Origin of the sequence: Mariprofundus sp. KV, assembly GCF_013387475.1 — a bacterium.
Lineage (GTDB): Bacteria > Pseudomonadota > Zetaproteobacteria > Mariprofundales > Mariprofundaceae > Mariprofundus.
In genome coordinates, this window is record NZ_VWNB01000004.1 from 56,560 (window position 1) to 170,397 (window position 113,838).

Annotated in this window: 116 protein-coding genes and 1 tRNA gene (2 of these 117 cut by a window edge); 63 read left to right on the forward strand and 54 right to left on the reverse strand. The window is 52.2% G+C overall.

Annotated features, from left to right (window positions below; all coding sequences use genetic code 11):
* Positions 1-154 carry the start of a pseudouridine synthase gene (locus tag F3F93_RS04185; RefSeq protein WP_176957921.1) on the reverse strand. The gene continues 749 nt to the left of window position 1, outside the view, so the window shows 154 of its 903 coding nt (coding positions 1-154); the start codon lies at positions 152-154; its stop codon lies off the left edge, out of view.
* 131 nt (positions 155-285) lie between these two features.
* On the opposite strand from F3F93_RS04185, the gene F3F93_RS04190 reads away from it, so the two are divergent.
* The 9 genes from F3F93_RS04190 (at position 286) to rho (ending at position 10,828) form a co-directional block, all read left to right on the forward strand.
* Positions 286-1,152 (forward strand): shikimate dehydrogenase, encoded by an 867-nt coding sequence (locus F3F93_RS04190; protein ID WP_176957922.1) that lies wholly within the window; start codon positions 286-288, stop codon positions 1,150-1,152.
* A complete protein-coding gene (gene pilB, locus F3F93_RS04195; protein WP_176957923.1) occupies positions 1,152-2,849 on the forward strand; it encodes a type IV-A pilus assembly ATPase PilB in 1,698 nt (565 codons plus the stop codon). The genes F3F93_RS04190 and pilB overlap by 1 nt, the downstream gene beginning before the upstream one ends.
* Complete coding sequence (locus F3F93_RS04200; RefSeq protein ID WP_176957924.1) at positions 2,849-4,042, forward strand: type II secretion system F family protein; 1,194 nt, start codon at positions 2,849-2,851, stop codon at positions 4,040-4,042. Before pilB ends, F3F93_RS04200 begins: the two co-directional genes overlap by 1 nt.
* Before the next feature lie 75 nt (positions 4,043-4,117).
* Positions 4,118-5,680 (forward strand): ATP-binding protein, encoded by a 1,563-nt coding sequence (locus F3F93_RS04205; protein ID WP_176957925.1) that lies wholly within the window; start codon positions 4,118-4,120, stop codon positions 5,678-5,680.
* A complete protein-coding gene (locus F3F93_RS04210; protein WP_176957926.1) occupies positions 5,673-7,037 on the forward strand; it encodes a sigma-54 dependent transcriptional regulator in 1,365 nt (454 codons plus the stop codon). The genes F3F93_RS04205 and F3F93_RS04210 overlap by 8 nt, the downstream gene beginning before the upstream one ends.
* On the forward strand, positions 7,034-7,804 hold the full coding sequence (locus tag F3F93_RS04215) for a prepilin peptidase (RefSeq protein WP_176957927.1): 771 nt from the start codon (positions 7,034-7,036) through the stop codon (positions 7,802-7,804). The genes F3F93_RS04210 and F3F93_RS04215 overlap by 4 nt, the downstream gene beginning before the upstream one ends.
* A complete protein-coding gene (gene coaE / locus F3F93_RS04220; RefSeq protein ID WP_176957928.1) occupies positions 7,801-8,400 on the forward strand; it encodes a dephospho-CoA kinase in 600 nt (199 codons plus the stop codon). Before F3F93_RS04215 ends, coaE begins: the two co-directional genes overlap by 4 nt.
* 23 nt (positions 8,401-8,423) lie before the next feature.
* Complete coding sequence (locus F3F93_RS04225; RefSeq protein ID WP_176957929.1) at positions 8,424-8,789, forward strand: thermonuclease family protein; 366 nt, start codon at positions 8,424-8,426, stop codon at positions 8,787-8,789.
* A 767-nt stretch (positions 8,790-9,556) separates the two neighbouring features.
* On the forward strand, positions 9,557-10,828 hold the full coding sequence (rho, locus tag F3F93_RS04230) for a transcription termination factor Rho (RefSeq protein ID WP_241696984.1): 1,272 nt from the start codon (positions 9,557-9,559) through the stop codon (positions 10,826-10,828).
* Positions 10,829-10,892: 64 nt separating this feature from the next.
* Here rho and F3F93_RS04235 read toward each other — a convergent pair whose 3' ends face one another.
* The 6 genes from F3F93_RS04235 to F3F93_RS04260 all read right to left on the reverse strand — a co-directional run bounded on the left by F3F93_RS04235 (position 10,893) and on the right by F3F93_RS04260 (position 14,573).
* Positions 10,893-11,519, reverse strand: coding sequence for a pyrimidine 5'-nucleotidase (locus tag F3F93_RS04235; RefSeq protein ID WP_176957931.1), 627 nt, complete (start codon positions 11,517-11,519; stop codon positions 10,893-10,895).
* A gap of 5 nt (positions 11,520-11,524) precedes the next feature.
* Positions 11,525-11,833 (reverse strand): DUF6172 family protein, encoded by a 309-nt coding sequence (locus F3F93_RS04240; protein WP_176957932.1) that lies wholly within the window; start codon positions 11,831-11,833, stop codon positions 11,525-11,527.
* Between the two features lie 199 nt (positions 11,834-12,032).
* A complete protein-coding gene (locus F3F93_RS04245) occupies positions 12,033-12,920 on the reverse strand; it encodes a hypothetical protein (protein ID WP_176957933.1) in 888 nt (295 codons plus the stop codon).
* A gap of 34 nt (positions 12,921-12,954) precedes the next feature.
* Positions 12,955-13,122, reverse strand: coding sequence for a YqaE/Pmp3 family membrane protein (locus F3F93_RS04250; protein ID WP_176957934.1), 168 nt, complete (start codon positions 13,120-13,122; stop codon positions 12,955-12,957).
* A 22-nt stretch (positions 13,123-13,144) separates the two neighbouring features.
* On the reverse strand, positions 13,145-14,200 hold the full coding sequence (locus F3F93_RS04255) for a PA2778 family cysteine peptidase (RefSeq protein WP_241696962.1): 1,056 nt from the start codon (positions 14,198-14,200) through the stop codon (positions 13,145-13,147).
* Positions 14,166-14,573, reverse strand: coding sequence for a PA2779 family protein (locus F3F93_RS04260; protein ID WP_176957935.1), 408 nt, complete (start codon positions 14,571-14,573; stop codon positions 14,166-14,168). The genes F3F93_RS04255 and F3F93_RS04260 overlap by 35 nt, the downstream gene beginning before the upstream one ends.
* Before the next feature lie 80 nt (positions 14,574-14,653).
* Here F3F93_RS04260 and F3F93_RS04265 point away from each other — a divergent pair, with 80 nt between their 5' ends.
* Together F3F93_RS04265 and F3F93_RS04270 are read left to right on the forward strand one after the other, a co-directional pair.
* On the forward strand, positions 14,654-15,607 hold the full coding sequence (locus F3F93_RS04265) for an SDR family oxidoreductase (protein ID WP_347239194.1): 954 nt from the start codon (positions 14,654-14,656) through the stop codon (positions 15,605-15,607).
* 54 nt (positions 15,608-15,661) lie between these two features.
* The gene (locus F3F93_RS04270) at positions 15,662-16,051 is read left to right on the forward strand and encodes a rhodanese-like domain-containing protein (protein ID WP_176957936.1); all 390 of its coding nucleotides are present in this window, start codon (positions 15,662-15,664) and stop codon (positions 16,049-16,051) included.
* Positions 16,052-16,129: 78 nt separating this feature from the next.
* Here the strand turns inward: F3F93_RS04270 and F3F93_RS12595 are convergent, their stop codons facing one another.
* The gene (locus tag F3F93_RS12595; RefSeq protein ID WP_277816505.1) at positions 16,130-16,258 is read right to left on the reverse strand and encodes a hypothetical protein; all 129 of its coding nucleotides are present in this window, start codon (positions 16,256-16,258) and stop codon (positions 16,130-16,132) included.
* Positions 16,259-16,402: 144 nt separating this feature from the next.
* Between F3F93_RS12595 and F3F93_RS04275 the strand changes: the two genes are divergently transcribed.
* From F3F93_RS04275 to aroC, 6 genes are read left to right on the forward strand one after another with little or no spacing between them, the layout of a single operon-like run.
* Positions 16,403-16,795, forward strand: a complete 393-nt coding sequence (locus F3F93_RS04275; RefSeq protein WP_176957937.1) for a metallopeptidase family protein — start codon at positions 16,403-16,405, stop codon at positions 16,793-16,795.
* Positions 16,792-17,706: an AAA family ATPase gene (locus tag F3F93_RS12720; protein WP_176957938.1), complete on the forward strand. Its 915-nt coding sequence runs from the start codon at positions 16,792-16,794 to the stop codon at positions 17,704-17,706. The genes F3F93_RS04275 and F3F93_RS12720 overlap by 4 nt, the downstream gene beginning before the upstream one ends.
* Before the next feature lie 21 nt (positions 17,707-17,727).
* The gene (locus F3F93_RS12725) at positions 17,728-18,744 is read left to right on the forward strand and encodes a DUF58 domain-containing protein (protein WP_176957939.1); all 1,017 of its coding nucleotides are present in this window, start codon (positions 17,728-17,730) and stop codon (positions 18,742-18,744) included.
* Positions 18,734-20,656, forward strand: coding sequence for a DUF3488 and transglutaminase-like domain-containing protein (locus F3F93_RS04290; RefSeq protein ID WP_176957940.1), 1,923 nt, complete (start codon positions 18,734-18,736; stop codon positions 20,654-20,656). The genes F3F93_RS12725 and F3F93_RS04290 overlap by 11 nt, the downstream gene beginning before the upstream one ends.
* Positions 20,657-20,694: 38 nt before the next feature.
* Complete coding sequence (locus F3F93_RS04295; RefSeq protein WP_176957941.1) at positions 20,695-21,477, forward strand: SDR family oxidoreductase; 783 nt, start codon at positions 20,695-20,697, stop codon at positions 21,475-21,477.
* A gap of 3 nt (positions 21,478-21,480) precedes the next feature.
* Entirely contained in the window at positions 21,481-22,542 is a 1,062-nt protein-coding gene (aroC, locus tag F3F93_RS04300) for a chorismate synthase (RefSeq protein ID WP_176957942.1), read from the forward strand.
* Between the two features lie 89 nt (positions 22,543-22,631).
* Here the strand turns inward: aroC and F3F93_RS04305 are convergent, their stop codons facing one another.
* The 7 genes from F3F93_RS04305 to F3F93_RS04335 all read right to left on the reverse strand — a co-directional run bounded on the left by F3F93_RS04305 (position 22,632) and on the right by F3F93_RS04335 (position 30,580).
* Complete coding sequence (locus tag F3F93_RS04305; protein WP_176957943.1) at positions 22,632-23,828, reverse strand: VacJ family lipoprotein; 1,197 nt, start codon at positions 23,826-23,828, stop codon at positions 22,632-22,634.
* A 73-nt stretch (positions 23,829-23,901) separates the two neighbouring features.
* Entirely contained in the window at positions 23,902-24,939 is a 1,038-nt protein-coding gene (locus F3F93_RS04310; RefSeq protein ID WP_176957944.1) for an NADP(H)-dependent aldo-keto reductase, read from the reverse strand.
* A gap of 1 nt (position 24,940) precedes the next feature.
* Complete coding sequence (locus F3F93_RS04315) at positions 24,941-28,411, reverse strand: ABC transporter substrate-binding protein (protein ID WP_176957945.1); 3,471 nt, start codon at positions 28,409-28,411, stop codon at positions 24,941-24,943.
* Positions 28,412-28,416: 5 nt separating this feature from the next.
* A complete protein-coding gene (locus F3F93_RS04320; RefSeq protein WP_176957946.1) occupies positions 28,417-29,178 on the reverse strand; it encodes an outer membrane protein OmpK in 762 nt (253 codons plus the stop codon).
* Complete coding sequence (locus tag F3F93_RS04325) at positions 29,162-29,737, reverse strand: nucleoside deaminase (RefSeq protein ID WP_241696963.1); 576 nt, start codon at positions 29,735-29,737, stop codon at positions 29,162-29,164. Before F3F93_RS04325 ends, F3F93_RS04320 begins: the two co-directional genes overlap by 17 nt.
* 103 nt (positions 29,738-29,840) lie before the next feature.
* Entirely contained in the window at positions 29,841-30,317 is a 477-nt protein-coding gene (locus tag F3F93_RS04330) for an FKBP-type peptidyl-prolyl cis-trans isomerase (RefSeq protein WP_176957948.1), read from the reverse strand.
* Positions 30,318-30,352: 35 nt separating this feature from the next.
* Positions 30,353-30,580, reverse strand: coding sequence for a zinc ribbon domain-containing protein (locus F3F93_RS04335; RefSeq protein WP_176957949.1), 228 nt, complete (start codon positions 30,578-30,580; stop codon positions 30,353-30,355).
* 118 nt (positions 30,581-30,698) lie between these two features.
* Here F3F93_RS04335 and F3F93_RS04340 point away from each other — a divergent pair, with 118 nt between their 5' ends.
* Positions 30,699-32,804 (forward strand): PAS domain-containing sensor histidine kinase, encoded by a 2,106-nt coding sequence (locus F3F93_RS04340; RefSeq protein ID WP_241696964.1) that lies wholly within the window; start codon positions 30,699-30,701, stop codon positions 32,802-32,804.
* 13 nt (positions 32,805-32,817) lie between these two features.
* On the opposite strand, the gene F3F93_RS04345 is transcribed toward F3F93_RS04340, so the two are convergent.
* The 7 genes from F3F93_RS04345 to F3F93_RS04375 form a co-directional block, all read right to left on the reverse strand.
* A complete protein-coding gene (locus tag F3F93_RS04345; protein WP_176957950.1) occupies positions 32,818-33,453 on the reverse strand; it encodes a CDGSH iron-sulfur domain-containing protein in 636 nt (211 codons plus the stop codon).
* 9 nt (positions 33,454-33,462) lie between these two features.
* Positions 33,463-34,182 (reverse strand): pirin family protein, encoded by a 720-nt coding sequence (locus tag F3F93_RS04350; protein ID WP_176957951.1) that lies wholly within the window; start codon positions 34,180-34,182, stop codon positions 33,463-33,465.
* Positions 34,179-35,135, reverse strand: a complete 957-nt coding sequence (locus F3F93_RS04355) for a glutathione S-transferase family protein (protein WP_176957952.1) — start codon at positions 35,133-35,135, stop codon at positions 34,179-34,181. The genes F3F93_RS04350 and F3F93_RS04355 overlap by 4 nt, the downstream gene beginning before the upstream one ends.
* Entirely contained in the window at positions 35,135-36,208 is a 1,074-nt protein-coding gene (locus F3F93_RS04360; protein WP_176957953.1) for an alkene reductase, read from the reverse strand. Before F3F93_RS04360 ends, F3F93_RS04355 begins: the two co-directional genes overlap by 1 nt.
* Complete coding sequence (locus F3F93_RS04365) at positions 36,205-36,819, reverse strand: nitroreductase family protein (RefSeq protein WP_176957954.1); 615 nt, start codon at positions 36,817-36,819, stop codon at positions 36,205-36,207. The genes F3F93_RS04360 and F3F93_RS04365 overlap by 4 nt, the downstream gene beginning before the upstream one ends.
* Positions 36,820-36,894: 75 nt before the next feature.
* Entirely contained in the window at positions 36,895-37,479 is a 585-nt protein-coding gene (locus tag F3F93_RS04370; RefSeq protein WP_176957955.1) for a YceI family protein, read from the reverse strand.
* Positions 37,480-37,494: 15 nt separating this feature from the next.
* Positions 37,495-38,043, reverse strand: coding sequence for a cytochrome b/b6 domain-containing protein (locus F3F93_RS04375; protein WP_176957956.1), 549 nt, complete (start codon positions 38,041-38,043; stop codon positions 37,495-37,497).
* A 124-nt stretch (positions 38,044-38,167) separates the two neighbouring features.
* On the opposite strand from F3F93_RS04375, the gene F3F93_RS04380 reads away from it, so the two are divergent.
* Complete coding sequence (locus F3F93_RS04380) at positions 38,168-39,046, forward strand: LysR family transcriptional regulator (RefSeq protein ID WP_176957957.1); 879 nt, start codon at positions 38,168-38,170, stop codon at positions 39,044-39,046.
* A gap of 19 nt (positions 39,047-39,065) precedes the next feature.
* Here F3F93_RS04380 and msrA read toward each other — a convergent pair whose 3' ends face one another.
* A complete protein-coding gene (msrA, locus tag F3F93_RS04385) occupies positions 39,066-39,578 on the reverse strand; it encodes a peptide-methionine (S)-S-oxide reductase MsrA (RefSeq protein ID WP_176957958.1) in 513 nt (170 codons plus the stop codon).
* Positions 39,579-39,822: 244 nt separating this feature from the next.
* On the opposite strand from msrA, the gene F3F93_RS04390 reads away from it, so the two are divergent.
* The 4 genes from F3F93_RS04390 (at position 39,823) to F3F93_RS04405 (ending at position 41,675) form a co-directional block, all read left to right on the forward strand.
* Positions 39,823-40,065: an AtpZ/AtpI family protein gene (locus tag F3F93_RS04390; protein ID WP_176957959.1), complete on the forward strand. Its 243-nt coding sequence runs from the start codon at positions 39,823-39,825 to the stop codon at positions 40,063-40,065.
* A 7-nt stretch (positions 40,066-40,072) separates the two neighbouring features.
* Positions 40,073-40,798, forward strand: coding sequence for a F0F1 ATP synthase subunit A (locus tag F3F93_RS04395; RefSeq protein ID WP_206675370.1), 726 nt, complete (start codon positions 40,073-40,075; stop codon positions 40,796-40,798).
* A 53-nt stretch (positions 40,799-40,851) separates the two neighbouring features.
* Positions 40,852-41,079, forward strand: a complete 228-nt coding sequence (gene atpE, locus F3F93_RS04400) for an ATP synthase F0 subunit C (protein WP_176957961.1) — start codon at positions 40,852-40,854, stop codon at positions 41,077-41,079.
* An 83-nt stretch (positions 41,080-41,162) separates the two neighbouring features.
* Entirely contained in the window at positions 41,163-41,675 is a 513-nt protein-coding gene (locus tag F3F93_RS04405) for an ATP synthase F0 subunit B (protein WP_176957962.1), read from the forward strand.
* On the opposite strand, the gene F3F93_RS04410 is transcribed toward F3F93_RS04405, so the two are convergent.
* A complete protein-coding gene (locus F3F93_RS04410; protein WP_176957963.1) occupies positions 41,672-42,031 on the reverse strand; it encodes a hypothetical protein in 360 nt (119 codons plus the stop codon). The two genes, F3F93_RS04405 and F3F93_RS04410, sit on opposite strands and share 4 nt — an antisense overlap.
* Positions 42,024-43,043: a zinc-dependent alcohol dehydrogenase family protein gene (locus F3F93_RS04415; protein ID WP_176957964.1), complete on the reverse strand. Its 1,020-nt coding sequence runs from the start codon at positions 43,041-43,043 to the stop codon at positions 42,024-42,026. Before F3F93_RS04415 ends, F3F93_RS04410 begins: the two co-directional genes overlap by 8 nt.
* Positions 43,044-43,178: 135 nt before the next feature.
* Here F3F93_RS04415 and cimA point away from each other — a divergent pair, with 135 nt between their 5' ends.
* Positions 43,179-44,792 carry a citramalate synthase gene (cimA, locus tag F3F93_RS04420; RefSeq protein ID WP_176957965.1) on the forward strand — a complete coding sequence of 538 codons (1,614 nt, stop codon included), beginning with the start codon at positions 43,179-43,181 and terminating at the stop codon, positions 44,790-44,792.
* Between the two features lie 50 nt (positions 44,793-44,842).
* Complete coding sequence (locus F3F93_RS04425) at positions 44,843-45,115, forward strand: 4a-hydroxytetrahydrobiopterin dehydratase (RefSeq protein WP_176958057.1); 273 nt, start codon at positions 44,843-44,845, stop codon at positions 45,113-45,115.
* A gap of 209 nt (positions 45,116-45,324) precedes the next feature.
* Here the strand turns inward: F3F93_RS04425 and F3F93_RS04430 are convergent, their stop codons facing one another.
* Positions 45,325-47,757 (reverse strand): PBP1A family penicillin-binding protein, encoded by a 2,433-nt coding sequence (locus F3F93_RS04430; protein ID WP_241696966.1) that lies wholly within the window; start codon positions 47,755-47,757, stop codon positions 45,325-45,327.
* Between the two features lie 40 nt (positions 47,758-47,797).
* Here F3F93_RS04430 and F3F93_RS04435 point away from each other — a divergent pair, with 40 nt between their 5' ends.
* The 12 genes from F3F93_RS04435 (at position 47,798) to pilQ (ending at position 58,174) form a co-directional block, all read left to right on the forward strand.
* The gene (locus F3F93_RS04435; RefSeq protein ID WP_241696967.1) at positions 47,798-48,223 is read left to right on the forward strand and encodes a GspH/FimT family pseudopilin; all 426 of its coding nucleotides are present in this window, start codon (positions 47,798-47,800) and stop codon (positions 48,221-48,223) included.
* A gap of 2 nt (positions 48,224-48,225) precedes the next feature.
* Entirely contained in the window at positions 48,226-48,744 is a 519-nt protein-coding gene (locus F3F93_RS04440) for a prepilin-type N-terminal cleavage/methylation domain-containing protein (RefSeq protein WP_241696968.1), read from the forward strand.
* A complete protein-coding gene (locus tag F3F93_RS04445; protein WP_176957968.1) occupies positions 48,744-49,298 on the forward strand; it encodes a prepilin-type N-terminal cleavage/methylation domain-containing protein in 555 nt (184 codons plus the stop codon). Before F3F93_RS04440 ends, F3F93_RS04445 begins: the two co-directional genes overlap by 1 nt.
* A gap of 13 nt (positions 49,299-49,311) precedes the next feature.
* On the forward strand, positions 49,312-50,283 hold the full coding sequence (locus F3F93_RS04450) for a hypothetical protein (RefSeq protein ID WP_206675371.1): 972 nt from the start codon (positions 49,312-49,314) through the stop codon (positions 50,281-50,283).
* A 112-nt stretch (positions 50,284-50,395) separates the two neighbouring features.
* Entirely contained in the window at positions 50,396-50,986 is a 591-nt protein-coding gene (locus F3F93_RS04455) for a hypothetical protein (RefSeq protein WP_176957970.1), read from the forward strand.
* Positions 50,987-51,217: 231 nt separating this feature from the next.
* Positions 51,218-51,889 carry a hypothetical protein gene (locus F3F93_RS04460; protein WP_176957971.1) on the forward strand — a complete coding sequence of 224 codons (672 nt, stop codon included), beginning with the start codon at positions 51,218-51,220 and terminating at the stop codon, positions 51,887-51,889.
* 76 nt (positions 51,890-51,965) lie between these two features.
* Positions 51,966-52,301 carry a hypothetical protein gene (locus tag F3F93_RS04465; protein ID WP_176957972.1) on the forward strand — a complete coding sequence of 112 codons (336 nt, stop codon included), beginning with the start codon at positions 51,966-51,968 and terminating at the stop codon, positions 52,299-52,301.
* A 100-nt stretch (positions 52,302-52,401) separates the two neighbouring features.
* The gene (locus F3F93_RS04470) at positions 52,402-53,232 is read left to right on the forward strand and encodes a hypothetical protein (RefSeq protein ID WP_176957973.1); all 831 of its coding nucleotides are present in this window, start codon (positions 52,402-52,404) and stop codon (positions 53,230-53,232) included.
* Positions 53,233-53,410: 178 nt separating this feature from the next.
* Entirely contained in the window at positions 53,411-54,493 is a 1,083-nt protein-coding gene (gene pilM, locus F3F93_RS04475) for a type IV pilus assembly protein PilM (protein ID WP_176957974.1), read from the forward strand.
* Positions 54,490-55,080 (forward strand): PilN domain-containing protein, encoded by a 591-nt coding sequence (locus tag F3F93_RS04480; protein WP_176957975.1) that lies wholly within the window; start codon positions 54,490-54,492, stop codon positions 55,078-55,080. The genes pilM and F3F93_RS04480 overlap by 4 nt, the downstream gene beginning before the upstream one ends.
* Entirely contained in the window at positions 55,080-55,694 is a 615-nt protein-coding gene (gene pilO, locus F3F93_RS04485) for a type 4a pilus biogenesis protein PilO (RefSeq protein WP_176957976.1), read from the forward strand. Before F3F93_RS04480 ends, pilO begins: the two co-directional genes overlap by 1 nt.
* Before the next feature lie 38 nt (positions 55,695-55,732).
* Positions 55,733-58,174, forward strand: a complete 2,442-nt coding sequence (pilQ, locus tag F3F93_RS04490; RefSeq protein ID WP_176957977.1) for a type IV pilus secretin family protein — start codon at positions 55,733-55,735, stop codon at positions 58,172-58,174.
* 56 nt (positions 58,175-58,230) lie between these two features.
* Here pilQ and hemW read toward each other — a convergent pair whose 3' ends face one another.
* Genes hemW through F3F93_RS04505 form a run of 3 tightly spaced genes read right to left on the reverse strand, consistent with a single transcriptional unit; the run spans position 58,231 to position 61,512 of the window.
* The gene (gene hemW, locus F3F93_RS04495) at positions 58,231-59,412 is read right to left on the reverse strand and encodes a radical SAM family heme chaperone HemW (protein WP_176957978.1); all 1,182 of its coding nucleotides are present in this window, start codon (positions 59,410-59,412) and stop codon (positions 58,231-58,233) included.
* Positions 59,413-59,428: 16 nt separating this feature from the next.
* Positions 59,429-60,955 carry a ribonuclease G gene (gene rng, locus F3F93_RS04500; protein ID WP_176957979.1) on the reverse strand — a complete coding sequence of 509 codons (1,527 nt, stop codon included), beginning with the start codon at positions 60,953-60,955 and terminating at the stop codon, positions 59,429-59,431.
* Entirely contained in the window at positions 60,952-61,512 is a 561-nt protein-coding gene (locus F3F93_RS04505) for a Maf family protein (RefSeq protein ID WP_176957980.1), read from the reverse strand. Before F3F93_RS04505 ends, rng begins: the two co-directional genes overlap by 4 nt.
* Before the next feature lie 62 nt (positions 61,513-61,574).
* Here F3F93_RS04505 and F3F93_RS04510 point away from each other — a divergent pair, with 62 nt between their 5' ends.
* From F3F93_RS04510 to F3F93_RS04520, 3 genes are all read left to right on the forward strand, one after another.
* Positions 61,575-62,564, forward strand: coding sequence for a polyprenyl synthetase family protein (locus F3F93_RS04510; protein WP_347239196.1), 990 nt, complete (start codon positions 61,575-61,577; stop codon positions 62,562-62,564).
* A 147-nt stretch (positions 62,565-62,711) separates the two neighbouring features.
* The gene (locus F3F93_RS04515) at positions 62,712-63,575 is read left to right on the forward strand and encodes an adenylate/guanylate cyclase domain-containing protein (protein ID WP_176957981.1); all 864 of its coding nucleotides are present in this window, start codon (positions 62,712-62,714) and stop codon (positions 63,573-63,575) included.
* 172 nt (positions 63,576-63,747) lie between these two features.
* Positions 63,748-63,996, forward strand: a complete 249-nt coding sequence (locus F3F93_RS04520) for a hypothetical protein (RefSeq protein ID WP_176957982.1) — start codon at positions 63,748-63,750, stop codon at positions 63,994-63,996.
* On the opposite strand, the gene F3F93_RS04525 is transcribed toward F3F93_RS04520, so the two are convergent.
* Together F3F93_RS04525 and F3F93_RS04530 are read right to left on the reverse strand one after the other, a co-directional pair.
* A complete protein-coding gene (locus F3F93_RS04525) occupies positions 63,997-64,728 on the reverse strand; it encodes a pseudouridine synthase (RefSeq protein ID WP_176957983.1) in 732 nt (243 codons plus the stop codon).
* Positions 64,725-65,729, reverse strand: coding sequence for a methyltransferase (locus tag F3F93_RS04530; RefSeq protein ID WP_176957984.1), 1,005 nt, complete (start codon positions 65,727-65,729; stop codon positions 64,725-64,727). The genes F3F93_RS04525 and F3F93_RS04530 overlap by 4 nt, the downstream gene beginning before the upstream one ends.
* 205 nt (positions 65,730-65,934) lie before the next feature.
* Between F3F93_RS04530 and F3F93_RS04535 the strand changes: the two genes are divergently transcribed.
* Together F3F93_RS04535 and F3F93_RS04540 are read left to right on the forward strand one after the other, a co-directional pair.
* Positions 65,935-66,531 carry an outer membrane beta-barrel protein gene (locus F3F93_RS04535; RefSeq protein ID WP_176957985.1) on the forward strand — a complete coding sequence of 199 codons (597 nt, stop codon included), beginning with the start codon at positions 65,935-65,937 and terminating at the stop codon, positions 66,529-66,531.
* Between the two features lie 367 nt (positions 66,532-66,898).
* Positions 66,899-69,430 (forward strand): CHASE domain-containing protein, encoded by a 2,532-nt coding sequence (locus tag F3F93_RS04540; protein ID WP_176957986.1) that lies wholly within the window; start codon positions 66,899-66,901, stop codon positions 69,428-69,430.
* Positions 69,431-69,585: 155 nt separating this feature from the next.
* Here the strand turns inward: F3F93_RS04540 and F3F93_RS04545 are convergent, their stop codons facing one another.
* The 7 genes from F3F93_RS04545 to F3F93_RS04575 form a co-directional block, all read right to left on the reverse strand.
* Complete coding sequence (locus F3F93_RS04545; RefSeq protein ID WP_176957987.1) at positions 69,586-71,013, reverse strand: Fic family protein; 1,428 nt, start codon at positions 71,011-71,013, stop codon at positions 69,586-69,588.
* A gap of 174 nt (positions 71,014-71,187) precedes the next feature.
* A tRNA-Phe gene (locus F3F93_RS04550) sits at positions 71,188-71,263 on the reverse strand.
* Positions 71,264-71,334: 71 nt separating this feature from the next.
* The gene (locus F3F93_RS04555) at positions 71,335-72,048 is read right to left on the reverse strand and encodes a diaminopimelate epimerase (protein ID WP_176957988.1); all 714 of its coding nucleotides are present in this window, start codon (positions 72,046-72,048) and stop codon (positions 71,335-71,337) included.
* 96 nt (positions 72,049-72,144) lie between these two features.
* Positions 72,145-72,522, reverse strand: coding sequence for a preQ(1) synthase (gene queF / locus F3F93_RS04560; RefSeq protein ID WP_176957989.1), 378 nt, complete (start codon positions 72,520-72,522; stop codon positions 72,145-72,147).
* A 3-nt stretch (positions 72,523-72,525) separates the two neighbouring features.
* Positions 72,526-73,650, reverse strand: a complete 1,125-nt coding sequence (gene dapE, locus F3F93_RS04565; RefSeq protein ID WP_176957990.1) for a succinyl-diaminopimelate desuccinylase — start codon at positions 73,648-73,650, stop codon at positions 72,526-72,528.
* 268 nt (positions 73,651-73,918) lie between these two features.
* The gene (locus tag F3F93_RS04570; RefSeq protein WP_176957991.1) at positions 73,919-74,191 is read right to left on the reverse strand and encodes a hypothetical protein; all 273 of its coding nucleotides are present in this window, start codon (positions 74,189-74,191) and stop codon (positions 73,919-73,921) included.
* Complete coding sequence (locus tag F3F93_RS04575) at positions 74,184-75,140, reverse strand: folate-binding protein YgfZ (protein ID WP_176957992.1); 957 nt, start codon at positions 75,138-75,140, stop codon at positions 74,184-74,186. Before F3F93_RS04575 ends, F3F93_RS04570 begins: the two co-directional genes overlap by 8 nt.
* A gap of 136 nt (positions 75,141-75,276) precedes the next feature.
* On the opposite strand from F3F93_RS04575, the gene thiC reads away from it, so the two are divergent.
* The 6 genes from thiC (at position 75,277) to F3F93_RS04605 (ending at position 83,611) form a co-directional block, all read left to right on the forward strand.
* The gene (gene thiC / locus F3F93_RS04580) at positions 75,277-77,142 is read left to right on the forward strand and encodes a phosphomethylpyrimidine synthase ThiC (RefSeq protein WP_176957993.1); all 1,866 of its coding nucleotides are present in this window, start codon (positions 75,277-75,279) and stop codon (positions 77,140-77,142) included.
* A 372-nt stretch (positions 77,143-77,514) separates the two neighbouring features.
* Complete coding sequence (locus F3F93_RS04585; protein ID WP_176957994.1) at positions 77,515-77,988, forward strand: CBS domain-containing protein; 474 nt, start codon at positions 77,515-77,517, stop codon at positions 77,986-77,988.
* Positions 77,945-78,433, forward strand: a complete 489-nt coding sequence (tsaE, locus tag F3F93_RS04590) for a tRNA (adenosine(37)-N6)-threonylcarbamoyltransferase complex ATPase subunit type 1 TsaE (RefSeq protein WP_241696969.1) — start codon at positions 77,945-77,947, stop codon at positions 78,431-78,433. The genes F3F93_RS04585 and tsaE overlap by 44 nt, the downstream gene beginning before the upstream one ends.
* A 20-nt stretch (positions 78,434-78,453) precedes the next feature.
* Positions 78,454-81,021 carry a DUF748 domain-containing protein gene (locus F3F93_RS04595; protein WP_176957995.1) on the forward strand — a complete coding sequence of 856 codons (2,568 nt, stop codon included), beginning with the start codon at positions 78,454-78,456 and terminating at the stop codon, positions 81,019-81,021.
* A gap of 60 nt (positions 81,022-81,081) precedes the next feature.
* Positions 81,082-81,624, forward strand: coding sequence for a GTP-binding protein (locus F3F93_RS04600; RefSeq protein WP_176957996.1), 543 nt, complete (start codon positions 81,082-81,084; stop codon positions 81,622-81,624).
* A gap of 133 nt (positions 81,625-81,757) precedes the next feature.
* Positions 81,758-83,611, forward strand: a complete 1,854-nt coding sequence (locus F3F93_RS04605; protein WP_176957997.1) for a sensor domain-containing diguanylate cyclase — start codon at positions 81,758-81,760, stop codon at positions 83,609-83,611.
* 166 nt (positions 83,612-83,777) lie between these two features.
* Here F3F93_RS04605 and F3F93_RS04610 read toward each other — a convergent pair whose 3' ends face one another.
* Positions 83,778-84,941 (reverse strand): PilT/PilU family type 4a pilus ATPase, encoded by a 1,164-nt coding sequence (locus F3F93_RS04610; protein ID WP_194334972.1) that lies wholly within the window; start codon positions 84,939-84,941, stop codon positions 83,778-83,780.
* A 165-nt stretch (positions 84,942-85,106) separates the two neighbouring features.
* Here F3F93_RS04610 and F3F93_RS04615 point away from each other — a divergent pair, with 165 nt between their 5' ends.
* Positions 85,107-85,679 carry a shikimate kinase gene (locus F3F93_RS04615; protein ID WP_176957998.1) on the forward strand — a complete coding sequence of 191 codons (573 nt, stop codon included), beginning with the start codon at positions 85,107-85,109 and terminating at the stop codon, positions 85,677-85,679.
* Between the two features lie 25 nt (positions 85,680-85,704).
* On the opposite strand, the gene F3F93_RS04620 is transcribed toward F3F93_RS04615, so the two are convergent.
* The 3 genes from F3F93_RS04620 to F3F93_RS04630 all read right to left on the reverse strand — a co-directional run bounded on the left by F3F93_RS04620 (position 85,705) and on the right by F3F93_RS04630 (position 87,575).
* Positions 85,705-85,968, reverse strand: coding sequence for a DUF493 domain-containing protein (locus tag F3F93_RS04620; protein WP_176957999.1), 264 nt, complete (start codon positions 85,966-85,968; stop codon positions 85,705-85,707).
* 14 nt (positions 85,969-85,982) lie between these two features.
* Positions 85,983-86,996: a DUF3616 domain-containing protein gene (locus F3F93_RS04625; protein ID WP_176958000.1), complete on the reverse strand. Its 1,014-nt coding sequence runs from the start codon at positions 86,994-86,996 to the stop codon at positions 85,983-85,985.
* An 87-nt stretch (positions 86,997-87,083) separates the two neighbouring features.
* Positions 87,084-87,575, reverse strand: a complete 492-nt coding sequence (locus F3F93_RS04630; RefSeq protein WP_176958001.1) for an EF-hand domain-containing protein — start codon at positions 87,573-87,575, stop codon at positions 87,084-87,086.
* 218 nt (positions 87,576-87,793) lie between these two features.
* Between F3F93_RS04630 and rsxA the strand changes: the two genes are divergently transcribed.
* The 10 genes from rsxA (at position 87,794) to fmt (ending at position 94,982) form a co-directional block, all read left to right on the forward strand.
* Complete coding sequence (gene rsxA / locus F3F93_RS04635; RefSeq protein WP_176958002.1) at positions 87,794-88,375, forward strand: electron transport complex subunit RsxA; 582 nt, start codon at positions 87,794-87,796, stop codon at positions 88,373-88,375.
* Positions 88,376-88,386: 11 nt separating this feature from the next.
* Positions 88,387-88,971 carry an electron transport complex subunit RsxB gene (rsxB, locus tag F3F93_RS04640; RefSeq protein WP_176958003.1) on the forward strand — a complete coding sequence of 195 codons (585 nt, stop codon included), beginning with the start codon at positions 88,387-88,389 and terminating at the stop codon, positions 88,969-88,971.
* Entirely contained in the window at positions 88,964-90,502 is a 1,539-nt protein-coding gene (gene rsxC, locus F3F93_RS04645; RefSeq protein ID WP_241696971.1) for an electron transport complex subunit RsxC, read from the forward strand. The genes rsxB and rsxC overlap by 8 nt, the downstream gene beginning before the upstream one ends.
* Positions 90,502-91,569: an RnfABCDGE type electron transport complex subunit D gene (locus F3F93_RS04650; RefSeq protein WP_176958005.1), complete on the forward strand. Its 1,068-nt coding sequence runs from the start codon at positions 90,502-90,504 to the stop codon at positions 91,567-91,569. Before rsxC ends, F3F93_RS04650 begins: the two co-directional genes overlap by 1 nt.
* A complete protein-coding gene (locus tag F3F93_RS04655) occupies positions 91,566-92,207 on the forward strand; it encodes an RnfABCDGE type electron transport complex subunit G (protein WP_176958006.1) in 642 nt (213 codons plus the stop codon). Before F3F93_RS04650 ends, F3F93_RS04655 begins: the two co-directional genes overlap by 4 nt.
* Entirely contained in the window at positions 92,200-92,844 is a 645-nt protein-coding gene (locus F3F93_RS04660; protein ID WP_176958007.1) for an electron transport complex subunit E, read from the forward strand. The genes F3F93_RS04655 and F3F93_RS04660 overlap by 8 nt, the downstream gene beginning before the upstream one ends.
* Positions 92,841-93,026 carry a hypothetical protein gene (locus F3F93_RS04665; protein WP_176958008.1) on the forward strand — a complete coding sequence of 62 codons (186 nt, stop codon included), beginning with the start codon at positions 92,841-92,843 and terminating at the stop codon, positions 93,024-93,026. The genes F3F93_RS04660 and F3F93_RS04665 overlap by 4 nt, the downstream gene beginning before the upstream one ends.
* The gene (locus tag F3F93_RS04670; RefSeq protein ID WP_176958009.1) at positions 93,026-93,364 is read left to right on the forward strand and encodes a phenylpyruvate tautomerase MIF-related protein; all 339 of its coding nucleotides are present in this window, start codon (positions 93,026-93,028) and stop codon (positions 93,362-93,364) included. The genes F3F93_RS04665 and F3F93_RS04670 overlap by 1 nt, the downstream gene beginning before the upstream one ends.
* Entirely contained in the window at positions 93,361-93,903 is a 543-nt protein-coding gene (gene def, locus F3F93_RS04675) for a peptide deformylase (protein WP_176958010.1), read from the forward strand. The genes F3F93_RS04670 and def overlap by 4 nt, the downstream gene beginning before the upstream one ends.
* 146 nt (positions 93,904-94,049) lie before the next feature.
* Positions 94,050-94,982, forward strand: a complete 933-nt coding sequence (gene fmt, locus F3F93_RS04680; protein ID WP_176958011.1) for a methionyl-tRNA formyltransferase — start codon at positions 94,050-94,052, stop codon at positions 94,980-94,982.
* Between the two features lie 30 nt (positions 94,983-95,012).
* Here the strand turns inward: fmt and F3F93_RS04685 are convergent, their stop codons facing one another.
* The 4 genes from F3F93_RS04685 to F3F93_RS04700 form a co-directional block, all read right to left on the reverse strand.
* The gene (locus F3F93_RS04685; protein ID WP_176958012.1) at positions 95,013-97,724 is read right to left on the reverse strand and encodes a cation-transporting P-type ATPase; all 2,712 of its coding nucleotides are present in this window, start codon (positions 97,722-97,724) and stop codon (positions 95,013-95,015) included.
* Between the two features lie 153 nt (positions 97,725-97,877).
* A complete protein-coding gene (locus F3F93_RS04690; RefSeq protein WP_206675372.1) occupies positions 97,878-99,167 on the reverse strand; it encodes a citrate synthase in 1,290 nt (429 codons plus the stop codon).
* A gap of 110 nt (positions 99,168-99,277) precedes the next feature.
* Complete coding sequence (locus F3F93_RS04695) at positions 99,278-99,496, reverse strand: hypothetical protein (protein WP_176958014.1); 219 nt, start codon at positions 99,494-99,496, stop codon at positions 99,278-99,280.
* A gap of 39 nt (positions 99,497-99,535) precedes the next feature.
* Positions 99,536-99,709, reverse strand: coding sequence for a hypothetical protein (locus F3F93_RS04700; RefSeq protein WP_176958015.1), 174 nt, complete (start codon positions 99,707-99,709; stop codon positions 99,536-99,538).
* Between the two features lie 42 nt (positions 99,710-99,751).
* Here F3F93_RS04700 and F3F93_RS04705 point away from each other — a divergent pair, with 42 nt between their 5' ends.
* Positions 99,752-100,699, forward strand: coding sequence for a LysR family transcriptional regulator (locus tag F3F93_RS04705; protein ID WP_176958016.1), 948 nt, complete (start codon positions 99,752-99,754; stop codon positions 100,697-100,699).
* A 54-nt stretch (positions 100,700-100,753) separates the two neighbouring features.
* Here F3F93_RS04705 and F3F93_RS04710 read toward each other — a convergent pair whose 3' ends face one another.
* Positions 100,754-101,116, reverse strand: coding sequence for a cytochrome C (locus F3F93_RS04710; protein ID WP_176958017.1), 363 nt, complete (start codon positions 101,114-101,116; stop codon positions 100,754-100,756).
* A 194-nt stretch (positions 101,117-101,310) separates the two neighbouring features.
* Positions 101,311-102,033, reverse strand: coding sequence for a YebC/PmpR family DNA-binding transcriptional regulator (locus F3F93_RS04715; RefSeq protein WP_176958018.1), 723 nt, complete (start codon positions 102,031-102,033; stop codon positions 101,311-101,313).
* A gap of 244 nt (positions 102,034-102,277) precedes the next feature.
* Here F3F93_RS04715 and F3F93_RS04720 point away from each other — a divergent pair, with 244 nt between their 5' ends.
* The 3 genes from F3F93_RS04720 (at position 102,278) to F3F93_RS12460 (ending at position 105,313) form a co-directional block, all read left to right on the forward strand.
* A complete protein-coding gene (locus tag F3F93_RS04720; protein ID WP_176958019.1) occupies positions 102,278-103,126 on the forward strand; it encodes an ion transporter in 849 nt (282 codons plus the stop codon).
* 109 nt (positions 103,127-103,235) lie between these two features.
* Positions 103,236-104,303 carry a cache domain-containing protein gene (locus F3F93_RS12455; RefSeq protein WP_347239197.1) on the forward strand — a complete coding sequence of 356 codons (1,068 nt, stop codon included), beginning with the start codon at positions 103,236-103,238 and terminating at the stop codon, positions 104,301-104,303.
* On the forward strand, positions 104,258-105,313 hold the full coding sequence (locus F3F93_RS12460) for a sensor domain-containing diguanylate cyclase (RefSeq protein WP_241696973.1): 1,056 nt from the start codon (positions 104,258-104,260) through the stop codon (positions 105,311-105,313). Before F3F93_RS12455 ends, F3F93_RS12460 begins: the two co-directional genes overlap by 46 nt.
* 18 nt (positions 105,314-105,331) lie before the next feature.
* Here F3F93_RS12460 and F3F93_RS04730 read toward each other — a convergent pair whose 3' ends face one another.
* The 6 genes from F3F93_RS04730 to hrpA all read right to left on the reverse strand — a co-directional run.
* The gene (locus tag F3F93_RS04730; RefSeq protein ID WP_176958020.1) at positions 105,332-105,829 is read right to left on the reverse strand and encodes a hydrogenase maturation protease; all 498 of its coding nucleotides are present in this window, start codon (positions 105,827-105,829) and stop codon (positions 105,332-105,334) included.
* Complete coding sequence (locus tag F3F93_RS04735) at positions 105,826-107,292, reverse strand: Ni/Fe hydrogenase subunit alpha (protein WP_176958021.1); 1,467 nt, start codon at positions 107,290-107,292, stop codon at positions 105,826-105,828. The genes F3F93_RS04730 and F3F93_RS04735 overlap by 4 nt, the downstream gene beginning before the upstream one ends.
* 147 nt (positions 107,293-107,439) lie before the next feature.
* Positions 107,440-108,021 (reverse strand): NADP oxidoreductase, encoded by a 582-nt coding sequence (locus F3F93_RS04740; protein ID WP_241696974.1) that lies wholly within the window; start codon positions 108,019-108,021, stop codon positions 107,440-107,442.
* Complete coding sequence (locus tag F3F93_RS04745; protein ID WP_176958022.1) at positions 107,981-108,754, reverse strand: 2Fe-2S iron-sulfur cluster-binding protein; 774 nt, start codon at positions 108,752-108,754, stop codon at positions 107,981-107,983. The genes F3F93_RS04740 and F3F93_RS04745 overlap by 41 nt, the downstream gene beginning before the upstream one ends.
* 8 nt (positions 108,755-108,762) lie before the next feature.
* Positions 108,763-110,502 carry an NADH-ubiquinone oxidoreductase-F iron-sulfur binding region domain-containing protein gene (locus F3F93_RS04750; protein ID WP_176958023.1) on the reverse strand — a complete coding sequence of 580 codons (1,740 nt, stop codon included), beginning with the start codon at positions 110,500-110,502 and terminating at the stop codon, positions 108,763-108,765.
* Between the two features lie 128 nt (positions 110,503-110,630).
* On the reverse strand, positions 110,631-113,838 hold the 3' portion of the coding sequence (hrpA, locus tag F3F93_RS04755) for an ATP-dependent RNA helicase HrpA (protein ID WP_206675374.1). The gene runs 680 nt beyond the window's last position; 3,208 of the gene's 3,888 nt are visible here — the last part of the coding sequence; its start codon lies off the right edge, out of view — the gene reads right to left on this strand; it ends in the stop codon at positions 110,631-110,633.

Below are 113,838 nucleotides of genomic sequence, written 5' to 3' on the forward strand. Positions count from 1 at the left end.
TTCCGCTCTGCAAGCGATGCAGCCAGACATCCCGGCCGACACGCGGGAAACGGTGATCAAAAAAATCGAGCAGGCTGGGATAGGGGAGAGGCACATTCGGCAGTGTGACGAATGATGGTGTGGGTGAAGTGCTTTGCTGATTATTGTCGGGCATAAGTGCTTAATAGTGCAAAAGCAGGAACAAAAGCGCCAGAAGTTAGCCGTTGCAGATCAGCGCAGAGAGCAGGTTCCCTTTGACACACTCGATTACAATTCCTAAGCTGACGATGCATGAAAACTGACGCAATGACAAAGATTTATGGCATCATCGGCTGGCCAGTGAAACATTCGCTTTCACCGGTTTTTCAGTCCACTTTCCTTGAGCAGCAGCAGATCAATGCGGCTTACCTCCCTTTTGCAGTGGCACCTGAATTGCTCGAGCAGGCGATGCAGGGCATGCTGGCTCTGGGTATTGAGGGGTTTAATGTGACTGTTCCGCATAAAGAGTCGGTGTTTCAGATGGTCTCTGCTGATGAGGATGCCAGGCTGATTGGTGCGGTGAACAGCGTGCGCCGTGGCTCTGCTGGCTGGGAGGCGACCAATACCGATTGGCGTGGCTTTAAAGCGGTGGTTGAAGGACTTGCGATTCCTGTGGCCGGAAAAAAGGCGCTGCTGTTTGGTGCCGGTGGTACCGCTCGTGCTGTTCTGCATGCTCTGGCTACTCTTGAACTTGAAACCGTCTATATCTGCAATCGAAATCCTGAGCGGCTGGCCAATTTTGTTGCCTTTGCCCGCTCCAGCTATCCGTCGCTGAATTGTGAGCCTGTGAGATGGCAGCAGGATGCGGTTGCAGATGCCTGTGCAGAGGCGGCTCTGCTGGTGAATACCACGACGGTCGGTCTGGCATCAGATCAACAATTTCCATTTGCGCTTTGCGGGGCTGGGGCAGCTATCGATGCTGTTTACAAACCTGACGGTGACACAGCCTTCTGCAAGGCTGCTGCAGTCAGTCGGAGTGCAGTGGATGGCCTGCCGATGCTGATTGCTCAGGGTGCGGAATCCTTTGCCTGGTGGCACGACTGTGCACGTCCCGATTGCAGCAGTGCACTGAGAAATATCGAGCAGCAGCTTGGCCGAACTGCGGTGCAGCTGCCCGGCTGGCAGGGCTGCTGATGAGCCGCTCAAGACTGGGTGATATTCTGCTGCGTCAGCAGCGCATCACGCGTGATCAACTTGATCAGGTGCAACGTGAGGCCAAACTCAATGGTGATACACTTACCCTGCAGCTGGTGAAGCAGGGTATCTTTACAGAAGAGCAGCTGGTCGCTTTTGTGGCCCGTTCATTTGGTTGTCCGATTGTTGATCTGAGCAAGGTTGAGGTTAATGCGGAAACTTCCAAAGTGCCGTTTGATATCCTGCGAAAAAACATGGCGCTGCCGCTTAAGCATGAAGGCAATATGCTCAGGCTGGCTGTGGCGGACCCCTACGATATCAATGCCCTGGATGAGATCGCGTTTGTTAGCGGTAAACAGGTTGATGTTGTCATTGCCGCCGAGAGTGAACTGATCAAGAAGCTGGATGAACTGGGTGATTCTGACTCCCATCTTCAGGATGTTATGGCTGATCTGGGTGCGATGGACGTCGAGGTTGTCGAAGCTATCGATGAGGATGTCGATACCTTGAGCCTCTCCGCCAAGACTGAGGCTGCACCCGTTGTGCGACTGATTAATCTGGTACTGCTTGACGCGATTAAACGTGGCGCATCGGATATTCATCTTGAGCCTTATGAGAAGGTGCTGCGGGTGCGTTATCGCATTGATGGCGTACTGCATGAGATTATGCGCCCACGCATGAATATGCGCGATGCGATGATTTCACGGCTGAAAATTCTTGCCCGACTTGATATCTCCGAACGGCGTCTGCCGCAGGACGGGCGCATTAAATTAAGACTATCACGTGCTAAAACGGTCGATTTCCGTGTCTCTGTTCTGCCCACCCTGTTTGGTGAGAAGGTGGTGCTGCGTCTGCTCGACCCCTCCAGTCTGCAGCTGGATATGACCAAACTGGGTTATGGGCCACAGGCACTGGGCTGGCTGAAAGAGACTATCAGCCGTCCCTACGGCATGGTGCTGGTGACCGGGCCAACCGGATCGGGTAAAACCGTGAGTCTCTATTCGGCGGTTGCCGAATTGAATCAGCCGGGTGTCAATATCTCCACCGCTGAGGATCCGGTGGAGTTCAACTTCATGGGTATCAATCAGGTAAATGTGAATGCCGATATCGGTCTCGACTTTCCGGCGGCCCTGCGCTCGTTTCTGCGTCAGGATCCCGATATTATTCTCATTGGTGAGATTCGTGATTACGAGACCGCCGCCATTGGCATCAAAGCAGCGCTGACCGGCCATCTGGTACTGGCCACGTTGCATACCAATGATGCCCCCTCTACCATGACACGACTGGTGAATATGGGGGTGGAGTCATTTCTGGTCGGTTCTGCTGTGAATCTGGTCTCTGCGCAACGACTTGCCCGCCGTATCTGTCCCGATTGTAAAACCGAAGAGGTTATTCCGGCATCAGCCTTGCTGGAGGCGGGGGTGAGTGAGGCCGATGTACCCTCATTCAGGCCGATGCATGGTGCCGGTTGTCCGACCTGTAGCGGTACAGGTTACAAAGGGCGAACGGGTATCTATCAGGTGATGCCGATTTTTGATGAAATTCGCGAGGCGGTGTATGCTGGTCAGAATTCGAACCAGATTAATGAGATTGCAGTGGCCAAAGGCGTGAAAACGTTGCGTATGGAGGCTCTGGAAAAAGTGAAGGCCGGAGAGATCTCCCTTGAGGAGTGTCTCAGGGTGACGGTGGCAGATTGATGGCTGTATTTGTTTGGCAGGGAAAAAACAGACAGGGCGTTCCACAGAGTGGTGAGATGGAGGCCAATAACCGTGAAATCGTTTCAGCTACGCTACGACGGCAGGGGCTGGCCGGCATCAAGGTTAAGAAAAAACCGATTGAGATTAACCTGTTTCCCGAGAAGGTGGATGAGAAGGATATCTCTATCTTCTTTCGCCAGCTCTCCACGATGATTAATGCTGGTCTGCCGCTGGTGCAGTGCTTCGAGATGGCCGAGAAGGGCTCTGAAAAAAAAGCGCTGAACAAGCTGCTTAGGGATGTGCGCCAGAACCTTGAGGGCGGTAACCCTCTGGGCGAAACGATGCGTAAATTTCCCAAAGAGTTTGATCGCCTGACCTGTGCTCTGATTGAGGCGGGTGAGCAGGGCGGTATTCTTGACTCGATTCTGCTCAGGCTCTGCACCTATAAAGAGAAGGCGCTCAGTCTGAAACGAAAAATCAAGTCGGCGATGGTATACCCTGTCGCCATTCTGGTGGTTTCGTTTATTGTAACCTCAATTTTGATGATCTTTGTGATCCCTATTTTTAGTGAGATGTTTGCCGACTTTGGTGCGGAGTTGCCTGCCCCGACCCAGATTGCCATGGCGATATCAGATATCTTTGTCGAGTTCTGGTATGTGATTCTGTTTGCACCGATTTTACTGGTGTTTGCCATTAAAGCGATCTACAAAACCCCTGCCGGACACTATCAGATGGATAAACTTCTGCTCTCACTGCCTGTTCTGGGTGACGTGCTGCGCAAGGCTTCTGTAGCCCGATTCTGCCGCACATTCTCGACACTGGCGGCTGCCGGTGTACCGATTCTCGATGCTCTGGATACGGTGGCCGAAACCTCCGGTAATGTGGTGATCGAAGAGGTGATCCTCGCCTCCAAAGAGTCGATCTCCCAAGGTCAGACGTTAACCGCACCACTGGAGGCCAGTGGCGTATTTCCTGTCATGGTGACCCAGATGATCTCAATCGGTGAGCAGACCGGTAGCCTTGAAGAGATGCTGGGCAAGATTGCTGATTTCTACGAGGAGGAGGTGGATACTGCCGTGGAGAATATGCAGCAGTTGATGGAGCCCATGATTATGGCATTTCTCGGCGTGGTGATTGGCGGGCTGGTGATTGCGATGTATCTGCCCATCTTCCAGATGGCCTCCATCGTTTAACCTGAAAAGGCCATGCGCTGGCATCATTCAACTCACAGTAATCTGGCAGCATGAGAAAAGGCTGCTGATCTACCCATGTCACTGATCTATTTCAGAGTGTTGGCCGGAGCCATCATCTCTCTGATTATTGCTACCTGGTTTTATGATGATGCCGGAGCCCTTCACAAGCAGATGCTGCTCTTTTGTGGTGTGCTGTTTCTTGTTCTGCTGGTTGTTCAGGCTGTTCTGACCTATAGCCATGTGGCTCTGCGCAACCAGTATCTGATCGGTTATGGCTCAGATGCCCTGCTTGCAGGGGGGCTGATCTTTGTCACCGGTGGTGTGGCCAGTCCATTCGCGTTCCTTTCTGGTCTTATCATTATCGCCTCCGGCCTGCACGCCATGCGCCTGCTGCCGCAACTGGTTGCTGTGATTGCCTGTATCAGCTATCTGGCTGCAGTCAATGGTGATGCCTGGCTGGCTGATCAGCATTTGCTCGACTTTCAACAGTCACTCAAAACACTGCTACAGGTCTCCGCACTGCTGCTGGTTGGTGGTGTCATGGCCTACATATCCAGACGCCATGCTGCGCTTAGTGCCACCAGCGATCATGCGGTGCGCCGCCATCGCCAGCTAAAGGATCTCTATGATCGGGTAATGCAGTCGATGCATGAGGGGATGGTGGTGCTTGATGAGGGGCTGCAGCTCTCCGATATGAACGGGGCTGCTGAACGGTTACTCGGCTCTCTGAAATTGGAGGCCCTGTTAGCTGCCTCTGAACTTAAAAGCTATTTTGAGCAGCCAAATCACAGTTCATATCAGTGTGACTATGTCTTTGATGATAAGGTGCTATTGGTGCGGGTCACCCGCCTAGAGGCGGGAGCGGATGCGACCTGGCTGTTGACGCTGGTTGATATCAGTGAGGTTCGCAAACTGGAGGGGGAGCTCATGCAGCAGGAGAAGATGGCCGCTCTGGGGCAGATGGCGGCCATGCTGGCACATGAGATACGAAATCCGATTCAGACGATGGCACAGGGGCTGGAGTTTATCGGTATGGATGCAGAGAGGGATATCAATATCAAACATATCATGCATGATGAGATGCTGCGCCTGAACAGGCTGGTCTCGACGATGCTTGAGTACTCCAAACCGCTGCGTCCTGTACCGGTTTCGGTTGCAGTTGCCGAGCTTATAGAAGCAGCTGTAAAGCAGGTTGAGATGGGTGGTGCTGAACATGTGCACTGGCAGTGTGATGCCGGTCGTCTGCAGCTGGATCCTGACCATTTTAGATTGCTTCTGGACAATCTGCTCTCCAACGCACTGGCCAACAGGGATGAGCATGGTGAGGTTCGTATAGAGATGCATGCCAGCGGCATGCGATGGAACCTTAAGGTCTGCAATCCCGGCATGGTTGCAGATGAGGTGAAAAGCAGATTGTTCGAACCGTTTGTCAGTGGCCGCTCCCGTGGCGTTGGTCTGGGGCTGGCGACGGTTCAGCAGGTGTGCCGGGCCAATAGCTGGTTGATTGATGTAATGAGCAGCGACGGGATGACCTGTTTTAACGTCACCTGTTTAAGCAGTGATTTTATTGTGCCAGAGCGTGACTCCGGAGATGGTGAAGGTCAGAAACAGATAAGCGTGGAGGAAACTGATGGCTGATATTTTGTTGGTTGAAGATGAAGCCAACGCCAGGCAGATCCTTACGCTGGGGTTGAGCCTTCAGGGTCATCAGGTGAGCGGCTGTGGTTCTGTGGAAGAGGCGCAGAGGCTGATGCATAGTCAGGTGTTTGATGTGGTGTTGACTGACCTGCGCATGGATGGGCGTGATGCTGGCCTTGAGGTAATTCGTATGGGGCGAGAGCTGCAGCCGGATGCCCGTATACTGCTGCTTACCGCTTATGCCAGTGCCGATACAGCTGTAGCGGCTATGAAAGAGGGAGCCTTCGACTATCTGACCAAGCCGGTTTCGGCGGAGGAGCTGGCAGCGGCTGTAGAGAGGGCGCTGGCTGATAGTGCCGAAGCAGCGCCTGTTGAACAGAAGAGTGAGGTTGCCAACGGCAAACATGAGATGCTTATCGGGGTCTCTGAGGCGATGAAGCGGGTGCGCTCCAGACTTGGACGGGCGGCACTATCGGATTTTACAGTGTTGATCAGTGGTGAGTCGGGAACCGGCAAGGAGCTTGCCGCAAGGTATGTGCATGCTTCATCAACACGAGCCCATGAAGCGTTTGTTCCTGTGCATTGCGGAGCTATTCCTGACGGACTGTTTGAGTCGGAGCTGTTCGGCCACCGCAAAGGTGCATTTACCGGTGCCGATTATGATCGCAATGGACTTATTGAGGCGGCCAATGGTGGCACGCTCTTTCTCGATGAGGTGGGTGAGATGCCATTGGCAGTGCAGGTGAAGCTGCTGCGTGTGCTGCAGGAGCGTTCTGTGCGCCGCGTTGGTGATGATCATGAGCACGCCGTTGATCTGCGCATTATTGCGGCTACCAATCGCGATCTTGAGGCTGAGGTGCGCAAGGGTGATTTTAGAGAGGATCTCTTTTTCCGGCTCAATGTGGTGCCGGTGCATATGCCGCCGCTGCGTCAGCGCAGCGAGGATATTCCCGAACTTGCAAAAGCGATTGTCCGGCAGTGGAGCGGGGGGCGCTCCAGACTGAGTGAAAGCTGCCTGAGCCGACTCTGTGAGCTCCCCTTTATGGGCAATGTGCGCGAGCTGGAGAACCTGTTGCAGCGCATGCTCGCACTCTCTGAAAGTGGTGATCTGGATGCTGCCCTGCTTAATGAACTCTATGCCGTTAAACAGCTTGAAGCCGAGGTTTCACTGTCGCGCCTACAGGAGCAGAAGATCGATCTCGATAGCTGGCTGGAGACGATGGAGCGGCAGCTGATAGAAGAGGCTGTGAGCAAAACCGGCGGTAATATTACCCGCGCAGCAGAGGAGCTTGGTATCAGCTTCCGCTCGATGCGCTACCGATTGAAAAAACTTGGTCTATCCGGAGCCGAAGAGTGACGCTGTTTATTATCACTGCTTCTCTGTTAGGGCTGATCTTTGGCAGTTTTGCCAATGTCTGTGTGCACCGGATTCCGCGCCGCGAGTCGATTGCCTTTCCTGCCAGCCACTGCCCTGCCTGTGACCATCCGATAGCGCTAAGTGATAATGTGCCACTGCTCTCATGGCTGCTGCTTAAAGGTGCCTGCCGCCACTGCGCTTCACCGATCTCATGGCGCTACCCGCTGCTGGAGTTGCTGATGGGGGTAAGCTGGGGAGGGCTGGCATGGCTTTATGGCCCCATACCCATACTGCTGGTTGCCATTACGCTGTTTTTCCTGCTCTGGATTCTGACCCTGATTGATCTTGAGACAGGGCTATTGCCCAATGCACTCACCTTTCCCGGTATCGCACTGGGGCTTCTTTTTTCATGGTGGATCGGTGACTGGCAGGCGGCGCTGATCGGAGCTTTGGTCGGTTACTGGCTGTTCTGGCTGGTGGCTCGCCTGTTCCTGCTGATCACCGGACGCGAGGGAATGGGCTATGGCGATTTCAAGCTGTTGGCCATGCTAGGCGCTTTTATGGGCTGGCAGGCGCTGCCATTTATCATTCTCACATCATCCGTAACCGGGGTGGTGATCGGCTCGATCTTTCTACTGCTTTCCAGACGTGGCATGCGCGCAGAGATCCCTTTCGGCCCCTATCTGGCAGTGGCGGGCATGATCTGGTTTGTTGCCGGTGCTGACATTCTCAACTGGTATGCAGGCCTGATTGGTATGAAGCTGTGACAAGGCCGATCGCTATTGGTCTTACCGGCGGTATCGGCAGCGGCAAAAGCAGTGCTGCAACGGTGTTCGAATCGCTTGGCGTGCCGGTATTGGATCTGGATCGGGTAGGGCATGAACTGGTTGCTCCCGGTTCGGACGGGTTGCATCAACTCATCCAGGCTTTTGGCAAAAGCATGCTCAATCGCGATGGCTCTCTCAATCGCGCAGCCCTTGCCGCCCACTGTTTTGGCAGTGCTGAGGAGACAGCACGATTGAACGCCTTGATGCACCCGTTGATCTGGCAGGCGGAGGCGCTCTGGCTTGATCAGCAGCAGGCAGATTATGTGATTATCGAGGCTTCGGTGCTGCTTGAGTCCGGAGGGGCAGGGCGCATGCATGGTGTGATTGTTGTGCTTGCTGATGAGTCCCTGCGCCTGCAAAGGGTGCTGGCTCGGGGTGATCGTGATGAGAAGGCTTTTGTCACCATTGTGGCGCGCCAGTGCAGTGATGCGAGGCGCAGGGCAGAGGCGAACTGGCTGATTGAGAACAACGGCTCCCTTGCCGAGCTGCAGCAGCAGGTGGTCGCACTGCACCGGAAGATATCTGCTACACTGTAAACAAAACAGCGCTGGAGATTGCCATGTCACAGATCAGACCTACACCCTTTCACTACCATGCCAGAGTCACCTCTGTTTATGATGGTGATACCTGCACCGTCGATATTGATCTCGGGCTTGGGATCTGGAAACATGGGGAGAAGCTGCGCCTGCATCGTATCAATGCCCCGGAGCTGCGTGGTGATGAACGGGCTGAAGGTTTGATCGCCAGGGATCGTTTACGAGAACTGATCGACGGCAAAGTGATTCTGGTTGAGACCCTGAAGGATAAAAAAGGCAAATATGGCCGCTACCTGGCTGAAATCTGGCTTGCCACTGAAGATGGTGCGTGGAGAAACATCAATGATCAACTGGTGCTGGAGAGAGTGGCTGAGTACAAAGCCTACTAGTGCTGTCAACGACAGGGCTGATTTGGAGCAGTAGCATCAACGGCGAAATTTGTCTTTCAGGCATTGGCTTAAAGGGGCTGTTGCAGTTGCTTGCTATAGGGTAGGCTCTCAGGGTTGACACAGGAAGCATGCGCATTTAGCAATGCATCCGTTGCCGGCCTTCTCCGGCGTTCCGGTTATCTGAAACGATTTGTCACCAATCAGCAATTCAATGAAGACGTCTCAGCCCTGTGTTTGACCCGTCTCTTCATCTGGAGTAACTCATGTCTAATGAAATCGAAGCACCACAGGAAGTGGGAACTTCTGAGGTAAAATCCTCAGAGGAGAACCCTCGCCGTCGTGGCAGGCCACGCAAGGTTGCAGTTGAAGTGGTCGCTCCGGCCAATGCTCCTGAGCCTAAAGTGGCCAAGGCCAAATCAGCACCGTCTAAAGCGAAGACTGCAGCGGTAAAAGCTGAGGCCACACCTTCTGAATCTGCGCCTGTGAACGCTGAAACTACCAAGAGAGAGGCCGCACCTGCAAAGGCTGAGCCTGCAGCGGAAGTGAAATCCCAGCGACGTGGCAGACCACGTAAGGATGAGGCAAAACCTGCTGAGACTGAGTCCAGGGGTGAAGAGGCACCTGTTGGCAACAGAACGACTGAGTCCACCAGAGAAGAGCAGCATGAGCATGGCAAACGACCACGCTGGAAGAAGGGTGACCGCAATAACAATAACGGTAACAAACGCCCGCGTCGTGATGATGGTGAAGAGAAGATCTCCGATGAGATGGAAGGCGTTACAATTAACCTGAAAGAGATTTCAGCCAAAACACCTACCGAACTCCTCGAACTTGCCGATCAGTATGATATCGATAATGCCGCAGGTATGCGTAAGCAGGAGCAGGTCTCAGCCATTCTGCGTGCGCATGGCCTGCGTTCAGGCACCATCTACAGCGAGGGTGTGCTGGAGATTCTGCCCGATGGTTTCGGTTTCCTGCGCTCCCCTGATGCCAACTACCTCTCAGGTCCGGATGATGTCTATGTCTCCACGCATCAGATTCGTCGCTTCTTCCTGCGTAAGGGTGATACCGTTGCCGGTGAGATTCGTGCCCCGCGCCGTGGTGAGAAATATTTTGCACTGAAAACGGTTGATACCACCAACGGTCAGTCTCCTGAACAGGCCCGTACCAAGGTGCTGTTTGATAACCTGACACCGCTCTATCCGAATGAGCGTCTGCATATGGAGATTGAGGATCCGACCCGTAAAGATATTACCGGTCGTATTATCGATATCGTATCTCCTATCGGTAAAGGACAGCGCGCCCTGCTGGTAGCACCACCACGTACCGGTAAAACAGTGATGATGCAGTCGATTGCCCACTCTATCGCGGCCAACCATCCTGAAGTGGAGCTGATTGTTCTGCTGATTGATGAGCGTCCTGAAGAGGTGACCGATATGAAACGCTCGGTGAAGGGTGAGGTTGTCTCCTCCACCTTTGATGAGCCGGCACAGCGTCATGTTCAGGTCTCCGAGATGGTGATTGAGAAGGCCAAGCGACTGGTTGAGACAGGTAAGGATGTTGTGATCCTGCTCGATTCGATCACCCGTCTGGCACGCGCCTATAACACGGTTGTACCATCCTCAGGCAAGATTCTTACCGGTGGTGTGGATGCCAATGCACTGCACAGGCCAAAACGTTTCTTCGGTGCTGCCCGAAATATCGAGGGTGGCGGCTCTCTGACCATTATTGCAACCGCACTGGTTGATACCGGCTCGAAGATGGATGAGGTGATCTTTGAGGAGTTCAAAGGCACCGGTAATATGGAGATCAAACTGGAGCGTAAGCTTACCGATAAGCGTGTGTTCCCATCGATTGATATCGCTCCATCCGGAACCCGTAAAGAGGAGCTGCTCACGCCGCGTGAAGATCTTCAGAAGGTATGGATTCTGCGCAAGATTCTCTCGCCAATGGGATCAATCGACGCGATGGAGTTCCTGCTCGATAAACTTGGCACGACTAAGAATAACGCTGAGTTCTTCGATCGCATGAATCAGTAGAATAGATTGGTTGAGAGACAACCTCTGTAATTAAAAAAGCCTCCGGTTCGCGCCGGGGGCTTTTTTATCTCTTAAGCGCTTCGGGAAGTTGATGGAAGTGGGGGATATGATAATCCCAGTGGCCATCGGGTTCGTGGGTGATCCATACGGTTTTGCAGCCCAGTTCACGGGCGACCTTGAGATTGTCCGCCATGTCATCGACCACTAACGTCCGATCAGGTGAAGCCCCTTCCGCTTTGATCAGCATCGCCAATGTCTCTTTGTTGGGTTTGGGTATGTAGTTGTTAAAACGGATGTCGTAGATCGCCGCAAAGTGATGGGCGATACCAAGCACATCAAGAATACGCTCGGCATGTTCAAGGATACCGTTGGTGTGGATCACCTTGCGTCCGGGCAGTCGTGCCAGTGCATCATCCAGCTCATAGTCAGCTTTAAGTATTTCATGGGCATCAATATCGTGCACATCGTGCAGAAAGGCCTCGGCCTCCATGCCGTGGTGCAGCATCATACCGCGCAGCGTGGTGCCGTACTCTTTCCAGTATTTCACCCGCAATCGATCCGCCTCTTGGGGATCAACCTCCAGCTCTTTGGCAACAAAGGCGGTCATGCGCTTGTCCATGCGTGCAAATACCCCGTTATCAGCGGCATAGAGTGTGTTGTCGAGATCAATAACTGCTAAATCAAATGGCATGGGTTTTAGTCGTCGGCAGCAGGTGAGTAGGGGGAGTCACTCCTGTGCGCAGGTTTGGCGAGGATTTCGATGTAGAGGGAGTCCAGCTGCCCGGCTTCGGCGGCATTGATCTGTTTGCCGATATCGGCCAGTTGAACGACCTCAGCCTCATCTGCTGTGGAGCCGAATTTGCAGTCGAAATCCCACTGATCATATCCCTCTGGCAGCTCTTTGAGGCGCTCACGTTTGATATATTTTTTGATGTCACAGCGGACAGCATCGATGAGTCTGGCATATTTGATTTTCGGATGGATTAATTTAAATACTTTTTTCATGGTTCCTCACGATGGCTGCAAAACTTTCAAGTCTGCAATCCTGACTGTTCATGGCAGTGACTGGGAAGTTAATTCTTTTGCGGTTGTGAACCTGTCGGTTGTCCTGCTTTCAACTGCCTGCGCTGGGTTTACACTCTTTCCGGCAGGTTGTGATAGCCGCTCATGACGATGATCTTAACCTTTGATTAGCTGGTGAGGTCTAGTTTAGTTCGGGCCTGAGCCTGTCGGTCAGGGATATTGTCATCTCATCCACTGTTCTGCTTTTGAACAGGGCCGTGAGTAACCAGAGCATAGCTAGCGGCAGCAGCAGAATCTGTACGATAAAGATAGTTAGATACGCGGTCATCAGATTAAGCAGGGAAGAGACAATATTTTCAGCATTCTCAACCATGTTTAAAAAAGCCTGCCGAGTTTTCTCTACTTTGTCTGTGGCACCGGCAGTCATTGAGGAGAGAAACCCCTGATTCTGTTCAGGCGCCATGCTGCTCATCTCATCATAGTTTTGAGAGACGATAGAGAGTTTCTGCATCGACTCATCCATGCCCTGCTGCAGCCAGTTGCTATATAGTGAATCACTGATCATCGCTGAAGCGGGCAGCATAAAACGCAGCAGTAGCAGGATCAGACTGAACTTTATCGCCAGCTGTAGAAGCGGCGTCACGGTTGCGCCACCCATCCAGAGCAGAGGGATAGCCAGCAGCAACAGGATGGCAATGGCTTTAAATGAGATGGCTTCACTGATCTCAAAGCCGAGCTTCTGGATGCCGAGTGAGGCGATGGCTGCAACCAGCACCGATGAGAGGCGCTCGGTCATATCATCAATCGGATCAAGAATCTGGCCGACAGCGATGGTGATGCCGACCCCGGCCGGAGCCAGTTCCAGATGTGACTCTTTGACCACAGAAACTACAGCATTCACACCGCGTGTGGTGGCATAAGCGATAGTGGCAGCTTTGATCGATTCGCTGAAGTAATCATCAGCAAGCCGGTCAACGCCGGGAAGTTTCACAAAGGATATGCCGTAGAACAGGGCGCTGGCCAGCAACAGCAACAGCGCGGTTCTCAGTTTAGGGCTGGAACCATTCATGGCATGAGCCCCGAAGGGCGGAGTAGAGGGATAATTATCCCTTCTGGTTGGTGGCAACCAGCCAGATAGCGTGGGCTACACCTGGCAGGAAGCCGAGCAGGGTCAGGATGATGTTAATGAAGAAATGTTTGGTTGCGCCAACCTGCAAAAACGCACCAACCGGTGGCAGGATAATTGAGAGGATGAGATTCAGGATGTTCATGTGCTACTCCGGTTATTCAGAATTATAGCAGCGCATTATCCTGATTCATCCGCTTATTGTCGACAGCGGCATTTGCAGAAGAGGGAAGTTTCCTTTTTAGCTCTGCTGCACGTATGCGAAGCACTTCTGATCGGGTCTGTTGGTAGAGTTGAGCGTCACCATCGAGTTGCACGGCCTGCTCAATGATTTGCATGGCCGCATCATACTGCCCCTGCTCAAGGCGCACCTGGGCAAGGTTATTCAGCTGTTCGGCAGCATTGGGGTGAATCTTTGCGGCGTGACTGAAAGCCGCCGCAGCCCCATCCAGATCCATCCTAGCATAACGCATATTACCCAGTCCCATCCATGCTGCCAGAGAGTCCGGCCAGCGTTTTGCTGCCGCTTCATAGGCTTTGAGCGCAGCATCAGCCTTGCCCTCCTGTTCAAGGTTTACGGCAGAGCGCAGATAGGATTGCTCCCGGGCACCGGCAGGTACACTTCCGGCTGCTGACACGACGATGGCCCATGAGCCACCTCTAACCCATGTGCGTTCAAAGGTGGAGAGTGGCATCCGGTAGTTCGGGGCATCACCTGAGTGCAGGGTGACCTGCTGCATATTAAGATCATAACCTGTTACCACAGCGTAGTGCCACTGCGGTGCTATCTTCAGACCAAGATTCTGCAGTACAATGACAGGATGACCGGCTTTGATCTCTTTGAAGATATCGACCAGCCGTGGCGCAAGAGGGTAGGCGAGAAGCCCGAAATGACGCGGCAGAGCCTGCATCTCAACCTGTAGCGAGCCCTGCTTGCCGGGAATGAAAAGCTGACGCCTCAGCGCATCAGGTGCGACCTCTACACCGGCGAAATTCATCGCCATAGCCAGCGATGCCGGACCACACTGATAATCAAGTTGCGGGAAAAACGGTACACCCTCCAGCTGGGAGGCGGCCGTGATTTCAGCCGGTTTTGCCTCTAACAGTGCTGCGCTCTGTTTTGCTGTGCAACCCGCAAGCAGAGTGATCAGGCAGACACCCGCCATCAGGCGGGTGAATGCTGCTCTGTTAATGGCCATGGCTGTGCACGAACGGATAGACATCTGTAAATCCAAGAATATCGGTGATCAGTAGTACCACAAAGATAAACAGGGCTGCACCGATGAGTGTGCCGACAATGCCTCCGGCAGGCAGCTGATCAATCTTTCCGGCCAGTAGCTCCACCTCCTGATCACTCAGGTGAGCCACACGGTTTACGGCATCATCAGCTGCAACGCCGTGAAGCTGTAGCTCCTGCTGCACCTCGGCACGATTGAGGAACGCAATTACCTTTTCACGCTGCTGACTGCTCTGCTGCTGCGCGATGATCTGATCTGTACTAACCATGGCGGCATGAGCCAGAGGGATTTGCATATTTAGACTAATCATCACTACCACCATCAGTGAGGTCACGCCCTTTTGGATGAGTCTGTTCATGAGTCACTCCTTGTTGCCCTGATTCGCGATCTTCTGCGACAGGCAGAGGTGGATGCTGGGAGCTTTGTCTTCCTGTTTCTGTGATCTGGCAAACAGTTCTACGCCTGATTAAGTCGTGGCTGTGGCCTCTGGAAGTGGTGCGATGTAAGCTGGCTGCCATGATGAAACCGGTAAAAGAGCTGCTGATTCTGGGTTGCGGGTATGTGGGTGAGCGACTGGCTCAGCAGTGCCTGCAACAGGGTATCTCGGTAACCGCTACGACCCGTAATGCTGAGCGTGCCACCCAACTTACCAGCTCAGGCGTGAAGGCTGTAGTGGCCGGATGCCCGTCTGATCTCTCCGACAGTTTGTTGGCATCGGTCGATGCTATCGTCGACTCGATTCCGTTGACCCGCAGTGAGCAGGGCATGAGCGCATCCCAAGCTCGGTGGTTGCCGGTGATTGCCTTGAAGGCGGCTCGCCTGAAATGGGCGGGTTACCTCTCTACAACAGGCGTTTATGGCGATGCCAATGGCAACTGGGTGGATGAGGCTTATGCATGTCATCCGACCAGTACGCGGGGCAGCCAGCGTTTGGTTGCCGAGCAGTGCTGGCTAACCTCCGGTCTGCCTGCCGAAGTGTTCAGAATTGCCGGTATCTACGGGCCTGAGCGCAATATCTTCGCTCGCCTGCAGGCAGGCGATTACAAAGCTGTGGCGTGGCAGCCACCACACTACTCCAGCCGCATTCATGTTGATGATATTGTGGCAGCAGTGATGGCGGCAATGCAGAAACCAAGGGCCGGGCGTATTGTTAATCTGGCCGATGATGAGCCGCTGCCGCATGCTGATTATGTTACTGCGTTGGCTCAGCTGATCGGCGCACCAGCACCGCAGCTGTTAAGTGAAGATGAGGGAGAGGCGCAGCTCTCAGCGATGGCACTGGAGTTTTTCCGTGATAACAAGCGTGTATCCAACCAGCTGTTGCATGCTGAGCTGTTGCCGCAATTGAAGTATCCATCATTCAGGGATGCAGTAGCTGATCTGCTTTGCTAAGCTGCTCTAAATTTTATTAGGCCTGTTCACAGGCCCCAACTCAGGAGATGAATCATGGCCAAGGGATTAATGGATTTTGCCGCCGAAGCGAGGCTGACGGTTAAAGAGGTCAGTACGGCGGATACGCAGGACTCTATCGCTGCAGGCGGTGTGCTGCTGCTGGATGTGCGTGAACCGGGTGAAGTGCGTGAAGGACATCTGCCGGGAGCGATCAATGTGCCGCGTGGTCTGCTGGAGGCCAAAGCCGATTTGAACTTCCCGCATCGTGAAGCGCAGCTGCAGGATAGGGATCAGGCAGTGATCGTCTACTGCGCCAGTGGTGTGCGTAGTCTGCTGGCAGCAGCCACCATGCAGCAGATGGGGTTTAGTAATGTGCAGTCGATGAGCGGTGGTTTTGCCGCCTGGAAGGCTGAAGGCAGAGATATTGCCGGCGAATCGTGGTAAATCTGTAAGTTTTCCTGTCGAAAACAAAAAAAGAGGCTGGGTTTCCGGCCTCTTTTTTTATGGATGATGAACGGCGTGTTATTTCATGAAGATCAGGCCGATCAGCATCAGAAACAGTAGAATGCCAATGCCGGAGAGAAACCAGACCATAGCACCGGAGCGTGTTGCAAAGTGATCCTGTTTTTCAAAAAACGATGAATGTGACATATCTCCTCCTTACCAGCTTGAGATAGGGTATAATCTGACGAAGCGCGGATGTTGAAGATGTGATCAGGCACACGAACAGGGTGGGAGGCAGGCGCTCCCTTGCAAGTGGCTCCTGTACAGGGACTTTTCTGCTACAGTTCCTGCATGGATGAAGAGACATTTCGAGCCATCGCCGAGGATATATTCAACGCCCTGCCTGCAGGTTTTCTCAAACTGATGCAGAACGTGGTGGTTGTGATCGAGGATTTTGCACCTGAGCAGCAACTTGTCGCGATGGATATTCGCTCCCCGTACCATCTGCTTGGCCTTTATGAGGGGCGTCCGATCACCGAGCGTGAGGCGGTTGATTCAGGGACGTTGCCCGATTTTATTCATCTCTACCGCATCCCTATTCTGGCTATGCAGCAGAGGAGTGGTGAAACGATTGAGGCCTGCATAAGTGATGTGCTGATTCATGAGATTGGTCACTATTTTGGCTTCAGTGATGCGCAGATGGAAGCCATTGAAGCTGAGCAGTGTGGCGGGAGGAAGATGTGAAAACTGGAGATGAGAAGATTAGAGCCCTTCAGGATCAGCTGGCATCGGTACTGGCGGGTAAGGATGATGCCATCAGAGAGCTGTTGATCACGCTGCTGGCAGGTGGTCATCTGCTTATTGAAGATGTTCCCGGTGTGGGTAAAACAACGCTGGCGCATGCTCTGGCCAATAGTCTGCAGAGTGATTTCGGACGTATCCAGTTTACTGCCGATCTGCTGCCTGCAGATATTGTTGGTGTGGAGATTTTCGATCCGCTCAAGCAGCAGTTTGTCTTTCATCCGGGAGCGGTTTTCAATCATATCGTGCTGGCTGATGAGATAAATCGCGCTACACCCAAGGCACAATCGGCACTGCTTGAGGCAATGGCTGAAGGGCAGGTGACTATTGAGCGGCAGACCCGTCAGCTACCGCAACCCTTCTTTGTTATCGCTACTCAGAATCCCCGCGAGCATATGGGCACCTTTCCGCTGCCTGAGTCACAGCTTGATCGCTTTTTTATGCGTATCTCTATCGGTTATCCCGATCGTGAAGCAGAGCGCAAGGTGCTGTTGGATGAGGCGGGACAGGGGCGTCTGTCCGGACTTAGGGCGGTTGCCGACTGGGATGATATCATGGCTGCACGTCAGGCCATTGCCGAACTTCATGTCTCCGAGCTGCTACTCGATTATCTGTTGAAACTGCTGCAGGAGAGTCGCAACGGCGAATGGCTGAAGCAGGGGATCAGCCCCCGTGCAGGGCACGATCTGATCAATGCCGCACGTGTTCAGGCCTGGCTGGCTGGTCAGAGCTATGTCACTGCGGCAGATATCCAGCGTGTCTGGTTACCCTGCCTTGCGCATCGTGTTGTGGCTGTTGGTGATAGCCGCGAGGCCCTGATCGCGCTGTTGGAAAGTGTGGCTGTTCCGGCCTGAGCAATCTAAACAGGATATTCCGTGGCATACGATCCTGCTGATCTGAAACTTCCCGGCTGGCTCTTACGCGTTCTGGATCTGCTGATTGCCATCCGCATTCCGCTTGGCCGGGGCTGGAGGCTGGGGTTTACGCGACCGGGTTTTGTCTTTTTCTCTGCACTGGTTGGACTCTGGGCGGCGGCACTCTATTCCGGTAACAATCTGCTCTATCTCAGTGGTGCGATGATCACGGCGATAAGTGTGGCCGCTCTTTTGCAAACGCGACATATATTAAAATCTTTTCCCGATCCGGCGTCCATGCTGCCGCAGTTGCAGCAAGGTGATGTGACGATTGTGCGCAGAGAGGGAGAGCTTCTTTTTCCGGCTGCAGCAGTTGTCGCCATCCAGTGGTGCTATGATGACGGGGATTTTTCTCTGCTTGGCCGCTGTGAGGCCGGGCGGCTCTCTCTACAGGGGCGAATACAGGCGCAACGGCGGGGCCTCTACCGCTGCAATTCGCTTAGGCTGAGCAGTGCTGCACCGCTGGGGCTGTTTCTGCTTGAGTTACAGCGCGGTGATAGTGGAGAGATCGTGGTGATGCCTGAACCTGTCAGTTGGCAGGCTGAAGGCCTGAATGCCAGCGCCGCTTCAAATGAACTGCGTTTTGGTGGTGATGAGTGGCACGATCTGCGTCTCTATACGCCGGGTGATGCTTTGTCGCAGGTGCACTGGCGTAAGGCATCGGGAGAGCTCTCTGACTGGCGGGTGAAGCGTTTTGCTTTTGATGCTGCGCAGAGGCCAGAATCAGTATTGCGCGTTGATCTGCGTATGCCGGCTCATGCAGAGGCTGCAGCCTTTGAACGTCTGCTCGGGCGGGTCTGGTTCTGGGTGTTGGAGCAGCGTGGAGATAGCACTTTGTTTCTGGGGCAGGAGCAGTTTGCAGTGACAGCGTCGATGCAATCAGGCGCTCTGCAGCGGGCTATTGCCGCTGCTGTACCTGAAACATCTCCGGCAGCCGGTGATGGCGGATTGCTGCTGGCGGTCAGTGATGAGCGCTGATCTGCGCCACGATGCTGCGCTGCTGCGTGCCGAGCGACTGACGCTGGCTGTGCTGTTGTGTGGCGTTGCTGCCCTTGCACTCTCTGATTTCGTGTCCCCCTTCTACTGGCTGCTTTCTGCGGTGGCTGCAACCCTGCGCCTGTGGCGAGGGCCATCGCTGCATCTGAGCGAGATGCAGGCGAGTATCGTCGGCTGGTTGGGTTTCGGCTGGGTTATTCTTGAACTTGTTTTCGGTCGGGAGTTGATTGTCGCGTTTACCGACTTTCTGCTGATTCTCTCCTTTGCCATTGTTGTTGAAGCGGCCACGCCGCGTAATCATCTGCACCGCATGCTGGTGGGGCTGTTTCTGGTGCTGGCTGCGGCCGTACTGACCGACTCTGTTCTGTATGTGGTTCCGTTACTGTTGATGATGTGGTTCCTGTGGCGGGCAGCGGCCTGTCTCTACAGTATCAACTGGCCGGGAGGTGATCTGCCTGCAGTGCCGGTGCGCAAGGAGGGGGGATGGATGCTGCTGATGGTGGCAATCACAGCACTGCTGTTTGTAGCACTGCCGCGCTTTGAATTTCACTCGCTGCTCAAGGGTACCCAGCCGCGCCTGCAGACCAGTGGTTTCTCCGACCTGGTACAGCTGGGGGATTTTGCCCGCACACTCGATAGCAGGGTTGTCATGCGGGTGGAGCCGTTGGATGACTCAGCAGATGGCATCAAACAATTTCGCAGATGGGCGGTGGGTCGCTACTGGCGCGGTGCTGTGCTCTCCCGTTTTACCGGCCATGGCTGGCAGAAGGTCGCTGGTCGCCACCAGTTTCAAATTGCTGCAGGTAAAGATCTGGTGGTTGCGGATGGCAACAAGCTGTCACTGGCATTGTATCGCGAAGCCAGTGATCACGCCTATATCCAGCTGCCCGAAGGTTTGTTGCGGATAAAAGATATTCCCGAGGCGATTCACTTTGACGGGGCGGCAGCGGCTCAGTTTGCCCGTGCGCCATCCCGGCGACTGCGATTACTGATGGATGTGGCGATGGCTGCAGAGCTTAAGGGGACGGGGAGACCCCAGCACCGGGAGCGCGAGCGGGATAAAATCCCGGATGAGTTGCGTCGCTGGTTGCAGCCTTTTGTCGCCAGTGGGGAAGCCCCCGAGGTGCTGCTAGAGCGCATCGCCAGTGAGTTGCGAGGCTGGGAGTATGATCTCAATGCAGCCATCGATGCAGAGCGGCCTATAACCTCGTTTCTAAGGCTTAAGTCAGGACACTGTGAGCTCTATGCCACCACAATGGCACTGGCAGCACGGCAGCTCGGTTTTGCCTCTCGCGTGGTGAATGGATATCTGGGTGGCGACTGGAATGAGGTGGGGAACTTTTTACAGATCAGGGCATTGCATGCCCATAGCTGGAGTGAGGTGTGGTTGGCAGGTTCCTGGCAGCGGATTGATGCAACGCCATCACTGCGTGACGGTCTGCTGGATCTTCAGTTTCCAACCCTCGATCAGCTCTGGGAGTCAGCCAGGCTCGGCTGGTACCGTTATGTGCTTGAGTTTCAGAACTCCGATCGCTTAAATTTTCTTACATCGCTCTGGCAGAGTGTAAGGCTCTACAGCAACTGGCTGCTTGCAGCAGCACTGACCATCGGAGTGATGCTGTTATTGGGTCGCTCTGTAGCGCAGCTGCGCTTGCGACTGCGCAGGCCACAACGCGAACAGTTGTGCTCTGAGCTTGATCGCTGGTTGCGCCGCCGTGGCGTGGTCCGTCAGCCATATCAGCCTCTGCGACATGCTGATTTGCCCGAAGGTGTTGCCCCTGAGCAGTGGAACGGTTTTGTGCAGCAGTGGGAAACCGCCTGTTATGGCAGTGGACGGTTATGGAAAAAACATGATCTGCAACGCCATTTGCGTGCGCTTTTGAAAAGCTACTGATACTATTTCGGCCAAAGAACTGTGAGAGGTAGTTGTTCGTGGGAATTCTTGAAGGTAAAAAAGGTCTTATTCTTGGTGTGGCCAATAACAAATCCATCGCATGGGGGGTTGCGCAGGCAGCCAAGCGCGAAGGTGCGACATTGGGCTTTAACTATCTTGGTGAACAGATGGAGAAACGGGTTCGTCCACTGGCGGAGAGCCTTGGTGCTGAGATTATCGCGCCAATGAACGTTTCTGAGGAAGAGAGCATCGACGCCTTTTTTGCGCAGGTGAAAGAGCAGTGGGGTGAAATCGATTTCATTGTTCATTCAATTGCATACGCCAACAAAGACGCTCTGCAGAATCGTTTTTCAACCACAACACGTGAAGATTTTCAGCTGGCGCTTGATGTCTCAGCCTACTCCTTTATTGCCTGTGCCCAGCGTGCAGCACCTTTGATGAAAGAGGGTGGCAGCATGGTGACGATGAGCTACCTGGGCGCTGAACGTGCTGTGCCTGGATATGGAGTGATGGGTGTGGCCAAGGCTGCACTGGAGGCTTCAACACGTTATCTGGCTCAGGATCTCGGTGTTGATGGCATTCGTGTTAACGCTGTATCCGCAGGCCCTATCCGTACGCTGGCAGCATCAGCAGTTGGCGATTTCCGTAAACTGATGGAGAAGAGTGCGCGTGGTGCCATGCTCAAGCGTAATGTGACCCAGGATGAGGTGGGTAATACCACAGTCTACCTGCTCTCTGATCTGGCTTCCGGTGTCACCGGTGAGCTGCACTATGTTGACGCCGGTTTCCATATCGGCGCTGGTGATACGGGCGCGGAATAAGCGGTGTCAGGCTCTTCTACCGGTCAGATCTTCCGGGTTACCACTGCAGGCGAATCACACGGGGCGGCACTGGTTGCCATCGTTGAGGGGTGCCCTGCAGGCATCAAGCTTTCAGAGGCTGATATCCAGCCTGATCTTGATCGCCGTAAACCCGGCCAGTCCAAATATACCACCCAGCGCCGCGAGGCGGATGAGGTGGAGATTCTCTCCGGTGTTTTTGAAGGCATAACCACGGGTTGTCCGATCGGGCTGCTGATCCGTAATACCGATCAGCGCAGCAAGGATTACTCCGATATCATGGATAAGTTCCGTCCGGGCCATGCTGATTTCACCTACTTTGAGAAGTATGGTCGCCGTGACTATCGCGGCGGTGGTCGCTCATCTGCGCGTGAGACAGCTGTACGTGTGGCGGCAGGCGCGGTGGCCAAACAGCTCCTGAAACAGTCAGGGATTTCAGTGTTGGGCTGGGTTGATCAGATCGGCCCGGTGAGAGCCGATGCTGCCAATTTTGATGCTGAAGAGATCGGCAATAATCCATTCTTCTGTCCTGATGCCGTTGCGGCAGAGCAGATGGCCACATTTATGGACGCATTGCGCAAAACGGGCGACTCTATTGGCGCCGGTGTTAGCGTTGAAGCACGTGGCATGATTCCGGGGCTTGGTGAGCCTGTGTTTGACCGGCTCGACGCTGATATTGCCAAGGCGCTGATGAATATCCCGGCGGTGAAAGCGGTAGAGATTGGCGATGGTATGCGCTGTATTGAGGCCAGAGGTTCTGAGTTTGGTGATGCGATTCGTGCCAGCGGTTTCCAGAGTAATCATGCCGGTGGCATTCTCGGTGGCATCTCCAATGGAGATACGATCCGTGCCCGTATGGCACTGAAGCCGACCTCATCCATTCTCACATCCCGACCCACGATCGATATTCATGGCAATGAGACTGATATTGTTACCAAGGGTCGTCATGATCCATGCGTGGGCATTCGCGCCGTACCGATTGCCGAAGCGATGCTGGCACTGGTGCTGGCTGATCATCTGCTGCGCCATCGCGCCAGCAGGATATAAACGCAACCACTTTATTTAAGTTCACTGTAGATTAAAGGGAGCACGCTTTTTGACTGCCCCGCTGGCAGAGACTACTGCTGATTTCTTTTTTATTTAGAAGGGGCCGGTTCCAGCCAGGCACTTGCAAGGCCCGGATGCTGTTTGATCTCTTTAAGTTTTACTCTGGCATCATTGATGTTGAAATTCGCGCTGCTGACCAGCCGGAACCAGACTCTGCCATTGACATCCACACGGTTGATGCGGGACTCGATACCCTCTCGGGCCAGTCGTCCCTGCTCTGCTGCTGCTCCCACCTCAGACTCAAATGAGATGAGGTTAATCATAAACATCTGATCCGCTGTTGCTGTTGCCGCCACTTTTTCAGCCCGGGCTGCTGCTTCAACTTCCACAGCCATCAGATCAGAGGTCTCTGCTTTGGCGTGCATGGCAGATGCATCGGTAGAGGCACCCTGCATGCTGATGCGGGTTTTCGGTTCAGCAGCGACAGGGGCAGTGTCGAACTCATCCTCTTGCCAGTCGCCATCACCGCCTTTTTGATCATTGCTGCCCCACTCATCCTCTTCCCAGTGCTCATCATCGCTCTGCTGAGGCTTGGGTGGATTACCATCGTGGATGTTGTATTCACGATTCTGTCGCCACGCTTCACGTGTGAAGACATAGGGATCCAGCGCCAACTCATCGCGCATATCCGAGGCATCAAGCAGCTGTGCCCGTTTGTCCACATACTTAAGCACTGTCAATGGAATGGTCACCACAGGAGCTACCACGAGGGATGCCCAGAAGAGTGGATCGGTTGCTGTTGCGGTGATGAAGTCGGGCGCATCTCGGACAGAGTTCGGGCCGAGCAGTGGAATAACCAGATAGGCGCCCTTATCAACGCCCCAGACAGCAAGCGTCTGCCCGAAATCCTCTTCATGCCGCACCAGCCCCATCGGTGTGGCGACATCGACCAGGCCACCAATGCCAAGCGATGTGTTGATCAGGAATCGAAACAGATCCTGAAAACCCTGTCCGCCTTTACCCTGCAGGAAATCATTGAGCACGGTGTTGAGGTAGGTGGCATTGTCATAAAAATTGGATACAGCCGTACGCATCGGTTTTGGTACCACTGCGGTATATCCCTGAGCGACAGGTTTGAGTGTTACCCGGTCAATGCCATCATTGACCTTGTCGGTGACGCGGTTGACCGGCTGAATCGGATCGTAGTTGTTCTGTGCCGTAGCACATGCAGAGAGCAGGGCTGCCAGCAACAGGGCCAGGATAAGGTTGATGGGACGACGATTCATTGCCGCCAATTATGCCCGCTGTTGTAGCAAATGCACGAAAATGGAGATGGCTTTGTGTCGCTCTGCCTGAGGATCATGGGCAGGGGTTAGGGTATTGCCGGAATACCGATTCAATATCGGCACAACACTCATCTGAAAGCGTAACCTCATGGCTGGCAATATTATCAATCAATTGCGCCATCGTGGTGGCTCCAATGATAGTAGAACTTACAAACGGTTGTTGCCGGATAAATGCCAGAGCCATCTGAGCCGGATTCAGATCATGTTTGCGGGCAACCTCAACATAGGCTGCCGTAGCCAGTTTGCCGTAGAGATTGGAGTAGCGGGTGTAGTGGCCGAACATGCTCAGTCGTCCCGTTGTCGGAGGATCGTTGTTCAGATATTTTCCGGAGAGCACGCCAAAGGCCAGCGGAGAGTAGGCCAGCAGCCCCACCTCTTCACGGCAGGCGATTTCGGCCAGACCGACCTCAAAGGAGCGATTGAGCAGGTTGTAGGGATTTTGAATCGAAACGATACGTGATAACCCCATCAACTCAGCGCAGCGAAGGTATTGCATGGCTCCCCACGGTGTCTCGTTGGAAATACCGATGTGGCGCACCTTGCCAGCCTCTACCAGCCCGGAGAGCGCCTCCAGTGTCTCTGCTATGGCAGTGAAGGACTCCTCCTCATGCTGGTAGTTGAGTTTGCCGAAGTAGTTGGTGCTGCGTTCCGGCCAGTGGGTCTGGTAGAGATCGATATAGTCTGTTTGCAGCCGTTGCAGAGAAGCGTCGCAGGCAGCGATAATGTTGCTTTTGTCGAGTCTGGCTTTGCCCTCCCGAATATGAGGACACCAGGCGGTCGGGCCACACACCTTGGAGGCAAGAACCACCTCGCTACGCCGCCCTGTTTTTTTGAACCATGCGCCGATGATTGCCTCTGTAGCGCCATAGGTCTCTGCTCTGGGGGGGATGGCATAGAGCTCGGCGGTATCGAAAAAATTGATATCGTGCTCACGGGCATAGTCCATCTGTGCGAAAGCTTCTTCCCGACTGTTCTGTTCACCCCAGGTCATGGTGCCCAGTGCGATCTGGCTGATATGGATATCGCTTTGGCCGAGTCGCTTCTTCTGCATCTTACTTTTTAATCTCCAGCATTCTGCTCAAGGTCTGTTCCAGCAGTTCAACGGAGAAGGGTTTGTTGAGAATCGCATAACCGTGCAGCCCGCTTTCAATTTCAATCTCCTGCTTCTTATCATAACCGGTGGCGAAGATGATGGGGGTCTCCGGATCGCTTTGACGGATCGCTTTGGCCAGTTCCAGACCACCCATTTTTGGCATCACGACATCCGTGAGAATAAGGTCGATAGCATCCGGGTTGCTTCGGTAGAGCTCCAGTGCCTGCTCACCATTTTCAGCTGTTAACACGTTGTAGCCAAGGCTCTCAATAACTTCACCGATAATGGTCAGTACATCGCTCTCATCATCAACAAGCAGGATCGTCTCTCCATCGGAGCCTTTCGAGACTGTTGTGGTTGTCAGGGCCGGTGTCTCATCAATGCTGATGAGCGGCAGATAGATATGGAATGTACAGCCTCTGCCAACCTCGCTGCTGACATCAATAATGCCGTCATGGGACTGGATTGAACCGAAGACCATCGACAGCCCCAGACCGGTACCCTTGCCGACCGATTTGGTCGTGAAGAAGGGTTCAAAAATGGCATGGATACTCTCTTCGGGGATGCCGTGGCCGTTGTCCGATACAGAGATATGGGCATATGGGGTCTCTCTGGCCGATTCATGCCCGGCAAGGAAATCGGTGTCAGGCCGGTATTCGCTTAATTGAATGGCAATCGAGGGGTGACTTTCCCCCTCCACGGCATCACGCGCGTTGGTCATCAGATTCAGCAGCACCTGCTGAAGCTGGGTGATATCTGCTGATACCTTCATGTTTGTGTTTGTGTCGATATCCAGGGTCAGATCAACATCCTCAGGGATGGTGACTTTATGCAGGCTAAATGTCTCTTTCAGAAAGGGTGTGAGCAGTACCGTGCGTTTCTCAACAATACCTTTTTTCGCAAAGGTGAGCAGTTGTTTGATCATCTCTGCGGCTCTTCCGATCAACTTCTGGGTGTTATCGAGTTTCTCGCTGACGTTGGGTTGATCCGCGACATATTTTTTGGCCAGATAGATGTTGCCGGTAATGCCTGCCAGCATGTTGTTGAAATCATGGGCAATGCCACCGACGAGCGTGCCGATCGCCTCCATCTTCTGAGCCTGATAAAACTGCGCTTCCAGCTCCTGAATATGTGAAATATCTTCATGTACACCGACATAGTGGGTGATGGTTCCCTCTTCATCGCGAATCGGGGAGAGGGTAAGCATGGCCGGATAGGTGGTACCATCCTTCTTCTTCTCGGTGATTTTACCCTGCCAGGCATCGCCGCGCTGAATGATTTTGCGAATTTCAATGGCCAGGGCTTTATACTCATCAGAGCGGAACAGCTCCGGAGTCTGGCCCATCGCCTCTTCGCTGCTGAAGCCGGTGATGCGGGTAAAGGCTGGATTTACATACTCTATTTCACCCTTGTTGTTGGTGATGGTGACCACCTCACTGGCCTGTTCAATGGCGCTGGAGAGTTTTCTCATCTTCTCCATATAGAGGTTTCTCTCGATAGCGATGGCAGCCAGACGAGCGGCATTGGCGATATCGGATATCTCCTCCGCATCAGGCAGACGCGGATGATCGTAGTACATGGCAAAGGTGCCGAGAACCTCACCATCTGAGCTGAATATCGGCTCAGACCAGCAGGCCCTTAGATTAAAGCCGATCGTGAATTCGGCATAATCGGCCCAGAGCGGGTCGTGTTCAATATCTTCAACAATCACCCGTTTTTTATGGAAGGCTGCGGTGCCGCAAGAACCGACTGAAGGGCCGATCTCAAGGCCATCAATGGCGGCATTGTAGGCATCGGGAAGGCTGGCAACGAAGCCGGCTCTGAGACGGTTCTCTTTGATCAGAAGGATTGAGGCGCGCATACCCGGATAACGCTGCTCATAGATGCTGATGATGCGGGAGAATATCTCTTCCAGAGTCCGGTTGCCTGCCACCATCTCAAGAATGGCTGCAGTAGAGAGTTGCAGCTCTTCGGAGCGCTTGCGGTTTGAGATGTCAAAAATACAGCCGTCAATCCATGCCGCATGATCACCCTTATCATGGCCAGGTTGCCCTGATTCAACGACCCATCGCTCCACGCCATCAGCATCGATGATGCGGTATTCTAGGGTATAGGGTGTTCCATTTTTCAGCGCTTTTCGGATGGTGGTGGTCACCAGCTCTTTCTCATCGCTATGGATAAGCGCGCGGTAAGAGCGGTTGTGGTTATGAATAAAGTCAGATGCCGGGTAACCGGTGATGGCTTGGACCTCTCCGCTGATAAAATCCATGCTGCACGCATCTTCCGGCATGCAGCGGAACACGGCACCGGGAATATTTCCCACCAGTGATCTGAAGCGTGCTTCACTAGCCTCCAGCTTTTCGGTTCGGTTGTGCACCATGCGTCGCAGCAGTGTTGATTGCAGTGCGAAGATCAGCAGTAGAATGATCAGGCTGCCGACAAGTAGTTGCCACTGATACTGCTTGAGGAAGTCTGAGAATGTCGGCTCTCGGGTATAGACGAGTTCACTGGCGGAGCTGCGTTGAGAGATGAGCCCTAACATGGCATAGGTGTCGATAATTCTCTGCCAGCGGGAAGGGCTCATATAACCGATCTGTACGACATCCTTGAGGACCATCTCACTGGTTTTTTCGGCTTCAAAATAGAGCTGGCCGGGAGAGAGGTTCTGCGTGTTGTATCTGGCCTGAATCAGTTCAATGGTCTCATCAATATGTTCCAGTGCATAACTCCAGCCTTTCAGGCTGGCCTGAACAAATGCAGCCGTTCGTTCCGGATGTTTCTTAATCTCCTCTTCCGAGGTGAAAAGAACATCACCGTAAAAATCGATGCCGTATTCAATCGGATGCAGGGTGCGAAAGGATACGCCAAGCTCTTGCAGTTGATGGGGTTGATCGGTGATATAGATGCTGAACGCATCGGTATTGCCATCAATAAGGTCATGGATGTTAAAGCTGCTATCCTGTCTGGTGAAATCGTTCCCTGACAGTTTTGCCTTGTTCAGGGCAGCCAGAATCACGGCATCCATATGGCCTGACTGCATCATGATCCGTTTGCCGCGTAGCTCCTCAAAGGTCCTGATACCTGAATCTTCCCGCACAGCCAGAGCCAGTGGTGAGTGTTGAAAGATTGCAGCCAGAGCTTTCACCGGTTTTTGGTTGGAGCGGGCTAGCACAATGCCGGTATCGGTAAGCCCGTAATGACCGGGAGCAGTCAGTACATGGTCTATCGGATTCTTGCCGGGGCCACCTTCGATCAGTGTGACATCCAGCCCTGCCTCACTGTAAAAACCTTTCTCTTTGGCGATGTAGAAACCGGCAAACTGGAATGCGTGTTTCCACTTCAGTTGCAGGCTGATGGCTTCCTCTGCATAGCTGGAGATCGGCAGCAGAAGGAGGCTGCACAGCAGGAGCAGGGTATGACGCATTGGCATGGTTGTTACCATACCCATTTAATCATGCCTTGTAACACACTGCTGTTGAGATAACGGTTGCGGTGGTAGTACCACTCCAGCCCAATGAGCAGGTTATCAAAGCCCAGATCAGCCGCTTTGCCCGGATTAAAGAGCAGTTGCGGCTGGCTGTGGATCTCCATGCCGTTGCTATCTGTGCCGTAGAGATCAATAAACCCTTCAAACGAGAGCCATGGGCCCAGTGGCACCATCCAGACAGTGGTACTCTGCCAGGTCATTTTGTTGAGGTTATCCTTACGCAGGTAGCCGTTGATGCTGAGCAGGTTAAAACCGGGAATGGTCAGATCAATGCCGATACCACCCATGTCAGCCCGGAATCCTTCACCATCCCGGTTGATCTGTGCGGCAATGAAAACGTCTTTGAGTATACCGATGCCGAGATTGTTGCCGTTGAGTGCCGATAGACTGATGCGCGGTGCCCACTCACTGTAGATGCGTGAACGGTTTGCGGTCGGATTACCCGCGAAGTCGAGAAAGTCGCCTGATTTCAGATCGATAAAGAAGTAGTGGTCGCCGTAGCTCCAGATGCCGAAATGTTCCAGCGTGAGGATGGTCATTTTACCATCGGCGGTATTGTTGCCGTAGTAGTTGTCGTGAAAGTTGCTGCCGTAGAGCAGTTGCAGGTTGGTGGTTGAGAAACTCTCGCAGTGTCCTGCGGCAGGTATGCAGATTGCTGCCGAAAAGCAGCATATTAGCGCTCTGACTATCTGCTTAAGCCCGGCGGCCATTGTAGATCGCTCCACTATTTATGGCATACGCCTTTAGCACCGCCGCAGCCTCATCTCTGCAGATGTCCGTCTCTACGCTAATGCCGCGCTCCTCCAGTGCCTCTTTCCAGTTCGCCATTTTCGGTCCCTCATCAAAACCGATGGCTCGGGCATCCTCATCACGTGCGCCACAGCTCAGGTGGCGGATGCCGGACCAGGGCAGGGCACCGAAACACATTGCACACGGTTCAGTGCTGGTGACCAGTTCGTAGCGGTGGGACTTTGTTGCGCCCAGATCGAAGGTTGCCAGTTTTTTCTGGGCAATGCTGATGGCGACCATCTCTGCATGGGCCATCGAACAGCTGGATGGAAAAACCAGATTTACACCGGCTGAGAGCAGGGTGTGCTTCTCCATATCAAAGATGGCTGCGCCAAACGGGCCGCCTGTTTTGAGTTCAATATTTTGACGGGCGAGATCGATAGCCAGCTGCATACGACTCTCCGGCTCTACATATACTGCCCTGTTGTCGGCCATGAAATCGGAGAGCCAGGCGGGTAGCTCGATAGCGATCGTTGTCATGGGTGAACTCATAACAGTGAAGCAGCAAGATCAGTACCAATAAGCTCAAAAGAGCAGCAGCCTGTGCAGCTGCGCTGATCTGTGTTTGATAGTGCTGCTTTAATCAGTGCACCAGCAGTAGTTCGACTTCAAAGATGAGCGTCTCTTTCGGGCCGATAGCATCACCTGCGCCACGGGCGCCGTAAGCGATATTTTCAGGGATAAAGAGCTGCCATTTTGCCCCCTGTTTCATCAACTGTAGCGCCTCTGTCCAGCCCGGAATAACGCGGTTGGTCTGGAAGATCATCGGTTTGCCGCGAGCATAAGAGCTATCGAATTCGCGCCCCTCAATGGTGGTGCCGCGATAGTGTACGGTGACATGATCTTTCAGTGCAGGGGATTTCCCCGTTCCTGCCGTGAGTATTTTATACTGCAGGCCACTGGCCAGTGTGATGACGCCATCCTGTGTCGCATTGTGCTGTAAGAAAGCAGTGCCCTTTGCGGCATTCTCTGCAGCCAGCTGATGATTGTACGGTTTGGGTGGCTCCGAAGAGCAGCCGATCAGAAGCAGGGTGAGTAACAGTGCGAACAGTTTTTTCATGGTCAGAGCCTTTTCAAACGATTTTTGTTTAGTTCTCAGTTCAGTCCCGGGCAACAGCCGCCAGCGCCACAGGCTGGTGCCGGAGAGCAGGGGGCAGTGCCACAGGCTGTATCCGGTGAGCCGGAGGTGATGGCGTGGGCAGAGATCAGTTTTTTAATGTTGCTGCTATTGCAGAATTTACATTCAACTGTTTCAGAGCTGTTGCGCACCAGTGTCTCAAACTTCTGCTGGCAATCGCTGCATCGAAATTCATAAATGGGCATAAGCTCTCCTTGCCTCAACCCTACATGTTTGAACAGGCCACTGAAAAGGATGTTTTTCTGTTCTGTGAGCAGGTCTCTTCACCTTGCCTAAGCCAAGAATCGGGTCTATAAAGCATGCATGAGTTCTGTCACGGAGAGAGGGTTTGCGTCGATGTTCGATGACAGACGTAACGTTTTGGCATGGGTGCATCTGGTTTCTGCACTGGTTCTGCTGCTTTTTATCGGCGTACACTATCTCGAACAGTGCTGTTTTGAAGTCTCTGCTATCGAGGCCTTCCTGGTATTCCTGGCGCTGTTTAACTGGTTCCAGATTCGTAGAGGTGTAGCGCTTTCTGTTATAGAATATATTCTGATGCTGGGAAATTTCCTGCTTTTCTCAGCGCTGTTTGTTTTTGAGAGTCTTGATGGTACCGGTATCTACTGGGTTGCCGGATATCCGTTTATTGCCTACTTTATCCATTCGGCCAACAGAGCCAAGTACTGGTGTTTTATATACATTCTGGGGCTGCTGCTCGGTGCGCTGTTGAGCACCTTAGCGATGTATACGCTGCCATATTCAGAGACTCAGATTTATTGTCTGGCTGCTGTGGTCTTCTCATTTTCGGTGTTGGCACATCTCTATAAATCGCAGATCGAATTTCAACAGCAGAAGCTGGCTGAGAGTAACAGGCTGCTGGAAGATCAGCAGAATCGGCTGCAGGTGATTCTCGATCACTCTCCGGTCGGTATCTGGATGGTGGATCATCACCGCCGCATTCAGTTTTTGAACAGAGTCTGGGCTCAGTGGTTCGGCGTTACAGAGCAGCAGGCCAGAGAGGCGGCAGATTACACCACGTTGTTAACGGCGGAACTTGGAGCGAAATCACTGGAGAGCGACAGTGCCTGCCTTGCATCGGATGGGCCTTACCTGTTCAGGGAAGAGATAGCTTGTGTTGATGGCCAGATCAGGAGCTTTGATATCATCAAGGTGAAAGTGGTTGACCGTGGTGGAGAGGTTCTGGGGCTTGTCGGTTTTGCTATTGATATCAGTGATAAGCTGAAATCTGAAGAGGAGCAGCGGGAGCTGGAGCGGCAGGTTCAACACTCACAGCGACTGGAGTCGCTCGGCATTATGGCCGGTGGTGTGGCCCACGATTTTAATAATCTCCTCACAGCCATTCAGGGCAGTATCGAGTTGGCGAAAATGGAGGGGGAACTTTCCGAATCGATGCAGGAGTCTCTCTCATGTATTGATACTGCAGCACATGCGGCAACAGAGCTGTGCCGGCAGATGTTGGCCTATTCCGGTAAAGGCTTGATGAAAATCGAACCATTTAATCTTCTTGATCTGGTCAATGGTATGCAATCCCTGCTTGATGTGTCGGTTGGTAAACATATTAAGCTGATCAGAAGCACAGATGATCACGCTTATATGATTCGCGGCGATAAGGGGCAGATCAGCCAGGTGCTGTTAAATCTGATGATCAATGCGGCTGAATCAATCGATGATGATAAGCAGGGTGAGATTGCACTCTCGCTGACCTGTCATGATCTGAAAGCTGTAAAACAGGATCTGGTATCCGGGGTGGAGCTGCAGCCGGGCTGTTATGTGGTGGCGGCTGTGGAGGATAATGGCTGCGGTATGGAGCCGGAGGTGATTGAACATATGTTCGATCCGTTTTTTACAACCAAGTTTACAGGTCGAGGTCTGGGTTTGAGTGCCATTCTGGGTATTTTGCGTGCTCACTCTGCAGGTCTGAATGTGAATAGTATTCCGGGAAAAGGCACCTCGATTGCCGTCTGGCTGCCATGTGATTGTGGTCAGCGTGAGATGCTTGAATCTGATTCAGTGGCAGAGATTCAACCAGCAAAAGCGGGCAGGGTTCTGGTTGTCGATGATGAAAAGTCGGTAGCCACCGTAGCTAAAAGGATGCTTGAGAAGCTTGATCATAGCGTGGTGGTGGCCAGTAACGGTATGCAGGCGGTTGAAATTTTCTCCGTGGATAGAGGTTTTGACTGGGTGCTGCTGGATGTGACCATGCCGGAGATGGATGGGGTGGAGTGCCTGCATGCACTGCGCGAGATTGATCCTGCGATCTATGTCACGATGTCTTCCGGTTATGATGCCGATAGCGCATTAAAGCTCTCTGATGCATGCCAGCCGGATGACTTTCTAAGCAAACCCTACACCTTTGCTGCACTGCGTAAGGTGGTAGAGAGAGCCTCACAGCGCACCTCTTCCTGATCGCCCGAGGTTTCTATTCGCTGCTGAATCCGGCTGCGGCATGGCTGCCATCACAATAGGGTTTACTCTTTGATACGCCACATCTGCACAGCGCACTTTTGGCACATCTCCTCGCCGCTTTGCCATCAGCATCACATATGCTGTGCGGGCCAATCAGATAAAGCGGCCCATCTTTCAGGGTTTTGATATCCAGACTGCCAGATTGCGGTTTTTCATCCGGATTAAACGGCTGCACAGCACCGGCATCGGAAAATCCAGCCTCAGAATGGGAGCCATCACACCACGGTTTGTTTTTTGAAGCGCCGCATCTGCAGAGGGTGGCGCGTGGTGACGGCTGCGCCTGGCCATTGATGCTGAAATCACCATGCATGATGAGTGGCCCGTCTGTTTCAACGCGCACACTGGTTGCTGCAGGCGCTGTTTCACTCTCGCTATCTCTCCTTGCATAACTAAGCGCACCGGAAGGGCAGGTTTCAATCAGTTTTGCCAGGGTTTCGCTATCGGAGGCATCCGGGTTGATCCAGGGGCCTTCTACATTTGCTCTGAAAACATCAGGCAGGCCATGTACGCATTTACCTGCATGGATGCAGCGCTCTGCATGGAAGAAAACGGTGATCTCTTTGCCTTCATAGGTTTGAACGTTGCTCATGGTTACCTCCTAATCTACAAACGGGCCGTGCTGGTAGATCGGCTCATGATGTGGCTTGCCAAAACACCACATCAACCTGGCGCCTGCTTCACTGGTGATTTCAATGTGCGATTCATCCTCGATAAATGCAGCTGCACCGTAGCCAAGTTGATTACCATTGATGCGTGTTTCACCCTGCACAGCATAGATGAATCCACGAAAACCGGAAGGCAGGGCGCGCTGTAACTTCGTATCGCCAGCCATGCGAATCTCCAGATATTCAACATCTGTATGCAGAGATATGGCACCGGAATCACCCACGATGGTTCGGACGGTTACCCCGTTCTCAGTAAGCTCCGGAATTTCATCGCGCTGAACCTGCTGATAGGCGGGGGGCAGAGATTTAAGCTGCTGCGGCAGATTGATCCAGAGCTGGATGCCGTGGGCGCGGCCATCGGGGAATTCGGAGTGCACAATGCCGGAACCGGCCGTAAATCGTTGTGCACCACCGCCATGAATGGTGCCAACATTGCCCAGATTGTCGGCGTGGTTCATGCCGCCATCAAAGAGATAGGTGATCGCCTCAAAACCACGATGCGGATGATCAGGGAATCCACCACCTGAGATATCGAAGTGATCCCAGAGCACAAAGGGATCGAAATTGCGCAGCCCGCCAACCGGCATCAGCCGTTTAACGGTAACGCCATCGCCTTCAGGTACGGTAATGGCTGAATGAATAGAGATACTCATGATTTGAATCGAGCTCTGTCGTGTGGTGCGGTAAAATCATCAGCAGGGCCTTTGGGTACAATGCGGGTTGGATTGATCGATGCATGCGAGTAGTAGTAATGCGCTTTAATATGCTCAAAGTTCACCGTTTCCGCGATACCCGGCTGTTGATAGAGGTCACGCAGGTAGCCCGAGAGGTTGGGCATATCAGCGATACGGTTACGGTTGCATTTGAAATGGCCGACATAGACCGCATCAAAGCGAATCAATGTGGTGAAGAGCCACCAGTCAGCCTCAGTGATCTGGTCGCCAACCAGATAACGTTGTCCTGACAGTCTCTCTTCAACCTTGTCGAGTGCAGCGAAGAGATTGTCGAAGGCCTCTTCATAGGGCTCTTGTTTGGTGGCAAAGCCGCATTTGTAGACGCCGTTGTTGATGCCGGGATAAACGAATGCATTGATCTCATCAATCTCTGAACGCAGTGCTTCAGGGTAGTAGTCATCGCTATTGCCGGTCAGTCCATTAAAGGCGGAGTTGAAGATGCGGATAATCTCTGCTGATTCATTGCAGACGATACGCTCCTCTTTTTTGTCCCAGAAGATCGGAACGGTGACCCGCCCGGTATAGTGAGGATCGGCTCTGCCGTAGAGTTGATGCGCGTGGGTGAAACCGTAGAGCGGTTCTGGTTCTGAAAACTGCCAGCCCTGATCGAGCATGTGCGGCTGTACGATGGTGACCGGAATGATCTCCTCTAAGCCTTTAAGTTTTCTGAAAATCAGGGCTCTGTGTGCCCACGGGCAGGCCAGTGATACATAGAGGTGATAGCGATCTCTCTCTGCCTTGAGATCATATTCTCCGGTCTCCTCCGAGGTGGAGGGGCAGTGGAATTTCGAAGGAGCACGATGAAACTTGCCATCCTTTGAGGCCCATTTGCCATCATCTTGTTCCCATCTGCCATCAATCATCATGCCCATTATTCAGCTTCCAGCGCCGGATAGTCGGTGTATCCGTGTTCATCACCACCGTAGAACGTGGCTTGATCCGGAGTGTTCAGTGCTGCATCGGTTCGGAAACGCTCAGGAAGATCAGGGTTGGCCAGAAATGGAACACCGAAAGCGATCATATCAGCCCGTTTCCCGGCAATGCTCTGGTTGCCCCGGTGTTTGTCATAACCGCCATTGGCGATATAGAGGCCATCAAAGCGATCACGCAGCTGCTGCATATCAAATTCAGGATCGGATTGTCCTGTCATATCCACCTCCACAACATGCAGATAGGCCAGTCCCAAGCCCGAGAGGCTGCTTGCCACATGATTAAATGTGCTCTGGGGATCGGAGTCGGAGATGTCGTTAAAGGCATTGATCGGAGAGAGGCGCACGCCAACCTTGTGGAAACCGATTTCATCACCAACTGCGGCAACGATTTGCAGCAGCAGGCGTGTTCGATTCTCCGGTGAACCTCCGTACTGATCCGTGCGCTTATTACTGCCATCACGAATGAACTGGTCGATCAGATAGCCATTGGCGGCATGGATCTCTACGCCATCAAAACCAGCCTCTTTGGCACAGGCTGCCGCATGGCGGTACTGTTCGATAATGCCGGGAATCTCTTCGCTTGATAGTGCGCGCGGTTCAACAAAGGGCTGCATACCCTCATAGGTGACCGCTTCACCAGCCGGTTTGATCGCGGATGGAGCAACGGGAAGTTCACCATTGTGGAAGCTGGGGTGGGAGATGCGGCCACAGTGCCAGAGCTGGGCAAAGATAGTGCCGCCTTGTGCATGCACGGCAGCGGTGACCTGCTTCCAGCCATCGATCTGCTGCACGGAGTAGATACCCGGTGTAGCCGGATATCCGACACCCTGCTCTGAGATCTGCGTGCCTTCAGTGATAATCAGTCCGGCGCTGCTCCGCTGTGAATAGTATTTTGCCATCATCGCATTGGCGAGAGATCCGGGAGCTCGGTTACGTGTCAGCGGTGCCATCACCATGCGGTTGTTCAGTGTATGACCTGCCAGTGCTATGGGTGATAAAAGATCCCTGTTCATATCTGCTCCTCGCTGTTCCAGCTTCTGTTCCATGTGGTGAATGCAATCTCACTGATCGGTTTTCGTTTGCGCGGAGTGGTTTCAGTGGTCCGAAACCCCTCATCCAGCGTTTCAATCGCTCCCGGATAACCGACGGCCGTGACACTCATGGGCGTGAAATCATCAGTAATATTGAATGTGGCAACCGCTGCAGCCGGGTCAAAGCCACCCATAGAGTGGGTGATCAGGCCGGTGGAGGTGGCCTGCAGAGCCAGTGCCATCATCGCCTGGCCGGTATCGTACTGACCCCAGCGGTTGGGTTTACCATTTTGTGAGAAGTTGTTGGCAGCGCAGGCCAGAATCAGCACGGGTGCATGTTGTGCCCATAGCTGATTCTTCTCTGCCAGCGTGGCCAGCATCTGCTGCCAGCCATTCGGGTTGGATGCTTTCTCCGCCACAATAAAGCGCCACGGCTCATCACCGAAACAGGAGGAGGACCAGCGTGCTGCTTCTATGCAGGAGAGCAGCTTTTCAGTTTCAACGCACCTCTCCTGATCAAAAGCGCGTGGACTCCAGCGGCTTGCAATGATCGGGTGGATATCACTTTCGATATCTGTCCTGTTTTGACTCATCGGCTGATCTCCTTGGGGTGTTGTTAAAAAAGGCCGGGGGCGAGGGGAGGGGAGAGTCCCCGGCCTGCAGAGAGCTTACTGACGGACGCCTTCAATAGAGAAGAATAGCTCTACATTTTCAGCTACCGGGCCGAGCATGCCGCCTTTGAGCATGTTGTAGTCGGAGAGGTGTAGTGTGGTTGAGCCTTCAAAGCCGCGACGGAAACCGCCCCATGGGTCAGAGCCTGCGCCGATCTGTTTGACATCAAATGCTATCGCTTTGGTGACCCCACGCAGGGTGAAGTTGCCTGTCAGAACTGCGGTGCCATCACCTTTGTCTTCAAAGCCGGTGCTGGTAAATGTGGCTTTCGGGAATTTGGCGACATCAAAAAAGTCAGCGCTGCGCAGATGTTTGTCACGCTCAGCGTGGTTGGAGTCGACACTTGCCACATCGATATCAACAGTGACGCTGTTGTTTGCAGGATTGGCTTCATCATAGCTGTATGAGCCGTTAAATGTGTTGAAGTTACCGATCAGCCAGCTGTAACCCAGATGTTTAACCTTAAACTGGATAAAGGCGTGCTGGCCTTTGATATCAAAGGCGTAGTTTTCAGTGGCCTGTGCAGCGGTGGTAATACCAAGTGCCAGAATCAGTGATGTGAGCAGGTGTTTCATTTTCATATGGTTGTTCTCCTTTTAGGTTTTTTTGTTGATGCCAAGCATGCGTAACAGGGTGTTATCTTTGTCAATAAAGTGGTGTTTCAGGGCAGCGCCTGCATGTGCAGCAGCAAGTCCAATCACAGCCCAGGCGACATACAGGTGAATCAGACCGATCAGATCCGCCTGCTCTTTGGTGAATGAGAAGCTGGCGGGCACAGTGAACCATCCGAATATGCTGATGCCTACACCTTCTGCAGTAGGGATCAGATAGCCTGTGATGGTGATGGCAAACAGCAGTAGATAGTGGCTACGGTGTACCAGCAGTGCTACGAACCGCTCCCATGTTTCACCCATCAGATTCGGCCGTTTGTTGGTCAGGCGCCAGATGAATCGGAAGATGAGCAGGAAGAGTAGCAGCATGCCCACTGCTTTGTGGATATAGGGTGCATCGTGATACCAGCTGTCATAATAGTTCAGTTCCACCATCCAGAGGCCGAGTGCGAACATGGCGAAGATGGCAATGGCCATCGACCAGTGCATAAGGATGGCAATCAGGCCGTATGATGTAGATGAGTTGCGTAACACGTCCTTCTGCCTCCTTTACACCTGTTTATTTAGCGTAGTGCAATTCTTGCGAGGTTGATGATTTAATAAAAGCATAAACAATTGATGGTCTTGATTAATAAATCGAATCATTCATGCTTGGCTTATGACACTGGATCAGTTGCGCGCCTTGTGTGCTGTTGTGGAGAAGGGCGGTTTTCATGCCGCCTCCCAATCTCTTTTTCGCAGCCAGTCGGCGATCAGTATTGCCATCAAGAATCTGGAACAGGAGCTCGGCATCTCCCTGTTTGATCGCAAAGATTATCGACCGGTTCTGACCCCGCAGGGGCAGGTGCTCTACGGCAAAGCCAAAAGTATTCTCTCCCGCAGTGAAGACTTCTCCAGTACAGCCCGTCATTTTGCTGAGGGGGAGGAGACAGAGGTCTCCATTGCCCTTGGTGCTATCGCGCCGGTTGAGGAGGTGTTGTCGGTGATCAGAGAGGTCTCTGAATCGGCACCCGCCACGCGCATGAGTCTGCAGATTGAGAATATGGGCGGCACGCTGGAGCGGTTGCTGGAGAAGGATGTCGATTTCGCTATAGCAGAGCGCTTCATGCCAATTGCCAATACCGAGGAGGTGCGCCTCACCTCAACCGAGATGGTCAGTGTCATCTCTGCCGATTTCCCTTTGGCGACCCGACACCCGGCCATTACGAAATCTGATCTGGAACACTGTGTGCAGGTGGTGGTGCGTGATACCAGTCGCAATCAACCCAAGCAGACAGCCGGTGTTCTGGAGGGTGTGCACCAGTGGCTGGTCAATGATTTCGATATGAAGAAACGCATGATTCTCTCCGGTGCAGGCTGGGGTCGTATGCCGCTTCACCGTGTTGCCGAAGAGCTGGCTGATGGTCGCTTGTTGGCACTTTCGGGCAAAGAGCTTGATCCGCTGAAAATTGATATCTATCTGTTCAGACGAATCAATGAGCCGATAGGGCCGATCGGTGAACGGCTCTGGCAACTGCTGCAGAGGTGTAAATATTGATGAATCCGGATTAAACGGTTTAGCTCTTATTGCTCAGGCGCTTCGGCAATACCCAGTTTGCCCGTGGGTAGTGGCAGGTGTAACCGCCGGGATAGCGTTGCAGGTAATCCTGATGTTCCGCTTCCGCCTCCCAGAATTCACCTGCAGGTTCGACCTCTGTAACGACTTTACCGGGCCACAGGCCACTGGTATCGACATCGGCAATGGTGTCGAGGGCGACCTCTTTCTGTATTTCATTCAGATAGTAGATGGCTGAGCGATAGGAGGAGCCTCTGTCGTTACCCTGACGATTCGGTGTGGTTGGATCATGAATCTGAAAGAAGAGTTCGAGTAGCTTGCGGTAGGAGATCAGCTCAGGATCGAAGATGATCTCAATAGCTTCGGCATGTGAACCATGATTGCGATAGGTGGCATATTTAACGTCACCACCTGTATAACCCACACGTGTGGATGTCACTCCTTTAAGTTTACGGATCAGATCCTGCATGCCCCAGAAGCAGCCTCCGGCCAGAATTGCGCGTTCAAGTTGCATGACAATGCCTCCAAATGCTCTTCAATCGTTGTGATCTTGCTCTGTTGATCTCACTTATCCAGCAGCGGTTTAATGGGTTAGACGATGCTGCAGGTAACAGATTACAGATCGGTTGATATTTCTCTACCTCCACCTCTGATATGGGCACAAGAATTGCTCGCAAAACAGATGTGGTACTTACCGTTTTGATTCGCTTTGTGTTACACTAGCACTGTCGTACAGGGATATATGATGAGGAAAAAATATGCCCAAGCTGAAACAGGAAGAGCATCACCACGGCCATCAGTGGGGATTGAGAGTAGGGACCGAAATCGTTGCCTCAACGATGATCGGATTGGGTATCGGCTTTTTTCTTGATCGCTGGCTGGATACGCGTCCGATTTTTCTCATCGTGTTTGCTATCTTTGGACTGGCTGCGGGTTTTCTCAATCTCTATCAGTTGATGGTCGTCGACCTGCAGGATAAGAACGACGCTGGAGAGCCCTGATATGGACATGAGCGGGCCACTGCAGCATTTCAGGGTGATCATCTATCACGATCTTCATCTTGGCCCCGTTGATCTCTCGATATCCAATACCGCAGTCTATATGTGGGTGGCCGTTATCGTGATTGTGCTTGGACTTCATCTGATGATGCGTAGGCCACAACTGGTGCCCGGCATGGGGCAGCTGATTGCTGAGTTGCTTTACGACTTTGTGGCGCGTCAGACACGCTTGAATATTCATGGTGAAGGGGAGAGGTATATTCCGCTGATGTTTACCCTCTTTACCTTTATCCTCGGCTGTAATCTGGTGGGCCTGATCCCCGGAGCCTTTACCCCGACCTCACAGCTGGCGGTTACCGGCACACTTGCCATCGGCATCTTTCTCTATGCTGCGGGATTACGCTTTTATCGCCATGGCTGGGGGTTCTTTCACGCTTTTGCTCCGCAAGGGGTGCCCAAAATCATGCTGCCGTTGATGGTACCCATTGAGCTTCTCTCATTTTTTGCCCGGCCGGTCACGTTGGCTTTGAGGTTGTTTGCCAATATGACTGCTGGGCATATGGCGCTCGGCGTGCTTGCGGTGCTAGGTTTGGCTGCTCCGTGGTTTTTGCAGTGGTTGCCACTTGGTTTTACCGTGATTCAGATTGGCCTAGAGGTGATTATCGCCTTTATTCAGGCCTATATATTTGTGGTGTTATCATGTGTCTATATTGATGATGCACTGGCGGAACATTAATGGTTTATGCTTTAATTGAGTACAAAACGATCAGGTATAACTAGGAGGGCTTCATGGAAGTTGCAGCAATGATTCCGATTGGTATGGGATTGGCCGCGTTGGGTATGGCAGGTGCTGCTATCGGTATCGGCATGATCTTCAGCAAGATGATCGAGGCGGTTGCCAGACAACCGGAAGCCGAGCCGACACTGGCCAAATATGCCTGGATCGGCTTTGCACTGGTTGAAACCATCGCACTCTATGCGCTGGTGATTGCCTTTATCATTATGGGGCAAGGTTAGCGCTGGTTTTGACTCAGGAGAGTCACGGCCTCAGCATTGGGCAACAGACCATCTGCCGCACTATTTTTTAAACAGGAAGCTTCATGCCACAATTTGATACCACATTTTTCTCTTCACAGATTTTCTGGACGATCATCTCATTTGTTGTGCTCTACGTGGTGCTTGGTAAATGGATTTTGCCACGCATTGCCAACACATTGAATCAGCGTACCCAGTTGATTAAGGATGAGATTGACGCCGCCCGCCATCAGCGTGAAGAGGTGGAGGAGATTAAGCTCGATTATGCAGAGAAGCTTGCCCATATCGATGATGAGGCGAAAAAGCTGTTTGAGGAGTCAGAGCGACGGATTATTGAACGGCGTGGGAAGTTGATGGACGAGTGGAAAGTAGAGATGGAGCGTAAAACAAGAGACTTTCACGAAGAGGCCGAGGCGGCTCGCCTGAAGGCGATCAGTGATATTCGTGCCCAGTCAGCTGATCTGATTGTTGATGCTGCAGAGAAGGTGATTCATCAGCGCATCGATAAGCGGGAGGCGCAGATCGCTCTGGAAGAGGCTATTGAAGCGTTAGAAAAGAAGCCTGAAAAAAGAGGTTAACTCTCCTCCAGATACATCGGTTTGTTATCCAGCAGAGCCAGCCAGCCTTTGGCGATACGATAGATCACCCAGACAGCGGTACCCATCAGAATGAAGTAGCCGATGCCCATAATCAGGGTAATGCCACCTAGCAGAAGCCACAGAGATCCGAACCAGAAGGTTCTGATCTGCCAGCGGAAATGAGATGCGATCCATGTATTTTCCACATCACCCTTTTTCACATAATTCACTACTGCGGCGGCGATGAAGGTGACAGCCAGCAGAAAGGCTGCGGCCTGCAGTGCATAGACAATCGTCGCACTGCGTTTGGCTGATGTGATGGATGGATCATCTACGATTTCCGTCTGTTTACGCATCTTCTTCACCATCCATATGCTGTACTTCCAGCACCACTTTGCCACTCATGCCGCCTGCTTCAATCAGGCGGTGTGCATCAGCCGCCTGCTCCAGAGGCAAGGTCTCGGAGACAAATATTGAGAGCTGCTGCTGATCAAAGAACTGAGCGCACTGCTCAAGAATATCACTGTGATGTTCTGCCGCCTCATTCAGGCCGAGCAGCATCGGGGTGAGCATCAGCTCCTGAGAGATGCGGATATTGCGCAGGCGAATGGTTTTCCAGTCGGCATCTGCAGGAACCTGCAGGATGGTGACGATATCACCATAGACTGCGGTGGCGGCAACAAGCTGATTGAAGGCATCACCACCGACGGTATCAAAGGCGACATCCACGCCGGCATTGTCAGTCCAGTCCAGCAGTGCCTGCGTGATATTTTCATTGCGGTAGTTGATTGCCAGATCTGCACCGAGCTGTTTGACCAGAGCGGCTTTTTCATCAGAGCTGACTGTGGTTGCCACTTCACAGCCGGCCAGTTTGGCCAACTGGATGGCGACATGACCAACGCCACCTGCACCGGCATGGATGAACACCTTCTGGTCTGAGTTGATGCGGGCGCGATCAAAGAGTGCTTCCCAGGCTGTGATCAGCACCAGCGGTGCCGCTGCGGCATCGATAAAGTCGAGACAGTCAGGTTTCATCGCCACGTAGGCTTCGGGAACAGCAATATATTCTGCGTAGTTGCCCGCCTTCTGACCAAGGCCTCCATAGCAGTAGTAGACCGGGTCGCCGGGTTCAAAGCGGGTTACATCGGCACCCACCGCCTCAACGATGCCGGCACCGTCACAACCGAGAATGGCAGGTAGCTCGCCGGCCATGAAGAGGCCGTTGCTGCGCACTTTGGTATCGACCGGATTAATGCCGGCAGCGATAACCTGAACCAGAATTTCATTGGCAGCACATGCCGGTTTTTCAGCTTCGCCTACCAGCAATTGATCCGCATTGCCCGCTTCCTGCATGAATACTGCCCGCATGATTTCTCTCCTCTTCAGTGGTGATCTGTGATGTACAAATTCCAGCATAGTTCGCTGAATATGGAAAGCCACTGACATTTGATCACGGCAGGTCTAAAATTGCGCCTCCCTCCATTGCAGGTAAAGGCGCTATACATGAAAGCTTCTCAGCAGGTAGAACTCTTCGACACTACACTTCGCGACGGCGCCCAGACGGCAGGCATCGCTTTTTCCGTTGAGGATAAGATGCGCATTGCCAATCGCCTTGCCGACTTCGGCATCGACTGGATTGAGGGTGGCTGGCCGGGAGCCAGTCCCAAGGATGATCTCTTCTTTGAACAGATGCGGCAGCGCGACTGGCCCAACAGCGCTCTGGTGGCCTTCGGGTCAACCGGCAGGCCGGGCCATGCGGCAGAGAAAGATCACGGACTGAACAATCTTGTGGCATCAGGTGCAGACGCGGTCTGCATCTTCGGTAAAAGCTGGGATATCCACGCCACCAAAGCACTCGGCATTACGCTGCAGGAGAATCTGCAGCTGGTTTCAGGCTCTGTGGCCTATCTGAAACAGCATATTGATACAGTGATGTTCGACGCAGAGCACTTTTTCGACGGTTATACCGCCAACCCTGAGTATGCGATGCAGGTGCTGCAGGCCGCGGCTGATGGCGGGGCGGATGCGCTGATTCTCTGTGATACCAATGGTGGCTCTGTCTCATCACGGGTGTTTGATGTGGTGCGGGAGGTGGTCACGCGTTTTCCGGACAAGGTGATCGGAATTCATGCCCATAATGACTGTGAGCTGGCTGTATCCAACAGTGTGGCCGCCGTGCAGGCCGGAGCCCGGCAGGTGCAGGGGACTATCAACGGCATCGGTGAACGCTGTGGTAATGCCAATCTGATCTCGGTGATTCCCATTCTGAAACTTAAGCTGAATATCGATTGTGATGTCTCTGATGATGAGCTGAAACAGCTTTTTTCACTCTCCAGTTTTGTCAACGAGATGGCCAATCGTCTGCCCTGGAAGCATCAACCGTTTATTGGTCAGAATGCCTTTGCCCATAAGGGTGGCATTCATGTCTCTGCGATCCGCAAGCTGAGTAGCCTTTATGAACATATTGATCCGGGCTTGGTGGGTAACGAGCAGCGTATCATGGTTTCTGATCAGGCCGGACGCAGTAATATATTGAGTAAAATGCAGCTTCTTGAGCCGGAGGCGGGGCTGGCAGATGATGATCCGGTTGTGGCTGAGGCGGTAAAACGTATCAAGGAGCTGGAGGCGGCCGGTTACGCTTTTGAGGGGGCCGATGCCTCATTCCAGCTGCTGCTGCGCCGTGCGATGGGTCGTTTTAAACGCCACTTTGAGCTGGTGCGTTTTCGTGTTTATGATGAGAAGCGCGGGCATCATGACGCGCCTGAGGCGGAGGCTACGGTGCAGGTGCGAGTGGGGGGTAAACTGGTGCACGCTGCTGCCCTTGGTAACGGCCCGGTCAATGCGATGGATAAAGCGATCAGAGCCGCACTGGTTGATGCCTATCCGGGACTGAGTTCGATGCAGCTGAGTGATTTTAAGGTGCGTGTACTATCCACCAAACAGGCAACCGAGGCGATGGTGCGTGTATTGATCGAATCGAGTGACGGTCATCGCAAGTGGAGTACAGTGGGAGTGTCCACCGATGTGCTGGAGGCGGCCTATCGGGCGCTCAATGATGCCATTGAGTACAAGCTGGTGATTGATCAGGTGCCGCCGCCTGATGAGCTGGGCGCTTGAAGCGACTGCAGGATAAACGCTGCCTGCCCTGTCAGGGTGGCGTCGCCCCTATGGGCAGAGAAGAGGCCGAGCTGTTGTTGATTGATATTCCCGGCTGGCAGCTCTCTGATGATGCCAGGCAGCTGCGCCGCTCCTTTACCTTTAAAACCTTTGTCGATGCGCAGCTGTTTGCAGCGACGGTGGGTGAACTCTCAGAGGAGGAGGGGCATCACCCCGACATCGCTTATGGCTGGGGTTACTGCACCATTACCTTCTATACCCATAAAATCGGCGGCCTGCATGAGAATGATTTTATCATGGCCGCGAAGGTGAACAGCCTCTAGGGAAACTCTGAACAAGTCAGCGTATCCGAGCAGGCCCTGCCAACATCATGCACTCTCAGTGCTTGATGTTGTGTGCAAAGGAAAGTGAGCCTCCACCAAGGGATATTCTCTCGCGCAAGAAGGGCGATTCACCTGATGCCCTGGGGGGCAAAAGTGAATCGGATTTCATTAAGAACTATCGCGCAATGGGATCCCATTGCTTGCTGGTGTTACAGGCCTAAGCCGAAGAAGCCGGTATCCTCTTTGGGAGCCTGATTCTGCTCAGTCGCACTTCCCTCTAAAGCAGGTGTCTCTTCAGTCGGTGCCGTTCCTCTGCGGAATGCTTCCAGAAATACCTCTTCACTATCCGGTCCGGGCAACAGTCCGGTTTTATCATCAATGACCACCCACTCGATGCCTTCAGGCGGGGTGAAGTCGACGACCGGGCGCCCTTTGTGGAAGGCCTGCATCGACTCTAACCATGTTGGCAGTGCAGCTCTGGCACCGGTTTCACGACGGCCCATCGGTGTGGGTGTGTCTCGACCAGACCAGACGCCGGTGAGCACCTGTGGTGTATAACCCATAAACCAGGCATCAACCTGATTGTTGGTAGTGCCGGTTTTACCTGCGGCCGGACGATTCAGGGCACGGGCGCGCTGGCCGGTGCCGCGTTCGATAACACCCTTCATGATATTGGTGATCAGAAAGCTGTCGACAGGATCGAGGGCGCGTTGAGCCGGGCGCATACTGTCGCTGGCTGACATGACAGGATCAACATGGCAGACCTGACAGCGGTTACCCGAGACCGAACGGTGCAGGGTATTGCCTGTACGATCCTGCACCTGCTGAATAGAGACAGGTGTCCACTTCTGCCCCTGATCAGCCATGACGGCGTAGGAGTTGGTGAGCGCCTCAAGGGAGACTTCGGTTGCACCGAGTGCAAGCGCCAGCTGGGGCGGGAACTTTCGCTCCAGCGGGTAGAGTTCGAGATCATTGAGGAAACGTCTGATGCCGACATTCTGCAATACCTTGATGGAGGCGAGATTGCGTGAATGCTCCAGTGCGTTGCGCAGTGGGACGGGGCCGGCAAATTTGTCTTTATAGTTTTCAGGACGCCAGAACTCATCGCTGGTATCGCTGTCGAATACCACCGGTGTATCCATGACAATCGTTGCCGGGGTTGAACCGCTGGTCAGCGCAGAGGTGTAGAGAAACGGTTTAAATGCACTGCCCGGCTGACGCATCGCCTGATGCACGCGATCAAAGCCTGCGGTCTGGTAATCATAGCCGCCGACACGTGCCAGCACGGTGCCACGTTCCATGTCGATGGCGTAGAGTGCGGATTCAATCGATGGTTCCTGGGCCAGGCGAACGCCCTGCCTGGCTGTTCCCTGCAGGCGGATCTCATCACCCTTGATCCAGCTGCGCGGACGCTTTTTCAGCTCAGCGAGCTGTTCTTCAGTTGCACCCTCTTTTTCATATTCCGAAATCGGCTTCCAGTTCCAGTTTGGTTTGCTTAGCTGCCAGAGGTTTCTGCCATCATTAACAGTCAAATCACCATTGCGCGCCATCTTGGTTACCAGCGCCGGGATAATTTCATCAGTGGCCGGAGCAACGGGTTTGCCCTCGCGAGCTTTATGCCAGGCTTCCAGTAGTGTTATCCATGTTTCAGATGGATGGTTGACCGGGTAACGGTAGTATTGGCGCTGTTCGATATCCAGTGCGCCGTGACGCACTGCGCGGATGGCAGCATTCTGCGCGTTGGGATCAAACGGTACGACGATGGTCAGCCCCTGCCTGCGCAGGGTTTTCAGGCCGAAACGTTCAGTCAGCTGGCGCAGTACCAGATCGGCATAAGCGTCATTGAGCTTGGGGTCGTCCAGGTCGGCAACAAGCATCGGTTCGCGGCTAGCCAGCTCAACCTCATGTTCAGTGGCAAAACCGCTGTTCTGCATTAGCTGCAGTACGGTGTTACGCCGTTGCGTCGCTTTTTCAGGATTGATGTGCGGCGCATATTTTCCAGGAGATTTCGGCATGCCTGCAATAGTGGCGCACTCGGCCAGAGTCAGCTCATTCAGCGGCTTGTGAAAGTAGCGCCATGCAGCAGAGGCGACGCCATAAGAGCCGCGTCCGAGATAGATCTGATTCAGGTAGAGGTAGAGGATATCATCTTTGGAGAACGATTTTTCAATGCGATAGGCGAGGATCGCTTCACGGATTTTGCGGGTGTAAGAGCGTTCTGAGGTGAGCAGGAAGTTTTTTGCCACCTGCTGGGTAATGGTTGAGCCGCCCTGTACGGTGTGGCCAGCACGCAGGTTGGCCAGTGCAGCCGAGAGAATGCGGGCAGGATTGATGCCGGGGTGTTCGTAAAACTGCTGATCCTCAGCAGCAAGGAATGCTTTGGTGAGGGTGTCCGGAATCTCATCAAATGGCGTCAGGATGCGGTGCTCGTCGGCATACTCGGCAATCAGTTCACCGTCACTGTTATAGACGCGGGAGACCAGTGGCGGTTGATAGTCGGAAAGAGCGGATAGTTCAGGCAGGTTGCTGGAGAAGAGAAGATAACCTATCGTAATGCCCATCACAGCCAGCAGACTTAAGGAGACTAGTATTTTCGCGATAATGGATAGGATGCGCATTAACCCGAATTCAAGCGGAAGCATGGGGCTCAGGCAAGCCGGAGTTTTTACACCGGCCTTATCCTTGTCAGAACAGCGCGGTTTCACGCTGATCGAAGTGATGATTGTGATTGTCATCATTGGTGTGATGACCACGATAGCGATTCCCGCTTTTTCAGATTGGCGAGACAGGCAGGCGGTTCGCAGTGCGACGCAAACGTTGATGTCTCACCTGAAACAGGCGCGGGTGACCGCCGTAGCAGAGAACAGGAGTGTGACCATTGATTTCACCTCAACCACAGCTTACACCTATGACACTGGCGCTTGTGGCACCTGTCGAAACCTGCAAATGGATTTAACCCAGTTTGGCGGCGTGGCTTTTTCTGCACTTCCGACTGATCGGACATTCAACAGTCGGGGAACAGTGAATTTTGGTAACATGACTCTGCAGGCTGGTTCAGCCAGCACACAAATTACTGTAAATATTGTCGGCAGGGCATTCATCCAATGATATTGAATAATATATATTCTGAAAGGGGTTTTACGCTGATTGAGATTCTTGTGGCGCTGGTCATTGTCTCAGTTGGCGTACTGGCACTCGGGGGCTTTGGTGTATCCATTATGGGTAGCGGCCAGGTCTCACGGGAGCGGCTGACAGCAGTGCATCTGGCTGAGCAGGTCCTGGAGTTCTGGCAGAATGATGTAAATGATCGGCCGCCGAATATTAATGTGGCCACATGTGGATTAACTGCTCTGGGAGCCGATCCGGCAGGGTATCCTGTTACCGTCACCTGTACGCCGGATGCAGGTATCGGCATAAGCTACACCATTGCCGCAAACAGATCCGTTGCTCAGGCACCCTTGCCATCAGCGCCAAACAACAGTTTTGGCATTGCCAACACTAATGCGGGTTCGTCTGTGAGGAATATGGTTGGTACCATTACCCCGTGGACTAAGGTGGTGACTGTAACCTGGTCAAATAAAGGGAACTCACGATCCGTGTTCCTCACCCATATGACGAAGATGCCATGATGAATGATCGCGTTGATACGGCTTTGCCGGATGAAAGGGGTTTCACCCTGATTGAGATGTTGATCGGTATGGCGATGGGGCTGATTATCCTTGCCGGCCTAACCACGATGTTTGTCTCCATGAACGACGCTTCGCGAGCCGTAACAACAAGAGGGGAGCGCATGGCAGACCTCTATCTTGTCTCGCATCTGATGCAGGCGGAGTTAAGGGGGGGGAAGGATATCTGCTGGGATGGCACGAACAATCAAATTATCTATCAGCCCTTGGATAGTACGGTTGCTCTGGGGGTCTGTGATACAGTGGACGCTTCCAACGGCGCTTTTCGCATGAATGCTGCCAATGTGGGAGGGGGCAAGCCAACCCCCTATATTTGCTGGGATCAGCCGAATGTCGGCGGAGGTTGTCAGGAGTTGATCCGGGATATGAATGCAACGGGGTTAACTGCCTCGAGTGCTACCGGCATATGGGTTGTGACGCTGGTTGCCGACTACCTTAATGAGAACAAGCAGACCAGAGAATTGAGCCTGCAGTTTAATACATGGCCGAGGAACTAATATGATCTCCACAGTGAATCATCAGAAGGGTTTTGTTCTTATTACTTCCCTGATCATGTTAAGTCTTCTGACGCTCATGTCTCTGGCCATGTTCTTTACCGGCCGCACGGCTACGCAGACCAGTGCCTCTGCACAGAGCTCAACTGAAGCCTACTATTATGCCGAAACGGCGATCAACTATATCAACTGGGCATTTCACAATGATGCTGATTTTGATAACGCCACCTACGCTGCGGGTGGCTACAGGCATTTGGCCTTTGGTGATCCAGTGCCACCTGCAGCCGATACTGCCGGTGATATGAGTGAGATGAACGCCTACCTTTCAGATCCAGGGCCAACTGCAATCAGTGATACAGATGCAGCAGGATTGGCAGGCCAGATCATGTATTTTGACAATACACCTCTGGCTAACCGCGCTATATGTTTTAACTCTGAACCTGATCCCGGAGCGGGGGTGGCTCTAACCTATCCGAACTGTATCAATGTGCAGCTGGCCCCCACGGATTCTAGGCTCATTGCAGCACAGCCTACGATGTTTAATGTCAGTACGAGTCTGCCGCGTTATCTCAAGCTTGATATCGCTGCTGATGGTACAATCACAGCAACGATTCCACAGCTTCCACACCGGAGTCCGACTACTGCCACTGTTGGCCCGATTGTTGGCGAAGATATCCCCGATAATGGAGCCATTGTCTGGCTTACAGCCGCGGATAAAAATGATATCGATTCCGATATAGAGATTTTTCCTCTCCAGCCTGGAGCAGGAGCATCGGCGGTTGATGCCTGTACATCACTTGGCGGAGGATGTCCTTGTAACGCAGCCGCTTCTACGGCTAATTCGAGGGCATGTGATGCCAATTCAGGGCTGTGGCTGGATGGGCAAGTTGTCGCTGGCGCATGGGACCCTCCATACAAGGTGGCAGCTTATGCTATCGGTTATGTGAATGGTGCGCCTACCCATCTGATTCGTGCTATTATCTATTAGATTTGATTCTTGATAGGGTTATTAATGCGTCATTCTGCCGCAATTTAATTCTAGTGAATTTGACCACAGCGTAAAAACAGAGATACTCGCTTTTTTTTGAGGTGACAGGTTTATGAAAAAGACAATTCTATTTAGCGCATTTGCTGCGATCTTTATGCTGGTTGCAGTTGGCCACCAAGGTGGCTCTGTGACGTTTGATGTTCCAGCTGCAGTTGCTGGCGATGATGACAGCAAGTCAAAGTCCAAGAGTGATGATGACGATAAGTCAAAGTCCAAGAGTGATGATGACGATAAGTCAAAGTCCAAGAGCGATGATGACGATAAGTCAAAGTCCAAGAGTGATGATGACGATAAGTCAAAGTCCAAGAGTGATGATGACGATAAGTCAAAGTCAAAAAGTGACGAAGACGATTCTGATGGAACATACAGCGAATTGTCCGATGATGAAGATTCGGAGCATGGGGACTCTACAAGTGGTGGTTCCAAGGTCTCTGTTTGCCACGATGGATCAACGTTGTCGGTAGGCGCTTCCTCTGAAAGTGCTCATCTTGCTCATGGGGACACTGCCGGCGCGTGTGTTGTAGCTTCTTCTTGTGACTGTCCTCCAGGCATTACAGCGTGTACCTGTGCGGATGGTAGTGATGGAAGCCCTTCAGCTGCTTTGCCTACTGCCGCAGGACCTGTTCAGCATCGCTCATATTAATAAATAAGCGTCGCAGCTCTCGAAAGCCGGCATCTCTAAAGGATGTCGGCTTTTTTTATTTAAGTTGCGCCAAATCTGACCGATATTTACCCTGATGGTTGTGAAAGTTGCACCTGTGATATTTTAGAGAAACAGAAGAAAATGTGATCTGCGTCGCATTATTGGGCGGTTTCCAGATGGATAGTGTGTTCAATGGCGGAGTAGCCATTTAGAGGTTAAGAGGAGAAGGATATGAAGAACAGTGTATTGGTTATTTTCTTTGCAGCGCTGCTGACGTTTGCGTTCAGTAGTGAGACGGGAACATTTAGTATAGGTGTTTCATCTGCAGATGCGAAGTCGGACAGCAGCTCCAAGTCAGACAGCAAGTCCAAGTCAGACAGCAAGTCCAAGTCAGACAGCAAGTCCAAGTCAGACAGCAAGTCCAAGTCAGACAGCAAGTCCAAGTCAGACAGCAAGTCCAAGTCGGACAGCAAGTCCAAGTCGGACAGCAAGTCCAAGTCGGACAGCAAGTCCAAGTCAGACAGCAAGTCCAAGTCGGACAGCAAGTCCAAGTCGGACAGCAAGTCCAAGTCGGACAGCAAGTCCAAGTCGGACAGCAAGTCCAAGTCGGACAGCAGCTCTAAAGATAAAGAGAAAAAAGTGACTATCTGTCATTTCCCTCCGGGAAATCCTGAAAACATGCAGACACTCTCTGTTGGAGAGTCTGCTGTTGCAGCTCATCTCTCTGAGCATGGTGATTACCTGGGTGAATGTGTTGATCCTGATGCCGGAGGTGCTCCGAGTTGTGATTGTCCTCCAGGCGTAGCTGCATGTGTCTGTGCTGATGGTACACCCGGAAACGTTGGTGGAGCAGCAGCTTCTCCATCATCCTCATCATCACATCGCGAGGTTATGGGCCAGTAAGGCTCTATCGGTAAGCAGTCCAGCGGCGTCTCTCCCTGAAAAGGGTTAGGCGCCGTTTTTATTTGTGGAGTGAGATATGAAACGTAATCTGTTGGTGGCTATTTTTTCAGGCATGTTGATGTTTGCTTTTGGTGCTCAGGCAGGTGTTTTTTCTGATGATGTGTCGGCTGCATATGCGAAGAAAGAGAAATCAGGAGATAAAGATAGTAAATCTTCTGAAGATAACAAAGTGACACTGTGCCATGCACCTCCGGGTAATCCGGAAAATCTGCAGACGCTCTCTGTTGCTGAGGGGGCTGTTGGGGCTCACCTTGCCCATGGAGATCTTCTGGGAGCTTGTCCTGTCGTGGAACCGCCTGATAGTGTGAAACCTGCAAAGGTTAATTCGCAGCGAAGTGTTTATGGGCAGTAGTGTTTAAATCATGATGCGAATGGCGCCTGATGGATGGGCGCCATTTTTGTAAGATGACTTTTTACTGGTATGGTATTCTGAACTGATGAAGGAGATGTTGATGGCAAGTGAATCAGGCCAACTGGTGTTGAATACAGATCGTTTAAGCTGGCATGTTCTGGTTTTTCTTGTTGCTATTGAATTGCTGCTAGTGTTGCTCGATATCGTAATTAATTACGCCGAAGTGATTGAATATACCTCGATTCACCGGATTTTTAACATTGCCCGTGAAGATGGTCTGGCTGGCTGGTTTATGGCCTCGCAAACGCTGGTGGCGGCACTGGTGTTGTGGTTTCTCTACTGGCTTAGTCGCACTCATGATGGTGCTACGGCCCTTCAGCGCAGGGGCTGGCTGGTGTTGGCGCTGTTTTTTACCTATATGTCAGCAGATGATGGGGCACTGATTCATGAGCGACTGGGCACCATGTTTGAAGAGATCGGTGCTGAAGCAGGTAAAAGCGGTGATGTTGGTCTGCTCTCACAGTGGCTGGATATGTTTCCCAGTTATGAGTGGCAGTTTTTACTACCGTTTTTTGCGGCTGTCGGGCTGTATATGCTCCACTTTCTCTGGAGAGTCCTTGGGGTGGGGCGGCCACTGTTGATGGTGTTGGCTGCATTCTCCTGTCTTGCCCTGGCAGTTGTGCTCGATTTTATAGAGGGCGTGCCAAAAGAGCATGCGCTAAACCTCTATAGCTGGATCAAGCAGGTCTGGTTACTCGAGGATTATACGGTTGATCATTTTGCCAAATCTCTGGAGGAGTTTCTTGAGATGCTTGGTATCAGTCTGTTTCTATCGGTTTTTGTAGCTCAGGCCGGTCGTGCCCATAATGATTCACTTGTGTTGCAGTTGGCCTCTTCGGATCAATTGGATAGGGTTAAACGGGCGAATTGATGTATCTGGCATCCCAGGGGCTGAAAGTACCTTAAAAGCTGACGTGGTGGCGTGATACTTGCTATGATTTGAGAGTGTTGAGCCAGCTCACTTTGCCGTGAACTGGCTTGACTTTATTGCTTATAATAAGGTACTTTGCACGAGTATGTGCCAGTAAAGCATAAGCTATGGAGGGTAAGTGTCCTTTTTTTCGAGCAGATCTGAAGGGATCATGGGTGTGGATATCAGCTCGACCGGAATCAAACTGGTTGAGTTGTCGCGTTCCCGCTCTGGTTATGAGTTGGTCTCCCTGGCAACGATTCCTCTGCCTCGCGATGCGATCGTTGAGAATACAATCATTGACTCATCTGCTGTTACGCAGGCGTTGATTGAGGCGGTCAATGCTGCCAAAACATCCACTAAAAATGTCGCTTTGGCGGTCTCTGGTAACGCTGTAATTATCAAAACCATTACTATTCCGACAGTTAGTGAGTTCGAGCTTGAGGCGCAGATTCAGTATGAAGCCGACCAACATGTCCCTTATGATATCGATGATGTGTTTCTCGACTTTTTCATTCAGGGCATGACGGCCGATGATCCGGAGCATATGGATGTGGTGCTGGCCGCCTGTAAACGCGAAGTTGTCGAAGATTACCAGATGGTGCTTGCTGAGGCAGGCTTAACAGCAAAGTGTGTTGATTGTGCTGTGTTTGCGCTGGAAAATGGTGCTGAAGTCACAGAGCAACATAACCTTCCCCATGGTGGAGAGCAGTTATTGGCTGATGAGGATGCAGATGTTCATGCGCTGATTAATATCGGTGCGAATATGATGAATATCAATGTGTTGATTAATGGTCAGATGGCATTTGTGCGCGATCAGTTTTATGGTGGTCAAAACCTGACTGAAGAGATTCAGAAAGAGCATGACATCAGTTATCAGGCAGCCGAACAGTTAAAAACAGATGATTTTGACAGCATCCATCCGGAGGCTCTGGAGCGTTTTTACATGGGTTTAACCTCTGAGTTGGTGCGTTCACTCGATTTCTATTCTGCAAGTCGGGCTGAATTCCCTGTGCGTAAGCTTCTGCTCTCCGGTGGCTGTGCTCTGATCCCCAATATTGCGACCGAACTTGAGCAGCGACTGGGTATTGATACAGCTATTCTCAATCCATTTGAGAACATTAAAATTCCAGCGAAAAAGTTTGATGAACAGCATATCAGGCGAATTGGCCCTATGTTGATGATACCCATTGGGCTTGCGATGCGGAGTTTTGATTCATGATTCGCATTAATCTGATTCCCTACCGCGATGCCAGACGTCAGCAGCAGATTGTGCAGCATCTTAGCATCTTCTTTGCTGTGGTTATTGTTGCTGTATTGCTTGCTATGGGCGCCCATACGACTGCTTCGATGCAGCTCTCCGACCTCAAAGAGGAGACGCTTCGTGTGCAGCAGCAGAATGCTGAACTGAAGAAGAAGATCGGTAAAATTGAAAATTTGGCTAACCTGCGCGGTGACGTGGAACGCAAGCTGGATATTGTCGACAGGCTGCAGGAGGGGCGTTTCCGCTCACTGAAAACACTGCATGAGATTGCTCAGGTGATTCCAGATAATGTCTGGATCAAGTCTGTAAAAGATAAAGGCGATACCATTGAGCTCTCGGGCCTTGGTGAAAGCAATAAGGCGGTTGCCAATTTCATGCGCAAACTGGATCACTCTCCGCTGTTTTCAAATATCCAGTTGCTGGTCATCAGTCGCATCACAGTTGATGGCTTGCCGGTTAGAAAGTTTAGTCTGAACATGGATCGCATTGATGCGTTGCCGGATCGCAAGAAAGATAGTGCTGCGGCTAAAGGGGGTAAGGGCTGATGTTTGATTCCCTGAAAGAGTCCCTCTACGAAGGACTTCGCCCTATTCTGCCGTTGCCGGCATGGCAGAAATTGTTGACGCTGGTTGTTACCTTTGTGGTGATCACCGGAGCGTATGTTTATCTGGGCTGGATGCCCCTGCAGGAGGAGATTACCCAGCAGGAGTCTCAGGTTGAGATGCAGAAAATGCGGCTGGTCAAAAACCAGCGTCTGGCGCATGACCTGCCACGCAAACAGAAAGAGTATGCCAAGCTTGAGAAGCAGTTGAAGGTAGCGCTGAATATGCTTCCCAAGAAATCACAGATTCCGGATCTCTTGGAAAACGTTTCGTGGGCAGGGAAGGACTCCGGCCTTGAATTCAAGCAGTTCAAGCCGGGTCGGGAAGTTGCCAGACAGATCTATGCCGAGGTGCCTGTTGATCTGGATGTGACAGGAAGTTTCCGTCAGTTGCTGACCTTTTTAAAAAGGGTGGGCGAGATGCCACGTATTGTGGATATCAAGGGACTTACCCTGTCAGAGGCGAAAGATAATGAACTGAATGTAAAAGGGCAGGCGGTCACCTACAGGTTTGTGGAAGAGAAACCCGCCAGCGCGAGTAAGGGGCGGCGCAAATAATGCGTATTTTGGCCGGGAGACAGGTTATGAGGTATATCATGAAGCATTGGGCTGAAAGCAGGCTGTTACAGCAGCCAGGGAAAATAGTTGCTCTGGTGGCTTTTGCGTTGCTGCTCTGTGTGAATGGTTCTCAAATTGAAGCGGCGACCATCAACGGTTTGCATCTGCTTTCAGATCGAGATGGACAGCGTCTGAATATCGCGATGGATGAAGCTGCAGAGTATCAGGTGTTTAATCTTGAAGGCCCAAGGCGTCTTGTCTTGAACTTCCCCAATGCCTCTATGGCAAAAGATGTCTCTGAAGTTGCAGGTGATGGTGCGATCACGACTGTTGTTCCTCAGCAAGACAGCAGCGGTGTACGTGTTGAAATCGGGCTTGCCAAAGGTGCTAAATATGAGATTGCTGAGAAAGGCAATGATCTACTGGTTACTTTTACTTCGGAAGTGAAAGCTGCTGCCAGGAGTGAAGGGGCTCTGTTGCAGGATATCTCTGTTAATGACAGAGGCAGTGTGACCGAACTGGTGCTACGTGGTGAACGTATGGATTCCAATCACAATGCACTGGTGACCAACGATGGTAAAACGCTGGTTCTGGATTTCTGGGGCGGTAGTTCGAAGCTTCCTAAGGAGTATTACACCTATACAGCCCTTCGTCTGAATGATGTCACCATTGGCTCTGCAGAGGGGCGTTTGCGTCTGGTGCTCTCTTTAAGAACAGGGGCGGGTTCCAACCACCAGATTGATGCTGATGCCAATAGTATGGTGATCCGTTTCGGTAATATCGAGCCGAAGAAGAGTGTTGTCGGCCTGACTGTTGATGCCGTTGATTTTCAACCTGATGACAGAATTGCGCATCTGGTTGTTCGCACCAATGAAGCCAATCCCATTATTAATCTTCAGGAAGAGGATGGGAAAATCATTCTCGATCTTAAGAATGCAACACTGGCCTCAGGTCAAGAGCGTTCGCAGGATTTGAGCGCTTTCCCGGGGCCTGTGAAGCAGATCGACAGCTATGGCATGAACAAAGACGTTCGCATTGTAGCCCGCTTACGCCAGAAGGCAGTGGTATCCTCTTATCAGAGTGGCAATGTGCTTACTGTCACCCTGAAACCGCAGGATATGGTCGCTGTATCCGAGAGTGATGAGGCGGCCGTCAGGGATGAGAAGGTCTATTCCGGCCAGAAGGTAAGTTTCAGCTACAAGGATATCGATATCCGCAATGCGCTGCAGCTGATTGCCGAGATGAGCGATTTTAATATTATCATGTCTGATGATGTCTCTGGTGTACTCACCATGCGTCTGGTCGATGTTCCCTGGGATCAGGCACTGGATCTGATCCTGCAGGCTCGCGGCCTTGGAAAAGAGCAGAGCGGTAATGTCATTCGCATTGCACCACTGGATGTACTGAAGTCTGATTCCGATTCGAGAAAAGCTGCCAAGGCGAGTGCTGAAGAGGTAGCACCACTGGATACCGAGTTTATTACACTGGGCTACGCATCAGTCAATGATGTGAAGACTATTCTGCAGGGAGGCTCTGTTAAGACCGAGGTTACCGGTGGCGATGTAACCGATAAAGAGGCTACAACCAGCTCTTCCGGTAGTGGAGAGCTGAAGCTGCTCTCCAGTCGCGGCTCGATTCTGCTGGATGAGCGCAGCAACACGATGATCATCACTGATACACGCGAGCGGTTGAATAATATCAAGCGTCTGGTGGCTGTGATCGATAAGCCTACCCAACAGGTATTGATCGAAGCGCGTATTGTTGAAGCAACCGATTCATTTGCTCGTGATCTCGGTATCAGGTGGGGCGGGCAATATAACACAACAGGTAAAGGAGCAACGCATACGGTAAACGGAACGGCTGTTGGCACTAACGTTGTGGATTTAGGTGCTCTTGTTCAGGCCGGTGCCGGTGGTGCAATCGGATACTCACTGGGCACATTGGGTGGGGCCTTGAATTTAAACCTTGAGCTCTCAGCTGCAGAGCAGGTAGGTGACATCAAGGTGGTCTCCAGTCCGCGTGTGTTTACCAGTAATCTACAGGAGGCGCTGATTGAACAGGATCGTCAGATCCCATTCCAGTCATCGACCTTTTCCGGTGGTGTCACGACCATTACCACAACATTGGTGAGTGCCAAGCTGGCTCTGAAGGTGACACCTCAGATCACCGCTGATAAACGCATTATCATGCAGCTGGTGGTGAATAAGGATACGCCTATCGATAATCCAATTACTGGTGGTGCACCATCGATTGACAAGAAACAGGTGGTAACCAAGCTACTTGTAAAAAATGGAGAGACAGTGGTACTTGGTGGCATCTATTCACAGACTACCTCTGATACGGTGAACGGTGTGCCAGGGTTGATGGATATTCCGCTCATTGGTCACTTCTTTAAACGCAAACAGAAAAGTGATAATCGTAATGAACTGCTGATCTTTATCACACCAACGATCATTGGTGATGAAATATCGATTCAGTAACAGGGGTTCATACGCAGATATGATAAACGGGTGGCTTTTTAGCCGCCCGTTTTTATTTACAGCACAGATTCCGCGATGGCATCGGCGACTATGATTCCTGACTCAGTCAGTGAAATGGTAACCTCATCAACAGCCAGCAGGTTTTGTGATTGCCAGGGTTGAAGTTGCATGGCGAAAAATTCAGCGGCATCAAAGCCAAAGCGGTCGCAAAAGTCAGATCGGTTAATGCCGTCACGGCGGCGAAGGCCAAGCCAGACGGCCTCGCCGGCAGCCTGTGGGATCAGCAGTGACTCCTGCGTATTGATGGTGCTTTTGCCCGTTGTGGCGGCTTTGATGTAGGACTCAGGGGTGCGAATATTGCTGTAGCGGGTGATGCCGCCAAGCTTGCCGCTGTCAGAGTCATCCCATTTTCCTGCTGCGCCGGCACCGATGCCGATGTAGTCGTGATATCTCCAGTAGCCGTCGTTATGGCGGCATTTTAGTCCCGGCCTGGCAAAGTTGGATATCTCATAAGCTTCCAGTCCAGCCGATTGCAATTGATTGCGTGTCTCTGTGAACATGGTGATGGCCAGATCATCATCGGGAAGATTGATGGGGCTGATGGCGTGAGTGGTTGCCAGCTTGGTGTGCGGCTCGATGGTCAGCTGGTAGCAGGAGAGGTGCTCTGTGCCAAGTGCGATGGCGGTCTGCAGGCTCTGCAGCCACTGATCCAGTGATTGGTTTGGCAGACCATAGATCAGATCGAGATTTATATTCTCGAAACCGGCATCTCTGGCGATCTCAAAAGCATCAAGTGCCTCGCGGCTGTTATGGATGCGCTCCAGCCACTTCAGTTCGCCATCATTCAGGCTCTGTACACCCATCGATAGCCGATTGACCCCGGCCTGACGATAGGCAGCGAAATGTCCGGCATCGACACTACCCGGATTGGCCTCAATGCTGATCTCAATATTTTTTTCAAATCCACACAGCTGATACGCATGCTCAATGACGGCATGGATCAGCTCAGGCGGTGCCAGCGACGGGGTGCCGCCACCGATAAATATGGATGCCACTTTCCGGTCTGCAAACATCGGAGTTTCAGCCCACTGTTGCAGTTCAGCAACCAATGCCTGTTGGTAGCCTTTCCAGTCGGGAGTAGAGCGCTGATGTGAATTGAAATCACAGTAGTGGCACTTATGGGCGCAAAAGGGGATGTGCACATAGAGCAGTAGTGGCGAGCGGAGGATTCCGGTCATGCTTGATGAGTCCCTGTTATTGTAGAACTATTTCGTAGTGATCCGGCGCAAACTGTTCATTGCTCTCTAGTCTGATCTCCTTACGCAGAAACGCTTCAAGCTGCTCAACCGATTTACTCTCTTCACCAAGCATCAGGTCAATAATCTGGGGGTGAGCAATGACCATCAGTTTTTCACAAGGGTAGGCACGCGCCTCAGCCACCACTTCGCGAAAGAGCTGGTAACAGATCGTGGTCGGACTTTTGGCACTGCCAACACCATGACAGTGGTCGCACTCATTGAGCAGGATACGGCCGAGGGATTCTCGTGTGCGTTTGCGGGTCATCTCGACAAGGCCCAGGTCTGAAAGTTGCACAACATGGGTCTTGGCCTTGTCACGCTTGAGCGCCTCCTCCAGAACCTCCATAAGTCGCTGTTTGTTCTCATCTTCCTGCATATCAATAAAATCGACAACAACGATACCGCCAAGGTTACGTAACCTGAGTTGGTGTACAATTTCATGTACCGCCTCAAGGTTGGTTTTAAAACCTGTCTCCTCCATATTACGGGAGCCGACAAAGGAGCCTGAATTGACATCAATGGCAATTAACGCTTCGGTCTGGTCAATAACAAGGTAGCCACCGGATTTCAGCGAGACGCGCCGTTGCAGGGCGCGTTCAATCGCCTCTTCAACGCCGTAGACGTCGAAGATCGGACGATCGCCCGGATAGTAGTAGAGCTTTTTGGCGACCTCAGGCATAAAACGACGGGCAAATTTTTTCATGCTCTCGTATGCCTCTTTCGAATCGATATGAATTTTCTCGACATCGCTATCAACATAATCGCGCATGACCCGCAGATAGAGGTTGAGCTCCTTGTGGATGATGCTGCCCAATCCTGAGCATTTTGATCGTTTCTCGATATCAGCCCAGAGACGAAGCAGAAACTCCAGATCCTGACGCATCTCATCTTCATCGCGCCCTTCAGCCACAGTGCGAATAATCAGGCCACCCTGTTCAGGGCTGATGGCTTTGCCGATAGCAAGGAGGCGTTCGCGCTCCTTCTGGTCTTCAAGGCGGCGAGCGATGCCGATATGATCAAGATGCGGCAGATAGACCAGATAACGACCTGCCAGACCGATCTGGGTGGTTAGACGAGGCCCTTTGGATGCGATGGGTTCTCGGGAGACCTGCACCATCAACTCCTGCCCATCTTTTATCAGGTTGGCGATAGGCGGCGCAGAACGGCGTGAGTAATGTGTCGCTGGCGTTTCGCTATCACACTCTGACTCATCTCCGTTTTCCATCTCATCAGAAAACTCAACAGCATCCTGTTTTGCTGTGGCGATATCTCCGGCGTAGAGGAAGCCAGCCTTCTCCATGCCGATATCCACAAATGCCGCCTGAATGCCTGGCAGAACCCGCTGCACGCGACCTTTGTAGATGTTGCCCTTCAGACCGCGCTCGCTTTCGCGTTCAATATAGATCTCTTCGGCCAGATTATTCTCAATGCGGGCGATCCGTGTTTCAAACGGGGCGACATTAACCAGTAGTTCAATACTCATAATTTGTCCTTCATCTGAGCAATCATATGCAGGGTTGTGGAGACCGGCAAACCGATGACATTATCCAGTGGTCCATCAATGGCCTGGATAAAGGAGGCTGCTCCACCCTGAATGGCATAACTGCCAGCCTTATCGAGAATATCATTGTGCGCCAGATAGGTATCAATCTCGTCACTACTGATGTTGCGAAAGGTTACGCTGGTCTGAATGCAATCACTCTGGATCTGATCACCCAGACGCACACATACGGCGGTTAGCACCTGATGGGTATGGCCGGAGAGTTGTGTAAGCATCTGTTTGGCGTGTTGAAGATCAGTTGGCTGCCCCAGCGCCTCACCGTGAATCGCCACCAGCGTATCAGCAGCAATGACAGGAGTTTTTCCGTCTGTCTGGCAGGCCAGAGCCTTCTCCCTGCAGAGGCGCTGCACGGTATCGGCAACAGTTTCATGAGCAAGTGGTGTTTCATCGATATGTGACGGTCGCACCTCAACAGCAAGGCCTGCAGCTTGCAGCAGGTAGAGACGACGTGGTGATCGGGATGCGAGAATAACTTCCATCTGCCAAGCATAACCTGCCTTTCGCTTGACGGCACGAACATCGCGCTTACGATGCACAACCCGTGACTACTGCAACGATCTCCCCGCTGGAGCGTGCAACGGAGCTGTGCAGAATGGATATGGAACGGGTGAATGCCTGTATCCATGAGAACCTGCAATCCGATATCATGATGATTCCAGCTATCGGCCACTATATCGTGAATAGTGGTGGCAAGCGCCTGCGCCCGCTGCTCTGCCTGCTGATTGCCCGTCTATTCGATTACAAAGGTGATAGCCATATCCCACTCTCGGTGGTGATTGAGTTTATCCATACTGCATCACTGCTGCACGATGATGTCGTTGATTCATCCGATCAGCGCCGTGGCTCCCCCTCTGCCAATGGTGTATGGGGTAATCAGGCCAGCGTTCTGGTGGGTGATTACCTCTTCTCCAGAGCGTTTCAGATGATGGTGGCCGATGGTGATATGGCGATGCTCAAGCTGATGAGTGATGTCACCAACGCACTTGCTGAGGGTGAAGTGTTACAACTTTCGCGCACCTTTCATCTCGGCATGACAGAGGCAGAGTGCCTTGAGGTGATTGAGCGTAAAACTGCGGTACTGTTTAAGGCTGCCAGTGAAGTAGGAGCGCATGTTTCAGGTCAGCGTCCGGAGGTTGTGGCTGATCTGGCTGATTACGGTATGTGCCTTGGTGTTGCCTTTCAGTTGATGGATGATGCACTCGACTATCTGGCAGAGGCTGAAGAGGCGGGCAAACCAGTCGGGCACGATCTGGAAGAGGGTAAAATCACACTGCCGCTGATTCACGCCATGCAACGGGATAGCGAACTGGCCAAGCGGGTTGAAGAGATCTCCGAGCGCGGCAGCTATCAGGGTGATGATCGCCAGTGGGTACGTGAACGCGTGGCAGCTCAGGGTGGTGCAGAGTATGCCATGCAACGTGCCAGAGATTATGCGCAGCGCGCCAAAGGGCGATTGCCCGAGGGCGAAAATTGTGAAATCAGAGCACTTCTTGCCGAGTTGGCCGATTTCTCCGCACACAGGCCTTATTAAACAAACTCTTCCTTTTATAATCTATAGTTATGGATGTATCCAATCTCCTTGCAGGGCTCTTGCAGGGGCTTTTGAGATTTAGGTCACAGATTCAAAAGGCTATCACCTCAAGCATTGCGACCAGCAAAGTTTTGCCGGAGGCTTGATATGAGTGCAGTGAGAAAACCACAGAAAAGCAGCAGTGAAGTGAAGGTTCTGACTATTCCGAAATCCAGCGCCAGCCGGGTGCCTGCAACCAATCGCAAACCTGCTGTCAGCCAGAAAAGTGCGGATAAGGCCAATGCGGTCGATCTGGTTGTCTCCTCCAGCGATCTGGCTGTTGTGCCAAGGCTTGCCGCATCCAAGCCCGCCAGTCGGGTCAATGCCAAACCTCTGGATATGGATGAGATTATTGAAGAGGTGGCACACGCCATTGCGACCACTCAGGATCACTATAAATGCATCATGTTTACCGATCTGGAGAGCTCGACCGAATACAAGCGCTCGATGGGTCACACCAAAGGTTATATGCGCAACCGTCTCTTCTGCGATATCTGTGAACGTGCAGTTGAGCGGTACAGTGGGCAGGTTGTAAAAAAGCTGGGTGATGGCGTTTTGATCGTGTTTGAGCGGGCTATTGATGCAGTGATGGCATCAATGCTGATCAAAAGCTCTCTCTCCAATGAGCGCAAGAAACTGAAGAAGATCGTTGGCCCGATGAATTTCCGTATCGGTATCACCTGTGGTTATGTCAAAGAGATTCCAGGCAAGGAGCAGGATTTCATTGGTCACGCAATGGATAAGGGGGCACGCATTGAATCGCAGGCCCTGCGTAACCAGATTCTTATTGATGAGATTGTTTATGGCCTGATTCACACCAAACTGCGTGACTACTCCGGTGATATTCTGATCGGAGCACCGAAAAACATGACGCTTAAAGGCGTTGGTGTAAGTACCCTGTATGAGGTTTCACCCAAGCAGATGGGACTTGAGTCCAGTCTTGGAAGCCGCATGAAAAAGATGTTTCAATAAGAACAGTCGCAGCGCCGTTTTCAGGGTACTTCAATAAACCTGTTTTATTATCAGCCCCGCAGCACTTCTGCGGGGCTTTTTCTGTTTTGATGACTGGAGTCACATTTACGCATTCCACGTTTCAGTAAGATATCCAGGCAATCTCAGTAAACGAGTGCGCAAGGAGGTCAATATGAAAGCTGTTACGCTACTGCTATCATCTCTACTACTACTGTCAGCGACTGCTACAGCCCAGGATTTCAAGGCGACAAACCCGGCAGGTGAATCAACTTTTCTGGCCAGTTTCATGGATGGGGCTACTAAAGTCACCATGCTAAGCAGTAATCGCTCAACTTATAAGCAGAGGCATATCAAACCATATGTGCGCCAACAAAAGTTTGATGATGACGCATACCTGCGACGTATCTCTTACAACGACTGACTAGGCATCGCCTGAAACAAGCGCCATCAGCTCCTCAGCAGTGGTGACCTTGTAGTCGCCCTCGCTAAGATCGCACGCTTCCAGTGATAGTGCGCCGATATGGGTGCGGGTGAGTCCTGTGACGTGATTGCCAATAGCTGCAAACATGCGGCGCACCTGATGGTAGCGCCCCTCATGTAAAATAAGGGTTGCCTCTTTTTCACCCTGCACACGCATCTCTGCCGGCAGACATGGTCTCTCATCACCCTCCAGAAGCAGTGTTCCGGCTGCAAACAACTCAACCTCATTGCCCTGCAGGGGGCGATCCAATGTTACAGCATAGGTTTTGCAGATATGTTTTTTCGGACTGGTCAGCTGATGATTGAGAATGCCATCATCAGTTACAATCAATAGTCCCGAGGTCTCTTTATCCAGCCGGCCAACAGCTGAGAGTGGCGGCTTGCGATCAATCCAGCGATCAGGGAAATCGGCATAGATCAGGCGGCCATTCTCCTTGCGGGAGCAGACTGTACCCAGCGGTTTATGATAGATAATGGTCAGCCCATGCGGGTGATCCAGCGGTTTCTCATCGAGTAGCACCTGATCGGCTAATACCTTCTGGGCAGGGGAGGTGGCAGGCTCTCCATCGATCGTGATCCATCCCTCCTTAATCCAGTAGCGCACATCTTTTCTGGCACCATAGCCAAGATTGGAGAGTAGTTTGTCCAGCCGTTCGGCTTTTGCGTTATTCATCGTACTCCTCGAATGACTTTGAACCCTTCAGCTTCAATCAATGTTTGAACGCTTTTCAGGCCTGTTTGCAGCACAGACTCGTAGGGTAGCTTGCGATTGGCTACCAGATAGATCTCTCCGCCCGGTTTCAGAGCGCGACAGCCGTTGAGAATGATCTTCTGCCCCAGTTCAATATCGCGATCCTGACCTGTATGAAAGGGAGGGTTGCATACAATCCACTCCATATTGCCGGGCAAGGATTCAGCAGCGGCATCCAGCCAGTGAAGAGTAACCCTGGCAGACCACTGCGCACAGTTTTCAGCAGCGCAATCGAGCGCCAGCTGCTCTGCTTCAACCAGGTGCATACGTTTTACCTGCTCAGAGCTGCATAGAATCTTTTCGCTCAACAGGCCGTAGCCGCAGCAGAGATCCATGCCGGTGCCGGAGAGTTCAGGCAGTTGCGAAAGTAGTAGTTGTGAGCCGGGATCGGCCCTGTCCCAGCTGAACAGGCCCGGTCGGGAGATCACTCCATGTGATGCGATGCGTTGCGCTTCTCCGTTACGCAACCACTGCGCTGCCAGTTCACTGTTCAACGCAGCTGATTTTACGGCAGAAAAGATGCGGCATTTCGATTTTGAGGACGAGGCTATATTGCCAGCCAGCTTGTTGAGGGCTGTTTCATAACCTTTGGCTCCGTGGTTGTTGGCACAGGCGATGACAATTTTCCCGCCTGGCACCAGTCGATTCATAGCATCAGCCATCCAGAACAGCGTCTGCTGCCTGTTTTTTGCAGGGTGAATCAGAATCAGGTCAAACCATTGATCTGTTGCCAAGGAGTGTGCCCACGCCAGGCCTGAATTACTCAGCGCAATGCATGATGGTTTAAAGCTCTGTTGCAGCTGGCAGCTGGCCGCTTGCCTGCAGATCTCATTGAGCAGCGGGTGCGCCTGGGCATTGAGAACCAGGACGTTTTTTGCTGAGGGATCCGGAATGTTTCTGTAAAGCAGTTCGATGGCCGACATGGGGGCAATGTAGAAAGAGCATCAGGCGATGTCTATGCCGGTTGCGGTAACGCGCTAAAAAGTGTCGTGCATAGTCTGCTTTTGATAGGGTTTAGCTTGTCAATATTGGTCGTGCTAATTATAACTATGCACGACTGTTGCCGTAGATTGGGGCAGTTTGTGGTTCCAGACACCGGGGAAGTGGATCGGAACAGGGGGGAATACATTGAAAAAAGCGTGGTTTAGTTTTCTGGTTGTATGTTTTTTGGGCGGTGTGTCAGCGGCGGATGCAAATGATTTCAAACCCTACATCGGTCTTGGTGCCGGATTGTTTCATCTGAAGTATACTGAAGATAGAGCGGCGAGTAATATTGGCATGAATCAATCAACCTGGGGTACTTTCCTTAACGCTGGCGTTCAATATAAAAAATATATCGGATTAGAACTCCGTGGTGGTTTGACAGGAGGTGGGAGTGCAAGTTTTCCTGCCAATGTACCTCCAGAATTTTTAAAGGTTAGAGCAGATGCTTTCTTCTCATACCTGCTTAAACCACAGTTTCCGGTTAGCGATCAACTCAAGGTTTATGGTGTTTTTGGTGGTACTGCAGTCAAGTATGAGGCAATTAAAAGTAGTGGTGGTATTCAGCATGTACCTTGGAAAACGGGTGTGACGTATGGGCTTGGTCTGGAATATCAGTTTCGTCTTAAGGGATCATTGGCCATTGAGTGGGTTGAGTATTTGAGCGCAGTGCAGCATGCCAGTGGCCGTGGATCCGAGGCTTCAATGAGGGGAATAAGTTTCATCGTCAATAAGTCTTTTTAATGATAAGTAGTGCATGGCTGTTGTATTGATTCGGTGAAGAAATTAATCAACAGAATCGAACGGTTATAAATTCGGGTGTTGATGAGAGATATAAAGGAGCCGAGAAATTCTTGGCTCCTTTTTTTATGCCTGTAAATAACCCCGCCCTATTTAAGTGAAATATAACTGCTTATGGCATGTTTCTTTCTTTACTCATCTGCTAACTGTTAGGGATTATGGTTAGTAAAATCTTCATCAGATGAGCAGGGGTGTGACAGTGAGCAGGTTAGACAAACCAGCGAGTAGTGAAGATCGGCGGCGGCCTTATTTATTACCCGTGGCGTTTGCCGGTTTTATCGGTGTTGTCATTTCGTTGTTGCTCTATTTGATGGCAGTTGGGTGGGGTGAAGAGCGCTTGCAGAGGGCGTTTGTCACCGCTGCGGATGACAGGATTTCATCTCTAAATACGCGTATGGGCTTCAAGCTGCAGCAGCTGAATTCACTGGCTGTCTTCTTTGAGTCATCACAATACGTCAGCCCTGAAGAGTTCAGCCATTTTGTATCTCATCTAAGCGAGGATAACGAAGCAGGTTTTGCATATGCCTGGATTCCGCATGTCAGGGACGATGAACGCGAGAGTTTTGAAGGCTCACTCAACAGCTCGGGTAAAACAGCCCTTGAAATCAGAGATAAAAAAAATAAAACGATGGTCAGGGCAGCAAGTCGTTCGGATTATTTTCCGATTCAATATCTGCAGCCAGAGCAGAAAAGTTGGATGACTATCGGTTATGATCTGGCTACCAATGTGGATATGCAGGAAGCTCTTAATACAGCACGCATATCACTTTCTCCACGCGCGTCGTTAGCAGGCGCAATGCAGGATAGATCAGGTGAGACAGGTATCGTGATGTTTGTTCCTGTATTTCACGGTATGGTGACACAAGCCAATCAGCACCAGAAATTGCAGGGGTTTGTTGCTGGAGTGTTTAGCCCCGATGCAGTGCTTGCCAAAAGTATCAGTGATTTTGAGCCTGCCGGGCTGGATCTGGATCTCTTTGATATCTCTACAGAAAGTGCACCGAAACATCTGGCAACCTATACCGCCATAACACGAAATGCTCAGAATAGCTCTATGCGCGACCATCAAACGCTGCTTAGTCAGGTATTGAGCTACTCCCGGAAAATTGAAGTGGCTGGTAAAACCTGGGAGGTGATTGCGTCGCCGGCCCCTGCTTTTTTTGAGGGTCAGAAAAACCTCCTGCCCATCTTCATTCTTGGCTTCGGGTTGCTGTTGACTGGTTCCCTCTGTTTGCTGCTCTATTCAACGGTGCAAAATGCGCATCGGCAGAGGCAGTTTGCAAATGCAGCCATCGCTGCAAAAGAGGCGCTTGAGTGTAGCGAAAAGATGCTAAGTGATGCGCAGGCCATGGCTAAACTGGGTAACTGGAACTGGGATATTCAGAGTAATGAGCTGCAATGGTCAGATGAGATCTATCGAATCTTCGGTCTACAGCCACAGCAGTTTGGTGCCTCCTATGAGGCATTTCTCAACAGTGTGCATCCGGATGATCGTGAGATGGTGAATCATGCTACTTCTGCCGCTGTTGAGCATGGTACCCATTACGCAATTGATCACAGGATTGTGTTGGCCGATGGCAGTGAACGCTTTGTGCATGAAGAGGGGGGGGCGATTTTTGAGGATGGTAAAGCAGTTCGAATGATGGGTACGGTTCAGGATATTACTGAACAGAGAGGTCTCGAAGATCAATTGCGTCATGCCCAGAAGATGGAGGCGATCGGCACCCTGGTTGGCGGTATCGCGCATGACTTTAATAACACGCTGGCGGCCATTCAGGGCAATGTTTATCTGGCCAGAAGGGCTGCTCAGGGTAATGCGGTGGTACTCGATAAGCTTACGGCTGTTGAAAAGATGGGTGGCAGAGCAGCGGACATGATCAAGAAGCTGTTGACCTTTGCCCGCAAGGATACGGTCAGTATCGCGACCTTCTCGATGAATGAGCTGGTTGAAGAGACGGTGATGCTGGCCAGAAGAGGTTTTGCTGAAGATGTTGAGATCAGATGTGAGGTAAGTGATCAGAATCTTCCTGTAGCCGGCGATATTTCACTGCTGGAACAGGTGATACTGAATCTTCTGAATAATGCCTACGATGCGGTCTCTCAGGTAGAGAGTCCTTTGATAAGCTGTTCGCTGCAGCCATCTCGGGCAGATGAATTTTTACGCATACGCCATCCCGAGCTTGAGGGTGATGTGTTTGCGCTGTTGGTGATCAGGGATAACGGCTACGGCATTCCGGAGAAGTATCTGAAAAATATTTTTGAACCTTTCTTTACCACCAAAGAGGTGGGCAAAGGCACTGGTCTGGGCCTTTCGATGGCTTATGGTGCTATTCACAATCATGGTGGTGTAATTGAGGTGTCGAGTAAGCAGGGCGAGGGGTGCGAGTTTAAAATCTATCTACCCATCTGCAGTGAGGCCGGAGTGCCGCAAGGCGATGAGCTGATTGATGATGTGGCGAAAGGAGAGGGTGAGACCATTCTGCTGGTGGATGATCACCATGATATGAGGAGCTCATCGGCAGAGGTTCTGAGTGAACTGGGTTATCAGGTGATTGAAGCGGTAGATGGGGAGCAGGCTGTTGAGCTGTTTAATGCCAATCGGGAGCGCCTTGATATTATCATTTCAGATGTTGTGATGCCGAAGATGAGTGGTATTGACGCGGTGCGCCATATTCGGGCACTGGGCGGTGATCTTCCCGTTGTTTTTGTATCCGGTTACAGCGAAGAGAAGACCGGACTGGTTGATGGTTCTGTGGCAAACAGCAGGCTGTTGGCAAAGCCTTACGACGTAGGTGAGTTAAGCCAGTTGCTACGCCGCCTGATCGAGGCCGAAAAAACATGATGCAATAAAAAAGGAGCTGCGATCTCTCGCAACTCCTTTTCATGTGGTGGGCAGGGAGGGAATCGAACTGCGTGATAATTGTTGTATTATATAATAAAAATTACCTATTGTGGCGATGATGCATGTATTTACACCAACATATATACCAACAGTTTTTAGCCCTTCATCCTAAAGTAATCAGTAAAAGCCTCTTTGACTGTCTTCTCAGCGAAAGCGATGTTGTCGTCAGACAGCTGTTCAAAAAGCTTACGCTTCTTGTTCGACAAGACACCTTCATTCTGAACGCAGAGATTCACCAGCAAGGTCAAATCCTTGTCTGGCATATCATGAGCATCATCAATGATTCGTTTTGCTTCATCAAACGCACTCAGGTACTCCAGCTCCAGTGGCAAGCGGTGCGTTACAAACTGCTCAATGCACTTGTATATGAATTCGGCCTGCTCGGTTGCATCTGCATAGCGATATAGCTCTGTCGTATCATTTATCAGCTCGACATTATAATCCGCTGTAACTGTCCATTCAGAACGGTCAAGAATCGGCGCTGAAAGCTTCTTCAGTGAAGCGATATAGTCATCAATACTTTCAAGAAGCTCTGATGATACAGGCACCTTGCCCAGCTGATGTAAAATAAAACGATGAATACGCCCGTTTCCATCCGTAAAGGGGTGGATGATGATGAAGCCGTATGCCAATGCCGTAGCGGCTGCTACAGGGTGCCTCTCGAACATAAGAGAGTAGGCCTTTAACCACGCATCCATTAGCTCCTTCAGGCTTTCAGGGTGTGCGCTGATATGTTCCGGCAGGGGAGTCGCATCTGGGAGGCGGTCTCCAATCCAGCCAAAGTCTGCTCGCCAGCCATTGTCGGGATTTGAAACAAGCTGCTTCTGCATCTCAAATAGCTTTGCATCATCTAGTCGAGAGCCCATGAACGCTCGAACCGTTTTCATCCAGCGAACAGCGCGGTTATCAAACTTTTCTTTCTCTATCTCAAAGCTGCTTTGTGAGTCTTTAGTCAGCAGGAATGCTTCAGCTCTGCCAATCATAGGGTGAGTGGAATATGCATCTGCCATCTGCTTATGTAGTTGCTTGGCATCAAACGCTTTCATCGCAGCGGTTTTGCGAACCAGCCAACAGAAAGTAGGGACGCCGGGCATGTTGTTGCGAACTTTATGGCGTGGGGAATTTATTTTATCCGCCGTGTAGTAGGACTTTTCATCCAGCGCATCGACGTATCTGAACTTTGTGTCCGCATCGGGCAGGTTCAACTCTTTCCCTGTCAGCCACTCATATAAAAACCATGTGCGGCGCGTTTGCTGGCCTTGAGGATTCTCGGAAATCCACTGTTCGAGCTCTTTCTTATCACAGGCATTGAATAAAGCCTTCAGGATGCCAAGATTCATGTTCTCATGCTTGAGTGCGAAAAGAAGGTGTCCTGCTAGCGTATCTTCTGGCTGATACTCAGAACGGAATATGCGGCTGTCGGGACTCTTTGCTCCCCCGACCTTTGAAACTGGATTAGGTGAATCTAAATCCAGTTTGTAAGCTCTCTTTAGCCACTCATAGCCACAATAATGTACGCTCATACGCAAAAGTGTATGCTATGAGTTAGCAAAACACAAAAACTAACGCTCATTCCCGATGGCGATGGCACAATTATGGCACACTTGCTATGCTGTTTAGACGAACTAAAGCGAACCTGACAAACAAAAAACGGAGCCCTAAGGCTCCGTAAGTTGTAGTTTCACAATGTGAAAGAATGGTGGGCAGGGAGGGAATCGAACCCCCGACACGTGGATTTTCAGTCCACTGCTCTACCGACTGAGCTACCTGCCCAAGTGCCCCTTTCGGAACGGGGCGGATTATGGTTCAAAGACGCGCGGATGCAAGCATCAATTGCACCTGTTTTATTCACCGATAGAAAATAGACCCTCAAACGTTTTGCTCACTTCACCTTCGAGCATGATGTTGTCGATAGAGCCTGAAACAGTCACCTCGCCACCGGGCATTTCGATCTTCAGCGGGCGTGTTTCACCCTCAGTGGTCCAGATCGCTGCCGCTGTTGCACAGGCGCCGCTGCCGCAAGCCGGTGTGTGACCTGCACCGCGTTCAATAATATCGATGTAGACATGGTCGGCGATCTGACCGGTAACAATCTCCACATTTCGATCGTTCGGGAAGGCTTCAATCGCTTCAAAGAAGACGCGATGCTCATTGCCGATCTCTATATCAACATGCGCCTCTGTCTGATCGGTAACCGTTGCCGGCCCCATCTCAACGCAAATGCCGTTGGCACCACGTGATGCAGAAACCGTGCGATCTGCCAGCGCGATAGTGACGCTCGCTTTGCCGGATTCAGACATCAAAAGTTCACCGACACAGCGCAGGCCATTGCCGCAGTTGGCTGCCTCGGACCCATCGTTGTTGAAGATGCGAATGGCAGCATCCGCATTTTCACTGGCCTCCAGAACCAGTAGCTGGTCGCAGCCGATACCGTAGCGGCGCTCGGTAATACGGCGCACAAACTCCTCGGAGAGCTCAGGGATTTCACAACTCAGGCCATTAAGCACGATGAAATCGTTGCCCTGGGCCTGCATCTTGGTAAATGGAATCTGTTTCATGTCTGTTTCACCACAGAGACACAAAGACACAAAGGGGTACAATGCATAAATACTTTGTGCCTTCGTGCCTTCGTGGTTTATTTTTTTGTAACTGAGTCACGATTTTTTATGTTCGACTTCTACAGTGGTGTAGACGCCACCGCGCACGTTAAATACGGCGGTCACCTTGATCTGACGCGGATCAAGCAGCTTGATCAGATCATTGGCGATCATGTTGGTCACCTTCTCGTGGAAGTGCCCCTCATCGCGGAAGCTCCAGTAGTAGAGTTTCAGTGATTTCAGTTCAACACAGCGTTGATCCGGAATGTAATCGAGTTTGATTTCGGCAAAATCGGGCTGGCCTGTTTTCGGGCAGAGGCAGGTGAACTCCGGTGAATCGATGCGGATATGGTAGTCACGCTCCGGATTCGGATTCTCGAATGTCTCCAGATAACGGGTTGGCTTGTTGATGACAGCGCCTAGTTTTTCACTCATCTCTTAAACCTCAAAATTTTCTATAATATCGGTGTAAATCTCAGTCAGCGTTGCAAGTTCACTGACAGCCACCTGCTCATTGATCTGATGAATCGTACTGTTGGTGGTGCCAAGCTCCACGACAGGTACGCCTGCAGCCGCAAGGAAACGGCCATCAGAGGTGCCACCACCGGTATCGCGAACCGTCTCAATGCCGGTCACACTTTTGATGCTGTTGCATACCAGATCCAGAAAGGGGCCATCGGCAGTCGAAAATGCAGTGGCTGAATGGTCAAATTCAAAGGTCGCATCACAATCTGCGCAGGCCGTTTCAATGGCAGCTTTGATGCCATCAAAATTGTTGGCCGGATTATAGCGGATGTCGATCAAGGCTTCGCAGTGCCCCGGAATCACGTTGGTTGCGCCGGTGCCACCGTTCACATTGGTGATCTGGCAACTGGTTGGCGGGAAGCCAACAGCCGCTTCTCCCCAATCAATAGCCGCAATGCGTGCCAGAGCCGGAGCGGCATGATGGATGGCATTATCAGCATCCTGCGGGTAAGCGGAGTGCCCCTGTTTGCCGTGGAATGTGATTTTGATCTGTACCACGCCACGACGGCCACGACGGATCGTATCGCCCACCTTTTGCGAACAAGATGGCTCACCGACAATACATGCATCGGGCAGTAAATCGTTTGCCTGCATATATTCCATCATGCGGATGGTGCCATCGATCGATTCACCCTCCTCATCGGAGGTGATTAACAGCTGAATGGTTGGCAGAGGGGTGTACTCAGCGCAGAGCTTGCCTACAGCAGCAATCCAGCAGGCCACCGCGCCCTTCATATCCTGTGCACCACGGCCATGCAGGATACCATCGACAATCTCAGCGGAGAATGGTGCATGCGCCCACTTTTCAACAGGGCCGGTAGGCACCACATCGGTATGTCCGGCAAATGCCAGTGTGCCTTTAAGTTCGCCCTGACGGGTGTAGATGCTGTTGGTCACGCCGCCTGCATCCACAGCGGTGCGCACAAAGCCGAGCGGAGCCAGTAGTGTTTTAATGTAGTTCTGGCAACCGCCATCATCAGGCGTCACCGATTCGCGCTGGATCAGTTTAACGGCAATATTCGTAGCTATTTCAGACATTCGGGAACCCTAATCAAAAGGTACTGTTGGTGGTACTGCGAATTATTGTGCCTTAATAAGACTGACTATTTGAAGTACGTGTTAATTCGTCAGCAATCATCTAAATAAGCCAGCTCATTTGGCCACGGCGGCTGGATAACTCACCACACATATTACAGCGAAACTGATCAGTCTTCTTTTCATGGTTGGACAACATAGATTTACTGTATGATAAGGGGGCATGCATTGGCAAATACCACCAATGTCGGTTCTTCAATTATTGAAATAGCTAGAGCTTATCTATTCTCAAGAAGCTTTCGCAGCGGCGGTCGATGCCTTCGAAAAGCGGATGAGCAGCAGCCAGACCTTCGATGGCGATGGTGGTGGCTTCGGAGACATTGGCATAGGTCTCCATAAATGTGGTTTTGCCGCCCTTGCGACGTACATAGAGTTTACATTTGGCACCGGTCTGCTCTTTTACCAGCGCCAGCCACGCTTTCATCTCAGCCATATTGAGATTGTCGGTGTGGTACCAGATAAATGCGGATTGGGTGTCAGGCATGACAGGCCTCCAGGATTTTCACCACACTACCATCATCAAGAGAAAGTGCCGAATCTGATTCGGTGATCTCAATCGGCAGTAGTGCGATGCCGACGCAGTTGCCCTCATGGTCAAAGGCTGCAGATTTAAGTTCACCGATCTTTGCGGTGGTGGAAACAGGGCAGGGCAGTTGAGTCGGCTGACCATCAATAGCAACGCGGTAGAGCTTTTTCCTGATGCCGCCGCGCCAGTTCATGCGGGCGGTAATCTCCTGGCCAACATAACACCCTTTATCAAAAGATACGCCATCAAACTCGATCAGATTGGCATTAAGTGGATGCGTGCTCTCATCCCACTCTCTACCGAAATCGGGAAAACCGCGAATAATGCGCATCGCTTCAAACTCATCTTCCCCGGCCTGCGGCTGTTGAGCGAGAACTGCACCGATCTTCTCGGGGCTGGCAATCACCCAGAAGCCACGCGGCGAGGCAGGCATCACCACGGCTATAGCTTCACCCTCGTAGCTGCGGCTGCTGGCCAGCCAGCTGTTGTCCGGCTCAGTAATATCGAAATCCTTGAGCAGTGCTGCGGCATTGGCACCCTGCACAGCACAGATCGCGAGAGAATCCACCACACCGATGCGCAGCTGGTGACCGAGCGCAAAACGGCGCAGCCGCTCGACTGTGCTCACGGCATGGGAGGCGGGGGTGAGCAATATAATTTCGTTATTAAACCCTTCAAAAATATAGAGCTCACTGACTGCTTTGCCCTGCGGCGAGAGCAGACAGGCGTGGATGCCGGATTCGGATGTGAGTTTTTTTATATCCTGTGTGATCTGCCCCTGCAGATAGTCGCGCAGGGTGGGGCCGGAGGCTTTTAACACTGCCCAGCGGCTGCGTGAAGCGGTTACAAAACCCTGCAGCAGCTTGTCGGCAGTGGATGCGGATAAACGGGGTATGTTCATTGTCATGGGGCTATTCTAGCAGTTCTCGGCAAAAGTCCATCCTCACTCTTGCAATGGTTTTCAGTATGGTGGCTATGCCCTACGATGCGAGTCCGTTATAGTTCCGACCCCCGCGGAGTGTGGTCGGGTTTCTGGAGGAAGAATGACAAAGCAGGCAAACAGTACGGATATCGTGGAGAACAACTATGATGCAGAGCAGCCGTTCCCCAACTCCCGCAAGGTTTATATAGAGGGTTCCAGACCTGATATCCGCGTGCCGATGCGTGAGGTTACCCTCTCGCCAACCCAGACCAGTGAAGGAATCGAAGAGAATCACCCGATTCTGATTTATGATACCTCCGGCCCCTACACCGATCCCGAGATTGAGATTGATCTGAAGAAAGGCGTGCCTGCCATTCGTGCGGCGTGGATTGCCGAGCGTGACGACACTGAAGAGCTCTCCGATCTGAGTTCCGACTATGGCCGTGAGCGCCGTGATAATGAGAAGCTGGATAGCCTGCGTTTCGCTCACCTTCGTAAGCCTCGTGTGGCCAAAGCGGGCAAAAATGTCTCTCAAATGCATTATGCCCGTCAGGGTATAATTACCCCTGAGATGGAGTATGTGGCGATTCGAGAGAACCAGCGCCGTGAACATCTGCGCGAGATTACCAAACAGCATCCGGGCCAGAGCTGGGGCGCATCGATCCCGCACGTGATCACGCCTGAATTTGTACGTGATGAGATTGCCCGTGGACGCGCTATTATCCCTGCCAACATCAACCACCCTGAGGTGGAGCCGATGATTATCGGTCGCAACTTCCTCGTGAAAATTAACGGCAATATCGGCAACTCGGCACTGGGCTCCTCGATTGAGGAGGAGGTTGAGAAGATGACCTGGGCGACCCGTTGGGGCTCAGATACCATTATGGATCTCTCTACCGGCAAGAATATTCATGAGACACGCGAGTGGATCATCCGCAACGCAGCAGTACCGATCGGAACTGTGCCGATCTATCAGGCGCTGGAGAAGGTGGATGGCGTTGCTGAAAACCTGACCTGGGAGATCTTCCGCGACACCTTGATTGAACAGGCCGAGCAGGGTGTCGATTACTTCACCATCCACTCCGGTGTACTGCTGCGTTATGTGCCGCTGACCGCCAAGCGTCTGGCCGGCATTGTATCGCGTGGTGGCTCGATCATGGCCAAGTGGTGCCTTGCTCACCATAAAGAGAATTTCCTCTACACCCATTTCGAAGATATCTGCGAAATCATGAAAAAGTATGATGTCTCTTTCTCACTCGGTGACGGCCTGCGCCCCGGTGCGATTGCCGATGCCAATGATGAGGCGCAGTTCGGTGAGCTGCGTACACTTGGTGAGCTGACCAAGATCGCCTGGAAACATGATGTGCAGGTGATGATTGAGGGGCCTGGTCATGTGCCGATGCATATGATCAAAGCCAATATGGAAGAGCAGCTGAAACATTGTGATGAGGCGCCGTTCTATACACTCGGCCCCCTGACCACCGACATTGCACCGGGTTATGATCACATCACTTCCGGTATCGGTGCCGCCCAGATCGGCTGGTATGGTTGTGCCATGCTCTGCTATGTGACACCCAAAGAGCATCTGGGGCTGCCAAATCGCGACGATGTGAAAGCCGGTGTGATCACCTACAAGATTGCAGCTCATGCCGCTGATCTGGCCAAGGGGCACCCCGGTGCACAGCAGCGTGATGATGCGCTCTCCAAGGCGCGTTTTGAGTTCCGTTGGGAGGATCAGTTCAACCTCTCCCTCGATCCGGATACCGCGCGCTCCTTCCATGATGAGACCATGCCCAAAGAGAGTGGCAAAGTGGCGCACTTCTGCTCAATGTGTGGTCCGAAATTCTGCTCGATGAAGATTACTCAGGATGTGCGCGACTATGCCAAAGCGCACGGCATGGAGACGCGTGAAGCGATTGATGCCGGAATGGAAGAGCAGTCAGAAGAGTTCGTGAAGAGCGGTTCCAAAATCTACCACAAAGCCTGATTGCTGCTGCACCCCAAATACGCTCATCCAGCGTTGTTCGGCGCTCATTTAGTTGAACTAAACGTCGCTTCTCATGCCTTGGCTGAGCGCATTTGGGATGCAGCTACAGGTTGTCGTTAATCTTCAGGTTGGTATGCAATCCGCCTGTTTGCAGAACAAGCTGCGCTCACTGCGCCTTGACTGAGAGCACCTGACGCACAGCCGTAAGGTGGCGTTTTTTCTCATGCTGATGGAATGATTGCGCTTGTTGTAGCGTGTTTGAATGGGGCAGCTTGCCTGATGCTGATGGAAGGCTATGATCGCTTTGTACCATGTATTGCGAGTGTATCATCGCCCCGATCTGGTCTATAATGAAGGTATCAGGAGGATGCTATGCCTTATTCAAAAGTTCTTGCCCGCGACATCATGAATGCCAATCCGCCATACTGCCATCTGAGCACCATGGTGGATGAGATTGCCCGCCGTTTTGCTGTTGAGGATCTGAGCGGCATTCTGGTTGTAGATGATGATCAGCGCCTGCTGGGTGTGATTACCGAAAATGATCTGATTGACCAACAGAAGAACCTGCATGTACCTACCGCCGTTGCCCTGTTTGATATGGTGATTCCGATGGGTGAGGCGCAGTTTGAAGAGGAGCTGGCACGTATGCAGGCGATGACGGCTGAGGATCTGGTGAATGAAGATGTAATCACTGTAAATGTTGATACTGATCTTAATGAAATCGCTTCGATCATGGGCGATAAGTCAGTAGCGCATCTGCCTGTGCTTGATGGTGAATCAGTGGTTGGCATGATCTGTAAACATGATGTCATCAAAGCTCTGGTTGCCGTTAAAACAGAGCGTTGAAAACACAGTATTGAAAACTATCTGTCACAACGAGGCGGAAACCACTGCGCTGGCGCAGCGATTTGCCGCCACCCTTAAACCCGGGGACGTGGTGGCGCTCTACGGTGAACTCGGAGCGGGAAAAAGCTTTTTCTGCCGTGCCGTGATGCGTGCACTCGGTGTCACCGATGCTGCACTTCCCAGTCCCACCTTTGCCATCATTCAGGAATATGAGGGCGCGTCTTGTCGGGTGACACATATGGACTGGTACCGGCTGGATGATCCTGATGAGATTGAGATGCTGGGTGTGCGCGACTATCTGCAGTCACCCTGGATTGCACTGATTGAGTGGCCGGATCGGGCTCCGCATATGATTGCTGAGGATGCCATTAAGGTGCATCTGTGGCCGGATGCGCAAAACCCTGACCTCAGAACCATTGAGATTGATCAGATTGGATTGGATTAAAGAGAGAGGAGAGTCATCAGATGGCTGAAGAGCGTTCAGAAATTTCATCAGAAGCCACAACCGATGGTGTAACAGAAGTTGTATACTCTTCCGGACTGAATTGGAAAATTGCTGTTCCGGCAACGTTTGCCGTGTTACTCCTGCTGGTGATTTCACTGCTGCCACTGGCCATCGAATATTCGGCAGAGAAGTGGCTGCAGGAGCATGGTGTGTCGCAGGCTGAGATAGAGAATGTCGATCTCAATCTCTTCTCCGGCGAGTTTGTGTTGCAGGGGTTGAAGGCCGGTGACGGTCTGAATATCAAGCGTCTGGCTGTGAATATCGACTGGTTGCCACTGTTCAAGAAGATTGTTCATGTGCGTTCTCTGGAACTCGACAGTGTAAACCTGAATCTGCATCAGGATGCGCAGCAGCAGTGGCAGTTGGCCGACATTAAACTTGAGCCGGCAGTAGAGCCCGCAAAGGGTGAGGCAGTCGCGGTTGAGCCAGAAGATGAACTATGGCTGGCGGTGGTGGATGATCTCCGGATCAATCGGCTGCTGGTTGATGTGAATGGTCAGGATATGCAGCTCAAGCTTCCAGTCGATTCCCTGCAACTTAATCTCTCCAATCTGACGGGCAGTGAACAGACGTTGGAGACATCGCTGAAAGTGGGTGAAACCAGCTTCAGTGGTTTTGGTTACCGGGTGAATAACGAGACTCTGGATTTGACAGCAAAACTACTCTTTTCCATGGGCGCAGAGGATATTGCCGCTTCACTGAAGAGTGAGGATGCTGTGCTTAAACTGGCCGGTCTCAAGCTTGCTCAGCCAGATGGTCAGCCGCTGGCTGCCGTGGAGTCACTTGCAGTGAATAACCTGCAGATGGCTGGCATCAACAATCACAAACTTGAATCGGTTAACATCACCAATGTGAGCGTGCAGCCGCAACTTACCGGTGCAGGTAGTTTGCAGTTTGCCGCCATTGATGTGCAGAAAATTGATGCGGATCTAAAGGGTCAGATCAAGGTTGCCTCCCTGATTCTCAAAGCCTTGCAGGCTGATGGTATGAGTGGTGGCGATGACCGCATGCGCCTGAATCGCCTTGAACTTGCCGACTTGAAAATGGAACCGGGCAAAACAGTGAACCTGCAATCACTGGCCATGCAGGGCTTTGATCTCAAACAGCAGCAGGGCAAGCAACTTCTTGCTGCTATTGATGGGGTATCCCTGAAGAATTTTGCCATGACAAGTGCTGAGAAGGGGAGCTTTGACTCACTCGCGCTGAACAAGGTTAAACTGCCTGCATCAGGCAAGAAGTCGATGGGTTCAATCGGTGCGATTGTTGCCAGTAGTGCAACGCTGGATACCAATGGCATCTATCACCTGAAAAAACTGCAGTTTAACGATCTGGATACCACGCTGATTAAGCAGAAGAGTGGCAAGTTTGTTGTCTTGGATGAACTGGCGAGCAAGCCGAAAGCAGAGGCCGGGAAGCCAAACAAAAAAGAGCCGGTTAAAACGGCAGCAAAGGCAGAGAAGCCAAAAGATCCGGTTGTGATAGTTGATGAGTTGATTATCAGTGCGGGCAGTAAAATTGCCTATCGCGATGAGTCACTCTCACCACCACTTGATACGAAAATGAGCGTCAAAAAGTTCCGCTTTGCGCCACTGGATCTCTCCGGCAAACGTGACGGCATACTTGATATGCAGATGGGCATCGGCAAGTACGGAGAGATGAGCGCCAAGGGTAAGATTCGACCGCATGCCAAAAAACTGAAAACTGAGCTCATGGTGACCGTGAAGAACTTCGAGATGCCGGGTTTGAGCGGATTCATTGAATCGGATTTCGGCAAATCGATTCAGACCGGGCAGTTTAATCTGAACACTGCAGTCAACATTGATAAGAACATCATCAGTGCCAATAACAAGCTGCTGATCCGTAAGCTGGAGCTGGGTGACTCTGATCAGCCGGGCAAGGCGGAGCAGAGTATCGGCATGCCGGTTGGCATGGCGTTGGATATGTTGCGCGATGATCGTGGTGATATTGAGATGGAGGTGCCGATCAGCGGTAATCTTGATGACCCGAACATCAATCTTAATGCCATTATTAATAAGGCGCTGATGTCCTCCTTAAGTGCCGGGGCGATGACCTACGCTACACTGGCATTGCAACCCTACGGCAGCATCATTCTTGCCGCTGATCTGGCCAGTGATCTGATCAGGGAGGCGGCCAAGCCGAAGCTGACACCGATTGGTTTTACTGAGCTTGGAGTATCACTGAATCCTGAGATGACAGACTATATCTCCAAAATTGCCGGGCTATTGAAAAAGAGCGAGCAGTTCCGTGTTCAAGTCTGTGGTGTTGCCACACGCATTGAGGGTGAGCCGGTGGCGAAACCGCCAGCAGCTGATGCTGCTGTTAAGGTAGAACCAGCCACGGCCAGAAGCGATGAGGAGCTGTTGCTGCTTGCAGAGACACGTGCTGATGTGGTGATGGATGCACTTAAAGCACATGGCATAACAACTGAGCGACTGTTTGGCTGCCGCACCAAAATCGATGATGCCAAGCTAAAATCTATGCCAAGGGTGGATTTGATCCTCGATTAAGTCTAATTTCTCTCACTGGGTGACGGGTGGCCGAAGGGTAGCTCTGTTTTGGGAGGTGTTGTGGTAAACAGGGTTGTGAAAGTAGTGGTGACCGGGCCGGTGAATGCGGGAAAAACAACGCTGATCCGCACGCTCAGTGATGTGCCGGTGGTCTGCACCAATGAGAGTGCAACTGATGATGTCGCAGGCATGAAAGATCTGACCACCGTAGCGATGGATCATGGCATCTGTTATCCCTCAGAAGGTATGGAGTTGCATCTCTACGGCACGCCCGGCCAGCGCCGTTTTGATTTCATGTGGGAGATTCTTGCTGTGGGTGCGCATGCGATCCTGTTTCTGGTTGATGGCTCCGACCCTGAATCAATCGAAGAGGTCAGCTATATCTACGACCACTTCGGAGAGCGTATCAATATCCCGGAGCTTATTTTAGTCACCAAATCTGATCTGGAAGGTGCGCTTTCTCCTGCCGATGTTGCGGCGAGAATGGGAATCGATCCCAGCCATGTGGTGGCCTGTGATCCGAGGAGTACAAATGCTGCGAAAGCTACGCTGCTTTCATTTATAGAGAGCCAGAAGCTGGAAGTTTGCGAGCCGATCATCTGATTATTCCGACGCCCTTTTGTCGGATACATGCAGAGAAAAAACAAAATAAACCATTTATTGGCATAGAATATGTTAGATTCCTATTAATGCAGGTGGCTGAGTAGAGATACGGGCAAGCTGCACAGGAGGGTTTATGAAACTTCGCCATAAGAGTCAGCTTCTCATTATCATCAGTAGTCTTCTTGTTGTAGCCGTGTTTGCTGCCACCTCCATCATCTCCTATCACCGCTATAGCCTTAATGCCTTGCAGCGTCAGGCGCAGATGGGGGCAGAGATGATCCGGCTTACGGTTACGCATGAGATGACAGAGGGCCAGGCCGAACACAAAAACCCCTACATTGAAAATCTGAAGAATATTCCCGGTCTGGTGGGTGGTGTTGTTGTGCCAGCCAAAAGTGTGATCGATCAATACGAGATTGATATGAGTGTGCGCACCCAGGTCACCGAGATGGAGAAAAGGGTGCTTGCTACCGGTGAGGAGCAGTCTGAATTGATCTCCGGAGATCGCGTGCGATACACCTACTCTATCCCCTATATTGCTATCAATGAAAACAATATGAACTGTATGGCATGCCATGTTGGCAACGAGGGTGATGTGATTGGTGTGGTTAGTCTGGAGATGGATGTTACCCAGCAATTCTATGAGGCGATCAGGGATACGGTTGGTATTTCACTGTTGTTCCTGCTCTTTGCCGGTGGTCTTGCCTTTGCTCTCAGGCGTTTCCTCAATCCGATCGAGCATGCAACTGAAGAGTTGAATCATACGGTGTCACTGGCTGAGGAGGGTGATTTCTCAGGCCGCATGATCAAACGCAGCAGTGATGAGATTGGCGAAATTGCCGAGCGTACCAACCACTTTATGGGGGTGCTGGATAACAGTATCGGTTCGATCACCAAAGATCTCGATACGCTTACCGGCCACCGCCAGATCGCTGAGCGTGAGAATCTGTTGCATACCACGGTGTCGGTAGTGCACACCATGGCGATGGTTTCACAGTTTAAGCAGATCATTGAGAATGATCGCACCCTTGAAGATGTCTACTCCCGATTCCAGCAGCTATTGGAGCAGCAGCTACACTTCAGTCGCTACTCATTTTATGAGGTATCTAACTCCAACAACCGCCTCAATGCAGTGTTTACCGGTGGGTTGCCTGAAGATATGGATCTGTGGTGTAAAAAGGATGTGATTCTAAACTGTGATTTTTGTCGGGCTAAACGGACAGCGATGATCACCAATTCACATGATGCCGAAAATATATGCCCATCGTTTGCAGGGAGAGATACTGAGAATGGCTTATATCATCTCTGTCTGCCTATGATGCTCTCCGGATCGGTTGGTGGTGTGCTGCAGGTGGTCTATTCTGAAGAAGAGAAAGCTATGGTGATGTCTGAGCTGCCAGTGCTGCAATCGTTTATGGATGAAGCTGCGCCTGTGATTGAAACCAAACGGCTTATGAAGTCGCTGCGGGAATCATCTCTGCGTGATCCGATGACCAATCTCTATAACAGGCGTTTTCTGGAAGAGCACCTTGAGACCGTCACCTCCGGCGTACTGCGTCGAAACAGTACGATTGGTATCCTGATGTGCGATCTGGACCACTTTAAACATGTGAATGATACATATGGCCATGATGTGGGTGATGATGTGTTGAAAGGCGCATGCGAAATCATGAGAAAAACGCTTCGCGAAGCCGACCTGTTGATTCGATTCGGTGGTGAAGAGTTTCTTGCATTGCTGATTGATGCGGATGAGGAGGGCGGCATGATCTCCGGTGAACGTATTCGCAAGGCGATGGAGGAGCACTCATTCAAGACGCCGAAAGGGCCGCTGACCAAAACCATGTCACTGGGTTATGCCATCTACCCGAATGATAACGATGACTTCTGGGAGTGCGCGAAACTGGCTGATATCGCCCTTTACCAGGCCAAAGATACCGGACGAAATCAGGTGGTTCGTTATCAGAAGGGCATGGCTTCAGAGGAGTAAGAGAGTTCGTGACTATTTAGCACTGCTAAAAAACAGAAAATCGAACCACGAATGCACACGAATAAGCGTGGTTTTGTCTTTGCTTACAATATCAAGCATTTGCCATGCATGATATTGGCAGGCCGTCCGTAGCCTGAACGGATGCTTTGACTTTTTCAGAGAATCCTTAGATCGACAACTCGATACCATCATCGTCATCTGAGCGGTTCTGCAAAATCTCATCGACACCTGATTTACCATTACCATCGTTGGCGTCATCAATGCTCTGCATCTTCATCTTCAGGCGCAGGTTGTTGGCTGAATCGGCATTTCTCAGTGCTTCAACCTCGGTGATTTTTTCATCTTTCCAGAGCTGGAAGAGGGCCTGATCGAAGGTGCGCATGCCGTGCTGCTCACCACTCTCCATCGCCTCTTTAATGGTACTGATATCACCTTTGAGAATCAGATCGGCAATGCGCGGGGTGTTAATCAGAATCTCAATGGCGGCTACCCGGCCACCATCCACAGTTTTAACCAGCCGCTGGGAGAGAATGGCGCGCAGGTTCATAGCCAGATTCATATACACTTGCTGATGCTGCTCTTCAGGGAAGAAGTTGATAATGCGTTCCAGCGCCTGATTGGAGTTGTTGGCGTGCAGCGTGGCCATAGCCAGATGGCCGGTTTCGGCAAAGGCGATGGCATGCTCCATGGTGTCACGTTCACGAATCTCACCAAGTAGAATAACGTCGGGTGCCTGACGTAGTGTATTCTTCAGTGCAGCCTGAAATGAGACGGTATCAGAACCCACTTCACGCTGGGTAACGAAACATTTTTTGTGGGGATGCATGAACTCCACCGGATCTTCGATGGTGATGATATGTCCAGCCTGATTGGTATTGCGCCAATCCACCATCGCAGCGAGCGAGGTTGATTTACCCGAACCTGTCGCACCAACCATCAGCACCAGTCCGCGTTTGGTCATCGAGATATCCTTGAATACTTCGGGAAGCTTGAGGTCGCCAAGACTGGGGATATCGGTGGTAATCTGACGAATCACCATGCCAACTGAGCCACGCTGGCGATAGATGTTGACGCGGAAACGACCTAAACCCGCATGTGCAGAGGAGAGGTTCATCTCCATGCTGGAGGCGAAATCGGCCTTCTGCTTTTCAGTCATCAGCTCACTTGCCAGTCGCTCAACCGTAACAGGATTCATCTCGGCATCACCAAGTCTGAGGATGGTGCCATTGATGCGGTAACCCGGAGGGGCACCGGCCATCAGGTAGAGGTCGGAGGCATCTTTATCCACCATGACCTTCAGCAGTTGGCGAAGGGAAATTTCATCGGCCATGTCGTTACTCCTCTGTTGCATCTCTATCTCACCGACAGAAGCAATTCACGTACCATAAACTGGATCATTTTATCTGTTTGTGATGCCTGATACGATTGCACTCGCACTGTCGGCTTTTATTCTGGCATGATAGCAGCATAAAGATCAGTGGCGAAAGGAATGGAAATGGTTGATTCGGTTAAAATACAGTCAGATGTATATCCGGTCCTTATAGGACTGATGGGGTGTGGCAAAAGCAGTATCGGAAAGCTGCTCTCTAAAGAGCTTGGTCTGAAACTGATTGATCTGGATCACTATATCGTTGAGAAGGCGGGTAAAACGATTCCCGAAATCTTTGCTGAGCAGGGTGAGGAGGGGTTTCGTGATCTGGAGAGTGAAGCGTTGGCCGAGGTGATCGGTAAGCCTGTGGTTCTCTCAACCGGAGGTGGTGCTGTGATGCGTGCTGAGAACAGGGCTCTGCTGGAGGCGCATGCGCCGGTGATCTGGTTGAAGTCCTCACTTGAATTTCTCGCCAACCGAATTCAAGGCGATAACAACCGGCCACTGATTGCCGGACGTGATGCTTTAACCACGCTGCAGCAGCTGGCAGAGGTTCGTTATCCCTATTATACCCAGTGTGCCGATTATATTTTACATCGCGGCAAGATGAATAAAGCCGCCTCCCTTAAGGCTGTTCTGGAGTATCTAAGATCGTGGCAGTATGAGCATAGTGATGAGCTCACTGCCTCTGACAAGTAAACCGGATTATTTATCAGCCGGGATATTATAAGACCATTTTGACTTGCGGGTGGCTGTTTATCTCCCGGTAAAGATTATCCAGTTGAGCCTTACTTTCAGCGGTAAAGGTGACGGTAACAGAGAGATATTTTCCTGTCTTGCTCGGCTTTGATCTGACTGCTGCTTCGCCAAGTTGAGTCACATGCTTGCGAACAATCATGACAATCTCATTTTCAAAGTCGGCACTATTATCCCCCATCACCTTGATCGGGAACCGGCAGGGGAACTCCAGCAGTGTCTCTTCACTCATGTCGTTTGATGCTCCTACTCTGCTTTTGTGCGGCCGGACTCTAACCCGCCTCCGGAGATTGTGTAGCGGCGGGGCTCCCCGCCTTTGATGCCATCAAAGAGGATGATGATGTTGTAGCTTGAATCTGTGATGCGTTCAACGGCGACAGCCTCTGCCTTGCCACCGGCAGGTGGCCTGATTTCGCTCAACAGTTTCAACGCTCCGTTGTTGCTGTCGGTCAGGGTGTCCAGGCCATTCCAGTGGTAGAGACGGTACTCATTCGGCAACTCGGCAACAGGGCCGGCAAGAAGCAGGAAACCGTCAGCAACACTCACCATATCCCGGATGCCGAGTCCACCAAGGTTGAGGTAGAGCAGCCGATAGCTCTTTTCAGGAGCGTCGAAATCCAGTTGCATCACCGGCACAAATCCGCCACGTAGTACAGGCCCACGAAATCCGAGATAAAGCGCTCCTTTTTTTGCCGCAACAGCTTCGATATCGATGCCGTTCTCTTTGGAGGGGATCGCGGCAAAAGGAGCAAGAACGGGATCGTTACGAATGATTTTTTCGAGTGAGATCTGTTCGCGTTTGATCACGCTGTTGTTGCTTCCCAGGGTGAGCCGAAAGAGCTGTTTTCGCCCCGGCTCCTGCTTGATTGTGGCCTGTCGTTGCAGGTTTTTCTTGTGGCTGGCTTCAGGTTTAAGCCGCTTTCTGGCCAGTGCGTGTGAGCCGACCACGTAGATCTTCTCTCCTTCGACGGCGACGCCCTCGATATCGAGTTCACGGCCAGACTTTTTGTCACCTTTGTAAACGAGCATGTCACTGCTGAGGCGGTAGTTTTCACCTTCGGGCTTAAGCAGCTGGATGTAATTCTCATTTCTATCTTTACCGACAGCCTCATCAGCGCCGATCACCAGAAGCTCGCCGAGAAAAGCGGCTGCACTGATATCGTGCGCTGCATGGATTTTTCCGTGCAGCCTGAAATCATCAGCGGCTATGGCCGGGCAGGCAGATAGCAGAAGGGGAATCAGGTAAGTAGTGAGTCTCATTGCTAAGAACCTAAATAAGTTGTTCGGAGAGGCAAGAAAAAGGCCGCCGACCCATAGGGTCGACGGCCATGATGTTAATCTGGGTGCTTACTTTTTGTCGGAGAATTTGCACTCTTTCTTTTTACCATAACGGGCTTGTTTCGCAGCTGCATATTCAGCCTTGCTTAGGGCGCCATCTTTGTTGGTATCTGCAGCAGCAAAGAACGCATCGATATGTTTGGCATGACGGGCCTCTTTGTCAGCTTCAGTCAGGAAACCATCGCCATTGGCATCAAGCTGTTTAAACTTCTCCTGCATGCGTGAATCGTGGGCAGCAGAGAACTCTTTGAGTGATACCTTGCCATCTTTGTCGCTGTCCATGGTGGTGGCTTTACCACAATCATGTTTACCAAGCGGGCAATCCTTATGGTTATCGCAATCTTTATGACCGAGCGGACAGGCCGCTTTACTGTCGCATTTATGGGCACCAAGCGGGCAGTCAGCCTGATTGCCGCCACCGTGGTGACCGTGACCGGCCAGTGCGGCAGTGGGTAGTGAGAGGGCTGCTGCGGCAAAGATAGAGATCAGAAAACGCTTCATTGTGGATCCTCCAGAATCATGTGGTGATAATAATCAGACGCGACGATAGAAGCAGCAGGATGAATATTCAATGAATGCTTTCCAGCTGAGGATGCATGCTTTGAGACGGTGGTGGCTACCAGATCAGCCAAAATCAGGGTCTGAATGCACGAAAACAGGTAAAAGTGTGGGTTTTATGCGGTGTACGCAGCAGGTTCATCACCCTATACTCCCGCGCCATGACTGAAATCGCGCTGATCCTGCTCTCTGCTGTACTGGTGAATAACTATGTACTGACCAAGTTTCTTGGTATCTGCCCGTTTCTTGGCACCTCAGGCAAGGTGGAGACGGCTGTGGGTATGTCCTTTGCTGTGATGTTTGTCATGACACTGGCCTCCACCGCCTCATGGCTGGTGCAGGAGTATCTGCTGGTGCCGCTGGATCTTGAATATCTGCAGACCATATTCTTTATCCTGATTATCGCCTCATTGGTACAGTTTATCGAGATGATGATTCATAAGACCAGCCCTGTGCTCTATCAGGGGCTGGGTATTTTCCTGCCGCTGATCACCACCAACTGTGCCGTGCTTGGCGTGGCCATTCTTAATGTGCAGCAGGAGCAGACATTTCTCACCTCTGCTCTCTACGGTTTTGGTGCAGCGCTCGGTTTTGCGCTGGTGCTGATTCTCTTCTCCGGTATTCGTGAACGCATTGAGATCGCACCGGTTCCTGAGCTGTTCAAGGGTTCACCGCTGGCGCTGATTACTGCAGGTATGATGAGTCTGGCATTTATGGGCTTCTCCGGCCTCGTGAAGATTTAAGGCTCTATTCGATGACTCAGCTGTTATATGCGCTGCTCTCACTTGGCGCCTTTGCACTTGTTGCCGGCATTGTGCTGGCTGTGGCGCAGAAGGTGTTTCATGTTGAGGGCGACCCGATGGTGGAGAAGATTGATAATCTTCTGCCGCAGACCCAGTGCGGCCAGTGCGGCTACCCCGGCTGCAAACCCTATGCTGAAGCGGTATCAGGTGGCGTGGCGGATGTGAATCACTGTGTCCCCGGCGGTGAGCGCACCATGCTGGCGATTGCCGATCTGATGGGCGTGGAACCCAAGGATCTTGAGGCCGAAGCGACAGCTCCGATGATCGCTTTTGTGCGCGAGGATGAGTGCATCGGCTGTACACTCTGTATCAAGGCTTGCCCTGTGGATGCAATAATCGGGGCGCCGAAGCAGTACCATACCGTGATCAGCGATCACTGTACCGGCTGCACGCTCTGCATTGAGCCCTGCCCGGTGGATTGCATTGATATGCTGATGAAACCTGAACTGATTGAACACTGGTCCTGGCCGCTGCCGGATACCCAGCGAGCCCGGTTGGGACATGATCGAAGGGAGACCCATGCCGGCCATGCTTAGAAAACTCGCCCAGCGATTGGGTATCTTGCAACACAGCTTTGCCGGTGGTGTGCATCCTGAGATGTATAAAGTTACAGCTGCACGTCCTGTTGAGGTTGCTGCCATAGCACCGATCCATATTCTGCCGATGAAACAGCATATCGGTGAGGCCTGCAGCCCCCTGGTGAAGGTGGGGGATCGGGTGCTGCGTGGGCAGAAGATTGCTAAATCTGAAGGCTACCTCTCCGTACCTGTACACGCGCCAACCTCGGGTCGCGTGGTGAGAATAGAGGAGCATGCCATTCCGCACCCTTCAGGGATGGGATTGCCATGTATCTTTATTGAGTCTGACGGTGATGACGAATCAGACACAACGCTTGAACCACTAACCAACTGGCGCGAACTTAATCCGGCAATATTGCGGGAGCGGGCACGCATGTGCGGTTTGGCTGGCCTTGGTGGTGCTGTTTTCCCCACCTTTATCAAGCTGGTTCAGGATAAGCGTTTTCCGATTGAGACGGTGATTCTTAACGGTATCGAGTGTGAACCGTGGTTGACCAATGATCATCGCCTGATGCTTGAGAAACCGCACGATATTTTGACCGGCATGGCCATTGTTATGCATATGGTCGGTGCTAAATCGGGCATTATCGCTATTGAAGACAATAAACCCGATGCCGCCGAGTCGATGCGTAGAGCGCTGGCTGAGGCAAGCGAGATGCAGGGTGTGCATGTTGTTGTTCTGCCTACCCGCTATCCACAGGGCAGCGAAAAACAGCTGATCTACTCGCTGACCGGTAAAGAGGTGGAAGCAGGGCGGTTGCCGATGCATATCGGGGTATTGTGTCAGAACGTCGGTACCAGCAAAGCGCTGTTTGAAGCGGTTGTACAGGCCCGGCCATTGACTGAGCGACTGGTGACGGTGAGCGGAGATGCCGTTGAAAATCCGGCCACCCTCTCAGTGCGGCTCGGTACGCCGGTGCGCAGCCTGTTTGCCAGTCGGGGTCTGGATGATCTTACCGGTTTGCATCTGCTGCACGGTGGCCCGATGATGGGTGAACGGCTGAAGAGTGTTGATGTGCCGGTGGTTAAATCGACAACCGGACTGTTAGCTATGCGCACTGAGACGATGATGCTGGCCCACACTGAAGAGCAGCCCTGCATCCGCTGTGGTCACTGCAGTGAGGCGTGTCCGGTGCATCTGGTACCCAACCTTCTGGCCGATGCCTGCCGTAGTGATCAGTTTGACAGGGCAGAGAACTATCAGCTTTTCGACTGCATTGAGTGCGGTAGCTGCTCCTATGTCTGCCCGGCCAATATTCCTCTGGTTCACTACTTCCGTTACGGCAAAGGACAGATTGCTCAGACCCGCCGCGAACAGGTCTTTGCCGAGGCTTCGCGTAAACGCTCAGAAGCACGGGAAAGGCGCATTGAAGCCGAGAAGACTGAGAAAGCAGCGCGTCGCTCACGTGTGCGCCGCGACCACGCTCCGGCCAAACCGGTTGAGTCTGCTGAACCGGAAAATAACGATGCAACCCAGGAGAAGAGCTGATGCCGGTGATGCTTAGTCCGCCGCATGCCCATGGCGGTGATTCGATTCGCATGGTGATGCTGACTGTGATACTGGCGCTGCTGCCTGCCACGATGGTCAGCGTCTACCTCTTCGGCTGGCTGGCGGTACTGCTGATTGTCACCTGTATGGTGACGGCACTGGTTACTGAAGCGCTCTGTCTGAAATGGATGCAGCGTCCGCTCACTGCGCTGCTAGATAATTCTGCTGCACTGACCGGGCTGTTTCTGGCGCTCACCCTGCCTGCGGCGGTGCCGTGGTGGATGGCGGTACTCGCCTCGGTATTTGCTATTGTACTGGGTAAACAGATCTATGGCGGACTGGGTTACAATATTTTCAATCCGGCGCTCTCAGCCCGCATTATCCTGCTGATCTCATTCCCGCTGCATATGACCACATGGATTGTACCAATGTCTGCAGCAGAGCCGGCGCTGAATCTCTATGACTTCTCACTCTGCCTGAACTTCTTCCTTGCAGGGCCTGATGCCTTGAAGGTTGGTTTTGATGCGATCTCCATGGCCAGTCCACTGGGGTATGTGAAAACAGAAGCAACCCTGGGCGTGCCGGTGCTTGAAGCGCTGAAGGCCTATGACTACAGCTATCTCAACGCTTTCCTCGGTTTTGAGGCGGGAAGTATAGGCGAGACCAGTGCGCTGGCACTGCTGATCGGCGGTATCTTCCTGCTCGCACGCCACACCATCACCTGGCATATCCCATTCTCTTATATCGCTACGGTAATGCTGCTGTCTGGATTGTTTAATGCGATTTATCCCGAGCAGTTTACACCGCCACTGTTTCATCTCTTTGCCGGCGGCCTGATTCTCTGCGCCTTTTTCATGGCAACCGATCCGGTCTCCTCACCGGTTACACCGATGGGGCAGATTGTCTTCGGCGTAGGTTGCGGCGTGCTGACCTGGAGTATTCGCAGCTTTGGCGGTTATCCGGAAGGTGCGATGTTTGCTGTGCTGCTGATGAACTGTGCAGTGCCGTTGATTGATCACTACTTCAGACCGCGTGTGTATGGGCACGGCATCAAGGATGAGTCATGATCTTTGATCGTGATCAGATGCGTATGGTGCTGGCTATTGTTGTTGTTGCAGTGCTGGCTGCCGGAATCCTCGGGGTGACCAATATTTTGACCCGTGAGCCGATTGCCAGAGCGCAGAAAGAGGCGTTGCACAAAGCGCTGGCGCAGGTGCTTCCTCAACATGCCAACGATGCTCAGGCCGATAGCTTCAATGTTGATGCGGTGGCTATCTATCCGGCCAAGGACGGGTTGGGTAATGTGCGCGGTTTTGCCTGGGAGGTGGTTGCACCGGACGGGTATTCCGGTTCAATTCGTATTCTCGTTGGTTTGGAGCCTGAAGGTGCTATCCATGCGATTCGGGTGACTGATCATAGAGAGACGCCGGGACTTGGCGATGGCATTGTCAAAAACAGTGACTGGTTACAGAACTTCAGTGGTCGCGTGCTGGAGGGTAGCAACTGGAAGGTGAAAAAAGATGGTGGTGATTTCGATCAGTTTACCGGTGCTACAATCACCCCGCGTGCGGTGGTGAAAGCGGTGAAGGGGGCGCTGGCATTTTACAACAGCCAGCGGCAGGTTATTCTCAATGCTGTAGAGCAGCAGAACAGAGGTAAACACGCCTCGGAGCATGAGATGAAGCTGGAGATGAAGATTGACTAAATCGGAAGTTTTTTACGACGGGTTCTGGCATAACAATACCATTTTTGCCCAGCTGCTCGGTATGTGTCCGCTGCTGGGTGTAACCACCTCTGCAGAGAACGGCTTCTGGATGGGAGTGGCAACCATGCTGGTGCTGCTGGGCTCGAATCTGGTTGTCTCTCTTGTCCGTGATGTGATCCCGAAGAATGTGCGAATCCCGGCCTATATCACAATTATTGCTGCCTTTGTGACCGTGGTCGGTATGGCGATGAATGCATGGATGCATGAGATGTATCTGGTGCTCGGCCTGTTTATTCCACTGATCGTGGTGAACTGTGCCATCCTTGGCCGTGCTGAGGCATTTGCCAGCAAGAATTCGGTCTCTGATTCTGTGGTGGATGCACTGGCAGTGAGTGCCGGTTTCACCTTTGCACTGATTCTGCTTGGCGGTGTGCGTGAGTTGTTGGGGCAGGGGGAGCTGTTCGGTTTTTCTCTGTTTGGAGAATCCTATCCCGATGTCTTGATGTTTATTCTGCCACCGGGCGCTTTTATTGCCCTGGGCTTTATTCTTGCGGGTGTGAATCTGATAAATCGTAAACTGAAACAGCGGGCCGATGCGGCAGCGCAAGCGGTTGCAGCAGTGGAGGCGGGATCGTGAGTAGTCTGGAGTTCTGGTTAATTGTTGCGGTCGTTGGTGCCTTTCTCTGGTGGCTGGCCTATGTCGCCACTGCACGAATGCGCCACGGCAAAAACCAGGAGCGCGAAGAGCAGGCAAGACGGAATCTGGAGTGGCTGGCGCAACAACAGGCCGAAGAGGCCACTAAAAAGGAGGAGGGCTGATGCCTTACCTGCATGTACACACCAACGTTGCAGTAGAGAATCATGCCGACTTTCTGACCCGCTGTTCTCGCGCTACAGCACTGGCTCTGGAAAAGCCTGAATCCTATGTGATGGTTGAACTCTCTGATCAACGTTCGATGCTGTTTGCCGGTTCAGATCAACCGCTGGCTTTTGTGGAGCTGAAAAGTCTGGGGCTCTCACCGGCCGATACAGCGCACGTCTCACACAAAATATCCACATTGATTCATCATGAACTGGAGATTGATATCTCTCGCATCTACATCGAATTTGAGGCCCCTCAGCGTGATATGTTCGGCTGGAATGGAGGTACGTTTTGACTGTTCGCGAAATTCTCATTCACCCCGATGATCGCCTGCGTGAGATCGCCAAACCTGTTGCCTTCCCACTCTCTGATGAGGTGAAGCAGATCATTCAGGATATGGCAGATACGATGTACGATGCGCCTGGTGTTGGTCTGGCTGCTACCCAGATCGGTGTGGCGTTGCAGATTGCTGTGACTGATACCGTCTGGCGCAAGGAAGAGGTGCGTCATGATGGTGATGAGCCGGGTGGCAGGCGGGATCTGAAGGTGTGGATCAACCCGGAATTTACCTGGAAGTCCGATGAGATGGAGAGCTGGGAGGAGGGGTGTCTCTCTGTGCCGGAGGTCTATGGCGATGTCTCACGTCCGGCCGCAGTGCGATTGCGCTGGCAGGATATGGAGGGTGATACCCATGAGAAGGATTTTGACGGCTTTGAAGCTGTTGCCCTGCAGCACGAGTTCGATCACCTGATCGGCAAACTCTTCATCGATTACCTCAGCCCGCTCAAACGTGCCATGATCACCAAGAAGATGAAGAAGTTATACAAATCTTAACCGCAGAGGACGCAAAGTTTCGCAGAGGAAAAACAGAAGATAACGGTTCAATTTCCACATCATGGCAGGCAAACGTGGCTCCCCTCCACCTGCATGCCTTACTTTGCGTAACTTTGCGTCCTTTGCGGTGAATAACTGGAGTTGAGATGCGCGTAGTTTTTGCCGGAACCCCCGGTTTTTCTGTTCCCTGTCTGCAGGCGCTAATCGATAGCGACGGTATTGAGGTGGTCGGCGTGGTTTCCCAGCCTGATCGCAAGTCCGGCCGCGGCATGAAGTTGACCCCTTCAGCGGTCAAACAGGCGGCTATCGATGCCGGTATTGATGTCATTACCCCTGAAAAACTACGCGACAATGAAGAGGCTCTGGCATGGCTTGAGGGCAGAGAGTGCGATGTGCTGGTGGTAGTTGCCTTCGGTATGATTCTGCCCAAAGCGTGGCTTGAGGCACCGGCTATTGCTCCGGTTAATGTGCATGCCTCCCTGTTGCCTCGCTGGCGTGGTGCAGCCCCGATAGAGCGTTCGCTGCTGGCTGGTGATACCCAGACCGGTGTCTGCATTATGCAGATGGAGGAGGGGCTGGATACCGGTGGCATCTATGCCTGCAAAACGCTGCCGATTACTCAGAGTACAACCGGCTCAGAGCTCTGGTTTGCACTATCCCCAATGGGTGCAGAGCTGCTTGTTGAGACACTGCCGAAAATTGCAGCTGGATTGCAGCCTGAACCCCAACCTGAAGAGGGCATTACCTACGCTCAGAAGATCACTAATGAGGAGCGCATCATCGACTGGTCATTCAGTGCAGACGCCATTGACCGTCTGGTGCGCTGTTTTTCACCGCGTCCCGGTGTTCGTACACAGCTCAATGGCAAATGGCTGAAGCTGATTTCAGGCGAGGTTGTATCGGGAACTCATAAGCTTTCAAACGGTCAGATTGTTGCTGTGGATGCGGGGCTCGATATTGCCTGCGGTGATGGTTCGATCTACCGCGTTATTGAGCTGCAGCCCGAAGGGAAAAAGGCGATGTCAGCTGTCGACTTTTTAAGAGGAGCGCAGTTAAAAGAGGCCGACAAGCTCAGCTGATTCTTGTGGTTGTTGCTTGAATTGGTTTTTCTATGGATTGTCAGAATTGTGTTTTCTGCGCAGCAACCACTTTTCGATCTCCACCAGAAACAGTACAGAACTGGCAACAGTCACCACCCGCAGCCATGCGGCACCACTCATATCGGCTGTGCCGAACATCAGTTGCATCGGTGGCGCGTAGGTGAGAAGAAGTTGAAAGATGATCAGCAGGCCGATGGCATAGAGCACATAGCGATTACCGAAAATACCCTCCCGTGTGAGTGAGGCCGCCAGCAGATAGCGGGCACTGAAGAGGTAGAAAATTTCAAACATCACCAGCGTATTGACCGCTACACTGCGCGCCACCTCAAGGCTTGATCCCTGCGCCTGCTCCCAGAGAAACAGACCGAATGTGCCAATGACAATAATCAGCGAGACAAAGGTGATGCGCCAGATGAGAAAGCCGGAGAGAATCGGTTCAGCAGGGTCACGCGGGGGGCGCTGCATGACATTCTGTTCCGGTGGTTCAAAGGCCAGTGTCAGCGCCAGTGTGACGGCAGTAATCATGTTTACCCAGAGGATCTGGGCTGGCGTAATCGGCAGGACAGTACCCATGACAATGGCCGCAATAATGATGAACGCCTCGCCACCATTGGTAGGCAGGATAAACATAATCGACTTCTTGAGGTTATCGTAAACCGTGCGTCCCTCTTCAACAGCACGGGCGATAGAGGCGAAGTTGTCATCGGTGAGCACCATCTCAGCCGCCTCCTTGGCCACCTCGGTGCCGTTGATGCCCATGGCAACACCCACATCAGCACGTTTAAGTGCCGGTGCATCATTGACACCGTCGCCGGTCATGGCGACCACTTCGCCATTGGCCTGCAGGGCTGTAACCAGCTGTAGCTTCTGCTCCGGAGAGACGCGGGCAAAGACGCTGGTGCTCTGGGCTACCTGTTGCAGTTCATCGCTACTGTAGCGACTCATGTCAGCACCGGTGACCACCGAAGAGCCATCGCCAATGCCCATCTGCGCGGCGATAGCACGGGCTGTGATGGCGTGATCACCGGTAATCATTTTAACCCGGATACCGGCATCCTGACAGGTTTTGACTGCCGCTGTGGCCTCATCACGCGGCGGATCGATGATGCCGACCATGCCGAGCAGGGTAAGCTCGGCATTCACATCACTGAAGGAGAGACTCCCCTGTTCAGCCGACGTGGTGCGAAAGGCGATAGCCAGCAAGCGCTGGCCGCGACCGGCAACAGAGTTCATGCAGGCTTCCCAGTGTGCCCGGTTTAGCGGTCGATCTTCGCCGTCCTGCCGTTGCAGGTGGCACATATCCAGTACCCGTTCCGGGGCTCCCTTGATATAGATAAAGCCATGGCCACTGTGATCATGATGCAGGGTGGCCATAAAGCGGTGTTCTGATTCAAACGGGATGGTATCGATGCGCGGGAACTGCGCCTGCAGCTGCTGCTGCGGCAGGCCTGCTTTCAGCGCCAGTGTGACCAGTGCACCTTCGGTGGGATCCCCCTGCATCTTCCATACGCCTGCGCTTTCACTGATGCTGGCATCATTGCAGAGCAGGGCTGCCTGAGCCATTTCGCGCAGTTGTGGATGATGCTCAAGCGTGATCTGCTCGCTATCCTTGATGAATACGCCGTGCGGGTCGTATCCGGTGCCAGTCACCTCGACGATGCCAGTGGCGGTGGTGACGGTGGTGACCGTCATCTCATTGCGGGTCAGGGTGCCGGTTTTGTCCGAGCAGATCACTGTGACTGAGCCGAGTGTTTCGACTGCCGGAAGACGTCGAATAATGGCGTTTTTTCGCGCCATGCGCTGCACGCCAATGGCTAGCGTGATGGTCATAATGGCTGGCAGTCCTTCCGGTATGCCTGCTACGGCAAGTCCAACGGCAGCAAGAAACATCTCGGCAGCCGTGAAGCCTTGAAACAGTACCCCATAGCCGAAGGTGAGGGCTGCAATGACAGTGATACCGATGGTTAACCACTGACCGAACACGGCCATCTGCTTCAGCAGTGGCGTAGTCAGGGTCTGCACATGGCGAAGCATGCCGCTAATGCGGCCAATCTCGGTGGCATCGCCGGTTGCCACAACAATGCCCTGCCCCTGTCCATAGGTGACCAGCGTGCCGGAGTAGGCGAGGTTTTTACGATCACCGATACTGGCATTGGCGATTACGGCCTGGGTGCTCTTTTCAGCAGGCAGGGATTCGCCGGTGAGCATCGCCTCTTCGATGCGCAGATCGCGCAGTTTAAACAGGCGCAGGTCGGCAGGCACCTTGTCACCGGATTGCAGGGATACGATATCACCGGGAACCAGCTCCTCTGCACTGAGGCTGATAAAACGGCCATCGCGTTTTACCATCGCCTTTTGCGAGAGCATGTTACGGATCGCATCCAGTGCCTTCTCCGCTTTGCCCTCCTGAATAAAACCGATGATGGCATTGATGACGACTACGCCGAAAATGACACCGCTATCCACCCAGTGGCCAAGCAGTGAGGTGATGAAACCTGCGCCGATCAGTACATAGATCAGAACGTTATGAAACTGCAGCAGGAAGCGTGTAAGAGGGCTCTGCTTCTCCTGCGGTTTGAGACGATTGGGTCCATACTGACCAAGTCGCTGCTCAACCTGCGAACTGCTTAAACCCTCTTCGCTGCTCTCCAGTTGATTGAAGACCGTGTCACACGCCTGATGATGCCAGAGTGGGGTTATGTCGTTGTTCTCTTCATGCATCCGGATTCTCCTTTCATGCATTTGCCATCAACAATAAAATGGTGCAGAGCCATATTTATAGTGTCGCATGAGAAGGGGGTGTTGTCTATCTGCCTGTTTGCCGGAAGATAAGTATGCAGCTGTAACCGAAGAGGTTGTAAAAGCCAGAAATCGCTATTCCGTTCTATTGACGTGGCGCAGGGTCGAGCCGGTGTAGAGCTGACGGGGGCGATCGATACCGTGGGTTGTATCGTTTTTCAGTTCCAGCCAGTGGCTGACCCAGCCGGAGGTGCGGGCGACTGCGAAGAGGGCGGTAAACATGCGGCGCGGGAAACCCATGGCACTGAGCAGAATGCCGGAATAGAAATCGACATTGGGGTAGAGCTTCTTCTCAATAAAGTAGTCGTCACTCAGGGCAACACGTTCCAGCTCCAGTGCGATGGCCAGCAGTGGCTCATCTTCCATGTTCAGATGTTTGAGAACCGATCGGGTCATATCACGGATAATGGCGGAGCGAGGGTCATAGTTTTTATAAACCCGGTGACCAAAACCCATCAGGCGGAAGGGATCATTGCGATCCTTGGCGCGTTTGATGGCGTTGGGGATGTTCTCAATTGATCCGATCTCCTCAAGCATGTTCAGTACCGCCTCGTTGGCGCCGCCATGTGCAGGGCCCCAGAGGGTGGCAATACCTGATGCGATGCAGGCGAAGGGGTTGGCGCCGGATGAGGCGGCCATGCGAACGGTGGAGGTTGAGGCATTCTGCTCGTGATCAGCATGCAGAATGAGGATCAGATCAAGCGCTTTGGCAATCACCGGATCCACTTCATAGGGTTCATTGGGTTTGCCGAACATCATCTGCAGCAGGTTGCCCGCATAATCGAGACGATTATCCGGATAGCGGGCCGGACGACCGATGCTGTAGGTGTAGGAGGCGGCAGCTATGGTCGGCATTTTGGCAAACAGGCGGATAGCCGCCTTCATCTGCTGTTCGGGTTTGCTGTAGTCCTGCAGATCCTGATAGAAGGCTGAGAGCGCACCGACCACGCCGACCATCACCGCCATAGGATGCGCATCACGGCGAAAGCCGCGATAAAAGCTGATCACCTGCTCATGCAGCAGGTTATGAGCATGAATGGTATCGTTGAAGGCTGCCAGCTGGGTGTTGTCCGGAATCTCACCATGCATCAATAGATGGGTGACTTCGGTAAAGCTGCATGATTGGGCCAGCTCTTCGATAGGGTAGCCGCGGTAGCGCAAAATACCCTGATCACCATCGATGTAGGTGATCGCACTTTTACACGACGCTGTGGATTTAAAGCCGGGATCGAATGTCAGCAGACCGTGCTGCTGATAGAGCGAACGAATATCAATGGCTGCAGGCCCCTCGCTTCCCTGCAGAAGCGGCAGCTGGCCAGAGGCAGGTTTACCATCAATAGTGAATGTAACGTCGTGTTCAGGCATGCTTGATCGTAACATGTTGAAAAAAAGATGGAAGCTGCCGAATTTTCCAAATTTCGAGAGGCGTTATCTCTTTCAATATCCGGCAGCTTCCATCAACGAAGATTTTCACCTTAGTTTGGCTGGTTCTCTTCGTAACTCTCCTGATCGGCAGAAGACTCTTCTTCGCCACTATCTTCAACAGCCTCTTCGCTTTGACCTGCGTCAGTAGCGGGCTCTTCGATATATGTCTCTTCTGCATATTCGTAGGCCTCTTCAGCATTCGCCATCAGCGGCTGAACTGCCAGTGCCATCGCTGCAACCATTAGTGTGGTTAGCGCTATTTTTTTCATGGGGTCTCCTTATACTATTGATAGCTGTAAAGCTGATTTTTATCTGTCGATCGACTGTGAGAAGTGCTCTGTAATGTCACTGAAGTCATCACTATCCCAGCTCTCCCAGCTATCGAACTCATCACTCTCACTGCCTGTTTTTCTCGGTTTGATCTCTTTGTGCTGGATCTGCATATCTTTTCTGTTGTCTACACGCTGTTTTTTAGTTCTCATGTGACCTCCTCTGTTCGTGTTACCCAGGATATCTCTCATCATATGAGGTTTGTTGCGGGGGAGATGATCTTCAGTTGCAGGGGTGGTAGTAAATCAAATAATCTTGATCACCGTGATCAAGGACAGGTGCTTATGGATGTCGATCTGATTCGAACATTTCTCCAGGTAGCGAAAACCCGCCACTTCCGTAAGGCGGCCGAGCAACTTTTTCTGACCCAGTCAGCAGTGAGTGCGCGCATCAAGCTTCTTGAGGAGCGGCTAGGGGCAAAGCTCTTTGAGCGCAGTAAGCATCAGGTCTCTCTTACCACGGCCGGTGTGCGCTTTCTCTCCCATGCCGAAAATCTTATGGCCTCATGGGTGGTTGCCTGTCAGGAGGTAAGGCTGCCGGAGCATACCAGTGCATCCATCGTGGCTGGCGCGACCGATACCCTCTGGAATATTTTTCTGACCGACTGGATGATCGAAGCCAGTCTGCTCGATCCGACCATGATGATTCGGGCTGAACTGCACACGGCTGACTCGCTGATGCCTTCACTGCTGGATGGTTCTATTGATGTGGCGGTGATGTTTGATGCACCCGCCCTGCCACGGCTGCATGTTGAGGAGCTGGGCTCTGTTCCGCTGATGATGGTTTGCAACAGAGAAGATACAAGCGCGGATGAGGCGCTGTCGACGCGATTCATCGATGTGGATTGGGGAGAGTCCTTTGCTGTTGCCATGCAGCAGCATCTGGGCACTGCGGTGCCGGTGTTTCTGCATACCACTGTTGGAAAGGTGGCCCTTGAGATGATCCTGAAATCCGGAGGTGCTGCCTATCTTCCTGAGCCGATGGTGGCAGGCCACATTGCCAGCCGGAATCTTTTTCCGGTAGCTGGCACACCTGTTATTGTCAGGCCTGCCTATGCTGCGCTGCTTGCAGGCAGGGAGGGGGATGCCTTGCTGAGTCAGATGGTTACGCTGATGAAAGGTTGTCTGGAGAGGCGGCTTTAGCGGGCAAAAAAAACGGCCCGTGTTTTCACACAGGCCGTCTCTTAGCTGTTTTGATTACAGTGCTTTCAGCTCTGCAACTGCTGCTTTAGCTTTATCGCCACATACCTTCTGGTTAGGCATTTTAGACTTGCCGCCTGCTGCTTTGGCTACGTCTTTAGAGGCGCAGATCCATGCTTCCAGAGATGCATCATCCCAAACTGCGCCAGCAGCTTTCTGAGCTTCAAGGTATGAACCATATTTGAAACCATCAGAGCCACCTTGTGGGCCGCCAGCTACGCCTTTCAGGCCAGGACCGACTTTGCTGGATCCATCGAAGTTATGACATGCCTTGCATTTACCCAGCGCGCTGGCTTCGGCAGTCATGACACCACCCATTACAAATGCAGCCGCGGCTGCAACAAACAGTGCTTTTTTCATGTTGATCTCCTTAGATAATATGACGGAGGGCCTCCCCGCCGACGCGTCAGGATACTCCCTGCCAATATCGGCTAGGAAGGTGGAATAAATGCACCTATTTTTGATCGGGGGGATGGTTTGAAAGGGGCTTCTGCACAAAAAAGAAGCCCCGGAGTTCTCCGAGGCTTCTTTGTAAACATTATCTGTCGGATGCGTTACTCTTCCAGTTCAGCGTTGTGGTAGACCTTTTGCACATCATCACAGTCGTTCAATGCATCGATAAACTTCTCAAATATCGCAACATCATCACCGCTTACGCTGCACATTGTCTGTGGCTCGTAAGAGATATCATCCACTTCAAACTCAATCTCAGGCATCGCTTCAGTCAGCGCGGTTTTGACCTTGAAAAACTCTGTGTTGGGGGCCAGTACAGTGATCATGCCATCCTCAGATTCGATGTCGGTAACATCAACATCGGCCATCATCAGGATCTCTAGAATTGCATCCTCATCATCACCCTTGAAAACAAACACAGCCTGATGATCAAACATATGGGCCACTGAACCAGGACCACCAAGTTTGGAACCACTTTTGGTGAAGCAGAGACGCACATCATTAAAGGTGCGGGTGGAGTTGTCAGTCAGACAGTCGACAATCACCATGCAGCCACCGGGGCCGAAACCTTCATAACGAGCAGTTGCATAATCTTCACCGCCGCCACCACGCGCCTTCTCAAGTGCGCGCTCAATGACATGGCTTGGAACCTGATCCTTTTTGGCGTTATCCATCAGGCGACGCAGTGAGAGATTGCCATTGGGATCATCGCCACCACTTTTGGCGCAGACATAGATCTCTCTGCCATATTTGGAGTAGACCTTGGTTTTGGCACCTGCGGTCTTGGCCATGGACTCCTTACGGTTCTGATACGCTCTTCCCATATTTTTGCTCTCTCTTATATAACTAGATAATTTGTCGTGGAGGGGCACGTCTGCCCGCCTCAACAAATGACGGCCGCTATGATAATCGGGAATGGCATGAGATGGTACCGGAGGATTTCAGTTGCGCTCTCTTTTATCGTGGCGATGGTTTGCGCCTGCAGGGAATCAGCCGTTCAACCTTTTGACATTTCATGTTACTTTATCGAAGGTAGGAGACTTACTGCATGGGAGGGATGGTTTTAGTATGGATGGGCATCGTAATTCTCAATCAAACGCCAGAGGTATCCGGCTAAAGCTGGAGGCATACCTCAACGACGTGGATTCAAGGGTCGCAAAATATGTGAACCTGACACTGATATCACTGATTATTATTTCAGTGGTCTGCTCCATGATGATTACAGTCAAGGCGCTGCCTGATGAGTACCGCGATATCATCAAAACTGCAGAGTATATGTTCGCTTCAATATTTCTCGTTGAGTATCTGATACGAATATTTTCCGCACCAAATCGGCTTAAATATATATTCAGTTTTTACGGACTTATCGATCTGGCTGCGATACTTCCGATGTTCCTCTTTGGCTCCAACGAAACCTTCGCACTGCGTCTTGTCAGAACCATCTCACTTTTCCGTATGCTGAAACTGATTCGCTACACCAGAGATGTGCAGGTGCTGCTCAACTCGCTGAGTAAAAGTCTGATGATTATCGTGATGCTCATTTCGGGCATTGTTCTGCTGACCCTGATCGGTGGTAATGTGATCTATCTGGTTGAGCCGGAGAATTTTGATTCCGCCTTTGATGGTGTCTGGTGGTCGCTGGTGACCATGTCGACGGTCGGTTATGGCGATTATGTAACCCATACGCTGGCCGGTCGCATTGTTGCCGGAGCAGCGATGATTGTCGGTATAGTACTGTTTGCCATCGTTACCGGTTTGATCTCTTCCCGCATCTTTGAAGCCACACGTATTTATGAGCGTGTTCACTGCCGTAGTTGCCATGCATCCATTGAGCGGGAGAGTAACTACTGCTCATTCTGCGGTATTGAGAAGCCTGATGGCAGCTTCAAACAGAAGGCGGTCTCAGATCTGGAGTGATGAGTTTCCGTAGCTTTTGCCACTTTGATGCAGATTGTGTTACAGTGAAGAATCAATAAACTAATCGAGCAGTGAGGCGTTCTCCGCCTCTTCTGGAGGGTCTCAACAGGTGACGCGTCCGGTAAGTCTGAAGAAACGAATTCTAATTCCTCTGTTTATTGTGGGCTGGGTTATTTTTGCTATCGGCGGCTATTTTCTCAACAATATTGAGACCCGTCAGCGCCATGAAACTGTGCAGCAGCAGGCAGTAGCGATGCAGAATCATCTGCAGGCGGCTCTGAAGAGCAAGTCTGAGGCGATGGCTTCCAGCCTCGATTTTATTGCGCGTGATAGTCAGTTGCTCTCAGCCCTGAAAGCCGGGGATCGGCAACGTTTGCTGGAGCTGGCTGCTCCTGTTTATGAGCGGTTGAATATTCAGAACAACATCACCCACTTCTATTTTCATGACACAAAACGGGTCAACCTGCTGCGAGTGCATAAACCCGAGAAGCATGACGACAGCATCAACCGTTTTACTGCGCTTGGGGCAGAGGAAACTGGTGAGCTCTTCTCCGGCTTAGAGCTTGGGCCACTGGGAACCTTTACGTTGCGTTCCGTGTTTCCTGTTGTCGAACAGGGGCAACTGATCGGTTACATCGAGCTGGGACAAGAGATTGATGCCATCATTGATCAGGCTCACAGCATGTTCAGTGTCGAGCTGTTGCTACTGATTCATAAGCAGTATCTGGTGCAGCGCGATTGGGAAGAGGGGATGCGCATGCTGGCCCGTCCATTTGACTGGCAGCAGCTCTCTGCATCGGTACTGGTATCCAGGAGCCTGCATGATCTCCCCACTGACCTGCTTAATGCTGTTGATCGTGAGTACTCGGATGCAGAGATTCGAGTCCGGGATGGTGTCGGTCTGGATGGACTCAACTACTGGTCAGCGACCATTCCTGTAAATGATGCCGGCGGGCGTAGTGTCGCCTCGCTGGTAATGTTGCATGATATGACAGCCATTATGGAGAGCTCAAAAAAAGAGACGCTCTTGTTCTTTGCGCTTTCGACAGCCATCAGCTGGTCCCTGTTTGCCCTTTTCTGGGTGGTTCTGGGCAGGGCTGAAGAGGAGTTGGCCAGGCCAGAAAGCAGCTATTGGCAGAGAGTGAGGCGCGTACCAGAGCGGTTGAACAGTCACTGAATATTCAGCGAGTGCTTGATGAGATGCTCAACATCTCATTACCACCATTGACCATGAAGGAGGTGCTGCTCAAATCACTTGATGCCGTGCTCTCTATTCCGCTTTTTGCACTGCAGAGCAAGGGTTCTATATTTCTGGCCGTTGATGGAGAGCAGAAACTGGAGATGGTTGCCCAGCGCAATCTCCCTGATTCATTGCTGCAATCCTGTGCCCTGTTGCCGTTTGGCAAATGCCTCTGCGGCAAAGCTGCTGCCACACGAGAAATAATATTTTTCAACCACCTCGATGAACTACATGAGATCAGGTATGATGGTATTCAGCCACATGGCCACTACTGCATTCCGATTATCTCAGGGGATCGGCTGCTCGGCGTGCTTAATGCCTATGTTGAAGCAGGTCATGAGAGAGATGAGACCGAGGAGGGGTTTCTGAAGAATGTGGCAGCCACTCTGGCCGTAGTGATTGAGCGCAAGCTGGCTGAGGAGCAGCTCGAGCAGATGGCTCACAATGATAGTCTGACCGGCCTTCCCAACCGCTCTCTCTTCTCCGACCGTTTAAACCAGACCCTGGCGCTGGCTGAGCGCCATAAGAAGCCATTTGCCGTATTCTTTCTCGATCTCGATCATTTCAAGGAGATTAACGACACCCTTGGCCATGATATGGGTGACCTGCTGCTGCGGCAGGCTGCGAACCGGCTACAGAGCTGTGTACGCAAATCAGACACAGTCGCACGTATGGGTGGTGATGAGTTTACCGTGATTCTTAATGAGACGAAGGAGTCGGGAAGCATAGAGCAGGTGGCAAAAAATATTCTCAAGTCACTGCTCGATCCCTTTGAGCTGAACGGCACCTCATGCAACGTCGGTTGCAGTATAGGTATTGCACTCTACCCCGAGCATGGTCTGGATAGTGAAACGCTTCTAAAACACGCTGATAGTGCGATGTACCATGCCAAAAGAGAGCGCAACAGTTACTGCCTCTTCAATAGCAAGCTGAAGTTTGATTCATAAAACTGTCTGAATAGTTTTTTACAGGAGAGTACGCCCCTGGCGTGATTCAGCTTTTCGCCAATTTGAAGGGGTTAGGTTGCTGCACAGCATTGTTGAGAATGATGTCGCGGCATCAAGATTGACTGATGCCTCTTTACTCAGGGATTCACCTAGTTCGAACCGGTAGCCGCGAATGCGCAGCAGGAAGGCTGGCGGAGCATCTATGCCAAACACCTGTTTGTAAGCATGCAGAACGGCATGCGGGGTCATGGCATGAGAGGTGTAGCTATCATCCTTTTCTGCTCTGATTTCAGAGAAGTGGAAGGGGGCCTCGCACGATGCATCGGCATCGACAAAGAGGATCAACTCACGATTCTCAAGATCGGTGACATACTCCACCTGTAGCTGCATATCATGCTGGCACTCGATATCGGGTAATCCAAGCGCCCGGACAGAGTCAACCAGATCCGGGCCGAGTGCATCATCGCCACGGCCGGGATTGCCGTAACCCAGTATAAGAATAGGTGGCGTGCTCAAAGGGTGCGGGTGATGCTGCCGTTGGAACCTTTTTCGATGCGGTCTACAGCCATTCCACTACTGTCGAGCAGCTCAATCTCCAGCGGCATCTTGCCCAGCGCGTGCGTCGCACAGGAGAGGCATGGATCATAAGCGCGGATGGCCACTTCCAGGTGATTCAACAGCCCTTCGGTGATCTCGTTACCATCAAGATACTCATTGGCAACCGAACGTACCGACTCGTTCATCGCCTGATTGTTGCTGGTGGTGGAGACGATGAGGTTGGCCTTTTTGATCGTGCCATCCTCATTGACCTTATAGTGGTGGAAGAGGGTGCCACGCGGTGCTTCAATCACGCCAATGCCCTCCTCGCGTTTTTCACCTTTAACAACCAGATCAGTGCCGAGAATTTCAGGGTCGAGCAGCAGGTCACGGATCGATTCAGCCGAGTGCAGTACCTCGATCATACGAGCCCAGTGGTAGGCAAGTGTATCGTGTACATATCCACCATTGCCAAACGCTTTGAAGCTTTTGCGTGCAGCCTCTGCCAGTGGTGTGGCGATGAAATCACAGTTGTTGACACGTGCCAGCGGGCCAACGCGGTACCAGCCGTCATCGCGCCCCAGTTCGGTGAGGTAGGGGAACTTCATGTAACTCCATGAGCGCACCTCTTCGCGGATGATGTTGTAGTAACCGCGATAGTCGAACTGGTCGAAAATGTTGCTGCCGTCGGGGCGGCTTGCGCGTAGTCCACCGTGGTAGAGCTCCAGCTCGCCCTTGCCGCCAACCATACTCAGGTAGTTGCTGTTGAGGCGGCCAAAGCCGTGGTTCTCGGGATGTTCGGTATGAATCTTCTCATTCAGGGCCACCGCATCCTGCGCCCAGATCAGGACATCGTTAATATCACCCAGCAGGCGATCACGCTCTTCAATGGTCAAACCCTTGTTGACGCCACCAGGGACTGTGGCTGCGCCATGCACACGTTTGCCGGAGATCACCTCAATTACCTGCTGCCCATATTTACGCAGCCGTACCCCTTTAAGTGCCAGATCCGGATAATCCTCAATCACGCCGACAATATTGCGGTGCGCAAGATTACTGCCGAAGCCGAATAGCAGATCGGGTGAGGAGAGGTGGAAGAAGTGCAGAGCATGGCTCTGCAGAGTCTGACCAAAATGGAGCAGTCTGCGCAGCTTGGTCGCTGTTGGTGTCAGCTCATCCACACCAACCAGCTGGTCAACTGCTTTGGCTGCTGCCAGATGGTGGGATACCGGGCAGATACCGCAGAGGCGCTGCACAAAGTAGGGCACTTCCCAGTAAGGGCGTCCCTGAATAAACTTTTCAAAGCCACGGAACTCTACGATATGAAAACGTGCTTCACGCACATGATTCGCATCATCCAACAGCAGGGTGATTTTTCCATGTCCTTCAACACGGGTAACCGGATCAACTGCAATGCGGCGCAGGTTACTTTTATCGCTCATGACATCTCCAGGGGCTGAACCACAAAGGCACGAAGGCACAAAGGAAAAGCAGACATAAGATCAGTAGGAAGCTTCATTGTGGCTATCAGGCCTGGATTTCTATTTTGATTTAACTTTGTGTCTCTGTGTCTTTGTGGTGGGTTATTTTCAATCATAGTGCAGCATCTCTTTGGGCAGGCTTGGTTCTCTGCCTTCCAGCAGATCGGTCAAAATTTTCACAAAGGCATCAGCCGGAGGCGGGCAGCCGGGCAGATAGTAATCCACCTTCACCACCTCATGAATCGGATGTACCTTGTTCAGCAGCAGGGGGATCTCAACATCGTTGGGAATATGCGGATTATCCACGCCGATCTCATCAAGGAATGCCTCTTCAAGGCACTCTTTGAGGGTAAAGTGGTTGCGCATGGCAGGTACACCGCCATTGATGGCGCAGGCGCCTACGGCGATAATGATCTTGCAGTTGTCACGGAACTCTTTGAGCACATGCACATTATCGGCATTACAGAGTGCCCCCTCAATCAGGCCGATATCACATGGTTCGCAATGTTTGATATCGTTGATGGGGGAACGGCTGAACTCTACATGCTCCAGCAGTCCGACAATACGCTCATCCATATCGAGAAATGACATATGACAGCCGAAACAGCCGGCCAGTGAGGTTGTTGCTACGCGTACCTTTGGTGATGACTCAGACACCGTAAACACCTCCCTCTTTTTCAGCTGTTTCATGCTCTTGATCGTGATGTTTCGTCTTTTTCAGGATCACCTCATCCAGATCGGTTTCTGAAACCGAGTGCAGATCAAAGGTGCGTCGGCCGATCGGCACCTCATAACCGTGATCCTTGATCAGAATGGCACCGACCGGGCAGATGTGGGCGGCCATATCATCGAGTTCAATATCGGAGTCGACCAGTCTTCCCGTCGGTGAATTTACAACCAGCTGGCGCTTGGTGCCGCGTCCTGAGATGGCAAAAACATCCTTGCCATCACACTCGCGGCTGGCGCGTACGCACAGCTCACACATGATGCAGCGATCACGATCAAGTACCAGTGAACCGTGTGAAGCATCCACCTCACGACGCGGATAGAACTGTGGGAAGTGGCCATCAAGCATACCCAGGTGGTAGCCGATCGCCTGCAGTGTACAGTCGCCGGTCTTCTCACATGACGGGCAGAGATGATTGCCTTCAATAAACAGCATCTGGGTGATGGTTTTGCGCGCCTCATTCAGGGATGCTGTATTGTTGGCAATCTCCTGTCCCGCTTCTGCCGGCATGGTGCAGGATGAGACAGCTCGGCCATTCACATCCACCGTGCAGAGTTTGCAGCTGCCGTGCGGAGAGAGACCGGGTTTGTGGCAGAGGTGGGGGATATAGATGTCAGCGGCAAGGGCTGCATCCATGATCGTCTGCCCCTCTTCAAAAGGAATTTCTACGCCATCAATGATAATTGTTTTCTTCATGGGATCACTCATAGATGCGCCTCCGCATCATCACGGTTGGTGAGGGATCTGGCCTCTTCCAGTGACGCATCGAGATTGAATTCAGGCTCCATCTCCTGATGCAGCAGACGCGCCTCAAACAGTTGCGGGAATACCTTCAGCCCGTCACGGATCGGATTGGGTGCGGTCATGCCCAGACCACAGTGTGAGCGGCGTGATACCAGAGCTGCGGTGCGCTGCAGCTCATCAATATCATGGGCGGTACCATGACCGCTGCAAACTTTATCCAGACCGTTCTTCAGCAGTGTGGTACCAACCCGGCAGGGGGTACAGAAACCGCAGCTCTCATGGTCAAAGAAGTGGGTAAAATTACCAATCACCGCTAACAGGTCACGAGAGGTGTCAAAGATCATAAATGAGCCGCCGGTTGCGATATCCTCAAAGGCGATATGATTAGTGAAACTCTCAGCACCGATCAGGCGACCAGCCGGGCCACCGATCTGTACGGCCTGCACATCTTCTGCACCTGCATCCTCAAGAATCTGAGCAACGGTAACGCCAAACGGATATTCGTAGATACCGGCGCGCGCGCAGTCACCTGAAACCGAGAGCAGTTTACTGCCTTTGGATTGCCAAGTGCCGCTGGTTTCAAACCAGTGGTGCCCATGCAGTACAATTCCGGCAGCAGCGACCAGTGTCTCGACATTGTTGACGACGGTTGGTTTGCCCCAAAGCCCACTGGTGACCGGGAACGGTGGCCGGATACGGGGAATGCCGGGTTTCTCTTCAATCGATTCAATCAGCGCGGACTCTTCACCACAGATATAGGCACCGGCTCCTACCACAACGGCGATGTCAAAATCGAAGCCAGAGCCAAGGACATTGTTGCCCAAAAGGCCTGCTTCACGCCTGTTCTGCAGGGTTGTTAACAGTGCATCCAACATATAACGGTATTCACCACGCAGGTAGAGATAACCCTGAGATGCTCCGATAACCTTTCCGCATACGGTCATGCCTTCAAAGAGGGTGTCGGCATGGCTGTTAAGCAGGATACGATCCTTGAATGTACCGGGCTCACCCTCATCGGCATTACAGACGACATAGCGACTATCGCTGGCTGCATCACGACATAGCTTCCATTTCAGGCCGGTGGAGAAGCCTGCACCGCCACGTCCTTTCAGACCAGAGGCGGTAATTTCATTGAGAATCTCATCACTGCTGCGCCCGGCAATAGCTTTCAGGGCCGCTCCGGGTTCGAGAGCCTCTGTTAGCAGTAACCCCTCTTTACGGATGTTGTTGCCGATCTGAAACCAGCTGGTCGGCCAGGCTGAAACAGGTGTCTCTGATTCAATCAGGTTGCCCATCTCTTCAATGATCTGTTCAGAGAGCGATGTGACGGTAAGGCCATTGATCAGTGCTGATGCGCCATGGTCACACATGCCGATACAGGAGGTCTGAGAGATGGAGATCAGGCCATCACTGCTGGTCTGATCCATGCAGACATTCAGTCTGTCGCAGAGCTGCTGCATCAGAGTCAGATTACCACAGCTGGTACAGTTGCTGAACAGGATATCAAAACGCCCGCGCGGGCTGCGGTGGAAGAAGGCATAAAACTCAGTGACGGCTTCAACCTGTGCTCGTGGCAGATGCAGACGGGTTGCAATCTCACAGATCGCCTGATCAGAGATATAGTGGAACCGTTGCTGATGCGCGTGCAGGACGTGCAGTAGGTGTTCGGATGAGTAAGGGGTCATTATAAGTCTTCGCATAAGTTTTGACGTGACATGTTGGGAGCAAGTGCATTGTACGATCTTTCAATGCTGCTGGGAAGTAGAAGCTTACCTGGCGTAGCACTTTGAGTCAGATACAGGAGACCAACTGAATCGCGTGGTTTTTTCTATTTTAAAGCCTGCCAGAGTGACTCCATTTTTTTTAACGAAACAGGGGTGGATGTCTTGAGTTCCTGGGCAAAGAGTGAGACGCGCAGCTCTTCGATCAGCCAGCGAAACGCTTCGATGGATTCACTATCACCCTTCATCTTTTGTGTGGATTCAAGGCGCGCAGCATATCTCTCCCAGAGCCGCTCAACCGCTTCGGCATGCTGGCCATCCTGTTTGAGGTTGCGGCCAGCTTTAGCGATGCGAATGCGAGCTGCTTCAATAAAACGAGGAAGGTGGGGCAGCCATTGAGCCGGTGTGGCTGCAATAAAACCGGGATAGATGAGTCTCTCCATCTGACGGGTGATATCGTTGGCAACCAGCTTTAACTGCGGCGAACGCACGGCAGTCAGGGCTGCAACCAGATCGGTGTGGGCAATGAGTGCTGCAGTGACATTGTCGGCCAACCTGCTCGCCTCTGTAACAATTTTCGGGCGCCCTCTGTCCAGCCGATCCTGAAACGCAGATGTGGTACGCGGTAGAGGATCGGTCATAAATATCTTATCAAAGGCGGCCTGGATCAGTTCATCCTTGAGTGTGGCCGGATCACCGATCAGGGCATAGCGAAGGGTGAGTTTCTGTAGTTGCGGGGTGTTCTTTTTGAGTAGCTCCACCTGTTGGTGCAGGTGCAGCATGAACAGTCTTCTCAAGCCTTTGCGCATCACCTGCTCAGCTTCATGGCGACTCTCAAAGATCCGGATGGCAACGCTCTGTCCATGGTCCTGCAGGGCTGGAAAAAACTGCAGTTGCAGCTTTTGCCGAGTGGTCGATAGCGACTCCGGAAGATCGCCGAAATCCCATCGGGTAATGCCTTCACGCTCCAGCATCTGCACCGTATCAATCGCCTGTAGGCTCTGACGACTGTTTTCTGCATATTTGGTCTGCAGCGCCCTCAGATCGTTGCCGATCTCGATCATTTTTCCACTCTCGCCTGTGACCTTGAATTTCATCTTCAGGTGAGATGGTATGGCTTCCGGGTTCCACTCTTCACGATCCGGATTGACTCCGGTCATGCGTGCAAGCTGTTGCGCGAAACGCTCTAGTAACTCGCCCTTGCCAAACACCATGCTCTCCATGGCCGCCTGGGCAAACTGCGGTGCGGGCACGAAGTTGCGCCGGGTCGCTTTGGGCAGGCTTTTGATCAAAAGGGTCAGCTTCTCCTCCAGCATACCCGGCACCAGCCACTCAAACCGGCTGGCATCCAGCTGGCCGAGCACCGGCAGTGGCACGATCAGTGTGACACCATCGGCTTTGTGGGTCGGATCAAAGTGATAATTCAGTTTCAGCTGCAGCTTTCCGTCCCGGAAATAGTCGGGGAAAGCGTTGCTGCTGATCGCTTTGGCATCACTGTGCAGCAGATCTTTTTTATCGAGATAGAGGAGCTTCGGTCTCTTCTGTTCGACCTGTTTACGCCACTGCTCAAAGAGTTTACCGCTATAGATACCATCAGGAATGATGGCATCGAAGAAGTCGAAGCTGACCTGCTCCTCAGCCAGCAGGTCACGCCGTCGCGATTTGGCTTCCAGCTTCTCAAGCTCCTTGATCAGCCGCTGGTTATGGGCAAAAAACTTGCCCGGGGTGCGATACTCAAACTGCACCAGTGCATGGCGGATAAACATCTCACGACTAACCACCGGATCAACCGGTCCATAGTCGATAAGGCGCCTGCCTATGATCGGCAGACCATAGAGACTCACCTTCTCATAGGCGGCAACCTGAGCACGTTTACTCGACCAGTGTGGTTCGCTGTAGCTCTTTTTGATCAGGTGGGGTGCAAGCTCCTCCAGCCATGCCGGATTGATCGCGGCAGCCGAGCGGCCATAGAGGCGGGTGGTTTCAACCAGTTCGCCACAAAGCACCCATTTCGGTGGTTTCTTAAACAGAGCAGAGCCGGGAAAGATAGAGAAACGGAGATTGCGTGCCCCCATATAGTTGCGCTTCTCATCATCATAGAGGCCGACGTGGCTCAATAGTCCGGCAAGCAGAGCGCGATGAATTGCATCGGGTTTGGCCGCTTCACTGTTGGGCTTCATCTTCATCTCGCGTACGATGGCCAGAAGCTGCCCGTGCAGATCGTGCCATTCACGCAGTCTGATATAGGAGAGGAAACGATCATGGCAGAGCTTGCGCAGCTTGGATCGGGAGAGGTGACGCGCCTGCTCATGGTACCAGTTCCATAGCTTCAGCCAGCTAAGCAGATCGGATGTCGGGTCGGCAAACAGCCTGTGTTTCTCATCGGCCTGCTGCTGCAGATCCATCGGCCTTGTGCGCGGATCCTGCACCGAGAGGGCCGAGGCGATAATCAGCAGCTCATGCAGTGAGCGCTCGCTATCAGCCTGCAGCAGCATGCGGCCGATACGCGGGTCGACCGGCAGGCGCACAAGCTTTCTGCCAATCGGGGTCAGTTTTTTATTGTTATCAACCGCCTGCAGCTCCTCCAGCAGCAGGTAACCATCAGCAATCGCCTTCTTCTCCGGCGCATCCATAAACGGATAACTGCTCAGTTCTCCAAGGTTAAGATTGCTCATCTGCAGGATCACGCTGGCCAGATTGGTGCGACGAATCTCCGGATCGGTCTGGGCGGGACGATTGTTAAAACTCTCTTCGGAGTAGAGACGGAAACAGATGCCTGCGGCAATACGGCCACAGCGGCCTGAACGCTGATTGGCGGAAGCTTGTGAGATCGGTTCGATCGGCAGTCGTTGCACTTTGGTGCGGGCGCTATAGCGGCTGATGCGAGCAAGACCGGAATCGATCACAAAACGGATGCCGGGCACGGTCAGCGAGGTCTCGGCGACATTGGTTGCCAGTACGATTCGACGCCCTCTGTGGCTTTGAAAGACCTTGTCCTGTTCGGCAGGTGAGAGACGGGAGAGCAGGGGAATCACCTCGGTGTTGCTCATGGCATGCTGATGCAGCGCCTCCGTGGCCTCGCGGATCTCTCGCTCACCTGGCAGGAAAACAAGAATATCACCAAACGGATCGACCGTGGCTGCCTCATCGACCGCCTCAACTATCGCCTGTGGCAGGTCACGATCCCGGTCATCCTCGTCTCCTTCAATGGGGCGATAGTGAATATCAACAGGATAACTGCGTCCGGAAACCTCAATGATCGGTGCCTTGTTAAAGAATTCGGAGAAGCGCTCTGTATTGATCGTGGCCGAGGTG

Coding starts and splice junctions, on each gene's coding strand:
- F3F93_RS04190 (WP_176957922.1), top strand. CDS start 286: ATGACAAAGATTTATGGCATCATCGGCTGGCCAGTGAAACATTCGCTT.
- pilB (WP_176957923.1), top strand. CDS start 1,152: ATGAGCCGCTCAAGACTGGGTGATATTCTGCTGCGTCAGCAGCGCATC.
- F3F93_RS04200 (WP_176957924.1), top strand. CDS start 2,849: ATGGCTGTATTTGTTTGGCAGGGAAAAAACAGACAGGGCGTTCCACAG.
- F3F93_RS04205 (WP_176957925.1), top strand. CDS start 4,118: ATGTCACTGATCTATTTCAGAGTGTTGGCCGGAGCCATCATCTCTCTG.
- F3F93_RS04210 (WP_176957926.1), top strand. CDS start 5,673: ATGGCTGATATTTTGTTGGTTGAAGATGAAGCCAACGCCAGGCAGATC.
- F3F93_RS04225 (WP_176957929.1), top strand. CDS start 8,424: ATGTCACAGATCAGACCTACACCCTTTCACTACCATGCCAGAGTCACC.
- rho (WP_241696984.1), top strand. CDS start 9,557: ATGGAAGGCGTTACAATTAACCTGAAAGAGATTTCAGCCAAAACACCT.
- F3F93_RS04235 (WP_176957931.1), bottom strand. CDS start 11,519: ATGCCATTTGATTTAGCAGTTATTGATCTCGACAACACACTCTATGCC.
- F3F93_RS04240 (WP_176957932.1), bottom strand. CDS start 11,833: ATGAAAAAAGTATTTAAATTAATCCATCCGAAAATCAAATATGCCAGA.
- F3F93_RS04245 (WP_176957933.1), bottom strand. CDS start 12,920: ATGAATGGTTCCAGCCCTAAACTGAGAACCGCGCTGTTGCTGTTGCTG.
- F3F93_RS04250 (WP_176957934.1), bottom strand. CDS start 13,122: ATGAACATCCTGAATCTCATCCTCTCAATTATCCTGCCACCGGTTGGT.
- F3F93_RS04255 (WP_241696962.1), bottom strand. CDS start 14,200: ATGTCTATCCGTTCGTGCACAGCCATGGCCATTAACAGAGCAGCATTC.
- F3F93_RS04260 (WP_176957935.1), bottom strand. CDS start 14,573: ATGAACAGACTCATCCAAAAGGGCGTGACCTCACTGATGGTGGTAGTG.
- F3F93_RS04270 (WP_176957936.1), top strand. CDS start 15,662: ATGGCCAAGGGATTAATGGATTTTGCCGCCGAAGCGAGGCTGACGGTT.
- F3F93_RS12595 (WP_277816505.1), bottom strand. CDS start 16,258: ATGTCACATTCATCGTTTTTTGAAAAACAGGATCACTTTGCAACACGC.
- F3F93_RS04275 (WP_176957937.1), top strand. CDS start 16,403: ATGGATGAAGAGACATTTCGAGCCATCGCCGAGGATATATTCAACGCC.
- F3F93_RS04290 (WP_176957940.1), top strand. CDS start 18,734: ATGAGCGCTGATCTGCGCCACGATGCTGCGCTGCTGCGTGCCGAGCGA.
- F3F93_RS04305 (WP_176957943.1), bottom strand. CDS start 23,828: ATGAATCGTCGTCCCATCAACCTTATCCTGGCCCTGTTGCTGGCAGCC.
- F3F93_RS04310 (WP_176957944.1), bottom strand. CDS start 24,939: ATGCAGAAGAAGCGACTCGGCCAAAGCGATATCCATATCAGCCAGATC.
- F3F93_RS04315 (WP_176957945.1), bottom strand. CDS start 28,411: ATGCCAATGCGTCATACCCTGCTCCTGCTGTGCAGCCTCCTTCTGCTG.
- F3F93_RS04320 (WP_176957946.1), bottom strand. CDS start 29,178: ATGGCCGCCGGGCTTAAGCAGATAGTCAGAGCGCTAATATGCTGCTTT.
- F3F93_RS04325 (WP_241696963.1), bottom strand. CDS start 29,737: ATGACAACGATCGCTATCGAGCTACCCGCCTGGCTCTCCGATTTCATG.
- F3F93_RS04330 (WP_176957948.1), bottom strand. CDS start 30,317: ATGAAAAAACTGTTCGCACTGTTACTCACCCTGCTTCTGATCGGCTGC.
- F3F93_RS04335 (WP_176957949.1), bottom strand. CDS start 30,580: ATGCCCATTTATGAATTTCGATGCAGCGATTGCCAGCAGAAGTTTGAG.
- F3F93_RS04340 (WP_241696964.1), top strand. CDS start 30,699: ATGAGTTCTGTCACGGAGAGAGGGTTTGCGTCGATGTTCGATGACAGA.
- F3F93_RS04345 (WP_176957950.1), bottom strand. CDS start 33,453: ATGAGCAACGTTCAAACCTATGAAGGCAAAGAGATCACCGTTTTCTTC.
- F3F93_RS04350 (WP_176957951.1), bottom strand. CDS start 34,182: ATGAGTATCTCTATTCATTCAGCCATTACCGTACCTGAAGGCGATGGC.
- F3F93_RS04355 (WP_176957952.1), bottom strand. CDS start 35,135: ATGGGCATGATGATTGATGGCAGATGGGAACAAGATGATGGCAAATGG.
- F3F93_RS04360 (WP_176957953.1), bottom strand. CDS start 36,208: ATGAACAGGGATCTTTTATCACCCATAGCACTGGCAGGTCATACACTG.
- F3F93_RS04365 (WP_176957954.1), bottom strand. CDS start 36,819: ATGAGTCAAAACAGGACAGATATCGAAAGTGATATCCACCCGATCATT.
- F3F93_RS04370 (WP_176957955.1), bottom strand. CDS start 37,479: ATGAAAATGAAACACCTGCTCACATCACTGATTCTGGCACTTGGTATT.
- F3F93_RS04380 (WP_176957957.1), top strand. CDS start 38,168: ATGACACTGGATCAGTTGCGCGCCTTGTGTGCTGTTGTGGAGAAGGGC.
- msrA (WP_176957958.1), bottom strand. CDS start 39,578: ATGCAACTTGAACGCGCAATTCTGGCCGGAGGCTGCTTCTGGGGCATG.
- F3F93_RS04390 (WP_176957959.1), top strand. CDS start 39,823: ATGCCCAAGCTGAAACAGGAAGAGCATCACCACGGCCATCAGTGGGGA.
- F3F93_RS04395 (WP_206675370.1), top strand. CDS start 40,073: ATGAGCGGGCCACTGCAGCATTTCAGGGTGATCATCTATCACGATCTT.
- atpE (WP_176957961.1), top strand. CDS start 40,852: ATGGAAGTTGCAGCAATGATTCCGATTGGTATGGGATTGGCCGCGTTG.
- F3F93_RS04405 (WP_176957962.1), top strand. CDS start 41,163: ATGCCACAATTTGATACCACATTTTTCTCTTCACAGATTTTCTGGACG.
- F3F93_RS04410 (WP_176957963.1), bottom strand. CDS start 42,031: ATGCGTAAACAGACGGAAATCGTAGATGATCCATCCATCACATCAGCC.
- F3F93_RS04415 (WP_176957964.1), bottom strand. CDS start 43,043: ATGCGGGCAGTATTCATGCAGGAAGCGGGCAATGCGGATCAATTGCTG.
- cimA (WP_176957965.1), top strand. CDS start 43,179: ATGAAAGCTTCTCAGCAGGTAGAACTCTTCGACACTACACTTCGCGAC.
- F3F93_RS04425 (WP_176958057.1), top strand. CDS start 44,843: ATGGGCAGAGAAGAGGCCGAGCTGTTGTTGATTGATATTCCCGGCTGG.
- F3F93_RS04430 (WP_241696966.1), bottom strand. CDS start 47,757: ATGCTTCCGCTTGAATTCGGGTTAATGCGCATCCTATCCATTATCGCG.
- F3F93_RS04445 (WP_176957968.1), top strand. CDS start 48,744: ATGAATGATCGCGTTGATACGGCTTTGCCGGATGAAAGGGGTTTCACC.
- F3F93_RS04455 (WP_176957970.1), top strand. CDS start 50,396: ATGAAAAAGACAATTCTATTTAGCGCATTTGCTGCGATCTTTATGCTG.
- F3F93_RS04460 (WP_176957971.1), top strand. CDS start 51,218: ATGAAGAACAGTGTATTGGTTATTTTCTTTGCAGCGCTGCTGACGTTT.
- F3F93_RS04465 (WP_176957972.1), top strand. CDS start 51,966: ATGAAACGTAATCTGTTGGTGGCTATTTTTTCAGGCATGTTGATGTTT.
- F3F93_RS04470 (WP_176957973.1), top strand. CDS start 52,402: ATGGCAAGTGAATCAGGCCAACTGGTGTTGAATACAGATCGTTTAAGC.
- F3F93_RS04480 (WP_176957975.1), top strand. CDS start 54,490: ATGATTCGCATTAATCTGATTCCCTACCGCGATGCCAGACGTCAGCAG.
- pilO (WP_176957976.1), top strand. CDS start 55,080: ATGTTTGATTCCCTGAAAGAGTCCCTCTACGAAGGACTTCGCCCTATT.
- pilQ (WP_176957977.1), top strand. CDS start 55,733: ATGAAGCATTGGGCTGAAAGCAGGCTGTTACAGCAGCCAGGGAAAATA.
- hemW (WP_176957978.1), bottom strand. CDS start 59,412: ATGACCGGAATCCTCCGCTCGCCACTACTGCTCTATGTGCACATCCCC.
- rng (WP_176957979.1), bottom strand. CDS start 60,955: ATGAGTATTGAACTACTGGTTAATGTCGCCCCGTTTGAAACACGGATC.
- F3F93_RS04505 (WP_176957980.1), bottom strand. CDS start 61,512: ATGGAAGTTATTCTCGCATCCCGATCACCACGTCGTCTCTACCTGCTG.
- F3F93_RS04515 (WP_176957981.1), top strand. CDS start 62,712: ATGAGTGCAGTGAGAAAACCACAGAAAAGCAGCAGTGAAGTGAAGGTT.
- F3F93_RS04520 (WP_176957982.1), top strand. CDS start 63,748: ATGAAAGCTGTTACGCTACTGCTATCATCTCTACTACTACTGTCAGCG.
- F3F93_RS04525 (WP_176957983.1), bottom strand. CDS start 64,728: ATGAATAACGCAAAAGCCGAACGGCTGGACAAACTACTCTCCAATCTT.
- F3F93_RS04530 (WP_176957984.1), bottom strand. CDS start 65,729: ATGTCGGCCATCGAACTGCTTTACAGAAACATTCCGGATCCCTCAGCA.
- F3F93_RS04540 (WP_176957986.1), top strand. CDS start 66,899: ATGGCAGTTGGGTGGGGTGAAGAGCGCTTGCAGAGGGCGTTTGTCACC.
- F3F93_RS04545 (WP_176957987.1), bottom strand. CDS start 71,013: ATGAGCGTACATTATTGTGGCTATGAGTGGCTAAAGAGAGCTTACAAA.
- F3F93_RS04555 (WP_176957988.1), bottom strand. CDS start 72,048: ATGAAACAGATTCCATTTACCAAGATGCAGGCCCAGGGCAACGATTTC.
- queF (WP_176957989.1), bottom strand. CDS start 72,522: ATGAGTGAAAAACTAGGCGCTGTCATCAACAAGCCAACCCGTTATCTG.
- dapE (WP_176957990.1), bottom strand. CDS start 73,650: ATGTCTGAAATAGCTACGAATATTGCCGTTAAACTGATCCAGCGCGAA.
- F3F93_RS04570 (WP_176957991.1), bottom strand. CDS start 74,191: ATGCCTGACACCCAATCCGCATTTATCTGGTACCACACCGACAATCTC.
- F3F93_RS04575 (WP_176957992.1), bottom strand. CDS start 75,140: ATGACAATGAACATACCCCGTTTATCCGCATCCACTGCCGACAAGCTG.
- thiC (WP_176957993.1), top strand. CDS start 75,277: ATGACAAAGCAGGCAAACAGTACGGATATCGTGGAGAACAACTATGAT.
- F3F93_RS04585 (WP_176957994.1), top strand. CDS start 77,515: ATGCCTTATTCAAAAGTTCTTGCCCGCGACATCATGAATGCCAATCCG.
- tsaE (WP_241696969.1), top strand. CDS start 77,945: ATGATGTCATCAAAGCTCTGGTTGCCGTTAAAACAGAGCGTTGAAAAC.
- F3F93_RS04595 (WP_176957995.1), top strand. CDS start 78,454: ATGGCTGAAGAGCGTTCAGAAATTTCATCAGAAGCCACAACCGATGGT.
- F3F93_RS04605 (WP_176957997.1), top strand. CDS start 81,758: ATGAAACTTCGCCATAAGAGTCAGCTTCTCATTATCATCAGTAGTCTT.
- F3F93_RS04610 (WP_194334972.1), bottom strand. CDS start 84,941: ATGGCCGATGAAATTTCCCTTCGCCAACTGCTGAAGGTCATGGTGGAT.
- F3F93_RS04615 (WP_176957998.1), top strand. CDS start 85,107: ATGGTTGATTCGGTTAAAATACAGTCAGATGTATATCCGGTCCTTATA.
- F3F93_RS04620 (WP_176957999.1), bottom strand. CDS start 85,968: ATGAGTGAAGAGACACTGCTGGAGTTCCCCTGCCGGTTCCCGATCAAG.
- F3F93_RS04625 (WP_176958000.1), bottom strand. CDS start 86,996: ATGAGACTCACTACTTACCTGATTCCCCTTCTGCTATCTGCCTGCCCG.
- F3F93_RS04630 (WP_176958001.1), bottom strand. CDS start 87,575: ATGAAGCGTTTTCTGATCTCTATCTTTGCCGCAGCAGCCCTCTCACTA.
- rsxA (WP_176958002.1), top strand. CDS start 87,794: ATGACTGAAATCGCGCTGATCCTGCTCTCTGCTGTACTGGTGAATAAC.
- rsxB (WP_176958003.1), top strand. CDS start 88,387: ATGACTCAGCTGTTATATGCGCTGCTCTCACTTGGCGCCTTTGCACTT.
- rsxC (WP_241696971.1), top strand. CDS start 88,964: ATGCTTAGAAAACTCGCCCAGCGATTGGGTATCTTGCAACACAGCTTT.
- F3F93_RS04650 (WP_176958005.1), top strand. CDS start 90,502: ATGCCGGTGATGCTTAGTCCGCCGCATGCCCATGGCGGTGATTCGATT.
- F3F93_RS04655 (WP_176958006.1), top strand. CDS start 91,566: ATGATCTTTGATCGTGATCAGATGCGTATGGTGCTGGCTATTGTTGTT.
- F3F93_RS04670 (WP_176958009.1), top strand. CDS start 93,026: ATGCCTTACCTGCATGTACACACCAACGTTGCAGTAGAGAATCATGCC.
- fmt (WP_176958011.1), top strand. CDS start 94,050: ATGCGCGTAGTTTTTGCCGGAACCCCCGGTTTTTCTGTTCCCTGTCTG.
- F3F93_RS04685 (WP_176958012.1), bottom strand. CDS start 97,724: ATGCATGAAGAGAACAACGACATAACCCCACTCTGGCATCATCAGGCG.
- F3F93_RS04690 (WP_206675372.1), bottom strand. CDS start 99,167: ATGCCTGAACACGACGTTACATTCACTATTGATGGTAAACCTGCCTCT.
- F3F93_RS04695 (WP_176958014.1), bottom strand. CDS start 99,496: ATGAAAAAAATAGCGCTAACCACACTAATGGTTGCAGCGATGGCACTG.
- F3F93_RS04700 (WP_176958015.1), bottom strand. CDS start 99,709: ATGAGAACTAAAAAACAGCGTGTAGACAACAGAAAAGATATGCAGATC.
- F3F93_RS04705 (WP_176958016.1), top strand. CDS start 99,752: ATGAGGTTTGTTGCGGGGGAGATGATCTTCAGTTGCAGGGGTGGTAGT.
- F3F93_RS04710 (WP_176958017.1), bottom strand. CDS start 101,116: ATGAAAAAAGCACTGTTTGTTGCAGCCGCGGCTGCATTTGTAATGGGT.
- F3F93_RS04715 (WP_176958018.1), bottom strand. CDS start 102,033: ATGGGAAGAGCGTATCAGAACCGTAAGGAGTCCATGGCCAAGACCGCA.
- F3F93_RS04720 (WP_176958019.1), top strand. CDS start 102,278: ATGGATGGGCATCGTAATTCTCAATCAAACGCCAGAGGTATCCGGCTA.
- F3F93_RS04735 (WP_176958021.1), bottom strand. CDS start 107,292: ATGAGCGATAAAAGTAACCTGCGCCGCATTGCAGTTGATCCGGTTACC.
- F3F93_RS04740 (WP_241696974.1), bottom strand. CDS start 108,021: ATGAAACAGCTGAAAAAGAGGGAGGTGTTTACGGTGTCTGAGTCATCA.
- F3F93_RS04745 (WP_176958022.1), bottom strand. CDS start 108,754: ATGAAGAAAACAATTATCATTGATGGCGTAGAAATTCCTTTTGAAGAG.
- F3F93_RS04750 (WP_176958023.1), bottom strand. CDS start 110,502: ATGCGAAGACTTATAATGACCCCTTACTCATCCGAACACCTACTGCAC.